Origin of the sequence: Halomonas sp. TP35, assembly GCF_052375975.1 — a bacterium.
Lineage (GTDB): Bacteria > Pseudomonadota > Gammaproteobacteria > Pseudomonadales > Halomonadaceae > Vreelandella > Vreelandella citrativorans.
On record NZ_JBQSUZ010000013.1, the window covers coordinates 1 to 93,541 of the forward strand.

At 54.9% G+C, this 93,541-nt stretch carries 98 protein-coding genes and 1 pseudogene; 50 read left to right on the top strand and 49 right to left on the bottom strand.

The window, feature by feature from the left end:
* Positions 1-2,317, top strand: a 2,317-nt coding sequence (locus tag ACT3RU_RS13805) for a TonB-dependent receptor plug domain-containing protein (RefSeq protein ID WP_483392757.1), incomplete at its 5' end; no start/stop codon positions are given.
* Positions 2,318-2,415: 98 nt separating this feature from the next.
* Here the strand turns inward: ACT3RU_RS13805 and ACT3RU_RS13810 are convergent.
* Positions 2,416-3,279, bottom strand: coding sequence for a DNA/RNA non-specific endonuclease (locus ACT3RU_RS13810; RefSeq protein ID WP_318779703.1), 864 nt, complete (start codon positions 3,277-3,279; stop codon positions 2,416-2,418).
* Between the two features lie 81 nt (positions 3,280-3,360).
* Positions 3,361-3,636 (bottom strand): Lrp/AsnC family transcriptional regulator, encoded by a 276-nt coding sequence (locus ACT3RU_RS13815; RefSeq protein WP_018918618.1) that lies wholly within the window; start codon positions 3,634-3,636, stop codon positions 3,361-3,363.
* Positions 3,637-4,025: 389 nt separating this feature from the next.
* Here ACT3RU_RS13815 and ACT3RU_RS13820 point away from each other — a divergent pair, with 389 nt between their 5' ends.
* On the top strand, positions 4,026-4,340 hold the full coding sequence (locus ACT3RU_RS13820; protein ID WP_192528217.1) for a high-potential iron-sulfur protein: 315 nt from the start codon (positions 4,026-4,028) through the stop codon (positions 4,338-4,340).
* 64 nt (positions 4,341-4,404) lie between these two features.
* Here ACT3RU_RS13820 and ACT3RU_RS13825 read toward each other — a convergent pair whose 3' ends face one another.
* The 5 genes from ACT3RU_RS13825 to ACT3RU_RS13845 form a co-directional block, all read right to left on the bottom strand.
* Positions 4,405-5,967 carry a SpoVR family protein gene (locus ACT3RU_RS13825; RefSeq protein ID WP_483392758.1) on the bottom strand — a complete coding sequence of 521 codons (1,563 nt, stop codon included), beginning with the start codon at positions 5,965-5,967 and terminating at the stop codon, positions 4,405-4,407.
* Positions 5,968-5,992: 25 nt separating this feature from the next.
* Positions 5,993-7,282 carry a YeaH/YhbH family protein gene (locus tag ACT3RU_RS13830; protein ID WP_192528215.1) on the bottom strand — a complete coding sequence of 430 codons (1,290 nt, stop codon included), beginning with the start codon at positions 7,280-7,282 and terminating at the stop codon, positions 5,993-5,995.
* Between the two features lie 40 nt (positions 7,283-7,322).
* Positions 7,323-9,245 (bottom strand): PrkA family serine protein kinase, encoded by a 1,923-nt coding sequence (locus ACT3RU_RS13835; RefSeq protein ID WP_192528214.1) that lies wholly within the window; start codon positions 9,243-9,245, stop codon positions 7,323-7,325.
* A 370-nt stretch (positions 9,246-9,615) separates the two neighbouring features.
* Positions 9,616-10,671 (bottom strand): threonine aldolase family protein, encoded by a 1,056-nt coding sequence (locus ACT3RU_RS13840; protein ID WP_192528213.1) that lies wholly within the window; start codon positions 10,669-10,671, stop codon positions 9,616-9,618.
* Between the two features lie 178 nt (positions 10,672-10,849).
* Positions 10,850-12,871: an NADPH-dependent 2,4-dienoyl-CoA reductase gene (locus ACT3RU_RS13845; protein ID WP_192528212.1), complete on the bottom strand. Its 2,022-nt coding sequence runs from the start codon at positions 12,869-12,871 to the stop codon at positions 10,850-10,852.
* 160 nt (positions 12,872-13,031) lie between these two features.
* Between ACT3RU_RS13845 and ACT3RU_RS13850 the strand changes: the two genes are divergently transcribed.
* Both ACT3RU_RS13850 and ACT3RU_RS13855 read left to right on the top strand, forming a co-directional pair.
* Positions 13,032-13,943 (top strand): DMT family transporter, encoded by a 912-nt coding sequence (locus tag ACT3RU_RS13850; RefSeq protein WP_192528211.1) that lies wholly within the window; start codon positions 13,032-13,034, stop codon positions 13,941-13,943.
* Positions 13,944-13,990: 47 nt separating this feature from the next.
* Positions 13,991-15,556, top strand: coding sequence for a bifunctional GNAT family N-acetyltransferase/carbon-nitrogen hydrolase family protein (locus ACT3RU_RS13855; RefSeq protein ID WP_192528210.1), 1,566 nt, complete (start codon positions 13,991-13,993; stop codon positions 15,554-15,556).
* A gap of 147 nt (positions 15,557-15,703) precedes the next feature.
* On the opposite strand, the gene ACT3RU_RS13860 is transcribed toward ACT3RU_RS13855, so the two are convergent.
* Positions 15,704-16,081 carry a winged helix-turn-helix transcriptional regulator gene (locus tag ACT3RU_RS13860; protein WP_087108499.1) on the bottom strand — a complete coding sequence of 126 codons (378 nt, stop codon included), beginning with the start codon at positions 16,079-16,081 and terminating at the stop codon, positions 15,704-15,706.
* Positions 16,082-16,284: 203 nt separating this feature from the next.
* On the opposite strand from ACT3RU_RS13860, the gene ACT3RU_RS13865 reads away from it, so the two are divergent.
* The 3 genes from ACT3RU_RS13865 (at position 16,285) to ACT3RU_RS13875 (ending at position 18,752) form a co-directional block, all read left to right on the top strand.
* Complete coding sequence (locus ACT3RU_RS13865; RefSeq protein ID WP_087108497.1) at positions 16,285-16,752, top strand: nuclear transport factor 2 family protein; 468 nt, start codon at positions 16,285-16,287, stop codon at positions 16,750-16,752.
* Between the two features lie 154 nt (positions 16,753-16,906).
* Positions 16,907-17,509 (top strand): TetR/AcrR family transcriptional regulator, encoded by a 603-nt coding sequence (locus ACT3RU_RS13870; protein ID WP_192528209.1) that lies wholly within the window; start codon positions 16,907-16,909, stop codon positions 17,507-17,509.
* The gene (locus ACT3RU_RS13875; protein WP_192528208.1) at positions 17,502-18,752 is read left to right on the top strand and encodes a multidrug effflux MFS transporter; all 1,251 of its coding nucleotides are present in this window, start codon (positions 17,502-17,504) and stop codon (positions 18,750-18,752) included. The genes ACT3RU_RS13870 and ACT3RU_RS13875 overlap by 8 nt, the downstream gene beginning before the upstream one ends.
* A gap of 79 nt (positions 18,753-18,831) precedes the next feature.
* Here the strand turns inward: ACT3RU_RS13875 and ACT3RU_RS13880 are convergent, their stop codons facing one another.
* The 4 genes from ACT3RU_RS13880 to ACT3RU_RS13895 form a co-directional block, all read right to left on the bottom strand.
* The gene (locus tag ACT3RU_RS13880; RefSeq protein WP_192528207.1) at positions 18,832-19,137 is read right to left on the bottom strand and encodes an MGMT family protein; all 306 of its coding nucleotides are present in this window, start codon (positions 19,135-19,137) and stop codon (positions 18,832-18,834) included.
* A 35-nt stretch (positions 19,138-19,172) separates the two neighbouring features.
* The gene (locus tag ACT3RU_RS13885) at positions 19,173-19,781 is read right to left on the bottom strand and encodes an FMN-dependent NADH-azoreductase (RefSeq protein WP_192528206.1); all 609 of its coding nucleotides are present in this window, start codon (positions 19,779-19,781) and stop codon (positions 19,173-19,175) included.
* Positions 19,782-19,947: 166 nt separating this feature from the next.
* Entirely contained in the window at positions 19,948-21,399 is a 1,452-nt protein-coding gene (locus ACT3RU_RS13890; RefSeq protein ID WP_192528205.1) for an alanine/glycine:cation symporter family protein, read from the bottom strand.
* 95 nt (positions 21,400-21,494) lie between these two features.
* Entirely contained in the window at positions 21,495-22,370 is an 876-nt protein-coding gene (locus ACT3RU_RS13895; protein ID WP_192528204.1) for a LysR substrate-binding domain-containing protein, read from the bottom strand.
* A gap of 124 nt (positions 22,371-22,494) precedes the next feature.
* On the opposite strand from ACT3RU_RS13895, the gene ACT3RU_RS13900 reads away from it, so the two are divergent.
* Together ACT3RU_RS13900 and ACT3RU_RS13905 are read left to right on the top strand one after the other, a co-directional pair.
* Positions 22,495-23,667: a TauD/TfdA family dioxygenase gene (locus ACT3RU_RS13900; RefSeq protein WP_225733890.1), complete on the top strand. Its 1,173-nt coding sequence runs from the start codon at positions 22,495-22,497 to the stop codon at positions 23,665-23,667.
* Positions 23,668-23,707: 40 nt separating this feature from the next.
* Positions 23,708-24,658, top strand: a complete 951-nt coding sequence (locus ACT3RU_RS13905) for an ABC transporter substrate-binding protein (RefSeq protein ID WP_412767843.1) — start codon at positions 23,708-23,710, stop codon at positions 24,656-24,658.
* Positions 24,659-24,721: 63 nt separating this feature from the next.
* Here the strand turns inward: ACT3RU_RS13905 and ACT3RU_RS13910 are convergent.
* A pseudogene (locus ACT3RU_RS13910) lies at positions 24,722-24,817 on the bottom strand (secondary thiamine-phosphate synthase enzyme YjbQ); the annotation flags it as partial.
* Between the two features lie 87 nt (positions 24,818-24,904).
* Entirely contained in the window at positions 24,905-25,840 is a 936-nt protein-coding gene (locus tag ACT3RU_RS13915) for a LysR family transcriptional regulator (RefSeq protein ID WP_192528203.1), read from the bottom strand.
* A 111-nt stretch (positions 25,841-25,951) separates the two neighbouring features.
* Here ACT3RU_RS13915 and ACT3RU_RS13920 point away from each other — a divergent pair, with 111 nt between their 5' ends.
* A complete protein-coding gene (locus tag ACT3RU_RS13920) occupies positions 25,952-27,025 on the top strand; it encodes a tartrate dehydrogenase (protein WP_192528202.1) in 1,074 nt (357 codons plus the stop codon).
* A 67-nt stretch (positions 27,026-27,092) separates the two neighbouring features.
* Here the strand turns inward: ACT3RU_RS13920 and wrbA are convergent, their stop codons facing one another.
* Positions 27,093-27,692, bottom strand: coding sequence for an NAD(P)H:quinone oxidoreductase (gene wrbA / locus ACT3RU_RS13925; protein ID WP_192528201.1), 600 nt, complete (start codon positions 27,690-27,692; stop codon positions 27,093-27,095).
* Positions 27,693-28,038: 346 nt separating this feature from the next.
* Here wrbA and ACT3RU_RS13930 point away from each other — a divergent pair, with 346 nt between their 5' ends.
* The 6 genes from ACT3RU_RS13930 to ACT3RU_RS13955 all read left to right on the top strand — a co-directional run bounded on the left by ACT3RU_RS13930 (position 28,039) and on the right by ACT3RU_RS13955 (position 33,479).
* Positions 28,039-29,037 (top strand): succinylglutamate desuccinylase, encoded by a 999-nt coding sequence (locus ACT3RU_RS13930; protein ID WP_192528200.1) that lies wholly within the window; start codon positions 28,039-28,041, stop codon positions 29,035-29,037.
* 205 nt (positions 29,038-29,242) lie between these two features.
* Complete coding sequence (locus ACT3RU_RS13935; protein ID WP_412767842.1) at positions 29,243-30,013, top strand: ABC transporter ATP-binding protein; 771 nt, start codon at positions 29,243-29,245, stop codon at positions 30,011-30,013.
* A gap of 14 nt (positions 30,014-30,027) precedes the next feature.
* A complete protein-coding gene (locus tag ACT3RU_RS13940; RefSeq protein WP_192528199.1) occupies positions 30,028-30,729 on the top strand; it encodes an ABC transporter permease in 702 nt (233 codons plus the stop codon).
* Position 30,730: 1 nt separating this feature from the next.
* Complete coding sequence (locus ACT3RU_RS13945; RefSeq protein ID WP_192528198.1) at positions 30,731-31,462, top strand: ABC transporter permease; 732 nt, start codon at positions 30,731-30,733, stop codon at positions 31,460-31,462.
* Positions 31,463-31,593: 131 nt separating this feature from the next.
* The gene (locus tag ACT3RU_RS13950; RefSeq protein ID WP_192528197.1) at positions 31,594-32,364 is read left to right on the top strand and encodes a transporter substrate-binding domain-containing protein; all 771 of its coding nucleotides are present in this window, start codon (positions 31,594-31,596) and stop codon (positions 32,362-32,364) included.
* A gap of 308 nt (positions 32,365-32,672) precedes the next feature.
* Positions 32,673-33,479, top strand: coding sequence for a TraX family protein (locus ACT3RU_RS13955; protein ID WP_192528196.1), 807 nt, complete (start codon positions 32,673-32,675; stop codon positions 33,477-33,479).
* Positions 33,480-33,605: 126 nt separating this feature from the next.
* Here ACT3RU_RS13955 and ACT3RU_RS13960 read toward each other — a convergent pair whose 3' ends face one another.
* Both ACT3RU_RS13960 and purE read right to left on the bottom strand, forming a co-directional pair.
* Complete coding sequence (locus tag ACT3RU_RS13960; protein WP_192528195.1) at positions 33,606-34,742, bottom strand: 5-(carboxyamino)imidazole ribonucleotide synthase; 1,137 nt, start codon at positions 34,740-34,742, stop codon at positions 33,606-33,608.
* Between the two features lie 11 nt (positions 34,743-34,753).
* A complete protein-coding gene (gene purE / locus ACT3RU_RS13965) occupies positions 34,754-35,269 on the bottom strand; it encodes a 5-(carboxyamino)imidazole ribonucleotide mutase (RefSeq protein ID WP_172116063.1) in 516 nt (171 codons plus the stop codon).
* Between the two features lie 212 nt (positions 35,270-35,481).
* On the opposite strand from purE, the gene ACT3RU_RS13970 reads away from it, so the two are divergent.
* Complete coding sequence (locus ACT3RU_RS13970; RefSeq protein ID WP_018918645.1) at positions 35,482-35,754, top strand: XRE family transcriptional regulator; 273 nt, start codon at positions 35,482-35,484, stop codon at positions 35,752-35,754.
* Between the two features lie 74 nt (positions 35,755-35,828).
* On the opposite strand, the gene chrA is transcribed toward ACT3RU_RS13970, so the two are convergent.
* From chrA to ACT3RU_RS13990, 4 genes are all read right to left on the bottom strand, one after another.
* Complete coding sequence (gene chrA, locus ACT3RU_RS13975) at positions 35,829-37,025, bottom strand: chromate efflux transporter (protein ID WP_192528194.1); 1,197 nt, start codon at positions 37,023-37,025, stop codon at positions 35,829-35,831.
* A gap of 1,014 nt (positions 37,026-38,039) precedes the next feature.
* Positions 38,040-39,725, bottom strand: a complete 1,686-nt coding sequence (gene ilvD / locus ACT3RU_RS13980; protein ID WP_192528193.1) for a dihydroxy-acid dehydratase — start codon at positions 39,723-39,725, stop codon at positions 38,040-38,042.
* Positions 39,726-39,825: 100 nt separating this feature from the next.
* Positions 39,826-40,113, bottom strand: coding sequence for a helix-turn-helix domain-containing protein (locus tag ACT3RU_RS13985; protein WP_172116060.1), 288 nt, complete (start codon positions 40,111-40,113; stop codon positions 39,826-39,828).
* Positions 40,113-40,433: a type II toxin-antitoxin system RelE/ParE family toxin gene (locus ACT3RU_RS13990; protein ID WP_192528192.1), complete on the bottom strand. Its 321-nt coding sequence runs from the start codon at positions 40,431-40,433 to the stop codon at positions 40,113-40,115. Before ACT3RU_RS13990 ends, ACT3RU_RS13985 begins: the two co-directional genes overlap by 1 nt.
* A gap of 166 nt (positions 40,434-40,599) precedes the next feature.
* On the opposite strand from ACT3RU_RS13990, the gene recC reads away from it, so the two are divergent.
* Complete coding sequence (gene recC / locus ACT3RU_RS13995) at positions 40,600-44,226, top strand: exodeoxyribonuclease V subunit gamma (RefSeq protein ID WP_483392759.1); 3,627 nt, start codon at positions 40,600-40,602, stop codon at positions 44,224-44,226.
* Positions 44,227-44,257: 31 nt separating this feature from the next.
* Here the strand turns inward: recC and pncB are convergent, their stop codons facing one another.
* A complete protein-coding gene (gene pncB / locus ACT3RU_RS14000; RefSeq protein WP_192528190.1) occupies positions 44,258-45,436 on the bottom strand; it encodes a nicotinate phosphoribosyltransferase in 1,179 nt (392 codons plus the stop codon).
* 244 nt (positions 45,437-45,680) lie between these two features.
* Here pncB and recB point away from each other — a divergent pair, with 244 nt between their 5' ends.
* Positions 45,681-49,442 (top strand): exodeoxyribonuclease V subunit beta, encoded by a 3,762-nt coding sequence (gene recB / locus ACT3RU_RS14005; protein ID WP_192528189.1) that lies wholly within the window; start codon positions 45,681-45,683, stop codon positions 49,440-49,442.
* Positions 49,439-51,754 (top strand): exodeoxyribonuclease V subunit alpha, encoded by a 2,316-nt coding sequence (gene recD / locus ACT3RU_RS14010; RefSeq protein ID WP_192528188.1) that lies wholly within the window; start codon positions 49,439-49,441, stop codon positions 51,752-51,754. Before recB ends, recD begins: the two co-directional genes overlap by 4 nt.
* A 194-nt stretch (positions 51,755-51,948) precedes the next feature.
* Here recD and ACT3RU_RS14015 read toward each other — a convergent pair whose 3' ends face one another.
* From ACT3RU_RS14015 to ACT3RU_RS14030, 4 genes are all read right to left on the bottom strand, one after another.
* Positions 51,949-54,408 carry a tetratricopeptide repeat protein gene (locus tag ACT3RU_RS14015; RefSeq protein ID WP_192528187.1) on the bottom strand — a complete coding sequence of 820 codons (2,460 nt, stop codon included), beginning with the start codon at positions 54,406-54,408 and terminating at the stop codon, positions 51,949-51,951.
* A 355-nt stretch (positions 54,409-54,763) separates the two neighbouring features.
* On the bottom strand, positions 54,764-55,075 hold the full coding sequence (locus ACT3RU_RS14020; RefSeq protein WP_192528186.1) for a DUF427 domain-containing protein: 312 nt from the start codon (positions 55,073-55,075) through the stop codon (positions 54,764-54,766).
* Between the two features lie 139 nt (positions 55,076-55,214).
* Entirely contained in the window at positions 55,215-55,823 is a 609-nt protein-coding gene (locus ACT3RU_RS14025) for a glutathione S-transferase family protein (protein WP_192528185.1), read from the bottom strand.
* A 2-nt stretch (positions 55,824-55,825) separates the two neighbouring features.
* Positions 55,826-57,034 carry a YbfB/YjiJ family MFS transporter gene (locus ACT3RU_RS14030; protein ID WP_192528183.1) on the bottom strand — a complete coding sequence of 403 codons (1,209 nt, stop codon included), beginning with the start codon at positions 57,032-57,034 and terminating at the stop codon, positions 55,826-55,828.
* A gap of 153 nt (positions 57,035-57,187) precedes the next feature.
* On the opposite strand from ACT3RU_RS14030, the gene ACT3RU_RS14035 reads away from it, so the two are divergent.
* Entirely contained in the window at positions 57,188-58,081 is an 894-nt protein-coding gene (locus tag ACT3RU_RS14035; RefSeq protein ID WP_192528182.1) for a LysR family transcriptional regulator, read from the top strand.
* 27 nt (positions 58,082-58,108) lie between these two features.
* Here the strand turns inward: ACT3RU_RS14035 and ACT3RU_RS14040 are convergent, their stop codons facing one another.
* Complete coding sequence (locus ACT3RU_RS14040; protein ID WP_192528180.1) at positions 58,109-58,444, bottom strand: zinc ribbon domain-containing protein YjdM; 336 nt, start codon at positions 58,442-58,444, stop codon at positions 58,109-58,111.
* Positions 58,445-58,543: 99 nt separating this feature from the next.
* Between ACT3RU_RS14040 and ACT3RU_RS14045 the strand changes: the two genes are divergently transcribed.
* The 3 genes from ACT3RU_RS14045 to ACT3RU_RS14055 all read left to right on the top strand — a co-directional run bounded on the left by ACT3RU_RS14045 (position 58,544) and on the right by ACT3RU_RS14055 (position 59,853).
* Positions 58,544-58,933 (top strand): ester cyclase, encoded by a 390-nt coding sequence (locus tag ACT3RU_RS14045; protein WP_192528178.1) that lies wholly within the window; start codon positions 58,544-58,546, stop codon positions 58,931-58,933.
* A 262-nt stretch (positions 58,934-59,195) separates the two neighbouring features.
* Complete coding sequence (locus ACT3RU_RS14050) at positions 59,196-59,540, top strand: type II toxin-antitoxin system RelE/ParE family toxin (RefSeq protein ID WP_192528176.1); 345 nt, start codon at positions 59,196-59,198, stop codon at positions 59,538-59,540.
* A gap of 10 nt (positions 59,541-59,550) precedes the next feature.
* A complete protein-coding gene (locus ACT3RU_RS14055) occupies positions 59,551-59,853 on the top strand; it encodes a helix-turn-helix domain-containing protein (RefSeq protein ID WP_087111826.1) in 303 nt (100 codons plus the stop codon).
* Here ACT3RU_RS14055 and ACT3RU_RS14060 read toward each other — a convergent pair.
* Both ACT3RU_RS14060 and ACT3RU_RS14065 read right to left on the bottom strand, forming a co-directional pair.
* On the bottom strand, positions 59,850-59,987 hold the full coding sequence (locus tag ACT3RU_RS14060; RefSeq protein WP_192528174.1) for a hypothetical protein: 138 nt from the start codon (positions 59,985-59,987) through the stop codon (positions 59,850-59,852). The two genes, ACT3RU_RS14055 and ACT3RU_RS14060, sit on opposite strands and share 4 nt — an antisense overlap.
* Complete coding sequence (locus ACT3RU_RS14065; protein WP_192528172.1) at positions 59,987-60,556, bottom strand: pyridoxamine 5'-phosphate oxidase family protein; 570 nt, start codon at positions 60,554-60,556, stop codon at positions 59,987-59,989. Before ACT3RU_RS14065 ends, ACT3RU_RS14060 begins: the two co-directional genes overlap by 1 nt.
* Before the next feature lie 223 nt (positions 60,557-60,779).
* Between ACT3RU_RS14065 and ACT3RU_RS14070 the strand changes: the two genes are divergently transcribed.
* Positions 60,780-61,262, top strand: coding sequence for a GlcG/HbpS family heme-binding protein (locus ACT3RU_RS14070; RefSeq protein WP_087111822.1), 483 nt, complete (start codon positions 60,780-60,782; stop codon positions 61,260-61,262).
* Positions 61,263-61,490: 228 nt separating this feature from the next.
* Here ACT3RU_RS14070 and ACT3RU_RS14075 read toward each other — a convergent pair whose 3' ends face one another.
* The 4 genes from ACT3RU_RS14075 to ACT3RU_RS14090 form a co-directional block, all read right to left on the bottom strand.
* Positions 61,491-61,892: a nuclear transport factor 2 family protein gene (locus tag ACT3RU_RS14075; protein ID WP_192528170.1), complete on the bottom strand. Its 402-nt coding sequence runs from the start codon at positions 61,890-61,892 to the stop codon at positions 61,491-61,493.
* Positions 61,893-62,019: 127 nt separating this feature from the next.
* Positions 62,020-62,715 carry a class I SAM-dependent methyltransferase gene (locus tag ACT3RU_RS14080; protein WP_192528168.1) on the bottom strand — a complete coding sequence of 232 codons (696 nt, stop codon included), beginning with the start codon at positions 62,713-62,715 and terminating at the stop codon, positions 62,020-62,022.
* Between the two features lie 161 nt (positions 62,716-62,876).
* A complete protein-coding gene (locus ACT3RU_RS14085; protein WP_192528166.1) occupies positions 62,877-63,308 on the bottom strand; it encodes a GNAT family N-acetyltransferase in 432 nt (143 codons plus the stop codon).
* Between the two features lie 29 nt (positions 63,309-63,337).
* Complete coding sequence (locus tag ACT3RU_RS14090) at positions 63,338-64,102, bottom strand: ArsR/SmtB family transcription factor (RefSeq protein WP_192528164.1); 765 nt, start codon at positions 64,100-64,102, stop codon at positions 63,338-63,340.
* A gap of 71 nt (positions 64,103-64,173) precedes the next feature.
* Between ACT3RU_RS14090 and ACT3RU_RS14095 the strand changes: the two genes are divergently transcribed.
* Together ACT3RU_RS14095 and ACT3RU_RS14100 are read left to right on the top strand one after the other, a co-directional pair.
* Positions 64,174-64,521 (top strand): NIPSNAP family protein, encoded by a 348-nt coding sequence (locus ACT3RU_RS14095; RefSeq protein ID WP_087111812.1) that lies wholly within the window; start codon positions 64,174-64,176, stop codon positions 64,519-64,521.
* Positions 64,518-64,865, top strand: a complete 348-nt coding sequence (locus tag ACT3RU_RS14100) for an antibiotic biosynthesis monooxygenase family protein (protein ID WP_087111810.1) — start codon at positions 64,518-64,520, stop codon at positions 64,863-64,865. The genes ACT3RU_RS14095 and ACT3RU_RS14100 overlap by 4 nt, the downstream gene beginning before the upstream one ends.
* Here ACT3RU_RS14100 and ACT3RU_RS14105 read toward each other — a convergent pair.
* From ACT3RU_RS14105 to ACT3RU_RS14115, 3 genes are all read right to left on the bottom strand, one after another.
* The gene (locus tag ACT3RU_RS14105) at positions 64,795-65,253 is read right to left on the bottom strand and encodes an NUDIX domain-containing protein (RefSeq protein WP_192528163.1); all 459 of its coding nucleotides are present in this window, start codon (positions 65,251-65,253) and stop codon (positions 64,795-64,797) included. The genes ACT3RU_RS14100 and ACT3RU_RS14105 overlap by 71 nt on opposite strands.
* A gap of 225 nt (positions 65,254-65,478) precedes the next feature.
* A complete protein-coding gene (locus ACT3RU_RS14110; RefSeq protein WP_087111859.1) occupies positions 65,479-65,799 on the bottom strand; it encodes a hypothetical protein in 321 nt (106 codons plus the stop codon).
* A gap of 185 nt (positions 65,800-65,984) precedes the next feature.
* Positions 65,985-66,947 carry a LysR family transcriptional regulator gene (locus ACT3RU_RS14115; protein WP_192528161.1) on the bottom strand — a complete coding sequence of 321 codons (963 nt, stop codon included), beginning with the start codon at positions 66,945-66,947 and terminating at the stop codon, positions 65,985-65,987.
* Between the two features lie 115 nt (positions 66,948-67,062).
* On the opposite strand from ACT3RU_RS14115, the gene ACT3RU_RS14120 reads away from it, so the two are divergent.
* A complete protein-coding gene (locus ACT3RU_RS14120) occupies positions 67,063-67,797 on the top strand; it encodes an SDR family oxidoreductase (RefSeq protein WP_192528159.1) in 735 nt (244 codons plus the stop codon).
* Between the two features lie 35 nt (positions 67,798-67,832).
* On the opposite strand, the gene trpA is transcribed toward ACT3RU_RS14120, so the two are convergent.
* Both trpA and trpB read right to left on the bottom strand, forming a co-directional pair.
* Complete coding sequence (trpA, locus tag ACT3RU_RS14125; RefSeq protein ID WP_192528157.1) at positions 67,833-68,672, bottom strand: tryptophan synthase subunit alpha; 840 nt, start codon at positions 68,670-68,672, stop codon at positions 67,833-67,835.
* Positions 68,673-68,728: 56 nt separating this feature from the next.
* A complete protein-coding gene (gene trpB / locus ACT3RU_RS14130) occupies positions 68,729-69,934 on the bottom strand; it encodes a tryptophan synthase subunit beta (RefSeq protein WP_192528155.1) in 1,206 nt (401 codons plus the stop codon).
* A gap of 105 nt (positions 69,935-70,039) precedes the next feature.
* Between trpB and ACT3RU_RS14135 the strand changes: the two genes are divergently transcribed.
* A complete protein-coding gene (locus ACT3RU_RS14135; protein WP_192528153.1) occupies positions 70,040-70,942 on the top strand; it encodes a LysR family transcriptional regulator in 903 nt (300 codons plus the stop codon).
* A 28-nt stretch (positions 70,943-70,970) separates the two neighbouring features.
* Here the strand turns inward: ACT3RU_RS14135 and mmuM are convergent, their stop codons facing one another.
* From mmuM to ACT3RU_RS14155, 4 genes are all read right to left on the bottom strand, one after another.
* Positions 70,971-71,930 (bottom strand): homocysteine S-methyltransferase, encoded by a 960-nt coding sequence (mmuM, locus tag ACT3RU_RS14140; RefSeq protein ID WP_192528151.1) that lies wholly within the window; start codon positions 71,928-71,930, stop codon positions 70,971-70,973.
* The gene (locus ACT3RU_RS14145; protein WP_192528150.1) at positions 71,927-73,357 is read right to left on the bottom strand and encodes an amino acid permease; all 1,431 of its coding nucleotides are present in this window, start codon (positions 73,355-73,357) and stop codon (positions 71,927-71,929) included. The genes mmuM and ACT3RU_RS14145 overlap by 4 nt, the downstream gene beginning before the upstream one ends.
* A 180-nt stretch (positions 73,358-73,537) precedes the next feature.
* The gene (locus ACT3RU_RS14150) at positions 73,538-74,143 is read right to left on the bottom strand and encodes a class I SAM-dependent methyltransferase (RefSeq protein WP_192528148.1); all 606 of its coding nucleotides are present in this window, start codon (positions 74,141-74,143) and stop codon (positions 73,538-73,540) included.
* An 11-nt stretch (positions 74,144-74,154) separates the two neighbouring features.
* Complete coding sequence (locus tag ACT3RU_RS14155) at positions 74,155-74,784, bottom strand: LysE family translocator (RefSeq protein WP_192528146.1); 630 nt, start codon at positions 74,782-74,784, stop codon at positions 74,155-74,157.
* 202 nt (positions 74,785-74,986) lie between these two features.
* Between ACT3RU_RS14155 and ACT3RU_RS14160 the strand changes: the two genes are divergently transcribed.
* Together ACT3RU_RS14160 and ACT3RU_RS14165 are read left to right on the top strand one after the other, a co-directional pair.
* Positions 74,987-75,559 carry a P-loop NTPase family protein gene (locus ACT3RU_RS14160; protein WP_192528145.1) on the top strand — a complete coding sequence of 191 codons (573 nt, stop codon included), beginning with the start codon at positions 74,987-74,989 and terminating at the stop codon, positions 75,557-75,559.
* 98 nt (positions 75,560-75,657) lie between these two features.
* Positions 75,658-76,593 (top strand): glycerophosphodiester phosphodiesterase, encoded by a 936-nt coding sequence (locus tag ACT3RU_RS14165; RefSeq protein WP_192528143.1) that lies wholly within the window; start codon positions 75,658-75,660, stop codon positions 76,591-76,593.
* A gap of 52 nt (positions 76,594-76,645) precedes the next feature.
* Here the strand turns inward: ACT3RU_RS14165 and ACT3RU_RS14170 are convergent, their stop codons facing one another.
* A complete protein-coding gene (locus ACT3RU_RS14170) occupies positions 76,646-77,539 on the bottom strand; it encodes a dihydrodipicolinate synthase family protein (protein WP_192528141.1) in 894 nt (297 codons plus the stop codon).
* 196 nt (positions 77,540-77,735) lie between these two features.
* Between ACT3RU_RS14170 and ACT3RU_RS14175 the strand changes: the two genes are divergently transcribed.
* From ACT3RU_RS14175 to ACT3RU_RS14185, 3 genes are all read left to right on the top strand, one after another.
* On the top strand, positions 77,736-78,569 hold the full coding sequence (locus tag ACT3RU_RS14175; RefSeq protein ID WP_192528140.1) for an AraC family transcriptional regulator: 834 nt from the start codon (positions 77,736-77,738) through the stop codon (positions 78,567-78,569).
* A gap of 13 nt (positions 78,570-78,582) precedes the next feature.
* Positions 78,583-79,191, top strand: a complete 609-nt coding sequence (locus tag ACT3RU_RS14180; protein ID WP_192528138.1) for a LysE family translocator — start codon at positions 78,583-78,585, stop codon at positions 79,189-79,191.
* Positions 79,192-80,348: 1,157 nt separating this feature from the next.
* Positions 80,349-80,573, top strand: coding sequence for a DUF2188 domain-containing protein (locus ACT3RU_RS14185; RefSeq protein WP_192528136.1), 225 nt, complete (start codon positions 80,349-80,351; stop codon positions 80,571-80,573).
* A gap of 50 nt (positions 80,574-80,623) precedes the next feature.
* Here the strand turns inward: ACT3RU_RS14185 and ACT3RU_RS14190 are convergent, their stop codons facing one another.
* The 3 genes from ACT3RU_RS14190 to ACT3RU_RS14200 all read right to left on the bottom strand — a co-directional run bounded on the left by ACT3RU_RS14190 (position 80,624) and on the right by ACT3RU_RS14200 (position 84,333).
* Positions 80,624-81,385 (bottom strand): DNA adenine methylase, encoded by a 762-nt coding sequence (locus ACT3RU_RS14190; RefSeq protein WP_192528135.1) that lies wholly within the window; start codon positions 81,383-81,385, stop codon positions 80,624-80,626.
* Between the two features lie 126 nt (positions 81,386-81,511).
* On the bottom strand, positions 81,512-82,558 hold the full coding sequence (locus tag ACT3RU_RS14195) for a phage portal protein (protein ID WP_192528133.1): 1,047 nt from the start codon (positions 82,556-82,558) through the stop codon (positions 81,512-81,514).
* Complete coding sequence (locus tag ACT3RU_RS14200; RefSeq protein ID WP_192528132.1) at positions 82,555-84,333, bottom strand: terminase large subunit domain-containing protein; 1,779 nt, start codon at positions 84,331-84,333, stop codon at positions 82,555-82,557. Before ACT3RU_RS14200 ends, ACT3RU_RS14195 begins: the two co-directional genes overlap by 4 nt.
* Positions 84,334-84,491: 158 nt before the next feature.
* Between ACT3RU_RS14200 and ACT3RU_RS14205 the strand changes: the two genes are divergently transcribed.
* From ACT3RU_RS14205 to ACT3RU_RS14255, 11 genes are all read left to right on the top strand, one after another.
* Positions 84,492-85,313 (top strand): GPO family capsid scaffolding protein, encoded by an 822-nt coding sequence (locus ACT3RU_RS14205; protein ID WP_192528130.1) that lies wholly within the window; start codon positions 84,492-84,494, stop codon positions 85,311-85,313.
* 14 nt (positions 85,314-85,327) lie between these two features.
* Positions 85,328-86,389 (top strand): phage major capsid protein, P2 family, encoded by a 1,062-nt coding sequence (locus ACT3RU_RS14210; RefSeq protein WP_192528129.1) that lies wholly within the window; start codon positions 85,328-85,330, stop codon positions 86,387-86,389.
* A complete protein-coding gene (gpM, locus tag ACT3RU_RS14215; RefSeq protein ID WP_192528128.1) occupies positions 86,386-87,063 on the top strand; it encodes a phage terminase small subunit in 678 nt (225 codons plus the stop codon). The genes ACT3RU_RS14210 and gpM overlap by 4 nt, the downstream gene beginning before the upstream one ends.
* 62 nt (positions 87,064-87,125) lie before the next feature.
* Positions 87,126-87,692: a head completion/stabilization protein gene (locus tag ACT3RU_RS14220; RefSeq protein WP_192528126.1), complete on the top strand. Its 567-nt coding sequence runs from the start codon at positions 87,126-87,128 to the stop codon at positions 87,690-87,692.
* A complete protein-coding gene (locus ACT3RU_RS14225; RefSeq protein ID WP_192528124.1) occupies positions 87,689-87,898 on the top strand; it encodes a tail protein X in 210 nt (69 codons plus the stop codon). Before ACT3RU_RS14220 ends, ACT3RU_RS14225 begins: the two co-directional genes overlap by 4 nt.
* Before the next feature lie 22 nt (positions 87,899-87,920).
* Positions 87,921-88,124: a hypothetical protein gene (locus tag ACT3RU_RS14230; protein ID WP_192528122.1), complete on the top strand. Its 204-nt coding sequence runs from the start codon at positions 87,921-87,923 to the stop codon at positions 88,122-88,124.
* The gene (locus tag ACT3RU_RS14235; RefSeq protein ID WP_192528121.1) at positions 88,114-88,614 is read left to right on the top strand and encodes a lysozyme; all 501 of its coding nucleotides are present in this window, start codon (positions 88,114-88,116) and stop codon (positions 88,612-88,614) included. Before ACT3RU_RS14230 ends, ACT3RU_RS14235 begins: the two co-directional genes overlap by 11 nt.
* Positions 88,611-89,033, top strand: coding sequence for an Rz-like lysis system protein LysB (gene lysB / locus ACT3RU_RS14240; RefSeq protein ID WP_192528119.1), 423 nt, complete (start codon positions 88,611-88,613; stop codon positions 89,031-89,033). The genes ACT3RU_RS14235 and lysB overlap by 4 nt, the downstream gene beginning before the upstream one ends.
* Positions 88,933-89,178 (top strand): Rz1-like lysis system protein LysC, encoded by a 246-nt coding sequence (lysC, locus tag ACT3RU_RS14245; RefSeq protein ID WP_412767841.1) that lies wholly within the window; start codon positions 88,933-88,935, stop codon positions 89,176-89,178. The genes lysB and lysC overlap by 101 nt, the downstream gene beginning before the upstream one ends.
* Entirely contained in the window at positions 89,141-89,635 is a 495-nt protein-coding gene (locus tag ACT3RU_RS14250; RefSeq protein ID WP_192528117.1) for a phage tail protein, read from the top strand. Before lysC ends, ACT3RU_RS14250 begins: the two co-directional genes overlap by 38 nt.
* Positions 89,625-90,083 (top strand): phage virion morphogenesis protein, encoded by a 459-nt coding sequence (locus ACT3RU_RS14255; RefSeq protein WP_192528116.1) that lies wholly within the window; start codon positions 89,625-89,627, stop codon positions 90,081-90,083. The genes ACT3RU_RS14250 and ACT3RU_RS14255 overlap by 11 nt, the downstream gene beginning before the upstream one ends.
* Positions 90,084-90,137: 54 nt before the next feature.
* Here the strand turns inward: ACT3RU_RS14255 and ACT3RU_RS14260 are convergent, their stop codons facing one another.
* Complete coding sequence (locus ACT3RU_RS14260) at positions 90,138-90,440, bottom strand: Arc family DNA-binding protein (RefSeq protein WP_192528114.1); 303 nt, start codon at positions 90,438-90,440, stop codon at positions 90,138-90,140.
* A gap of 97 nt (positions 90,441-90,537) precedes the next feature.
* Between ACT3RU_RS14260 and ACT3RU_RS14265 the strand changes: the two genes are divergently transcribed.
* On the top strand, positions 90,538-90,702 hold the full coding sequence (locus tag ACT3RU_RS14265; RefSeq protein ID WP_192528112.1) for a hypothetical protein: 165 nt from the start codon (positions 90,538-90,540) through the stop codon (positions 90,700-90,702).
* A gap of 71 nt (positions 90,703-90,773) precedes the next feature.
* Positions 90,774-91,577 carry a BRO-N domain-containing protein gene (locus ACT3RU_RS14270; protein ID WP_192528111.1) on the top strand — a complete coding sequence of 268 codons (804 nt, stop codon included), beginning with the start codon at positions 90,774-90,776 and terminating at the stop codon, positions 91,575-91,577.
* A 76-nt stretch (positions 91,578-91,653) separates the two neighbouring features.
* On the opposite strand, the gene ACT3RU_RS14275 is transcribed toward ACT3RU_RS14270, so the two are convergent.
* The gene (locus ACT3RU_RS14275; RefSeq protein WP_192528109.1) at positions 91,654-91,935 is read right to left on the bottom strand and encodes an addiction module antidote protein; all 282 of its coding nucleotides are present in this window, start codon (positions 91,933-91,935) and stop codon (positions 91,654-91,656) included.
* Positions 91,932-92,234, bottom strand: a complete 303-nt coding sequence (locus ACT3RU_RS14280) for a type II toxin-antitoxin system RelE/ParE family toxin (protein WP_192528108.1) — start codon at positions 92,232-92,234, stop codon at positions 91,932-91,934. Before ACT3RU_RS14280 ends, ACT3RU_RS14275 begins: the two co-directional genes overlap by 4 nt.
* Before the next feature lie 115 nt (positions 92,235-92,349).
* Here ACT3RU_RS14280 and ACT3RU_RS14285 point away from each other — a divergent pair, with 115 nt between their 5' ends.
* The 3 genes from ACT3RU_RS14285 to ACT3RU_RS14295 are packed head-to-tail and all read left to right on the top strand — an operon-like array spanning position 92,350 to position 93,414.
* Entirely contained in the window at positions 92,350-92,865 is a 516-nt protein-coding gene (locus ACT3RU_RS14285) for a phage baseplate assembly protein V (protein ID WP_225733889.1), read from the top strand.
* Positions 92,865-93,062 (top strand): hypothetical protein, encoded by a 198-nt coding sequence (locus ACT3RU_RS14290; RefSeq protein ID WP_192528106.1) that lies wholly within the window; start codon positions 92,865-92,867, stop codon positions 93,060-93,062. The genes ACT3RU_RS14285 and ACT3RU_RS14290 overlap by 1 nt, the downstream gene beginning before the upstream one ends.
* Before the next feature lies 1 nt (position 93,063).
* Positions 93,064-93,414 (top strand): GPW/gp25 family protein, encoded by a 351-nt coding sequence (locus tag ACT3RU_RS14295; RefSeq protein WP_192528104.1) that lies wholly within the window; start codon positions 93,064-93,066, stop codon positions 93,412-93,414.
* The last annotated feature ends 127 nt before the right edge of the window (positions 93,415-93,541 follow it).

A 93,541-nucleotide genomic window follows, 5' to 3' on the forward strand; every position in this document is an offset into this window, starting at 1 on the left:
TATGAACTACGACCCTATTAATTCAGGGTTGTCGGTCATTAGTGGTCAAGCGGTAGAAAACAGGCGTGGAGGTGGAATTGATACAACAGAACTGTTGCGCCCTCTTCCATTTGTCCAGATGGATGCACGTTCGGACGATGCCACAAAAGAAAACATACAGTCACTTAGGCCGCAGGATTTTTCGATTTCAGGTGGTAATTACTACGATAACAACATAAGTATTGATGGTGTCTCCGCAACGTCACTACATGATGTAACAGCGGCCTCGGGCGACAACGATTGGAACAACGTTTACACACAAACCTCTCAAACCTTTTACATTGATCCAACACTTATTGGTAACGTGGAAGTATTCGACTCCAACATTTCGGCCAAGTATGGCGATTTTATCGGGGGAGTCGTTAATTACGAAATTCGCCAACCCAAAGATGAATTTTCATTCAATATAACGACGGGCTTTCAAAGTGACAGCTTAGTCAAATATCATGCTCCTATCCCTGATGAAGATGATCCGCTTGACGCTCCTGCTGACTTCACAAAGTACCAAACATCAGTAACGGTTGATCTCCCCGTCACCGATAAGCTTTTCTTGTTAGCCGGCTATACCAGAGCAGAATCCAACGTTCAGTACAAGAAAGATCCTGAGCTTGGGTCCTTGACGCACTATAACGGCGATGTCTCGCAAAACTTTTTACTCAAAGGGCGCTACCTCTATAGCAATGATTTGACGTTCGAGGCGCAAATAGCTCACAGCCCTTATCGTAGCGAGCGCGATCTACCAAATACTTATAACGGTTTGACCACCAGCGATTCCAACGGAACTCAGGGATACTTTTCCGCATTAGGCTTCTTTGATACGACCCGTTGGGAAAGCAAACTCTCTCTGATGCACAACAATTCAAGCCGCTATGCCAGGAATCAACGCATTGCATGGCGAGGGGACTCAGTTGACTGGTGCTTTACAACACGCAACTGCTTTGAAGGCGGGGTGGGCAATCTTAATCAAACGCAAACGGACTATACGTGGAAAACAGATTTTTCTACCTACCTGCAAAGCGGTACACTTAATTATGGGAGCGAATTAAACTATTCCAACGCACAGAAGAGTCGTGATGAAGAAGCTCGCTACTATTATTTATCTCGCTCTGCCGGTAGTAAAGAGTTTAGCTGTGCACCCGGTGACCCTGCTTGTAATGGCCTAAATGCCGCCTCAAGAGATTTGGTCTATCAACCGTTTAATGCTGAGGTAAGTATTTATAATCATTCGCTTTGGGGCGAATATCTAAACACTTACGGAAATATAGATATTCGCGCAGGCGCGCGTTACTCCTATGACGACTTTCTGGGCAACCATAACGTGGCGCCCCGCCTGACGGGCACTTGGCAGTTTGTTCCTGATACATTTTTAACGCTAGGCGCTAACCGCTACTTTGGAAGAAACATGGTAGGGTATGCGATTAATGAGCAAGTTCCAGTCCACACCTGCTACGAGCGCCAGTTAAAAAACGCCCCCGATAACAGCTATGGCGGAGTACCAGGCAAGTGGGATGCCTGTAACTTTCAACCCTCGGTTACCAACTACTCTTCCTCTAACCTGCAGACCCCTTATAGTGACGAGTTGACGGCGTCACTGACGATTCCAACGCCACTGAATGGCCACTTGCGCCCTAAAGTCGTGTATCGTGAAAACCGCGACCAGTTCTCTCGCAGCGAAAAGCTTACGGATCGTGATGGCAATGATTACTATACGATGTCTAACGATGGAGAAACGGATTACCTTGGTTATGCGTTGGAGTGGTCTGGTAGCTATAAAAGCCATTTTTTCAATGCAAACGTGGTTTGGTCAGAAACTCGGACTAATGGAGCCGTTGATTATACGTATGAAGCCGACGATCAAAATGAGCTCGTCTATTACAGCAATGCAATCATGTCTATGGCCGACCTACGCGAACAAGATGCACGGCAAAACTTCGCAGCCCCCTTCAAAGCCTCTGTGAACTGGGCAACGGGCTGGCTTAACGGCAATTTAATTACTGATACCAGTTTAAATTATCGCGGTAAATACGAGTATTTAACCGATTCCAGAGAAAACTATACAGACAATGAGGGCAACACTTATGATATCTATGAGGATACTAACACGGGGTCTTTGACGACCGTTGATACGAATATTAAATATTATTTTTTAAACAAAAACATCCACAACGCCTCAGTTGATTTTAGAATTAAAAATATATTCGACAGGGTCACAGGTAATACCAGCAACTATCAGATTGGACGCTCTTTCTGGCTTGGCTTGAATTACGCATTTAACTGATAACCTGCATAATGCCCCTCAGCAAGGCGAGCATTTTATTGAACGAGAGCGCTACTCGCTAACATATAACGCTCGCCGCCAATCGCTACAATGATGATTTACTGAAAACGCCCTGGTCGCCGTGCCACCTCCTCCAGCGCCCACCCTTGCGTGCGCAACTCACCTTCCAGCACGGTTTCCATTTCGGGTGTCAGGTCCGGGAAAAAATTAAGCCCGGTACGCGCTTCTATTTCATTAATAGTGACCAGATAATCATCTAACGGCTCGTTGCCGCGAACGTCCTGGGGCATGATGAACGCCAGTGCGAGCGGCGCCTCATCATGTGGGGCAACAATAATCTTATAGAACGCCTCTGGCACTTCGACAAAGCCCACCCGATTAAACACATTATCCATAAAATGCTCCGGGAATATCGGCCCGGTAATCACCTGTACGCGATCAAAACGCGGCGCAAAGTGATTGATCACCGACTCTTCCAACCGCTGCCATAGCTGACGATTTAGATTAGGCCGCTGCGGCGTCATGTTACTCATCAAAAACGTATCAACCTGAGCATCACGCCCGTGCACCGCGGCAATGGCATAGTTAGGTGCCATATGCCCCCGGTCATAGCCACTACGGGCATAGCTGTCGGTTTTTACCGGCCAGAGGGTCCGCCAATCCGCTTGAAAATTGGGCCGTGAGCCAATCTGCGTCCCTTCCGGCACCGCCTCCAGCTGGTAACTCACCCACAGCGGGTTAACACGCACATCCGACCAGCCAACTAAATAGCCCTCATTGCGTAATACGCGGTGAAACGTTGTGGGATGAAAACTCTCCCACGTGGGAACGCCCATCCAAGTATACGCATCCTGATGCTGACGCTCCTGAAACTCCCATAACCCCGCTCCCGCGACCACAAACAGCAAAGCAACGCCCAGACGTCGCCCCTCTCGACGCCAGCGCCAAAACGATATCCTCACGTTCCCTTACTCCCCACACGCTAATTTTTATCGCCTGCTTATGACACGCGGCCATTGCTGTGGCCGGTGCCTATTTCAACATTACCAGCCTAGTGAAAACATGGTTTCAAGATCGTGGCGTGAATGTACCTGCATGGCGTTAAGCGTTTCCGTATCGCTGATACCTTCAACCTCGTTAAGGCGCTCGGTGACCAATTCAGCAAGGCTTTCAAAATCTCGCGTACGTGCAATGGCCACCAGGTCGTAACGCCCGCAGGTTGAGTACACTTCACTAATACCTTCTACGTCCGCTAAACGCTCCGCTACTGCTTTAACCTGGCCTTTTTCGGTATTAATTAAAATAACTGCGTTTTGCATAGCGTCCTCACTGAAAAATGTAAGTGATACCGGGGGCTATCGTCATTTTACTCACAACGCCTACACCTGTTTAATGGCGTAATACGCAAGTAAAACGTCAACAGCCGCCAAAGCGTGGAGTATAACAGGCCTGGTTAAATCCGCAGCCTGGCCACAAAATCTCTCTAAATCCTTGCCTTGCACGAAGAAGTCGCGCGCCACGCATCTATTCGTTAGCATGGGTGGATAACAACGCGATATTTAGGGTCAAACGGTTGGTGCTCAAAACAGCATGTAACAAAACGGTCAGTAATAAACCGTTAGTCATTGACCGCTAGTAATAAACAGAAGCGATGGCCCACCATCCGATCACCGTGACTTATCGATGAGAGTGACCTTAAGGAGAGATCATGGCTAATCAGAGCCGCCGTCATTTTATACGCACCAGTGTATGGGGGCTGGCAACCCTACCCTTGGGCATCGGTATTTTATCGAAAACGGCCTTTGCTCAATCGCTACCTCGCCTTGACCCTTCCGTACCGAGTGCCCAAGCGCTGAACTATGTTGAAAAAGCGAGCGATGCCAGCGACCACCCTGCTTATACATCAGGTGAACGGTGCGACAACTGCATGTTTTATACCTCTGGTAATCAAGGCTGCCAGCTGTTTCCTGAAAACAGCGTTGAACCTGGTGGCTGGTGCCAATCCTGGGTAGCTCAGGGGTAACGCGGCTAAAAAGCCCTGCCAAACGCAGGGCTTTATACGTTACTCGCCTGTACGTTGTAATCATTTACGGATTGTCTTTACTCTCCTCCTCTATGGGCCAACGGTAGCGATGCGTCACCCGCCCTTCATCCATAGAAACCAGACGTACAGGGAACCCCCAAAGCTCATGCAGGTGCCGAATAACCGGGTAGACACTACGTCCAAGGGGGCGGCGACAATCCTGGACATGGTGCAGTGTTAATGAGCGATCTCCCCGGATATCAGCCTCAACCACTTGAATATTTGGCTCTTTCACCGATAGCGCGTACTGAGTAGAAAGCGCATCGCGCACCCGGCGATAGCCCTGTTCATTATGAATAGCCGCCACTTCGAGTGTTTCCGACTGATCATCATCCACAATTAAAAACAGCTTAAGGTCGCGCATTACCTTGGGCGACAGAAACTGCTGAATAAACGACTCATCCTTAAAGTTGCGCATAGCAAATTCAAGCGTACTGCGCCAAGGCGTACCCGCAATATCAGCAAACCACTGATAATCCTCCTCGGTCGGTGCTTCGCATATCCGTTTGATGTCCATAAAGATGGCAAACCCCAACGCATACGGATTGATACCGTTGAAGTAAGGACTATCAAAGTCAGGTTGATTAATGACCGCGGCGTGAGACTGCAAGAACTCAAGCATCAGACCTTCATCAACATCGCCTTCGTCATACAAGCGATTCATCAACGTGTAATGCCAAAAGCATGCCCACCCCTCATTCATGACCTGAGTTTGGCGCTGGGGGTAAAAATACTGCGCCAGCTTGCGCACAATACGTACTATTTCACGCTGCCAAGGGGCCAATAACGGGGCATTTTTTTCAATAAAATAGAGCAGATTTTCCTGTGGCTCCGGCGGGTAAATTCCGCCGCTGTGCAGTCCTAGCGGATCGTTGTCGCTGTTAAGGCTACCAGGCAGCGGTGACGCATTGTCAGGCGGCTCAGGAATCGTACGCCACAACATATTCACCTGCGTTTGCAGGTAGGCTTCCCGTTCATCCTGGCGCCTGGCCTCCTCTTCAGCCGAGATCGGCGAAGGTCGCTTATAGCGGTCAACGCCATAATTTTGCAGCGCGTGACACGCATCCAACAGTTGCTCAACCGCATGAACGCCGTGGCGCTCTTCGCATTTAGCAATGTAGTGACGTGCAAACACCAGATAATCAACGATCGATTCGGCATCGGTCCAGGTACGAAACAGATAATTGCCCTTGAAGAAGGAATTATGCCCATAGCAGGCATGCGCCATGACCAGCACCTGCATCATCAGGGTGTTTTCTTCCATCAAATAGGCAATGCAAGGGTTGGAATTAATCACCAACTCGTATGCCAAGCCCATTTGGCCCCGCTTGTAAGCTTGCTCAACGGCCAGAAACTGCTTACCAAACGACCAGTGATAGTAGCCCACCGGCATGCCCACACTGGCGTAAGCATCCATCATCTGTTCGGTGGTGATGACTTCTATTTGGCTGGGATACGTATCCAGGCGGTACTCGTCGGCAAGCGCAGCCAGTTTGTCGTTAAAGTGCTCCAGAATACTAAAATTCCAGTCAGAACCAGTCGCAATGGGCTTTTGGGACGCATTCATAGCGTACTCCTCAACACGCACGCGTTTAGCGCGCTTGATTCAAGCGGCGTTTAAACAGCTCACGAAAAACAGGGTAAATATCACTGGCTTCGACAATTTGGCGCATCGTAAAGCGTTCAGGAAAGTGTTCAGCGACGTTCTGGTACTCATGCCAAAGCGACTGATGATCGTGAGGGGTAATTTCTACATACGCGTAGTACTGAAGTTGAGGCATCAGCTTTTTAATCAGTAAATTGCGGCAGGTATTGGAATCATCGTCCCAATTGTCGCCATCCGATGCCTGAGCCACGTATAGATTCCACTGCTCGGCGGGATAGCGCTTTTGAATAATGTTATCCACCAGCGTGAGTGCGCTTGAGACAATGGTGCCGCCCGTTTCGCGGGAGTAAAAGAACTCCTCCTCACTCACTTCTTTTGCGGCAGTATGGTGGCGGACAAACACCAGTTCGACCTTTTCGTAGTGTTTCTCTAAAAAAAGATAAAGCAGCAGAAAAAACCGCTTCGCAATGTCTTTATGGTTCTGTGTCATGGAGCCTGAAACATCCATGACACAGAACATTACCGCCTGGCTTGAGGGCTGAGGCTGCGCTGCCAACTGGTGATAGCGTAAATCGTAGGTATCAATAAACGGCACTGCCTCGATGCGTTTCTTTAAACGCTCGATGTCAGCTTTCAGTTCAGCCACCCGTGCCGGATTACGTAGCACGCTGTCCTTGCGCTCTTCTGCCTCCAGTGCTTGCTCAGCTTCTTTTAGCGCTCGCTTGATCGGTGCTCGCATGGCAATACGGCGGGCGTAGGCCTCCCGCATGGAACGCGTAATACTGATACGCGAGGGCACGCCATCCCGGGAAAGGCCCGCGCGCACCATTTTCACTTCTTCCAATGATTTAAGCGGCTTACGCTGCAGGTGCGGAAGCTCCAAGCCATCGAAAACAAACTCTAAAAACTCCTCCCGGCTAAGCGTAAACGCAAACTCGTCGTTACCTTCGCCTTGGTCAGAAGCATTCCCTTCACCCGCGCCGCCTCCGCCGACTTGGCCACTGGGGCGGCGAATCCTGTCGCCCTGTAGAAACTCTTTATTACCCGGCGAGACGATATTGCGCGCCCCACCAGGGCCATGCTGAAACACCGGCTCGGAAATGTCCTTGGTGGGGATAGAAATTTTTTCACCGCGCTCCATATCAGTAATGGAGCGGCGGTTAACCGCCTCTTCAACAGAGCGCTTGATATGCTGACGGTAGCGCTCCAAAAAGCGCTGACGGTTAACCGCGCTCTTATGTTTGGCATTAGGTCTTCGATCAATAAAGTAGGTCATACGACCTCCTTAACCCAAAGGGCCTTTTCAGTACCGGCGCTTACTGCGACTTGCGCACGCGCAGGTACCACTCGGAAAGCAGACGCACCTGCTTCTCGGTATAGCCGCGCTCCACCATCCGAGCGACGAAGTCCTCGTGCTTTTTCTGGTCCGACTTTGAGGCCTTGGCGTTAAACGAGATGACCGGCAAAAGCTCTTCGGTATTGGCAAACATCTTGTGCTCAATAACCCCTTTAAGCTTCTCATACGACTGCCAGCTGGGATTCATGCCATTGTTCTGGGCACGCGCTCGCAGCACAAAGTTAACCACTTCATGACGGAAGTCCTTGGGATTGGAGATGCCCGCTGGCTTCTCAATTTTTTCAAGTTCTTCATTAAGCGATTGGCGATTCAACTGCTCGCCGGTATCCGGGTCGCGGTACTCCTGGTCTTGAATCCAGAAATCGGCATAGGTCACATAGCGATCAAAAATATTCTGCCCATACTCGCTGTAGGATTCGAGATAAGCCGTCTGGATCTCTTTGCCAATAAACTCCACATAGCGCGGAGCCAAAAACTCTTTAATAAAGCCCAGATAACGCTCAAATACTTCAGAGGGCAGTTGCTCACGCTCAAGCGCTTGCTCCAGCACATACAGCAGATGCACCGGATTAGCGGCAACTTCGGTGCTGTCAAAGTTAAACACCTTGGAAAGAATCTTGAACGCAAAACGAGTGGAGAGTCCTTGCATGCCTTCGTCCACACCTGCCGCATCGCGGTACTCTTGTATCGACTTGGCACGCGGGTCGGTATCTTTTAGATTTTCGCCATCGTACACGCGCATTTTGGAGTAGATACTGGAGTTCTCGGGCACTTTTAACCGAGACAGCACCGAGAATTGTGCCAGCATGCGCAGCGTATCGGGCGCGCAGGGTGCGGCATTGAGGGAGGAGTCTTCCAGTAGCTTTTGATAGATTTTGATCTCTTCAGATACTCGCAAGCAGTAAGGCACTTTGACGATATATACGCGGTCAAGAAAGGCCTCGTTGTTGCGGTTATTGCGAAATGCCTGCCACTCGGATTCGTTGGAGTGCGCCAGGATAATGCCATCAAACGGAATGGCGCCCATCCCCTCCGTTGGGTTGTAATTCCCCTCTTGGGTGGCGGTTAACAGCGGATGTAGCACCTTGATCGGCGCCTTAAACATCTCAACGAATTCCATTAACCCTTGGTTAGCGCGGCAAAGCCCGCCCGAGAAGCTATAAGCATCCGGGTCATCCTGGGAGTAAAGCTCAAGCTGACGGATATCGACTTTACCCACTAACGAGGAGATATCCTGGTTATTCTCGTCACCTGGTTCCGTTTTAGAAATCGCTATCTGGTGCAGCCGCGAAGGATAAAGACGCACTACACGAAACTGGGAAATATCGCCGCCGTACTCTTTTAAACGCTTGGCGGCCCAAGGAGACATCACACTTTTCAGATAGCGCGGCGCAATCCCATACTCTTTTTCAAGCAGCTCACTATCCTCTTCAGGTGAGAACAACCCAAGTGGCGACTCATAAACGGGTGAGCCTTTAATGGCGTAAAAAGGGATGCGCTCCATTAGCAGTTTTAAACGCTCCGCAAGTGATGATTTACCGCCACCCACCGGCCCCAGCAGATAGAGAATCTGCTTGCGCTCCTCAAGCCCTTGGGCGGCATGACGGAAGTAAGCCACTATCTGCTCAATGGCCTCCTCCATACCATGAAACTCAGCAAAAACCGGGTAGCGGCGTATCACCTTATTGGAAAAAATACGCGATAAGCGCGGGTCCTTTGCCGTATCAATAACAGTAGGCTCGCCGATGGCGTCCAGCATACGCTCCGCGGCGCTGGCATAAACCGTTGGGTCACGACGACAAAGCGCCAGATACTCTTCCAAACTCATGTCTTCTTGCTGCACGCGGGCAAAACGGTCTTGAACGTGGTCAAAGATGCTCATGGAACCCTCCTATGGCCATCCCCAGGCAATCACCACCCGGATGAATATTTTATCGTGGTGAGCCGAACGAGGTGTCGCTCTATTAGCGTAGCCAGCATTAGCAAAATGTGATGACTAAAACTTCAACGCTAACATGTGATACGCATAGGCATACGCCAGAAAAGCCCCGCACTTCAAAGGCAGGATGTTGATACAACAGGGTTTTAACCAAAAAGCACTTCATCAGAAACGTTTAACGATTCTCTAATGATCAACATTGGCATGGCGGGCCAGGCGTCACGCCCTTTTATTGAACGTCTACAAAAAACCGCCGCTGCGTGTGCAGCGGCGGTAAAAAAAGCGATACGCCTGAAAACTCCAGAGTCTCTTACTATCCAGAATGCTGTTCAAGAGCAATTTTGACATCCGCGATAAGTAAATCCAGTAATTCAACGGTGGTATTCCAGGCACATACAAAGCGTGCCCCACCGGCGCCAATAAACGTATAGAAGGTCCACCCCTTGGCTTTTAGGGCGCTAATTGCATGGGCTGGCAACTCAACAAAGACGCTGTTTGCCTGGGCAGGAAACATCAACGACACGCCAGGCAGCGCTTGCAGCCCTTGCGTTAAATATTGTGCCATCGCGTTAGCATGCTGAGCATTGGTGAGCCACGCCCCGCTCTCCAAAAGGCCCAACCACGGCGCTGATATATAGCGCATTTTGGATGCCAACTGACCTGCCTGCTTGCAGCGATACGAAAAATCTTCTGCCAGCTCGCGATTAAAGAACAAAATCGCCTCACCCATCGCCAAGCCATTTTTAGTCCCAGAAAAACACAGTGCATCAACACCTACCTGCCAGGTCAGCTCGGCAGGCGTAGCATTCAGGCTGGCACAGGCATTGGCAAACCGAGCGCCATCCATGTGTAAACGCAAATCATGCTTATCGGCAATGGCACGAATGGCCAGTAGTTCTTCGCGGGTATATACCGTTCCTACTTCGGTTGCTTGGGTCAGCGAAACCACTTTAGGTTTTGGGTAGTGAATATCGCTCCGCCGCGTCACCAGCGCCTCAATCCCCTCAGGGGTAAGCTTGCCATTCGCTCCTGGCGAGGTCAGCAGTTTGGCGCCATTGGAGAAGAACTCCGGGCCGCCGCACTCGTCGGTTTCAATATGCGCCAGCTCATGACAAATCACGCTATGGTAACTGCGCCCCATCGCAGAAAGCGCCAGTGAGTTAGCCGCAGTACCGTTAAAAACAAAAAACACTTCGCAGTCGTAATCAAACATTTGACGAAAGCGGTTCGCAGCACGCTCGGTCCAATGGTCATTGCCATACGCCAAGTCATCAACCTGATTAGCTTCCAGCAGATACGCCATGGCTTCCGGACAAATACCAGAGGTGTTATCGCTGGCTAAAAAACGGGGGGTACACTCCGACGTCATGGCAATTATCCTTTTTCACTGACATTGTCTTTCACTGACATTGTCTTTTGCAGACACAGTTACAGCGCCAGCTGGGTGCCACTAGCGCCTTTAAACATCACGTTATGCTTAATAAGGTGATGGATCAGCCAGTCTATCGTCATTTATGGACGAGCGTCACCCGCCACTATCAACGCGTTTAAAGCTGGGCAGCCAAGCGCATTCCCTGATCAATAGCGCATTTGGCGTCAAGCTCTGCCGCCTCATCGGCACCGCCAATGATATGAATCTGTTTACCGAGCGCCTCAAGCGGCGCCACTAAATCACGCACCGATTCCTGCCCCGCGCATACCACCACCGTATCCACACCCAGCACGCTGTCCTCGCCATTGCGGCGAATATGCAGCCCATCATCATCAATTTTAAGGTACTCGCAGCCCGTTAAGGTCGAAACGCCGCGCGCCTTTAGCGAAGCCCGGTGTACCCAGCCAGTGGTTTTACCCAGGTACTTGCCAGGCTTTGAGGTTTTACGTTGTAGCATGACAATGTCACGTGCTACAGCGGGCGCCACAGGGGCTTTTAAACCGCCGCGTTCGCTAACGGCCAGGTCAACGCCCCACTCGTCGCACCAGGTATCGATATCAAGGGCCGGATGTTCTTCATGGGCCAAAAGCTCGGAAACGTCAAAACCAATACCGCCTGCCCCGATAACGGCAACCCGGCGGCCTACCCGTTCAGGGGATTCAATGGCATCGGCATAGCTCAGCACACTGGGGTGTTCAGCGCCGGGCAGCGACAGCGTGCGTGGGCGTACGCCGCTGGCAATAATAATATCGTCAAACTCAGCCAGTGCTTCTGGGGTGGCGCGGGTGTTCAAACGAATCTCTACCGCGTACTTTTCCAGCATTACGCGGTAGTAGCGTAGGGTTTCGTTAAACTCCTCTTTGCCTGGAATCCGGCGCGCGTAATTAAACTGCCCGCCCAGCGTGTCACGCTGCTCAAACAGCACTACGTGATGGCCACGGCTGGCGGCGGTAACGGCCGTGGCAAGCCCCGCTGGTCCACCGCCCACCACGGCCACGCGTTTAGGCGTGGTGGCGGGTTCAATCACAAGCTCGGTTTCATGGCAGGCGCGCGGATTAACCAAACAAGAGGTTAGCTTGCCTGCAAAGGTGTGATCCAGGCAGGCCTGGTTACAGGCAATACAGGTATTGATTTCATCGGCCTGCCCCGCTTCGGCCTTACGCACCCACTCAGGATCCGCCAAAAACGGCCGCGCCATGGACACCATATCGGCGTGGCCTTCGGCCAGCACCTGCTCGGCAATCTCTGGCATATTAATCCGATTAGTAGTGATCAGCGGCACCGAAAGCGCTGCTTTTACTCGCCGGGTCACCTCGGTAAAGGCGGCACGTGGCACGCTGGTGACAATCGTGGGCACCCGCGCTTCGTGCCAACCAATCCCGGTATTGATGATATCGGCACCCGCTGCTTCCACCGCCTGGCCAAGCGTAACGATCTCTTGCCACGTACTGCCGTCTCCCACCAGGTCAATCATCGACAGACGAAAAATCACCACAAAGCGCTCGCCCACTGCCGCTCGAATGCGTTTAACAATTTCCAACGGAAAGCGCATGCGATGCTCAAAACTACCGCCCCAGGCATCGCTGCGCTGATTGGTACGCTGGCAGATAAACTGATTAATCAGATAGCCTTCCGAGCCCATTATTTCGATGCCGTCATAGCCCGCCTGTTGCGCCAGGCATGCGCAGCGCACGTAGTCGGCAATTTGCTGCTCAACGTCTTCACTACTTAGTTCGCGGGGAGTAAATGGATTAATGGGTGCCTGAATTGCCGAGGGCGCCACCAATTCAGGCGAGTAGGCGTAGCGCCCCGCATGGAGAATCTGCATGCACAGATGCCCGCCTTCCGCGTGAACAGCCTCCACGACTTGACGATGCTCTGCCAGTTGGGTTTCATCGGTTAGCGCGTTGGCGCCCTGAAACACCGCGCCTTCCGGATTAGGGGCAATGCCCCCAGTGACGATTAAACTTACCCCGGCCCGCGCACGCTCAGCATAAAAAACCGCCAACCTTGCAAACCCATTGGGCGTCTCTTCCAGATTGGTATGCATGGAGCCCATTAAAATGCGATTGGGTAGCGTTAAATGGCCAATCGTAATTGGCTGAAAAAGATGCGGGTAAGCGGGCGCACGGGTCATTACGGTTCTCCTTGGCGTTATTCAAACAAGCGTATGACATCCAATCGCCGTCGTACAGCCCTTTACTACTTACCAGCGACGTTCAGAGCCATCGCTTCTCAGTCTTGCTCATTGCGTTAAAGCACGTAACATTATCCGGCTAACGATAAGGAAAACCGCTATGCCGTTGATTTACTTTTTGCCGCCACTTGCCACCGTGCTGATCTGGTCGGGCAACATGACCATCAATCAGTTGACCGTAGGCGCTATTGCGCCGAGCAGCATCGCTTTTTTACGCTGGCTGTTGGCGCTAGCGGTGATGACACCCTTCGTGCTTCCGGCCGTGCTTCGTCATCGTGCGGAAATACGTCGCAACTGGCCGAAACTCGCCTTACTGGGCCTTTTAGGTATGGGGTTATGGCAAGGGCTGGCCTATGTTGCAGCGGAAACCACAACGGCTACCAACATGGGCATTCTAGCTGCGATGGTGCCGCTTTTAACCGTGCTGCTGAGTGCGCTTATCCTGCGTGAACCGCCAACCCTGGGCGGCGTTACGGGGGGCGTGCTGGCCTTTATCGGCGTCACCGTGTTGCTGGGCCGCGGTAATCCCTTATCGCTTCTTCAGCTTGAAGTTGCCCATGGCGATGCGCTAATGGTGGTGGCAGCAAGCTGCTACGCGCTCTACGGCGTTATGCTAAAGCGTTGGAAAATGAACTTACCGCCTTGGGTAATGCTCTATGCTCAGGTATGTTTTGCGGTACTGTTTTTGCTGCCGCCCTATTTGATGGGGCCAATGACGCCTGTAGATAGCCAGAACATTGGGCTTATTCTCTATGCAGGCATTCCTGCCTCCGTCATTACCACATTTTTATGGATGCGCGCGGTCCGCCAAATTGGCGCTAACCAGGCGAGCATTTTTATCAACCTGATGCCTCTGTTCAGCGCACTGATTGCCATGGCGATGCTGGGCGAACAGGTGGCTGGCTTCCACTTTGCCGGTGGACTTCTGATTCTGGCGGGCGTCATCATGGCGCAAACCTTGACGCGCCCACTGGTGGGAAACGTGTCGGTGAATAAGCCGGGCAGCGCCTAGCCATCATGTACTAGGCTGTTTTCTTTTTTATTCTGGAATCCCCTGATATGTCCCTGGAAGACCTGCATCTAAATCTGCGCAACCTGACGAGCGATGATTACGATCAGCTCAAGACATTGATGGACGCTGTCTATCATAACATCGGCGGCGCTTGGCCCCGCCACACCATCAACAAGCTGATTCAGGAATTTCCCGACGGCCAGATCGCCATTGAAGATGACGGCAATCTGGTAGGCGTAGCGCTAACGGTTCAGGTGGATTACGACGAGTTTTCCAACCCGCATAAGTATGACGACCTGATTGGCCATCGTGAGATTATTCTCAACGATGAAAATGGCGATGCGATGTACGGGCTGGATGTGCTGATTCACCCGGACTACCGAGGTTACCGCCTAGGGCGGCGCCTTTACGAAGCACGCAAAGAGCTGTGTCGTTCGCACAACCTGCGCGCCATTTTGGCGGGTGGGCGCATTCCCGAATACTATCAGCATGCCGATGAGCTAACGCCGGCCCAGTACATCGAAAAAGTCTCTCGCAAGGAGATTTATGATCCCATTCTGTCGTTCCAGTTGGCTAACGACTTTCAAGTAAAACGCCTGCTGCGCAAATACCTGCCCGAAGATGAGCAGTCAAAGGGCTACGCGACCCTACTCGAGTGGAACAATATTCTCTTTGAGCCTGCCGACAACGTGCTGGATACGCGCCCGACCCAAGTGCGTGTTGGCGCCGTACAGTGGCAGATGCGTGAGTTTGCCTCGGTAGAAGCTGCCCTCCAGCAGATTGAGTATTTTGTCGACGCGCTTTCAGATTACCAAAGTGACTTTGCGGTTTTCCCGGAGCTATTCACCACCCCACTGATGGGCTTGCAAGACCGCGCCGCCCAGCAGGACCAAATGGCGGCGATACGCTTTCTGGCAGGCTTTACCGAGCGCTTTAAAGCCGAACTTTCACGCATGGCAGTCTCCTACAATATCAATATTGTCGGCGGTTCAATGATTGAAGTAGGCGAGGATGACCGGCTCTATAACGTTGCCTACCTCTTCCACCGTGACGGCGAAGTAGACAAGCAGGCCAAACTGCACATCACCCCTCAGGAGCGTCGCGACTGGGTAATCGAAGGCGGTGACAGCTTGCAGGTGTTTGATACCGATGCAGGCCGCGTGGGCATTTTGATCTGCTACGACGTGGAGTTCCCGGAACTCGGCCGTCTACTGGCCGACCAGGACATGGATATCCTGTTTGTACCGTTCTGGACCGACACCAAGAATGGCTATCTGCGGGTTCGCCACTGTGGTCAGGCGCGCGCCATCGAGAACGAGTGCTACGTAGTGCTCTGCGGTAGCGTCGGCAACCTGCCCTCAATTGAAAACCTGGATATCCAGTACGCGCAGTCTGCGGTCTTTACCCCTTCTGACTTCGCCTTCCCCCATGATGCAGTGCTGGCGGAAACCACACCCAATACCGAGATGATTTTCTTCTCGGACCTGGATTTGACTCGCCTAACCGTGGTGCGCGCAGAAGGCTCAGTGACGAACCTGAAGGATCGCCGCAAGGACCTGTTTGATCTGCGCTGGCGCGACTGGTCATTGAAATCAGGCTCCATTGAAGTATAAGCGCGAGTTGGAAGCCCTATGCCAATAACCAAGTACGGACGCAATTCGGGTACATTTTAATAAATGAGACAGCCAACAAGCCCACGATTTAGTCGTGGGCTTGTTAGTTATGGGATGTTTTTAATTCTCACATAGCCCGTTTCAGGTCTACGTCTGGCTAGCCTGATACTGCAAACGAGCGGCCACGATGGTGCGGTGATGGGCATCTGCCCACGCTACCAGCTGTTGCATCGGCTCAAGAAAAGAGCGCCCCAACGGGGTTAGAGTATATTCCACCCGTGGCGGGACTTCAGGATAGAGCGTACGCGTGACAAAGCCATCCTGCTCCAGCTGTTTGAGGGTACGGGAGAGCATCTGCTTTGAAATATCACCAATCTCACGCATCAAGGCATTAAAACGCAGCGTGCCGGGGGCCAGGGCTTCCAGAATCAGTAAGCTCCACTGGTCGCCAATGCGGTCAAGCACATCGCGAATCGGGCAAGGCTGTTCAAGAACGATCTCTTCGCTAGCGGTAATGGCAGTCATCACGGCTCCATGGATGGGTATGCAGTGGGCATATAGATGTGACCGGGTCAGGTAAATGTGACTTCTTGTGCGGTCATGGGAACTCCTTTAAGTTTACCCCAAGGTCTACATTTTAGACCGTTTATTAAAGTGAAGCTCAAGGGGCATGATGCGGTGATTAGTGCTGCGCCTTTGATCCATCTACCCGAAACAGGAGTGTTGACATGTCGTTACTGAAACCGTTGAGCGTTGCCACGTCGGTGCTGATGCTATCTTTACCCGCCGTATCGTTTGCGCAAGCCGAACGTGATCTTGAGGCCGAGGAAGCAAACCGGGCATTGGTCATCCAGTTCTATAACCAGTTCTTCAACGAGCATGAAACAGAGCAGAGCTCATTGGTGCTGGCGGAAGATTACATTCAGCACAATCCGGGCGTACCGGATGGCAAGGCGCCTTTCGTGGATTACTTTGCAGGCTACTTCCAGGAAAATCCGGACTACCAGAGCGAGATCGTGCGTAGTGCAACCGATGGCGACCTGGTCTGGCTGCATGTTCACTCTACCAATGGTGATGAGGATCGCGGTGAGGCCGTTGTGGATATCTTCCGCGTTGAAAATGAAATGATCGTCGAGCACTGGGATGTCATCCAGTCTGTGCCGGAAGAAGCGGCCAACGACAACAGCATGTTTTAAATCGGATAGTGTCAGATTATTGGCCCGAAAGGGCCTTTTCTACACCACTCAAACCTACCTACCGGTCGGTAGCTTTTATAGTATGATGCGTCGCTTGGTTTTTGACATGCTTTAAGCATGCATCATCAAGATGTTTCATGTTCGGAGACTCGAAATGTTATCCACGACAACACCCGCGCTACGCCGGGTGCTCAACGCGGCCGTTGCCCAGTTTGCCCGGCATGGTTATGAGGGCGCCTCACTGGCGGGGATTGCTGCCGACGCCGGTATTCGCAAAGCGTCGCTTTATTCGCATATCAAAAATAAGGACGCGCTGTTTTTGGCGGTGTTTGAAGATGCCTTGAAAATTGAATCGCAATTTGCTCATGAATGCTTTGAGCATTCCAATACTGGACTGCCAGGCCAGCACTATTGCGAATCGTTGTTGGCACGTTACGCCGACTCTGAGCACTTTCGGTTTCTGCTACGCACCTCGTATATTCCACCTGAGTCGCTTTTCCACGAGCTTCAGGAAGGCTACGAAACTTACATGCAACAGCTGTTAGCAGATTTTACGGCAGCGCTGCGTCGCCATGTGGGGGAGGCACTCTCCGATCAAGATGCCCTGATACTGGGCCACGCTTACATGGGCATGGTGGATAGCCTCCACGTGGCGCTTATTTATATTGGCACCGAGCGCTTTGAGGCACGTCTCAACGCGCTTGAGCGCCTTATGGGCGACAGCATCGCCAGGCTTGTAGGAGAGCATCATGACTGAACAGGCCATCCGTGAGAATACTCACCAAAGTACCGTGGGCATGGCGCTAGTCACTCTGCTGGCCCTTTTGACCGCACTCGATGCCATGGCGATTGATATGTATCTGCCCGGCATGCCGATGATTGCGCACACCTATGAGGTCTCGGCAGGCAGCGTGCAGCAAACGCTGTCGGTCTTTTTGGCAGGACTGGCGCTGGGGCAGTGCCTTTATGGCCCGCTACTGGAGCGTTTTGGCCGCCGAATGCCGCTCCTGGTGGGGCTTGTGATCTTTGTGGCGGGCTCGGTGGTTGCGGCCATGGCGCCCACGCTTGAGTGGTTACTTGCTGCCCGATTTTTACAGGCCATCGGCGCGGCCGCCGGATTGGTCGCGCCGCGTGCCATTGTGGCCGATCTTTGCGATGTAAAAAGCTCTGCCAAAATCTTTTCGCTATTGATGCAAGTCATGATGATTGCACCCGTCGTGGCGCCCATGATGGGAGGCTTTCTGCTTGAGCACGGTGGCTGGCGCGGTATTTTCTGGATGCTAGCAGCTCTCGGCGTTATTGGATTGGCATGGAGCCTGGCCGCCATTCCCGAGACGCTTGATGTTGGGCAGCGCACAACGCTTAGCGTAAGCAGTGTCGTGCGTGGGTATCTGGCTCAGTCTCGTCGTCGAGTCTTCATGGCTTATACGGCGGCCGGAGGCTTTGTTCTGGGGTCACTTTTCACCTATATCAGCGCCGCAGCGTTTGTGTTTACCGACCATTTTGGCATGACCCCGACCCATTTCAGCTATCTATTTGCCGCCAATTCTGTCGGGCTGATTATCGGTGGCATGCTGTCCAATGCGTTGTCTGCACGCGGTATGACGCCTGCCGGGGTGACTTATATCGGGCTTGGTATACATGCACTGGCGGGTGCGCTTTTATATCTGGTCGTCACGACGGGTATGGTCACGTTCGAAACGTACGTGGCGCTGCTGGGGGTGGCGATTGGGGCGCTCGGACTGGTATTTGGTAATTTGACCGCGCTAACCATGAACGCTGGCGGGGCGCAGGCCGGCGTGGCTTCGGCGCTGATGGGTACCCTGCACTATGTGGTCGCGGCGGCCGTTGGCTATGTTGCCAGCTTGGCGACCCAGGGGCCGCATCTGATGCCACTAACACTTACGCTGTGTGGCGTGGCCGCTTTATTGCTCTGCCGGCTTGCCGGTGCCATGACGAAAAAAGCACAGGACGTTCACCTCGATGGGGCACGTACTTAGCGCTTTTCAGAAAGGGATAAATGAACGAACAAACGAAAAAGCCGCGCAACCGCGCGGCTTTTTCGTTGAAAGACTTATTCTACGGCTCATCCGGCCACACCAGGTGACGCGGCACGCGCCCATTGGCATCAAACATCACGCCTTCATCACGCAATTTCTGGTGCTGACGGGTAGCACCGCCGTGGTCAGCAAGTTTAAGTGAGGCCGCAATCACCCGGTGCCAGGGAAGCTCATGGCCATCGGGCAAGTGGCGCATGGCAGACCCCACCATTCGTGGTGTGGCGCCTTCTGTCATAGCGGCAATGCGCCCGTACGTCGTGACTCGCCCCGCCGGAATCTGATCGACAATCGTATAGATCTGCTCCAATAGTTCGGGACGTGCCATAACGGATTCTCCGTAATTACCTCAGGCTAACGGGCTTATAGCGCTTCCACCAACTGATCAATTGCCTGAAACGCTTCTTTCTGCGCTGCAGCACGCTGCTCTTCGCCCATGTTCAGGCCTTCTGCGTACACAACATCAACATCGGTAATGCCCATCAAGCCTAGCATGCTTTTCAGGTGTGGCGTTTGGCTATCCATGTCCGACCCCGCATACATACCACCACGGGCCGCCAGAATAATCACCCGCTTACCTTCGACTAGACCTTGTGGGCCGTTTTCTGTGTAACGGAACGTTTCGCCAGCACGCAGTACGCGGTCAAACCAGGCTTTTAACTGCGAAGGGATGCCCAGGTTATACATCGGTACAGCCAAGACCAACACGTCATTAGCACGCAGTTCGGCCAACAGTTCATCAGAGCGAGCAGCCAGTGCTTTCTGCTCGTCGCTGCGCTCATCAGCCGGTGTCTGCCATGCGCCCAGTTCCGCAATATCCAGGTGAGGAAGCGCATCGGCAACCACGTCGCGTTTAGTGACATCGACGCCTTCGCGAGCAGCCGCACGGCTTTGGAAGTGGTTGGCCAAGGCGATAGATTGACCGTTTTCACCAAGTACAGAGGAGGTAACCAACAGGGCACGAGTTGTCATTTTAAAAAAGCTCCAACGCAGGATTAATAAGGAATTGGCGCTATTTTACGATGATTTTGATTAATCAAAAGCGCAATGATATGAGCGTTACGTTCGATAAAATCGAATTATGATATCTATAAAAAAACCCTGCTTTTGTATAAGCAGGGTTTTAGTTGGCTGGTGATTAGTGCTTTTTAGGCCACGCCTTGGGATCAACCTTATTGGCTAACTTGGGGAATTTGCTGGGATCAAAGGTAGGTTCTTTGCCTGCCTTCAGCTGCGCCTCGTAGTCACGGAACAACGCAAAAGCAACAGGTGAAAGCAGCAGGATAGCCACCAGGTTAATAATGGCCATCATACCCATGGAAAGATCCGCAAAGTTCCAGATCGCCCCCAGACTCGCCACCGATCCCACCATGATCATCGCCAGCACCGCCAAGCGGTAAAGGAGAATCGCCACCGGCGCTCGACGACCGGCTAAATACTCAATATTGGACTCGCCGTAAGAGTAATTGGCAATCACAGAAGTAAACGCGAACAGCAAGATTGCGACGGCTACAAACATGCCCCCCCAATCGCCTACGTGGCTTGAAAGCGCCATTTGGGTCAATTGGATACCATTCGTCTCTTCACCGGCTAAAAGCTCAGGCCCTGCCATAATAATAATGGCCGCCGTGGCCGTACAAATAACCAGCGTATCCAGAAACACACCCAGCATCTGAATAAAGCCTTGGGCAGCCGGATGGTTGGGGCGCGTGCTGGCGGTAGCTGCCGCATTCGGCGCCGAACCCATGCCCGCCTCGTTGGAGAACAGGCCGCGTTGAATGCCGTGCATAATCGCTTGTGACACGGCATAACCCACGGCCCCACCAGCCGCTTGTTCAAGGCCAAAGGCGCTCTTCACAATGGTCATGATGGCTGCTGGGAAGTCACCGATATTAAGCCCGACTACAACAAGCGCGAGTAACAGGTAAAGCAGTGCCATTAATGGCACCACCAGCTCCGCGACCTTGGCGATGGACTTTAAGCCACCAAAGATAATCGGCGCCACAACGACCACCAAGACTAACCCCATGGCCCAGGTGGGAACAGCAAATGCCTGCTCCATGGCCTGGGCGATGGAGTTGGCCTGTACGCTGTTAAACGCCAATCCAAACGCGATAATCAAACAGATGGAAAACAGCACGGCCAGCCAGCGCAGTCCAAGCCCACGTTCAATATAACGGGCTGGCCCACCGCGGAAGGTGCTATCCCCATGGTCTGTTTTGTAGGCCTGCGCCAAGGTAGATTCGACGAAGCTGGTCGCCATACCCACCATGGCGGTCATCCACATCCAGAAAATCGCGCCAGGGCCACCAAAATAGATCGCCACCGCCACACCCGCCAGGTTGCCGGTGCCTACGCGTGCCGCCAGGCTCGTCGAAAGCGCCTGAAACGAGGAGATACCGTCACCAGCATCCCGCGAGGTGCGCAGCAGTTTAAACATGTGACCGAAATAACGTACCTGAATCGCGCCGGTTCGTATCGTAAAGTAGAGGCCTGCGCCGATCAGTAAGTAGATCAGCACACTGCCCCATAACAGCCCGTTGCCGCGATCAACCAACGCGGTCAACAGTTGAGGTACCGAAAAATCCATACAACACGCCTTTTTTTAACTTATCGGAGGCGCTTCATTCTTCACGCCTGCACCAAAATGGCAAGAAAATTGGTGTATTTATTCTTAAAACACCCCTAAGTGGCGTCAGTATCCTTCGCTAACCACACCCAGACCAAGGCCGCTTCGTCATCTACCTGCCGGCGGCTGGGACGTACCAGCCAGAACTGCTCATCGCTTGGCACACTAATGGACGGAAACGGCGTCACCAGGTCATTGCGCTGCTCCAACAAACGGCGATGAATGAGCGCTACCCCTGCGCCTTGGCTAGCTAACGCTAACGTCATCACCTGGTTATCGCATGTTATAGAACGACACTGCGTTTCCAAGTGACCCACGCCCGCCGCCTGCAGCCAGCCTGACCAGCCGACACCAAACCCTACCGCGTGAAGCAACGTGTGCCCTCTTAAATCGGCAGGCGTTGTTAGCGTTGCAGCAAGCGTTGGAGAACACACTGGTAGCAGTTGTTCATCGCCTAACGAGTGCATTTCAACGCCACTCCATTCGCCTCGCCCATAACGGATTTCGATATCGGCGCCCTCTGCCCCATAGTCATCTGGCCAGATAGCGCTAACCAGGCGAATGGAGATGTGTGGACAGTGCTGGTAAAGAGCAGCCAAACGCGGCGCCAGCCAGGATTGCTGGAGAATCGGCGTGGCTCTTAATGTCACAGGCTGCCCACTGGTAGCGCCAAACACCTCAGTCGTTCCTTCGCTGATCCGCGAAAAAGCATCATTGATACTGGGCAGCCAGGCTTGCCCAACAGGCGTGAGGGTTAAGCTTCGCGCATGGCGCACAAAGAGCTTTTGCCCCAACCGCTCCTCCAACAACCGAACTCGCTGACTAATGGCCGCCTGGGTAACGGCCAACTCATTTCCAGCCGCGGTAAAGCTGAGCGTTCGCGCCGCCGACTCAAACGCCTGCAGCCATAATAGTGGCGGTAACTGACTCATGGGAAACCCACCTATAAGTAAAACGAGGCCTTAGGGGCCATATTAATCATTTGTTTGAGCCATGACGAATGCGCATCCTAAGTGGCCGAATTTAAGCGTTTTTCATCACCATAAAGAGGCAAAAATGACGAGTACAGTGTTTGCCGCCGAAGCGCATCAGGCGCCCCAAATGGGCGAATTTACCCCTTACGACTCAGGCCCATCACTAAGCGACGCGATGCTCACCGAGGAAGGCGTGACGCTGACATGGCAAACCAGCGACGTTACTACGCTACCACTGCTTTGGCTGCGCGATCACTGCGCCTGCCCTGAGTGCCGCCACCCGCAAACACGCGAGCGGCTCTATGTTCCTCTGGCTGACATTAACGAAGCACCCGATATTAGCCTGCAAAATGGGCACATCTATTTACACTGGAAGGACGGACATACCAGTGCCTTCCACAGCGGCTGGCTCTATCAGCGCCGCCCGGAAACGCGCCTGACATCACCTGTTCCGAAGTCGGCTCCTTGGGTTGATAATTTTTTCCCTGAACGCATTTTACATGCTGACCTCCTCACCCCAGCGGGTGAGAAAGCCTGGATTACTGCCCTGCTACGCGATGGTTTAGCGCTGGTTACAGAAGCCCCATTGATGGAAGAAGAAGTCAGCCGTTTAGCGGAACGCATTGGCCCACTGCGCACGACTAATTTCGGCGCTCGTTTTAATGTACGCTCAAAGCCTAACCCTAATAATGCGGCGTATACGGCGGCAGGTTTACCCCTACATATAGATTTGCCCAACTGGCAGCAACCACCGGATATCCAGCTACTTTACTGCCTAAAAAATGAGGCCAGCGGTGGCGAATCACTGTTTGCCGACGGTGTCCGAGTCGTTAACGCATTGCGTCACCAGGACTCCAACGCGCTGACTATTCTGAGTGAGACCCCGATCGATTTTCGTTTTCAGGACGAGGCAACCGATATTACCGTTCGTGCCCCAGTCATTACCCTTGATAGCAGCGGCAACCTGGTAGAAATACGCTTGAATAACTGGATTCGGGATACCCTTCATCTTCCCGCCTCACAAATGAACGCATGGTACCGTGCCTATCGGACGCTGTGGCAGCTCTTCCACAGTGAAGCGCATCAGTTGGAATTTACGCTGCGCCCCGGTCAAATGGTGGCCTTTGATAATCGGCGTGTACTCCATGGACGACGAGAATTCGACCCCAATAGCGGCGCTCGTCACCTCCAGGGCACGTATTTAGACCGCGACATGCTCGCCTCTCGCCTGCGTGTGTTGGCACGCCACTCATAAACCGCCCCGCGCGATATAAAAACTCAGCAAGGAGATCTAAATGAAAACCTGCCTACGCCTCTCACCCAGCATGCCGTTGGTAGCAACAGCACTCTTATCCGCTGCATTTGCATCCACCACGCACGGCGATGATCAAACACTTGATTTTGGTGTTCCCGCTTGGCCTGGCATTACCGTAAAGACGGAAATAGCCGAACAGCTATTAAACCCGCTGGGTTATGAAACCCGCGCGCAAGAGATTGGCCTGCAGGTGATCTATCAGGGTATGGAGAGCGGTGATATCGATGTATTTCTGGGCGCCTGGCTGCCTGCTCAGCGTGACATGTTCACCCCACGCAAAGAGTCAGGCTTACTGATTGATGTGGCGAACAACGTTGATGGCGCGCAAATGACGCTGGCCGTGCCTACCTATATTTACGAGAGCGGCATTCAAAGTTTTGCTGACCTTGCCGAAAACCGCGACCTGTTTAACGGTCAGATTCTCAGCTTTGGCGCTGGCTCGGCCGCCAGCGAAATTCTCCATGACGCCATTGATAATGACGCTTGGGAGCTGGGTGACTGGCGCCTGGTTGATACCAGCGAAATCGCCATGCTGTCCGCCGCTCGCGATGCTATCGACCGCGAACAAGCGGTGGTCTGGGTCGGCTGGACACCTCACTGGATGAACCTTGAGCTACCCATGCGTTACCTGGAGGATCCAGAAAATCTGTTCGGTAAAAACAACGGTGAAAGTGATGTGCTTACCCTGCTGCGCGCCGACTATGCTGAAGCCAATCCCAATATCACTACGTTTTTTGAGCAGTTCAGCTTCACCGCTGACGAACAAAGCTGGATGATCCAGGCGTTTGGCCAGGACGAGCGTGCGCTTTCAGAGGTAGCCCAGGAGTGGATCAGCAATCACCCCGAGCGGGTAGAAGCCATGCTTGCCGATGTAACGAACACCGACGGCGAACCGGCATGGCCAATTATTAAAGCGCAGCTTACGTTATAAGTGCGCGTCTTATGCCAACGCATCGCAACCATTTAACGTAGCAAGGATGCGCCGCGGCTCTCCCTAGTCGCGGTGCTCGCCTAACCAAAGACCTTGCCACGTACCCAGCGCCAAGCGCCCATAACGCACACCCAGGGTTAACTGAGCCCCTAACAAGATACTTATTTTATCCAATGGTTTCTGACCGAACGTGTCAGTGCTCGATGAGTTGATCACCGTCGTTTATGGTGATGAGTGCCTTCGCCATCAATCGAGGCAAGTAATGTCTGGCAACGGCGGTACTCGCCCGGTTATGTCACGCTGCACATGGTCAATAAACGCGCGTAACCGCGTGGGCACATGGCGGCGCTGCTCAAACACCGCATAAAAGTCGGCTCGCACGCCCTGCCATTCAGGCAGCAACGGCACCAGCGCCCCACTGGCCAAGTGCTCGTTTACATCCCACCATGAACGCATCATTATCCCGTGTCCGTCCAGGGCCAGCCGAGTTATGACTTCTCCATCGTTACTGGCCAGCCGCCCGCTCACCTTCACTGACTGAACGCAGCCCGGGTCATTACAACGCTCAAAACGCCAAAGGGGAAAGTCCGTATCGTTTTCACGAATCACCAGGCATGCCTGGCGCACAAGGTCGCCAGGCGCGTTCAACGGTGCCATTCGGGCGATATAACGGGGCGCTGCACACAGCACACGGCGATTGGGCAAAATGGGCCGAGCAATCAAACGTGAATCCGGCGGTTCGCCAATCCGTATACCGACATCAAAGCCGTGATCGCTCAGGTTAAGCGGAAAATTGGTGAGTTCCAGCCATCCCTCAACCGCTGGGTGCATTGCACAAAAGGTGGAGAGCAGCGGCGCAATGTGCTGCCGACCAAAACCAAAGGTGGCATTAACCCGCAGCCGTCCGCTAAGCCCATGCTTATGTGTATCGTTGAGAGAGTTCTCAAGCTCCCCCAACTCATCCAGAATCAGCGCCCCGCGGGAAAGATAACGCTCGCCTTCTGCCGTTAGCGTCAACCGCCGGGTGGTGCGTGCGGCAAGCTCCACGCCCAAACGCGCCTCTAGCTGCTTTAAGCGCTTGCTCACCGCCGACAGCGAAATCCCCAGCTCACGCGCCGTTCCTGTCAAACTTCCTGCACGGGCTAACTGCTGAAAAAATGCAAGATCGTCTAGCGCCGACATGGATTCTCCACTTTCAGGCAACAATAGCTTGAATAATAGCCTGATTATTATCACTCAGATAGCGGCTACACTGCGTTCATCGCTCATCTTTTTTAATAACAAGGAATCCAAATGGCCCACCGTATTGCAGTGATCGCTGGCGACGGCATTGGTACCGAAGTCATGCCCGAAGGTATTCGCGCCCTTGAAGCCGCAGCCAAGCGCTTTAATATCGACCTTGAATTCACGACCTTTGAATTTGGCAGCTGCGACTACTACCTGGAGCACGGCCAAATGATGCCGGACGACTGGTTTGAACAGCTCAAGGGTTTCGATGCGCTGTTTTACGGCGCGGTCGGCTGGCCCGACAAAGTGCCCGACCATATTTCTCTTTGGGGCTCGCTACTGCAGTTTCGCCGCCAGTTCGACCAGTACATCAACCTACGCCCTTGCAAGTTAATGCCCGGTATTAAAAGCCCGCTTGCCGGGCGTGAACCGGGCGATATCGACTTTTACGTGGTGCGCGAAAACACCGAGGGCGAATACTCAAGCATCGGCGGCAAGATGTTTGAAGGCACCGAGCGCGAAATTGTCATTCAGGAAACCGTGATGTCGCGCACAGGCGTTGACCGCGTGCTTAAATATGCGTTTGATCTGGCGCAAACTCGCCCGCGCAAAAAGCTCACCTCGGCCACAAAATCCAACGGTATCTCTATCACCATGCCCTACTGGGACGAGCGCGTGCTGGAAATGGCCAAGCAGTATCCGGAGATTGATGTCGATAAATTCCATATTGATATTCTGACCGCCAACTTTGTACTGCATCCGGACTGGTTTGACGTGGTCGTCGGTAGCAACCTATTTGGCGATATTCTTTCCGACCTGGGGCCGGCGTGTACCGGCACTATCGGCATTGCCCCTTCGGCCAACATTAACCCCGAAGGCAAATTCCCTAGCCTGTTTGAGCCGGTACACGGCAGCGCACCGGATATTGCAGGCAAAGGTATCGCCAACCCAATTGGGCAGATTTGGTCTGGCGCCATGATGCTTGAACATCTGGGCTATAAAGAAGCCGCTGATGCGATGGTGACGGCCATTGAAGACGTGCTTAGCGAAGGCGACAGCCAAGTGGTCACCCGTGATGTAGGCGGCCAAGGCACCACTGAATCGCTGGGCCGCGCGATTGCCAAACGTTTAAGCCAGTAATCCCTTCGCCATAGGAAAGCCGCCCCGCAGATAATTATCGACGGGGTGGCTTTTTATTAGCGGTTGGTTACTCCGCCAGCTTCGCAGCGATTTTTGCAACGTGCTCGCCCTGAAAGCGCGCAAGCTTCAGTTCACGCTCGCTGGGCTGGCGGGAACCGTCGCCGCCAGCCAAAGTCGCCGCTCCGTAAGGGTTACCGCCGCTGACCTCGGAAATATCAAACTGCTCTTCAATGCCATAGCCGACGGGTACAATCACCATGCCGTGGTGGGCAAGCGTCGTCCAGGTGGAGGTAATCGTCATCTCATCGCCACCGCCGGTACCTGTTGAGGTAAACACACTCGCCACTTTGCCACGCAAGGTGCCGTTAGCCCATAAGCCGCCGGTTTGGTCAAAAAAGGTGCGCATTTGGCCGGTCATATTGCCAAAGCGGGTTGGGGTACCAACAATAATCGCATCGTAATCGGCCAGTTCCTGGGGAGTCGCTTCGGGCGTATCGTAATCCTGCTTACCGCCGGCATTTTTGAAAGCATCTGCGGGCATGGTTTCAGGTACTCGCTTAACGGTTACCTCTACGCCTTCAACTTTCCTTGCCCCTTCTGCAACGGCCTTGGCCAAGGTATCAACATGCCCATACATGGAATAGTAAAGTACCAATACCTTTGTCATTGCTTACTCCTTTGGACTGCGTTTTAGCTACGTTAATGGCATTCCGATTAGGGAATGACTACAACATAGCCTAGCCTGCAGCAGCGAAAAGCGAATGTTTTCCCCTGCTCTCTTCGATTTTCACCTTACGCAGATACAAAGCAGCGGCTGGTTTCTCGCATTGAATTCCAAAAGTGCGCGGCAAAGCGCCCTTCCTATTAAAACGCCCACTCACCGTGAGCATTTTAGGTACCGTCTTACACTCGAGCGCCCGCCACTTTCATAACCACGACGCTAGTGCTTGCTCCCGTTTTTGAGCATGTTAAAGATAGCGTGTGAATTTCCAACCAATAACAAGAGGCCGATAATGCTGAATCACTGGCTTGACTGGACCCTTGATGGGCACCCTCCCGTACAGCGTAGCGGCCAATTCCCAAGCGGTACTTATCGGTTTCATGCCCCCGGCATTATGGAACTTATCCCTCATACGCCACAGCCAGATGCCTATGCCTGCGTTTTTTCAGCGGCGATTCATGGCAACGAAACAGCTCCGGTTGAATTGCTCGGTGAATGGCTAAGCGCCCTGGAAGCAGGCACTACCCCGCTGGGTGCTCCCGTATTGGTCATTCTTGGCAATATTCCCGCGCTACGCGCTCAGCAACGGTTTATAGCAACGAACCTTAACCGTCTCTTCACGCGTGATTTACCGGGCAGCGGTGAGGAGCCAGAACGCGCACGTGAATTAATGGCTGCGGTAGATAGATTTTATGACACTCATGCCGCGCGGCCCAGGTTGCACTACGACTTGCACACCGCCATTCGTGAAAGCCTCTACCCGATTTTTGTTGTCGAGCCGTTTGCTAACACTGCGACCCTGCCGGAGCAGTGGCAGTGGCTTGCTGCTGCGGGCATGCGGGCCGTGCTTCATCAACACCAGACGAGCTGGACCTTCTCGCACTACAGCAAGCATTACCATGGCGCTCAAGCGTTTACTTTTGAGCTAGGCCGCGTCGCCCCTTTCGGGCAAAATGATAGGGCATCGCTGATCCCAATGGGCGCGCTGCTTACGTCGCTCAGCAAAGGCGAAACGCCTGCTCAGCAAGACCCGGCTGCCATGGTATTCTTTCAGGTAGAGCATGAGCTTAAGCGCCAAGCGGAGGACTTTACGCTCTACGTTGATGCTGACATGCCCAACTTCAGCCGTTTTGAGCCCGGCACGCGTTTGGCCTGGGATAGCGTGGCAGGCGATTTCGTGGTTGGCGAGACGCCGCTACACGTCGTATTTCCTAATGCCAACGTGGCGTTGGGTGCGCGGGCGGCGCTTTTGGTGGCCCCGGTTCACCCCTCAAGTCAAACCGAAAAATAAGCTTAATAGTTATTTAATAACAACAACATGGAGATAATATCGAGGCATATGTGTTTCACTTACGGTAGCCTTCCTACATTTATCGTATAAGGAAAGCACGCATTTTTCGCTGAGCCTGATAGAATCGCCACTTTTTTCGCGCCAGCCGCACTTAGCCTGCGTTAACTCAACACGTTGCTACCGCGGCAACTTTGTACTGGAGCCTATGTTTATGGCCGCTACTCCCCTGGAAGTGCGTAATATTAAAAAGCGCTTCGGCGATACGGAAGTTCTGAAAGGCCTTTCACTGGAAGCCCAAAAAGGTGATGTGATCACGCTGATTGGCGCTTCAGGGTCGGGTAAAAGTACCTTTTTGCGTTGTATGAACCTGTTAGAGCAGCCGGATGAGGGCGAGATCATCCTTCACGGCGACCCGATACGCTTTAAGGCGACCCGACACGGACGCGAGCCTGCCGACTGGAAACAGGTTGTCCAAATGCGTGCCAAGCTTTCCATGGTGTTTCAGAATTTCAATCTCTGGGCACACATGACGCTGCTTGAAAATATAATTGAAGCGCCTATCCATGTGCTCGGCATTCCTAAAAAAGAGGCGATCGAACAAGCCCATGCGCTACTTGAGCGTGTGGGGCTAACCGCCCGCGCCAACGCCTACCCGGCGCAAATGTCAGGAGGCCAGCAGCAGCGCGGCGCGATTGCTCGGGCACTGGCCATGAATCCAGAGGTTATGCTGTTTGACGAGCCGACCTCGGCGCTGGACCCAGAGCTTGTCGGCGACGTGCTGAAAGTCATGCGCGATTTAGCCAATGAAGGGCGTACCATGGTGGTGGTTACCCATGAGATGAGCTTTGCTCGCGATGTCTCAAGCAAGGTGATCTATCTTCACCAGGGCTTGGTGGAAGAAGCCGGGACGCCAGATGACGTATTAGGCAACCCGCAATCGTCTCGTCTGAAACAGTTTCTTACTCCTAACTACTGATCTGCGAGGCGACCATGCTGGATTTGCAAGGGTACGGCCCCCGTTTAATCGAAGGTGCCGGGGTCACCGTTCAACTAGCGGTTTTATCGCTACTGTTAGCCATCGCGCTAGGCCTGCTAACTGCCACAGCCAAGATGTCGCGTCACTGGCTATTGCACGGCACGGCAACTGTCTACACGACGCTGATTCGCGGCGTGCCTGACCTTGTCTTGATGATGCTGCTGTTTTACGGCGGTCAAATCGGTGTCAACGCGATTAGTGATATTCTTTACTACAGCTACGACATTGATATTTATATTAATTTCAACGCCTTTGCCGCTGGCGTATTGACCATTGGCTTTATTTTTGGTGCTTATATGGGCGAGACCTTCCGAGGTGCCTTTATGGCAGTCGATAACGGTCAAATTGAGGCAGGCAAAGCCTACGGGATGAGCAGCGCACTGGTATTTCGCCGCATTCGTTTTCCGCAAATGATGCGCCATGCGCTGCCCGGGCTCTCCAATAACTGGATGGTGCTGCTGAAAACCACCGCGCTCGTCTCGGTGATCGGCCTGACCGATATGGTCCGCGTGGCCGCTGAAGCCTCCCGGGCGACTCACGAGCCGTTTGTGTTTTTAATCCCCGTCGCCGTTGCCTACCTGTTGATTGCCAGCGTCTCCGAGTGGGTTTTTGCCCGGTTACAAAAGCGCTACGACATCGGCTTTGGAGAGCAGTGACATGCTAGATATTTCCGCATGGTTTAATGACCTTTTGTCCGGCAACCTGATCTTCACCCCCACCACAATGGGCTACTACTGGACAGGGCTTGTCACCACCACACAGCTGGTGTTTTTGTCGCTGGTGATCGGGCTGGTGCTAGCAGTGCCGCTTGCCATTATGCGCAGCTCACGACGTAAATGGATCAGCCTGCCCGTGTATGCCTATACCTACGTGTTTCGTGGCACGCCGCTGCTGATTCAGCTGTACATTATTTACTATGGCGTGGTGTTTTTTGACGGCATTCAGGAAAGCTTTTTGTGGCCAATCTTTCGTGAGGCCTTCTATCCTGCACTGATCGCTTTCACTCTTAACACAGCTGCTTACACAACAGAGATTTTCCGAGGGGCTATCAAAGCAACCTCTAAAGGCGAAATTGAAGCGGCCCGCGCTTACGGCATGTCACAAAGCCTGATGATGCGACGGATCATTATTCCCAGCGCATTTCGCCGTGCCCTGCCCGCTTACGGCAATGAAGTGATTTTCATGCTGCATGCCAGCGCGATAGCCAGCGTGGTCACCTTAATGGATCTGACCGGGGCAGCTCGCTATGTCTATTCACGGTTCTATACGCCGTTTGAGCCCTTCCTGTTTGTCGCGGCTATCTATCTGTGCTTAACCTTTGCCATTCTGTTTTTCTTCCGCTTTTTAGAGAAGAAATTACTTGCGCACTTAAAGCCACAAACCCCGTAAACGGCTCGATTACTAGCGAACGTCAAACAAACGTTGGTTCACAGGGTGTTTTCCTCTTTCCGCCGACCCCAACCTGGGTTACGTTAAAGAGGATCACCTCGGGTGGACCTCTTTAACAACGGAGTTAAATAATGAAAAAGTTGCTATCAGTTTCTTTAATTGGTTTGGCTGTTGCTGCGGCCTCTTCCGCCCAGGCACGTGATTATGATCAGGTGCGTATTGGCGTTGATGTACCTTATGTCCCGATGGAATTCCGCACCCCTGAAGGCGACCTGACCGGTTTTGATATCGAGCTGGGCAACGCCATGTGTGAAGAAATCGGCGTGACCTGCGAGTGGATCGAGCAGGAGTGGGACGGCATTATTCCGGGCCTTCTGTCACGCAACTACGACGCCGTCATGTCCTCCATGACCATCAACGATGAGCGTCGCCAGCAGGTGCTGTTCTCTGACCCCTACATCACCATGCCGTCTGCCTGGTTTGCCGCAAGCGACCTGGATATCGACGAAGCCAATGAAGAAACCCTTGAAGGCCTGACCATCGGCGTTCAACGCGGTACGCTCCAGGACAACTACGTCACTGACAACTACAGCAGCGTAGCCGATATCAGCCGCTACTCCACCGCCGATGATATGGTGCTGGATATGGACGCACAGCGTCTGGATATCGTCTTCCTCGATTTCCCGATCGGCCAGTCAACGCTGGTTGAAAACGAAGACGCTGACTACACCATTGTGGGCGAAAAAATCACTGAGCCTAAAGAGTACTTTGGTGACGGCTTTGGTATCGCGTTCCGCCAGCGTGATGAAGCGCTTGCTGAAAAATTCAACGAAGCACTCGCAACGCTTCAAGAAAACGGCACCTACGATGAGATTCACGCTCGCTACTTTGGCGAAGAGTAATCACATAGCGTAGTGACCTCCCCATCACCCCGGCCTTTGCCGGGGTGATTTATTTACGCCCTTGCCTTTTTTCTCCTTTCATCAGCGCCTTAAAAACCAGGTACGCAGGCCATTAACAAGCACGCTGCCCCTTGGAATGAACCAGGTCAGCATGTGAGAGTCTCTGTATTATTCACTACGTTTATATAGCCGATATAGCTCATACAGCCGATATAGCCGATATAGCCGATATAGCCGATATAACCCATATAGCGATGAAACGTCATTTCGCTATCACCGTAATTTAGTCATAAAAACAGGGAGGTTTTATGGCAGCAACTCTCAGCGCCACACCAGACATCAACCGACGCCCGTCTTCCTACTGGACAGGCTGGGGCCAGTGGCTCGCGCTCATTACCATGACGGTAGACCACCTTACCCGCTATGTATTGCCTGGGGATTTTAGCTGGGCAGGCTCCTCTATTGGCCGGATTGCCTTTCCGCTGTTTGCCGCCATGGTCGCTTGGCACGGGCTATTTAATACCCGTAACCCACTGCGCTATTCACGGCGTATTCTGGTTATCGGGCTGGTAGCTCAACTCCCTTACATGATGATGCCACGCGCATCGGATGCGTTGATTTTTAACGTCTGCTTTACGCTGGCCAGTGGCCTGGCCTTGGGCACACTGGCGCGCCAAGGCTGGCAGCACTACCAACAGCAAACACTGGGGTTTGGTTGGCTGCTGTTGGGCACAGCGGTGGGCGTCACGGTGTGGTACCTGCTCGGTTTCTGGGTGGAGTACGGCCACAACGGTCTGCTGTTGATTCCACTATTCATGTTTGCCATGCATTCACTTAGCCAAGCGGGCACCCATTTTCAGGCGCGACTTTGGGCAGGCTTGGCCGCCTTTCCCGTACTCTGGGTTGCCGGACAAATGAACGCCTCGGATATGGCAAAATCGTTTACCGTGGGAACCTGTGTCGTGGTGCTGATACTGGCTGCTGGCCTGGCTCAGCGCGTTCCTGCGGTAACGTTTGCCATGCCACGCAGGCTGTGGCTGGCCTGGTACCCTGGGCACTTTGCGTTAATCGCGCTGTGGCTACTGCTGAGCGGGCGTATTGTGCTGGGTTGGTAAGCGTCCAAGCTGGTTCGCGGGACTTTAAACAGAGCTTAAAACGGTCTTAAAAAAGAGCTTAAAACCGGAATTAAAAAAGGCGCCTCACATCGTGGGGCGCCTTTTCAGTAACTTATTAACGCTTATCTATAATGAGCGCTCAAAACTCCACTCAACCGCCGGGGCATCGGGTATCAGTGCTTGGCAGGCGCGCACCTTTTCCAGCAGTTCAGCGTGGGTAGCGGCCACCACGTTAACGTGGGCCAGCTTGCGCCCTGCCCGCTCGGCCTTGTCGTAGCGGTGCAGGTGGGTATTGGCAAGCTTGAGCATGGCCACGTTGTCACCTTCCTGGCCAATCACATTAACCATACAGGTGGGCGCAATGGCCGCTGTGCTGCCAAGCGGTAATCCTTGAACCGCCCGTAGATGGTTCTCGAACTGGCTGGTAACCGCACCATCCATCGTCCAATGACCGGAGTTATGCACGCGTGGCGCCATCTCGTTAGCCAGCAGGCTGCCATCGCGGGTTTGGAAGAGTTCAAGCGCCAGCACGCCCACGTAATCCAGCTCATCCAGCAGCGCACGAATATACGTATCAGCCGTTTGCTGCACCTGGGCGTCCAGGTCCGGCAGCGGCGCCACCGAGTAACGCAGAATGCCGCCTACATGCTGGTTCTCTGCCATGGGGTAGAAAACCACCTCGCCATCGCGACCGCGCACAGCAATCATCGACACTTCGCGCACAAAATCCACAAACGCTTCAACGATCAACTGCGTATGGCCAATGCTTTTCCAAGCGTCAGCCGCCTCTTCTGGGGCTTTTAGGACCGCCTGACCTTTACCGTCGTAACCTTCCGTGACGGACTTTGCCACGACCGGGCAGCCAAGTTCACGGGCGGCGGTTTCAAGCTGCTCTGCGCTCTCGACCACACGGTAAGCAGGCGTCGGGATGTTCAAGCGATCAAACAGCGCTTTCTCTTCAACCCGGTTTTGGCAGACCTCGATCGCTCGGCTACTTGGATACACCGGCTTGTGCTTCTCGATCTCCTGCACAAGCGTCACCGGCAAATGCTCGAACTCGTAAGTCACGACATCCACCTTGGCGAGAAACTCCGCCAAGTGCTGATTATCCGGGTCGACAATGACCTCGCCGATACCCGCGCTTGGGTTACCCGTAGTATCCAGGAACGTAAACCGATTGCCTAGCGGGTAGCCCGCCAGCGCCAGCATACGTCCCAGTTGGCCTGCGCCTAAAACGCCGATGTTTGTCGTACCAGAGTTCATGGGGGCTCCTTTTACTCAGCATCCGGCGCGGGGCGCGGGTCCGGGTTATCCAGTACCAGTTGAGTCTGCTCTGCACGGAAGGCCTCAACCGCGTTACGCACGGCGTTGTCCTGAAGGCCAACAATCTGCGCGGCCAACAGGCCCGCATTGGTCGCACCGGCCTTACCAATCGCCAGCGTACCAACGGCGATACCACCGGGCATCTGCGCAATCGAGAGCAGTGAATCAAGGCCTTTAAGCGCTTTGGATTCAACCGGCACACCCAGCACCGGCAGCGGCGTTTGTGAGGCCACCATACCGGGCAGGTGGGCGGCACCGCCTGCACCGGCCACAATTACCTGTAAACCGCGCTCAGCAGCACTTTTCGCATAGTCGAACAACAGGTCAGGCGTTCGGTGGGCAGATACCACACGCGTTTCATAGGCAACGCCTAAGCGCTCCAGCATCGTCACCGCATGCTCCATCACCGGCCAATCCGATTTGGACCCCATAATGACGCCCACTTTGGGTGCGCTATTCGACGACATGCCATTTCTCCCCGGCCAGTGGCCATATAAAAAAACGATAAAGTACCGCACGCCAGAAGCAGCCGTGCACGCTAAAATAAGGCACATAGTTTACCAGAGCCAAGCCGCAAGCGGGTGTTCACAAGTGTCGCGAAATTTTCATCAAATTAAATATTGAAATGCACCTGCGTTGGCGGCATTGTGTCCTTGTCATTTCAGACTGATGGAGTCTCATGAGTACGGCATACTCAACTGCTCACGCAGAAACGCTGGATCCTCCGCGAAGCAGCCCTGACCTCGATGTCAGGGAATTAGAAAAACGCACGCGCCTAATGCGCATTATCACGCGTTTAATTGCAGTATCAGATCTAGGAAGCCGGGAAATTGCCCGCCAGGCAGGGCTTCCAGTACAGAAGATTAGCGACTTGCTCGCCGGCAGGCTGGAGCACCTGAATATTGACGAGCTCAATGTTCTGCGCCGCACGTTAGAGCTGGAGGCGCCATAGGAGCAGCCATTAGCCCTTTAAATCACGAACGCCTCGCTTAAGCGAGGCGTTTTTGTAAGGTCTTGGCTCATTATCTACTGAACCGGTATCAAAAGACCGCCCAGTGCAATCACAACCACCACCGCCCAGGCAGGCAGCTTCCACACGGAAAGCAGTAAAAAGCCGCTAAGCGCCAAGGCAAATTCATACGGTCCGATAATCGCGCTGGCCCACACCGGCTGGTAAAGCGCAGCGCCCAGAATCCCCACCACTGCGGCATTGGCACCACGCATCAACGCCTGAGCACTTCCCCATTGGCGAAAGCGATTCCAGAATGGCAGCACGCCCACCAGCAGTAAAAATCCCGGCATGAAGATGGCCAGCAAGGCCACTATCGCCCCAACAAGGCCATTAACGCCGGGCAGTAATGCCCCAAGATAGGCGGCAAAGGTAAACAGCGGCCCCGGCACGGCCTGTGCCGCTCCGTAACCGGTTAAAAACGCATCAGGCGTTATCCAGCCTGACTGCACCACTTCCGCTTGTAATAGCGGCAGCACCACATGCCCACCGCCAAATACCAGCGCGCCTGAACGATAAAAGGCATCCGCGATATCAAGCCAAACGGCGCTCCCCGCAAGCAACGGCAACCCAATCAGTAGCCCAGCGAACAGCCCCAGTGCGATAACGCCAACTGAGCGCGACACCGCAAAGTGGAGTGTTTCGCTTTGCGTGGCGGTCACGGCTTCACGGCATAGCAGGAACCCCGCCAAGCCACCGAACACAATGGCGCCCACCTGCCCTAGCGGCCCGCTGACCAACAACACCGTAAACACGGCCAGTAGCGCAATGCCCGTGCGGGTTTTATCCGGGCACAGATTACGCGCCATGCCCCACACTGCATGGGCCACAATCGCTACCGCGACTATCTTCAAGCCATGAACAATACGGCTGACAATCGGGCCATCCAGTACCGCTGCGCCAAACGCAAATAGTACCAGCACAATGGCCGAAGGCAGCGTAAAGGCCAGCCACGCCATCGCGGCTCCCCAAGGGCCCGCGCGCATTAGCCCAAGCGCAAAACCCACCTGGCTGCTGGCGGGTCCTGGCAAAAACTGGCAAAGCGCGACCAGGTCCGCATAGGCAGCCTCCGAAAGCCAACGGCGGCGCTCCACAAACTCGGCCCGAAAATAGCCCAGATGCGCCACCGGCCCACCAAAGGAGGTCAGGCCAAGCCATAGAAAAACCCTAAAGACTTCGCTGACGCGCGTGCGTAAATTGTTCTCTTCAGCCATAGCGGAAGGCTCTTTTGCGTAATAGAAAGTGCCTAGGCTACCCGCTGCATTTTACGCAGTGATGACAAGTCGCCCGGGGCGTGCCACCTAACTACGGCACCGCTCCGCGCTGCATCCGCGGGTGCGATGGCGCTTACCACGCGCTACTTAATTCGGTAAACGTATAATCACACGCCCACAAATTGAATACCGGCATACCCAGTAGCGCGGCGTAACGTTTTGCGAGGAACGAGCAAATAAGGCACCCGCGAATGGCGGCGCCAGCCGCCCGGACTGCGTCACCTAACGCCGGCACCGCTTCGCGCTGCATCCGCGGGTGCGCTGGCGCTTACCACGCGCTACTTAATTCGGTAAACGTACAATCACACGCCCGCAAATTGAATACCGGCATATCTCGTAGCGCGGGTAACATTTTGCGAGGAACGAGCAAATAAGGCACCCGCGAAGGCGGCGCCAGCCGCCCGGGCCGCGTCACCTAACCCCGGCACCGCTTCGCGCTGCGTCCGCGGGTGCGCTGGCGCTTACCACGCGCTACGAAACCCGGTAAACGTATAGTCACACGCCCACAAATTGAATACCGGCATATCTCGTAGCGCGGGTAACATTTTGCGAGGAACGAGCAAATAAGGCACCCGCGAAGGCGGCGCCAGCCGCCCGGGCCGGGCCACCTAACTTCGGCACCGCTTCGCTCTGCATCCGCGGGTGCGCTGGCGCTTACCACGCGCTACAAAATTCGGTAAACGTATCGTCGCACGCCACCAAACCGCATATAGGCATATCTCGTAGCGCGGCGTAACGTTTTGCGAGGAACGAGCAAATAAGGCACCCGCGGAAGGCGACGCCAGCCGCCCGTGTCACCTAACGCCGGCACCGCTTCGCGCTGCATCCGCGGGTGCGCTGGCGCTTACCACGCGCTACTTAATCCGGCAAACGTACAATCACACGCCCACAAATTGGATACCGGCATATTCCGTAACGGCGGCCCGGCGCGAATGGCCAGGCCGCCAGCGTCACTTACTCGCTTTGGTCGGTGACGGCACCGGTGCTTGCTGAGCTTACCAGCCGCGCATATTTGGCCAACACGCCGCGGGTATAGCGCGGTGCGGGCTGTTGCCACGCGGCACGGCGGGTTGCCAATTCTTCATCGCTTAGCTGCACTTCAATAGTATCCGCTTCGGCATCGATGGTGATGAGATCACCATTTTCCACCAGCGCCAGCGGGCCACCATCAAAGGCTTCCGGTGATACGTGGCCGACCACAAAGCCGTGGCTACCGCCTGAAAAGCGGCCATCGGTAATCAACGCGACGTCGTTGCCCAAGCCGCGACCCATAATGGCCGACGTCGGCGTGAGCATTTCGCGCATACCGGGGCCGCCTTTGGGGCCTTCGTAGCGAATAACCACGACATCGCCTGCCACCACGGTGCCATCATTGATGCGCGCCTGGGCTTCTTCTTCAGAACCAAACACCCGTGCCGTGCCGGAGAATCGCGTGCCTTCTTTGCCAGAAATTTTAGCGACCGCACCTTCCGGCGCCAAGTTGCCGTAAAGAATCCGCAGATGACTTTCGGTTTTAATCGGTTTATCCAGCGGCGCGATGATTTTCTGGTCATCCGGATAGGCCTCAACGTTTGCGAGGTTTTCCGCCAGTGTTTGCCCGGTTACCGTCAGGCAGTCGCCGTGTAGAAGGCCAGCTTCCAGCAGGTTTTTCATCAACGGCTGAATACCGCCAAGCGCCACAAGCTCGCTCATCATGTAGTGGCCGCTGGGGCGGAGATCCGCCACTACCGGCACGCGTTTACCAATCTCGGTAAAGTCGGAAAGCGTCAGTTCAACACCGATAGTGCGCGCCATGCCGATAAGATGCAGTACCGCGTTGGTAGAGCCGCCTAACGCGATCACCACGGTAATCGCGTTCTCAAATGCCTTACGGGTCATGATATCGGAAGGTTTGATATCCCGCGCCAACAGCTCAAGCACCGCCTCGCCCGCCGCTTTACAGTCGTCGCGTTTTTCCTGGGAAATGGCGTTTTGTGCCGAGCTGCCCGGCAGGCTCATGCCCAGCGCTTCAATGGCCGATGCCATGGTGTTGGCAGTGTACATACCGCCACACGAACCAGGACCAGGAATCGCGGTTTCCTCGATCTGCTTGAGCTCAATCAAATCCATATCGCCCCGCGAGTGAGCGCCCATGGCCTCGAACACCGAGACGATATCGGTGTGCCCTTTGCCCGGCATGATGGTGCCGCCGTATACAAACACGCTGGGACGATTCAAGCGCGCCAGCCCCATTACGCAGCCCGGCATGTTTTTGTCGCAGCCGCCAATTGCCACCAGGCCATCAAAACCTTCGCAGCCCGCGACGGTCTCAATGGAATCCGCGATTACCTCCCGCGAGACCATCGAGTACTTCATGCCCTCGGTGCCGTTGGCAATACCGTCGGAAATGGTGATGGTGTTGAAGACCACACCTTTACCGCCTGCGGCATCAGCACCCTCGCGGGCCTGCTCGGCAAGCTCACCAATGTGGCTGTTGCACGGCGTCACCATGCTCCAGGTAGAGGCCACGCCCACTTGGGGCTTTTTGAAATCAGCGTCGTTAAATCCTACTGCGCGCAGCATGGCACGGCTGGCGGCTTTACCCACGCCATCAACCACCGGGGCGGAATGGCGGCGAGTATGGTTTGGTGTATCGGTCATTGGTAAGTCCTCTTGGCTTTGCTCAAAGTATCTGCATAGCTTGGGGATACCCTGGCTTGCGCGCAAGAGAAGATGAAAAACACATGGTTATCTATTTAAGCTAAACAGCTGCTTTATGGGGTCGAGGCAGGACAGACAGATCAAACCCACACGCTTGAGCATAACGCTGCAGTGTTTTCCAGCCAGGATTACTGTCACCACGTTCTAACCGGCTGATATTGCTTTTCTGAGTATGTAAACGCTGAGCCAGCTCTTCCTGAGTAAGGCCTGCACGCTGGCGCATGGAAATAAGCGTGTTGGCTAATTCAAACTCAGGCGCCAATCGCTCGTACTCAGCGTTAACCTCAGAATTCTGGAGCGCCTGTTCTTTCAATGCTTTTAAATTCATCACGGCTGTACCTCACGCTGTCTGGACCGGGCTAGTGCTAACGCTTGGCGAGGCGTTTTTTGGCTCTTTTTAACAAAGGCATGGAGAACAACTATCCGCTGGCCCTGTACGTAACAAAATAAGGAGCGCCCTATACCCTCTTTGGCTTTTGCCCTTATCTCAAAGAGACCGTCTCCCATCGCTTCCGTATGCGGCGGACCCAAGTTCGCCCCATGCTGCTCAACCATTTCTAACAACCGAAGCATCCTGGCCTGAATTTTTGGCGGCATACCAAGGATGTCGCTTTCAACACCAGGATAGAAATCAATCTGCCATTGCATTAAACAGCCCCTAAAGTTATCACTTATGATAACCCATAAGCTGCAAAAGTTCCTATCGATAGCACCCACTAAAGACGTTTAACTTATGGCACCATAGTACTTGTCTTAAGTACTGTGTCTTAAGCACTGTGCCTTATCGCTACTGCCTTGAAGGAAATACCGTCGCATGTCGTCACCCTCATTGCTTGCCAATACATCGTCTCTTACGCCGGGTTTTATGGTGGTGCATGCCAACCGCCTGGAAGACCTGCGCGGGCTAGCGGTTGAGTGGATGCGCCTTCATCCGTTAGGGCCGCTTGAGAACGAGACGATTCTGGTGCAGAGCAATGGCATCGGGCAGTGGCTGAAGCTGGCACTGGCGGAAGATCCGGCACAGGGCGGCGCGGGTATTGCGGCGGCGCTGAACGTTACCCTGCCTGCGCGCTTTTTATGGCAAGCCTACCGCACGGTGTTAACGCATATTACCGGTGACGCCCAGGCGGTGCCTGAAACTTCGCCGTTTGATAAATCGCGCCTGGTATGGCGCTTGCTGCGTTTACTGCCCAGCCTGGCTGAGCAGCCTGCGTTTGCGCCATTGGCGCGCTTTTTGGAAACTGACCGCGACCAGCGCAAGCACTATCAGTTGGCCGAGCGTCTGGCGGACTTATTCGACCAATACCAGGTGTACCGCGCCGACTGGCTTGATGCCTGGGCACGGGGCGAGGACGTACTCATTACCGCACGCGGCGAAGCGCGCCCGCTGGATGAGCACCAGCGCTGGCAGCCAGAGCTATGGCGCGCCCTGCGCGATGATGTTGCCGCCTCCCAGGGCGAGGCCGGGCTTAACAGCAGCCGCGCCCAAGTGCATAGCCGCTTTTTAGAGGTTGCCGAACAGCTGGAAGGCCAGGCTTGCCCGCCGGGGTTGCCGCGTCGGCTGATTATTTTTGGGATTTCATCGCTGCCCCAGCAAACGCTGGAAGCCCTGGCCGCACTTTCGCGCTGCTGCCAAATTGTGCTGTGCGTGCATAACCCCTGCCAGTTTTACTGGGCAGATATCATCGAACACAAGGATTTATTGCGCGCTAACCGCTACCGCCAACAGCGTAAAACGGGTATGCCTGAAGCGCTGGATGTATTAGGCGACGGCGATGTAGAGAGCGCGCTGCATCTGCATGCCCAACCGCTGTTGGCAGCCTGGGGCAAGCAGGGGCGCGACTATCTGCGCCTGCTGGATGAGCATGACGATGCAGGCAACTACCAAACCCTGTTTGAGCAACAAGCGCTGCGTATTGATATGTTCGAGCCGTTCAGCACGCCCGAGCACTCCTGCCTGCTCAGCCAGCTACAGGATGATATCCGCGAGCTGCGCCCGGTGGCCGAAACCCAAACGACCTGGCCTGCGGTTGATGCAACCCACGACGACTCGATTGTGTTTCATATCGCTCACGGCCCCCAGCGTGAAGTAGAGATCCTTCACGACCAGCTGTTGGCCGCGTTCAGTGCCGACCCTGAACTGCGCCCGCGAGATATCATCGTTATGGTGCCGGACATTGACCGCTACGCGCCGCATATCGAAGCGGTGTTTGGTCAGTACCGCTCAAGCTACCGCACGCTTGGCCGCGACGACCCGCGCTATATTCCCTACACCCTTTCAGACCAGGCCAGCCGCCACCGCCTGCCGCTGATGATTGCGCTGGAAAAGCTCTTGCGCCTGCCGGAGCTGCGCCTCTCGGTGAGCGACCTGCTCGACCTGTTAGACGTGCCCGCCCTGCGCGCCCGCTTTGGCATTGAAGAGCGCGATTTGCCCACACTAAACCGCTGGATTGAGGGTGCGGGCATCCGCTGGGGCTTAAACGCCCAGCAGCGCACCCGGCTTGATTTGCCCCAGGGCTTAAGCCAGAACACCTGGGCGTTTGGCCTGCGCCGTTTGCTGTTGGGCTACACCGTGGGCGTGGCGGATGCGTGGCAGGGTATCGAGCCGTTTGATGACATTGGCGGGCTTGAAGCCTCGCTTGCCGGGCCGCTGGCAACACTGCTTGAGAAGCTGGAAAGCACGTGGGAGGTTTTTTGCCAGCCGACCACCGCCGCCAACTGGGTGATCCGACTGCGCGAGCTGCTGGAAACCTACTTTCTTACCGATGACGCTGCAGAGAGCGTGATGCTGACCAAGCTGGAAGGCGCGCTTCAGCAGTTGTTCGACAGCACCGAAGAGGCCAAATTGAATGACGATTTGCCGCTTTCCATGGTGCGTGAACACTGGCTCTCGCAAATTGATGAGCACAGCCTTTCTCAGCGCTTTTTAGCCGGAGCGGTCAACTTCGCCACGTTAATGCCGATGCGCGCCATTCCCTTCAAGCGAGTGTGTTTGCTGGGCATGAACGACGGCGAATACCCACGCTCCCAGCCGCCGCTGGATTTCGACCTGATGGGCAGCGACTACCGCCCCGGCGACCGCTCGCGCCGGGAGGATGACCGCTATCTGTTTCTGGAGGCGCTGCTGTCGGCGCGCCAGCAGCTCTATATCAGTTGGGTGGGCCGCAGCCAGATCGACAACAACCCCATGCCGCCTTCCGTGCTGGTCGGCCAACTGCGCGACCACTTGGCCGCAGGCTGGGTAAGCCAACGCCAGGACGACGAGCCACTGATTGAAGCGCTGACCACTGAGCACCCGCTGCAACCGTTTAGCCATCGCTACTTTGCCCAGCCCGGCAGTTCAGCCTCCCAGGCCCGGCTCTTTACCTATGTACACGAATGGCGCGATGCCCACGAACAGCACGCGCTGCTCGCCTCGCAAGAGAGTAACAATCAGCAACAAAGCATCCTGGCCGAATTTAACCAGGACGTTCCACTGACGCTTGCCCAGCTAGGCAGCTTCCTACGTGAACCGGCCAAGGCATTCTTCAACACTCGCCTAGGCGTGTATTTTGAGCAGGAGGTGCTGACCCAGCTGGACGTGGAACCGTTTGTGCTTAACGGCCTGCAGCACTGGCAGTTGCAGGACCAACTGATTGCCGCTCAACGCCACGCGGTAGACAACGGCGAGCCGCGTGAAGCAGCCATGTTTGCCGCGCTTGAGCGCATCAAGGGCCAGGGCGTGCTAGCGGTAGGCGCTTTTGGCGAGCGCATGAGCGAATCGCTAGCCGAGCCTATGCAAGCGCTGTTTGATGCCTACCGGGATGTGCTCGAAGAGTGGCCCATTGCAGTGGAAGCCCCTCAAGCGGTCGCATTTAACGCGCACGAACTTTCGGTCAACGACTGGATTAACGAACTGCGCACGGATGAGAGCGGCAAGCGTTGCCGCCTGCTGCTGGTGAGCAACAGCTTGATTAGTAATGCGTGTGGCCGTGGGCAGTACCGTTGGCAGCATCTACTGCGCCCTTGGGTGGCCCACCTGGCTGCCAATGCGGTTTCACCGATGACCACCCAGCTGCTCTCCAAGGCGGGCCATGCACGCTTTGAGCCGCTAGCAGCGGATACCGCCCAGGGCCATCTAGCAACTATTGTGCAGTGTTGGAAAGCGGGAATGACCCTGCCGCTGCCACTTGCCCCCCAGGCAGCGTTTGCCTGGCTGAGTAAAGAGGGAACGGTGGACAGCACCGCCGATAGCGACGCCTTTAGCGCAGCGGCAAGCACCTATGAAGGTGGGCGCTTTCAAACCGGCGAAGTCGCGCAAAGCGTCTACCTCGCCCGCCAATGGCCCAACCTTGAAGCGCTGTTTAACGAGGGTCACCAGGAAGCGGCTACCCCCGCCCTTCGCTTCGCCGCCCTGGCAGACGCCCTTTATCTACCGCTCTACCGTGCGGTGAAAGAGTAGCACTGCCTCGGTAAAAGGAGGTGCGCTTCGCTTAATGCGGGTGGTTAACCAGGAGTATTCGATTGGCCAGCGAGATCATTTCGGGGTCGCCGGTGTTCTTTTCGGCCACATCGGAAAGCTTGATGACCGGTAGCCAGCCTTGGCCTTCAGGGCGCGCCTCGACCATCTTGATCACCATGTTCATGGGCTCTTCGCCCACATCGTTGGTGAAGTTGGTGCCAATACCAAACGCCATGCCGATACGGTCTTTGCAGAACGCATGAATGCGCTCGATTTTTTCCGGCGTGAGCGCATCGGAAAAGATAATCGTCTTGCTCAGCGGGTCAATGCCCAAGCGCTCATAGTGCGCGATGGTTTGTGAGGCAAAGTCGATCGGGTCGCCGCTATCGTGGCGCACGCCATCAAACAGCTTGGCAAACTTCTTATCGAAGCTGTCGAAAAAGGCTTGCGAGGTAAACGTATCGGTTAACGCAATGCCCAGGTCGCCCCGGTACACATCCACCCAATGCTCAAGAGCCAGGCTGTTGGCCATTTTGAAACCAAACCGGGCACCGTGGAACATGAACCACTCGTGGGCGTGCGTACCAATCGGCTTCACATCATGGCGCATCGCCAGTAGCACATTACTGGTACCGGTAAACGACTCGCCGCCGTGATGGCGAAGCGCGCCCACCACACGGTCGTGAACATTAAATGAGAAACGCCGACGCGTACCAAACTCAGCGATTTTGAGCCCCATGCGGTGGTAAAGCTCGATTTTTTCCTGGGCGTTCTGCTCGATCATCGCATCCGCTTCAGGGGTAATCGTAATACCACGCAACCGATACCAAAGCTCACTGATCAGCGCCATCAACGGCACTTCCCAAAGGATAGTGCGATACCACGGGCCTTCAATCACCACCGAAAGGTCCGCCCCCTGCTGCTCGATAATGACCTCGCTGGGGTCATAACGAAACCCGGCCAGAAAATCGAGATACGTGGGGTCCAAATAAGGGCAGGTTGTTTCGAGATAGCGCTTCTCTTCGTCGTTTAAGCGAAGCGCCGCCATATTATCGACTTCATGGCGTAATGCAGCGCCGAACCCTTCTGGAAAGGCATGCGCGCCACGGTTAATAAAAGCGTAGCGCGCATGGGCATACGGGAAGCGTTTAATCACGGCATTCTGCATCGTGATTTTGTAAAAGTCGTTATCCAGAAGCGAGGTCAGCATGAAGTCTCATCATCAACGTGAACAGAAGCCGCGGTAGCGTAAACCGGTCGCCCGCAAAGTGGCTAGCCGACAAGATTATCAGGTGATGGCGCTGGCTCCCAGCCCAACCCGCTCGCTTGTGCCTTTTGCTCGCTGCTTTTTGCTCCCTAAGGGTCATCGCGATATAGTTCTCCAGCCGCCTCTATTTGCCCCATCCGGGGCGTGTTGTTTTGTGCCTGCTAGCGCCTGCTCCTGGAGACCAGTGATGAGCCATCCCGCCCCACTCACCCCCTTGAGCTTGCCCTTGCACGGCAGCCGCTTGATTGAAGCCAGCGCAGGTACCGGCAAAACCTTCACCATCGCACTTTTATACGTGCGTCTGGTATTGGGTGGGCGCAGCAAAGAGGACGACGACGCCTTTATCCGCCCGCTCACGCCGCCCGAAATCCTGGTGGTCACGTTTACCAACGCCGCGACCCAGGAACTACGCGAGCGGATTCGTAACCGGCTGGTGGAAGCCGCCGAGATTTTTCGCAGTGATGAAAACGCAGGCGACAAACTGCTGCTTGAGCTGCGCAGTGAGTACCCACCCTCAGCCTGGCCCGCCTGCGCACGGCGCTTGGCACTGGCCGCCGAGTGGATGGACGAAGCCGCCGTTTCCACTATTCACAGCTGGTGCTACCGCATGCTGCGCGAACACGCTTTCGATAGCGGCAGCCTGTTCTCGCTGAACCTGGAGAACGACCAGCGCGAGCTGGAGCAGGACGTCGTGCGCGACTACTGGCGCAGCTTTTACTACGCCCTTGAGAGCGACGCGCTGGAAAGCATTGTTAGCTACTGGCAATCCCCCGACGACCTGCACGCCAGCTTGCAACGCCTACTGCCCGAGTGCGACGCGCTGGGCGAACAACGCCCCGAACCTCTGCAAACGCTAACGAACTGCCAGGCCGCCCGAGCCGCCAAACTCAGCGCGTTAAAAGCCCCCTGGGCTGCATGGCTGAACGGTGTGGTGCCCGCGCTGGAAGAAGCCGCCCAGCAAAAAGCCTTTAAGGGCCAAAGTTTCAACGCCAAAAGCCGCGCCAACTGGCTGGGCGCGCTGCGCGATTGGTGCACCAGCGATGCCGACCGCCCCCAGCTTACCGATGCCGCCTGGCGGCGCATGACGCCTGAGGGCATGGCCGATATCTGGAAAGTGGGCACGCCGCCCTGCCCAGCGGTGTGGGAAGCGCTCGCCCAACTGCCCGGCGAGCTTAATGCCCTGCCCGAGCCGCGCAACGACCTGTTAATTCACGCTGTGCAGTGGTGCCGCAAGCGCCTGGAACGCGAGCAGGAGCGCCGCGCTGAAATGGGCCCCAACGACCTGCTCACACACCTCGACCGCGCCCTGCAAGGCCCCAATAAAGAAGCGCTGGCCGCCCAAATCCAGCGCCAGTTCCCGGTCGCACTGATTGACGAATTTCAGGACACCGACCCAATTCAGTACCGCATTTTTAACGCGGTGTATAACGTTGCCACACCGCGCCGCGACACCGCCGTGATGCTGATTGGCGACCCCAAGCAGGCCATTTACGCCTTCCGTGGCGCAGATATTTTCACCTACCTGAAAGCCCGCCACGACACCGATGGCCGCCACGTTACGCTGGGCACTAACTTTCGCTCAAGTGCTGCGATGGTCAACGCGGTTAACCACTGCTTTAACTACGCCGACAAGCACGAAGCGGGCGCGTTTTTATTTCGTGAACAAGGCGGCGATAACCCCCTGCCGTTTTTACCGGTCGACGCCAAAGGCCGCGCCGACCAATTGGTGTTGAACGGCGCGCCGCTGCCCGCCATGACGCTGTGGCAAATGGCGGCTGACGAGCCGCTTTCCAAAACCGCCTACCAGCTTGAAATGGCCGAAGGCTGCGCTTCCCACATGACCGCCCTGCTGGAAGCGGGCCGCAAGCGGCAAGCGGGTTTTAAAACCGAGGGCGAACTCACCCCACTAAAACCCTCTGATATGGCGGTGCTGGTAAACGGCCTGCAGGAAGCCCGCGCCATTCGCCTGGCATTGGCAAGCCGTGGGGTTAAAAGCGTTTATCTTTCGGATCACGACAAGGTATTTAGCTCATCTATCGCCCAGCAGATGGAAACCTGCCTGCGCGCCTGTGCGGAATCCCAGGCCAATTCACGCCAGGCGGAAGCCAAGCTGCGCGCAGCGCTGGCCACGCCGCTGCTTGGGGTGAGCCTTAGCGAGCTTGATCACCTTAACGAGAGCGAGCTTGCCTGGGAGGCCCGGGTAGAGCAGTTCAGCCGTTACCACCGCCTGTGGCAGCGCCAGGGCGTGCTGCCGCTGGTGCGCAAGCTGATGGTGGACTTCAACATTCCTGCCCGGCTGCTTGCGTTAACCGACGGTGAGCGCTTGCTAACCGACTTGCTTCACCTGGGCGAACTGCTTCAGCAGGCAAGCCAGGAACTGGATGGCGAGCACGCGCTGATACGCTTTCTGGCGGAAGCGATTGCCGACCCGGAAAGCCACGGCGACAGCCACAAGCTGCGCCTGGAAAGCGATGCAGACCTGGTCAAGGTCGTGACCATCCATAAATCCAAGGGGCTTGAGTACCCGCTGGTCTTTCTGCCGTTTATTGCCAACCATCGCCCCACTAAAAAAGGCGATGTACCGCTGCGCTGGCACGATGGTGAAGGCAATTTACAGCTAAGCCTAAGCGCCGATGCAGAAACACTCGCCACCGCCGACCGCGAACGTTTAGGCGAAGACTTACGCAAGCTTTACGTGGCGCTTACCCGCGCCCGCCACGCCACCTGGCTGGGGCTTGCGCCGTTAAAGGATGGCGAAGGCAGCGCTCTGGGTTACCTGCTTAATGGCGGTGACTACATTGCGCCCAATGAGTTCGGCGAAGCGCTCGCCGCGCTGGTCCATAAAAGCGACATAGCCCTGGAGCCTGCGCCAGCACCTACCGCGCTGTGCTTTACGCCCGCCCAGCAGCAAGAAGCCTTGGGGCAAGCCCGCACGCCCACACGCCCCGCCCGCGAGCAGTGGTGGATCGCCAGCTACTCGGCGCTGCGCACCACGGGCGGCATTTCAGGGCTGCTATCAACCACTGCCCCCACGCCGGAACCCACCACGCCCCAGGAAGCCACCACGTTTGAAGTGCTGGATGAACCGCAAGACCTGCTGCAAGGCTCTCCATTAACCGGGCAGCCCATGGCGAGTGTAACCACTCACTCCCCATTGCCCGCTGACAGCGACCAGCCAAGTGCAAACACAAGCCACTTGCACCGTTTCCCTCGCGGCCCCGGCCCTGGCACCTTTCTACACGGCTTGTTGGAGTGGGCAGGCCAGCTGGGCTTTGCCAAGGCGCTTGAAGACACCGCCGCCCGTGAAGACACCCTGCGCCGCCGCCTGCAACTGCGCGGTTGGCAAGCGTGGTATGAACCGCTGGCAGGCTGGTTTGAGGATTTGCTCGGCACTCAGTTGCCGCTTCCCGGCCAGCAAAGTACCGTAGCGCTTCAACAGCTAAGCGGTTATCAGGTAGAGCTGGAGTTCTGGTTTGCCGCCCACCAGGTGGATACGCAGGCGCTGGATGAACTGGTTAGCCAGCACTTACTTCCCGGCCTTGCCCGGCCCGCACTGGATGCCGACACACTCAACGGTATGCTCAAAGGCTTTATCGACTTGGCGTTTGAATTTGATGGGCGCTTTTACGTGCTGGACTGGAAATCCAACTACCTGGGCGCAGACGACAGCGCCTACACCGTTGACGCCTTGAGCGCCGCGCTACTTGAAAAACGCTACGACCTACAGGCCGCGCTGTACCTGCTGGCACTGCACCGGCTGTTAAAAGCCCGCCTACCCAACTATGACCCGCACGTCCATTTGGGTGGGTCATTGACCGTATTTTTGCGTGGCAGCCGTACGCCTGCACGCGGCGTACACCCCGAACCCGCCCCGGTGGCGCTGATTGAAGCGTTGGATGCGTTATTTGCAGGCACGGCCAGCGGCGCTGGCCTTAAGGAAACGGCATGAAAGACTCACAAACCCTGGACCTGTTCGGCGAAAACGAGCCTGCGCCTGCCACACCGCGTAACAGCACAGTAACACCTGGCCACCAACGGCACCCTGCGCTGAACGATACGGGCACTTTAATGGCGCTTTGCGAGCGCTGGGTCGCCAGAGGTTGGCTGCGCGACCTGGACCGCGCACTGGTCAGCTTCTTCGCCCGCGAGGGAGGCCAGGTGCCGCCGCTGCTTCTGCTAGCCACTGCGCTTGCCAGCCATCAGTTGGGCCGAGGCCATGTGTGCCTGGACTTAAACGCCACGCTGAACGCACCGGACTTCGCCCTTTCGCTACCGCCAGAAGGCGATGACCTAAGCGACCCGCCGCCGCTACCCAGCGAGGTATTAGCCACGCTAACGCTTGCTGAGTGGCAGGCCGCACTTGAGCACCCCACGCTGATCAGCAACGGCCACAGCAACACGCCGCTGGTGCGCTCCGAGACCCCGCACACCACCCGGCTTTACCTGCGCCGCTACTGGCAGTACGAACAAACCCTGCACCAGGAAATCGCCGCTCGCTTGGCGCTTGAAGAAGGCGCTAACACGGCAATTGGGCATGAGCCGCTTTCGGTGATTGGCAGTGATGTGCTTGATTCAGGCCTGCTCCAACAAGCCCTGAACACCCTGTTCCCCGACAACGGCACCCTGGATTGGCAAAAGGTCGCCTGCGCGCTGGCGGCCCGCAGCCACTTTGCGATTATTACCGGCGGCCCCGGCACCGGCAAAACCACCACCGTCGTGCGCCTGCTCGCCCTGCTGCAAACCCTGCAACTGGCCCACTCGCCCACGCAGGCGCTGCGCATCCGCCTGGCCGCCCCCACCGGCAAAGCCGCCGCCCGCCTCAATGAATCCATCGCCGGGCAGGTAAGCCAGTTGCCTATCGAAGACCTTGCGGCGCTATGGGCGCAGAGTGAATTGTGGGAGCCGAATTCATTCGGCGATGATTCATGCACTGAACAACTAAGTGCCTCCATCCCCACCGAAGTCACCACCCTACACCGCCTGCTAGGCGCCAGGCCCGATACCCGCCACTTCCGCCATAACCCCAACAACCCGTTGGCGTTGGACGTACTGGTGATCGATGAAGCTTCCATGGTCGATATCGAAATGATGACCGCCGTGTTAAGCGCCCTGCCCGCCCACGCCAAGCTGGTGCTGCTGGGCGATAAAGACCAGTTGGCTTCTGTGGAAGCCGGTGCCGTACTGGGGGATTTATGCCGCCGCGCCGAGGCCGCCCACTACACGCCGGAAACCGCCCAGTGGCTTGCCAAACTCACCGGCCACCCGCTACCCGAAGCGCTAACCTGCCCTAACGGCCAGCCCCTCGACCAGGCGATTACCATGCTGCGGGTAAGCCACCGCTTTGACGCTGCCAGCGGCATTGGCCAGTTGGCCGAGGCGATTAACCAGCCGTTAAGCGCCACGCTTAGCGAGCGCGATAAACAGAACGCCGTACACAGCGCCCTGCGCCACGGCTACGCCGACCTGCATCATTTGGTGCTGGGCGGGGAAAATGACAGCGCCCTGGAGCGCTTGGTGGTGACCGGCTCCCCGGAGCGCTTCCCACATGCCGGTAAAGGCCTCCTTGATAAGAAAACCAATGAGGAGATAGCGCCACCCACGGGCTATCGGCACTACCTTACGGTTTTGGATCAACAGCGCCCCGAGGTAACGCTAGCCTTTGAGGAAAACAAAGGCGCCTACGACACGTGGGCCAGCGACGTACTAAACGCCTACGGCCACTTCCAACTGCTCTGCGCGCTACGCAAAGGGCCGTGGGGCGTGGAAGGCTTGAATTTACGCATCGCAAAAGTACTGCGCAGCCACACGCTATTAAGCGCAAGTGATATCGAACTAGAGAAAGGCTGGTATGAAGGCCGCCCGGTGCTGGTCACGCAAAACGACTACAGCCTGGGGCTAATGAACGGCGATATTGGCATTACCCTAGCAGTACCCGACCCTCGCGGCGTAGGAAGAACCTTATATAGAGTCGCCTTTCCGACCAGCGATACGAAAAATCCCATCCGCTGGGTACTGCCCTCCCGCCTGCACGCGGTAGAAACCGTATTCGCGATGACGGTACACAAATCCCAAGGCTCGGAATTTTTGCACACCGCACTACTACTACCGCAAACGCCCAACCCGATTCTGACGCGGGAGCTGGTCTACACCGGCATCACCCGCGCCCGCGAATGGCTTACGTTGGTGGAAGCCAAACGGGGGATTTTGAATGATGCGGTGGTTAGGGAGGTTATGCGGGTTAGTGGGATCATAGTTAATTAAAATTATCATCACCGATTCTAGCATTGCCAGTTATCGGCCAGGAGCGGTCTTTGAGGTAGTGCTGATATAATGCCCCAATCACCGGGCTAGCGGAGTTGCGCAATTATTTGTGGTACAATGCAGCGTAGCGACACCACAAATAATTGCGCAACTTAGCTGGCTCCGCGTGCATTGGATTGTTATGCCTTTCTCATTCAATTAAAACTATTATTTCTTGTTCTTTTAGCGCGAGATATTGCTAATTTTTGCCTTGTTAGGTCTTGGTATCTTTGAATGTCTTTATTGTTTTTTGCGTCATATCCGCCATTTACAAGATTTCTTTTTGCCGCATTCTCTAAAAAGCGATATGCTTCTTCAAAGCAGACAATCTGACTATCAATATCGTTAATATCTCTTGCCTTGTGGTACCTGGAAATAGCTTTTCGTAGTAAGCAAAACGACTCAGATCTCCCAATTTTTCCAGCTTCATCAATATACCTATCACCTTCTTCTATATCTTGAAGCCGATAGCATGCTAACGCCAATCCAACGATAGCATCACAGTTAGCAGGGTCTAGTTCGACAGCTTTTTCCGACATTTTTTTTGCGTATTCAAAGTCATTGGCTTTATTCAATAGCAACCATGAAAATCTGTCATGAAGTGACGAATTAACTGGGTCATCTTCGATTGCCAATTCATACATTTCGATAGCATTTTCAACATCTCCTTTATCAGCGTAAACCTTGGCCGATCTCGCATACTCGCTTCGGAATGCCTCTGCAATTCTATCCGTTTGGTATTCACTTTCTACTTTTTTTCGTTCCGCTGCATATGTATCAATTTTCTCTGCTATCGATTTGATTCTTTGCTTCTCACTTAAATCTAATTTACCAGACTGCTGAAGAAAAAAGCGTCTCGCCAAATCCGCAAGCTCAATAGAATAGGTTCGTCCGTAATCTGTTAAAACAGCAAAGTGTGTTTCCTCTAATCCTGATTGAAACTCAGTATTTTGTATCCCGACTTCCAAACACGTCCTTCCTACACTATTTTGATCTATAGGGCTCGATATATTTACCAGCACAAGGAAAACTTCTTTTTGTAACTGACTCATTCTGGCCCAAGCATCCTCATAGAGAAATTCTAAAAGATCTTCACTGGTCTTTTTAAAGAGATTATCAATTGCCGCATCTATTCCTAAATCGGAACGAGCTATATATTTTACTAAGGCTTCTAAAAGAATTGGCTTATGCATCAGCTGCGTAGACACTCTCCTTAACTTGGGCTCGCCAGCCTGTAATAGTGGTTTGGCCTTGAAATCTTTAGCCAGCCTCTTCATGAGGTTCATTCCCTCAAACTCAGAAAGGCCTTCTATAACGATTGGCGTTGCTTCTATAAACTCTCTTCTTCGAGATGTAACAATCACTCTACCTATAAGTTTTCCAAGGATTTTTAAAAATGCTCCAAGATCTCTTACTTCGTCTGTGCTCGTTGCTAACGTCTCGGTATTATCAATGATTAGTAAAACATCATCTCTCGATAGTTTATTTTCTTTTAAAACGCCTACTGCCTTATCAATAAGTTGTCGACCAGAGATTGTATACCAATCTTTATTTAGAATTGGCTCAAAAAACCTCATGAGGTCTCGTACACACTCATCCATGATTGGAGAAATTCCAGTTAAATGAACTAGCCCTTCCTCCGTCCATCGAGTCGATTTTGCAGTGTGGTAACTTATGATTGTAGGCAGTGGTTCATTAAAGTCTATCTGGCTCTCTAAAAACTGATTCAACATCTCCAAAACTAGAGTTGTTTTTCCATAACCTCCATCACCAAAAACAAGGCAATATCTTGAATCCTCATCATCAACCCATTCTTTTAGAAGCGTCAACTCTTCTTTTCTTCCTTCAAATGTATCCGTCTGGCGAACAGGTATATTATGAAAAAATGAATGATTTTTGTTTTTTGATATTATTTCTGTCAGCTTGTACGGCCCAATTGGCTTTAGACTCGTTAAATTAAAGATATTCCTTTCAGGAAGTTCAACAGTGAATTCTTCTGCATCCTCGTTGGACAGCAGCTGTCCTTTTAGCTTCCAAATGCCTTTTTTTACTTGCACACTGATAATTACTATTGGGCTACCATTTATCACAAGCGGAGTTTCAACTAAAAGCCTCCCAAACTTATCCAGAGGATTTAATGTATTCTCATTGTTAGTTGTAGGTAATATTTTTGAAAAAACGCTTAAGCAATCATTCAAAATATCCTCTGTTTTTACTACCCACTCATCCGTAACTTTTTGATCTAGCACACCATGAGCAGGTCTTTTGTTTCTAAACTCAACCCATTGAACAAGTTGTTTTGACAGAGGCTTTGAGACTTGACTCGTGGCTTCAAACCATCCAATTAAAAACCATTTAGAAAAATACCCCCTAACTTTAGGTATCAATATGTCAAGAATCTGTAGCGGAATGCCATCTGTAGGCTTGCAAAACCTCGCAGTATTTTCAGAGAGCCCGAGTTCATCACTTGGTGTTAATTCCTTCGTTATTTCAAACGTTACAACGACCGATGACTGAAGAAGAGATCGCAATATCGATGTTAAAAACGTCAATTTCTCGCTGTTGTTTTCTATATCTCTAGCTATTTCAAGCTGTTCTTCAAATAGTCTTTTCATTTAATACTCCGAACAAAATTATATTAGTTCTACCACGTTAATTCTGCGTGTTATATCGAGGCTATAGAAAACCATCGACTAACTTTTCGATGATGCTTATACATAAAATCCAGAAGGTTTTTCGGTAAAAAAGCGCTTCATATTTTAAGATTAGAGCCTATTTTTAGTTCAATTATTGAACAATTTCTAGTCGACAAATACTTGCTATTTTTTTCTACAGCCTCGTTGTATCCCACTGAAATTCAAATAAACTAAGTATAAATAGTCAGCATGGCATAGATTATCGTGCTGGCTGCTTAACACTTCAGAACCAACATGACGCTTCTGCCGGGATGTCCGCTCAGGGCCGAAGATGTCATTTATCAATTGACTCATAAGCCCCTATCCCGTCCACCATAGACTCAGCCGACTGCTCATAACTCCAAGCAACACCTTTACTCTTACCCAGCGAAAAGTATGCTGCATGCCCTTTAAAAGGGCGACAAGTCGTGGTTTCTGAAACGTTGAATAAGTCGTCTACCGGTACGTTCTTACATGAAAAGTAGTGGCGTGGCAGATAGCCGCGTGCGCGGGGGGCAACCGTACGTAGAGCCGGCCAGCAGAATGCTGTTGGCCTGCCCTTGTATGAGCTGCTTGGTAGGGTGAACCGTTGGCAAGCATTCTGCATCGTGTGTTCCCTGCGGCGTTTTTCGCTCTAATATTCCGAGACTAGCAGTTAACTTAGATTAATCCCACCACGGCGGATTAGTTTTTAGTCGGTAGCGTTGGCGTTGCAGTGGCCTTTTCCCTTCGTCGTTGGATCATCTTTAAGATGTGGTAAACGCAGTCGCCTGAAAGCTCGAACGGGTAATCACACCTTGGTGCCACGAAGCAAGCGGTCGATAGGTCTCCTGCCACGCTACCTCCGGCAATCTGAAAGCGAGGTAATCCAACGCGACAGCGGCGGCGATCTCACCGAGGCAAAGGGTCGAGGCCGTTGGCGCTTCACCAAGCTCACTATTTAACTGGTTCAGCAGCCGCTGAATCGCCCGCAAGCGCCGCGCTCCCAACACGCTGTTGTCGACCTCATTGCCGTTGTGCTTTCTGGCAATCACCGTCGTAAACGCCGCTTCCATGAGGTTTTGACCCAACCCCGCAACGTGCAGCACCTCAGCTAAATGAGATAGTGGCAGCATGGGCTTCTCCGGATAAGCGCTATCCAGATAAACAGCAATCAGCATCGATTCGCTGAGCGTGGTGCCTTCCTCGGTGATTAGCACCGGAATACGCCCGGCGGGGTTGGCCTTGAGCAGTGCGGGGTCGTCTGCCCAGGGGTCACACCATTTCAACGTAACGGCTTCGCTCAGGCCTTGTTCCAGTAGCACGATGCGCACTAGCCGCGCGTAGGGCGATGTAGCGTTTAGGTAGAGTTCCATTATTACCTCCTGTTTTGAGCAGTAAGTGCCGCGTTGCGCTGCTGCAAACCACGGCTAAGCAGTACCAGCAAAAAGCCAACGACGAGCATAAGGCCGCTGATGGAGAACAGCGGCGAGTAAGTGCCCCAAACGCCATAGAGTGCCGACATGGCATAGCCAGCCACTGCCTGGGCAGCAGCAAAAGCGGCGGTGGCCTGCCCCCAGATTTTCTTGTGCTCGGTTGGCCCTACCAGCTCAGCAAGGCGGCCCGAGGTGAGTGCGACAATGCCGGGGATCATCGCCCCTACCATAAAAGAGGAAACCGATTGGCTGATCAGCGCTAGCGAGAACACAGGCAGCAGGACAGCGGCAGCCTTCGCTAAAAAAGCAATCGCCAAACCATAATGCCAACCTGCTCGCTGCGCCAGGGCGCCGACCATTAGCGGCCCGCACACGGCACCTAAGCCGAAGATCCCCCACTGAAATGAAGCGGCCTGATTACCTAGTGCGTTTTCCCTGGCGAGATAATCCACCCAGAACACGGTATGGGGCACAAACCCAACCGCATCCAGGGCATACGCACTAATGACCAGCCACACGACGACCTTTACCCCCGAATACTCCCTGGATTTATTGGCCGTTGGGCTGGCCGTGGCAGGTAACGCCAGCCGAGTGATGCCGTGATCGCATAAAAGCCCCGCCATAATGCAGAGCAGCCCCAACGCGCCCCACGTCAACGCGAGACTTAATTCAAGCAGCAACGGCACGATGAAGGCTGAAAGCAGAGCGCCCAGGCCAATCCCCGTAAACACCATGGCACCGACACGGGTTCGCCTTTCTGTGGGCGTGGCCGCCAACGCCAGCGAAGGGCCAATCACCATTAAGATGGCGCCCGCAATGCCCGACACCAGGCGCCAGAAGAAGAACCAGGTGAAACCGCCCTCCCCAGCGCAAAGCACAAAGCTTAAAGCGATACCGGCGAAGCTTGCCGCCATTACGTGGCGCGTAGAAAAGCGCTCACTCAGGGAGTGGGCGACAAGCGCGCCGATAAAGTAGCCCAGCAGGTTGGCTGCCCCCAGGTAGGCGCCCTGGCTTGCGGTAAACCAACCCTCCTGAATAATCGCCGGTAATAGCGGCGTGTAGGCAAAGCGAGCAATGCCAATCCCCGCGAGGGTCGCCATTATGCCGGTCATCAGGGCGGGTAAATCGTGGGAAGTAAATGTCCGATTCATCAGATTGTGTCCTTTTTGTGCCGCCTTTCGGGCAAGGTGGGCAGCGCGGTACTGCACAGCCAGACTACGTGCGAGAAATTATTTCTAGAAACGATTTGTTATGATAGCTACCATCTTGTTTTGAGATAGCGCTGGCTTGGCAGAAAAGTGAGCATGCAGCTTAAATCATTGCGACTATTTATGGCGGTGGCCGAGACAGGCAGCTTCGTGGCAGCGGCAAAACGCTTGCACACGGTGCAATCCAACGTGACGACTCACATCAAGAAACTTGAGGAGGAGTTAGGCGTACAGCTATTTCATCGCGCGGGGCGTGTTCGCCCCACAAGCGCTGGGTTGGCGCTGGCGGAGTACGCTGAGCGCATGTTGACGGCCCATGATGAAGCGGTATCGCTGTTCAAGGGCCAAGAGAAGGCGTGTGGGCGGCTACGGATAGGCGCCATGGAAACCACGACGGCATTGCGCCTTCCCCCAATACTAGCGGCGTATCACGCAGCGCAGCCTGATGTTGATATCCAGCTCAAGACCGGGCCAACGGCTGAACTGGTCGAGTTGCTGCTCAATGGCCAGGTGGACTGTGTCTTTGTGGCTGGGCGGCTTGAGCATAGCCGCTACCACGTGCTTAAAGCGTTCAGCGAGGAGCTTGTCTTAGTGGGCTCAATGCCCATGGCAACGATGCCTTCTTCACAAGCGCTGCTGGCGTCTGCCTTCATGGCGTTTCGCCAAGGGTGCAGCTACCGCCAGCGTATCGAGCTATTGCTGGCTTCCTATGGCGTCAATGCGGGTCGGATATTCGAGTTCGGCTCGCTGGATGCGATGCTGGGCTGCGTCGCTGCCGGGATGGGTTATACGGTATTACCGCGTGGAACGGTTGACGCTCACCAGCACCGGTTCGGGGTTCACACACTGGCGCTGCCCGCTTCTATTGCCCACATCGATACCTATTTTGTCGCCCCAGAACCGGAAACATGGACACCTGCCCTGGCAAGCTTTGCTGATATGTTGTGTGACGCGGTGGAAGTGGATGAACCTCAGCTCACTGCGTCGTGATGAGGATAGTGGAATTCCGGCTCTTATTCAGGCCTTTTTCACAAAATGAGCGGTTACCATCATGTCGCCTGCGCCATCGACCTTGCAGTCCAGTTGGTGATCCTTGCTATCCACGAGCCGCTTGATAACGGCTTTGGTGCCTACCTTGAGTACCAGTGAGCTGCCTTTGACCTTGAGGTCTTTGATCATTGTTACCTTGTCGCCTTCCGCTAACAGCGTGCCGTGGGCATCTTTTACTGTCACGGTGTCTTCCGCCTCAGTCTCAGAAGGGTTCCATTCGTGGGCGCACTCGGGGCAGATGAACAGGCTTTGATCCTGATAGACGAATTCAGATTGGCAATGGGGGCAAGGTGGGCACGACATGAACGATGACTTCTGTGGCTTGGTTTAGGCTGCTTATGATACTGAGCCTATGTACCCTTGGCGAATACCTTCACGCCAGCCCAGGAAAGGAGAACCAGGATGAACAAACGTGACTTGGAAGCGGCGTACCGTGATTACATCACCTGCCTCAATCATCAGGACTGGGCGAGCCTTGGCCAGTTCGTGCATGACAATGTCCACCACAACGGCAGGCGCCTAGGGCTTGATGGTTATCGTGCCATGCTGGAAGCCGATTATGAGCAGATACCCGATCTTCACTTCAATATTGAGCTTTTGGCCGCTGATTCACCCCATGTTGCGTGCAGGCTGCGATTCGATGTAACACCCAAAGGTAGCTTCCTCGGCCTTGCGGTGGACGGCCAAAAAGTGACGTTTTGCGAGAACGCGTTCTACCTCTTCCGTGATAATAAGATTCAGGAAGTCTGGTCGGTGATCGACAAGACCGCGATAGAAGCTCAGCTGGGTTGAGGCTCCAAATGCCATCCTTGTTCGGTTGCCTGCAGGCGGTCTGTCAGGGCGAGGGTTTCCAGAAACGCATCATCATGGGATACCCGTTGCGCGAATCACAGTTCGATCCGACCAGCCGATAACCTCGCCTGCTGGGATAGTGAAGCGCGTTTCTGCTTATCGTTTATTTTGCCAAGCGATACAACATAAACCCAGCCTTTTGAGCGCTTGATTATAGGCCAAAAGCTATATAGCATAAAACCTATAAAATAAAGAGGCACGCATGTGGTCGATAGAACAGACAGATACCTTTGAAACGTGGTTTTTCTCGCTTGAGGAAGCTGACCGGGAGAATGTCCTGGCTTCTCTTCTTCTTTTACGAGAACGGGGGCCAATGCTCTCGCGCCCGCATGCTGATACGGTAAACGGCTCTCAGTTTCCTAATATGAAAGAGCTGCGCGTACAGAGCTTTGGCCGCCCTATCAGAGCTTTCTTTGCGTTTGATCCAACGCGTACCGGTATCGTTTTATGCGCTGGTGATAAAGGCGGGAACGACAAACGCTTTTACGATGAAATGATTCCAGTTGCCGACAGAGAGTATGCGGCTCATCTGGAAACCTTAAAGTGAGGTAGTCACAATGGCACGCAAGCTTGAAGACTTACTGGCAAAAGAAAAGCCAGAGATCGTTGCGGCGGCAGAAGCGAAGGCAAGCGATATGCTGTTTGAGATCAGGCTAGCCGAAATTCGTCTGCTGGCAGAGAAAACGCAAACTGAAATTGCAGATGCAATGGGTGTTAGGCAGCCGACCGTAGCGGGACTGGAGAAGGTGGGCCAGGATATGCGCCTTAGCTCACTTAAACGCTACGTTGAAGCGATGGGTGGTCGTGTCCGTGTAGATATTGAGCTGCCGGACGGTAGCCATCATGGCTTCCCTGTTTAATGAATCTCTTTGCCTTCCGTGCCTACAATATGAACGGCGATTAGCATTGGCTTGAATAAGTAGTCTACGCCATCGCGGGCTGAAGCCCGCTCCTGCAAAATGTGCCAGCCATTGGCGTTGGCCTGCGCGGCCATCACGGCACCAGCCACTGCCCCGCCCAACCATCACCTCGCGAGAATACGGCGCGGCGGTGATGCTGCCCCAAGTGCAGCGCTTCTATCGCTTGAACATCCATCCACAACACTGCGAAAGCGCTTTCATCCGGCGTTTTGGTGTAATCCAGTGAAGCAACAATCGGTTCCCCCGGCGCGGGACCGCTGCTATAGGCGCTGCGGGCGTGTTCCGGCAGGCTTTGCCACTGCTCGCTTACGGCTTCGCCAGTCAAAATACTGACGCTGGCTTCTATGCGTATTTGCAGCTGCTCAGCAGCATCCCATACGTGCAGCGCGGCCATAGGGTTAGCGCGAAGAGCGCTTATCTTTTCTGAGTGAATATCGGTGTAGATGGCAAGCGTTGCCGCCTGCTTGTCGGCGCTGCGGAGCACTACCGTGCGGGCTTGCGGCATGCCGCTTTCGCTAACGGTGGCCAGGGTGAGGTAACGCGCCGGTGCGTGGCGGTCGCTGACACCTTGGGTCAGGCGCGCCCAAAGGTGGTCATGCAGTAGCGATAGTTCTTCTGCCCAGAAGTGGGGGTTCAACGCCATGGGGCACCTTTAAAAGTAATGGCTGAAAAGGCATTTTCACTGAATAGCTGCCGGGCTTATAGCATGCGACGAAAATCCTCAGCGTCAGCACGCCCGCTGACGCGTTCGGCCTGTATAGGTACTCTTGAGAGCACTACAAAGTAATTTAAACTTTGAATATTTATTAAACATTGCTATAGGTTAAGAGCATCAATATGAATATTAATTTTACCGAGGACGTAAAATGATTCGTAATCTTACTTTAGCTGCCGTGTTGATGGCTCCTGTTTCCGTTATGGCGCAGGATCTTCCAACGGCGCCTTATTTGCCGCTCGACATGAGCCTAGCTGCTGCGCAGACTGCGTTGGATGCCTGCTCTGCCGAAGGCCACAATGTCAGCGTTGCTATCGCTGCTCGTAGCGGTGAAACGAAAGTGCTGTTACGCGCCGACAATGCTGGGCCGCATACCATCAACAGTAGCATAGGCAAGGCCTTCACTTCGGCCAGCATGGGGCGTGACACGGCTGGCCTGGCCGGGTTTATCGGTGGCAATCCGGGGAATGATGGGATGCACAACATGGATGCCAGGATGGTGGTTCAGGCGGGGGGGCTGCCGATACGCATCAATGGTGAGCTGGTGGGCGGTATTGGTGTTGGCGGTGCTCCATCAGGTGATATCGACGCGTCCTGCGCCCGTGCCGGGCTCGATGAAATCGGTGCCGAGTAATTTGTTTGTGTAATTCGGTGGGGGCAACCCCACTTTCAGCGTCTCGCTTTCACGCATAATCCCCGCCAAGGCGGTAATGCCAGTCTGGTAAGCCTGACTGGCATTTTTCTATTCGCATATTTTTGTAGTCATGCACTAACACCCCGTAGGCATGACCTTATTTGTCTATCTGATAATTAAATGAGCAGTTGCTTCAAAAACCATGCCCAGCTCCGCACACGCTGCTGATTAAGACTGTCGGTTAAGCTCAGGCGTTAATATCCACTCTGCACTGTCGTTCCATACATCCATGCGTGTAATTTTACCCTCACGCACTTCATACCGGTCCAAATAGCGGTTGCCTGCAAAAGGACGTCCATCTGGCCATTCTCCGTATAACGTACCGTTGGAGTAGACAACGATGTGATCCTCGTGAACCGTCCAATCAAACTGCCCTAGCGCTTTTTTAACCCATGCATAACGTCCAGCATTAAAGTGGGTAATGGCGTGCGGGGTTTCCATGTCGCGGCCGCCGGTGAAGATGATAACGACATCGGGGGCCATATAGGTGGCCGCAAGCTCTGGGTCAGGTGCCATAGAGGCTTCCAGGAAGTTGCTGACAATGTTCACGGCGTTCTGTGCATCAGACATAAATGTGTTCCTGTAGACGTTGAAGTTCATTGTAAAAAGCTGCGTCTATATAGTGCGACGCCTTCTATAAAAAGCATAGTTCAGTGCAATACTGAAAATATTTTTGTTATTAGCGGGCTGAACGCGCCTATTCCCGCTTCGTAAACCAGGCGTGAATTAACCCAGCCTGAAAAAATGGCACTGGGCGTGTAAAACCGCCTGACTGAATAATCGAGGCAACGGTGTCAGGTGGGAGAATCGCCACGTCTTTTTCATAGGCAGTTTTGACTTTGCTGATGGCTTCCGCTGGAACGCCGCTTCCTGACATAACCGTCATCCACACTTTCAGAATGGCGTCAAAGCCCCCTACCTCTTTATCAAACGCCAGGTCAGCATTTGCCAAAACGCCGCCAGGCTTGAGCCTGTTAGCAATCTGCTGAAAGAATGCTGCACGGGCGGCTTTATCCACCATAAACTGGGAGACTAAAAAGCAGGTAGCGCCATCATGGGTAGTGTCATCGGGAAGTGACTCTACGTACCCTTCATGGAAGGTGCAGCGCAATGCGATATCCTCTTTATTGGCAGCTTCGCGGCACGCATCTAACATAGCGCCCGAGGGGTCTACAGCGGTGAAGCGCCAGCCGTGAAACTTCTTGGCTAGATAGATCAGCTCTCTGCCTGTTCCCACGCCTACGCAAAGGATGCTGGCATTCTCAGGCAAGTCCGCAAAAACGGACTCCAGCAGGAAATAGAGCCCGTTGGTAATGGGTGATAGTTTTGCCCACTGCTGATCATAGTTTGATGCTTGTTGATCAAATAAAGCTTTTAATTCGTCATTGTTCACGGTGCATCCTTTATCGTGATGACTTGGAACATCAAGCTTATGCCATCCGTATGATGTTTGCGCTCATTGTTCTTGTGGCTTAGCGGCGATAGCGCGCCATCTCTGAATGGTTGCAGCAAACTTGGCTCCACATACTCGGCCAAGCCAAGGCATTCAGAGTTCTAGGCGTTCGGCCCGCCGCCGTTAATAAACGAGTAGAGCGCGATATCAGTACGAAACTCCCAGCCCAGGTTGCTCCAGAAGCGTTTACCGGCTTCGTTTTCTACCAGAATCATCAAGTGGGATTTTTGGATGCCTTCGTTTTTAAGCGCTTCCAGGCAGAGCGCCACCAGCTGTGAGCCGACGCCCATGTTGCGGTGTGAAGCCGCGACCGCCAGGTGTTGAATAAAGCCCCGGTGGCTATCATGGCCGCTCATAATCGTACCCACTACGCTTCCCTCTACTTCTGCCACAAAGCTTAAACCGGGGTTACGCTGCAAATAGCGGGCAACGCCTTCGCGGGAATCCGCATCGCGTAACCGCACGCCTTCCGTACTCAGCCACAGCGCTACGGCGGCGTCGTAATCTTCAATCGTCATGGGGCGGTAGTGCATTAGGCGAGGCCTCAAAAAGTACAGATGGACTATGGATGTTGTATAGCTTGAATGTTTTCGATGTCCACAGGCCGCTGAGAGGTAAATGTCTGGCCGGAAACCGATAGCGTACTTTGAGGTGGGAGCATTGCCCACAGCGCTTTCTCGCCTGAAGCGCTGAACGCAATCACGCGGGAATCCTTCTCTTGCTTCGCCCACCCCAGTTCCTGAATACGGTTAAGCAGCGCACTGCCAAGCGCGCCTGCCAGGTGATGCCTGCGCTCGCTCCAGTCGAGGCATGTTCTACACAATGGGCGTTTTGAAGACGCCAGTGCATCGGTATCAATACCCAATCGAAGAAACCATGCTCGACCATGCTGAGTGAGTTCTAGCCCTCCTGAGTACTGCTGAAAGATGCCGTTTTGAAGCATCTGTTCATATACACATACGCCTAATTCCCCGGCCAAGTGGTCGTAACAGATACGCGCCTTACGAAGTGCAGGATCGCGGGGGCCGGTAAAGCGGGAACCGTCTTCGTTTTTAAATGCGAGACCCATCAGCGATTCAAGCAGGCTAGCCACTTCTGGCCCGGCCAGCATGAAATAGCGATGGCGGCCCTGCTTTTCGACCGTAATCAACGCAGCCTCTAGCAGCTTGCCAAGATGAAAACTGATGGTCTGCTTGGTTACCCCAGCCGTATCTGCCAGTTCAGTGGCAGTGTACGCACGGCCTGACATCAGGGCAGAGAGAACCTCTGCCCTGGCGTTATCTCCGATAAGCGCTGCGACGCGCACGATGTTGGGGCCTTCACTCATGATTCGATTCTAGTCGAACCATTAGAGGCCGACAACGCGGTATTGTCCTTTCAAACCAGAGGAGATCCCCCATGACGATTACCTGTGTGATTCGCTACGAGATTGATCCCTTCCAACGTAGCGCCTTCAAGGAGTACGCCGAAAACTGGGGCCAGATTATTCCCCGCTGCGGCGGCCACCTCATCGGCTATTTTCTTCCCCATGAAGGATCAAACAACGTGGCCTGGGGCCTTGTGGCTTTCGATAGCCTGGCCGCCTATGAAGCCTACCGTTTACGGCTAAATTCTGACGAAGGCGGGCAAGCGAACTTTGTCATGGCGCAGGCGCAACGCTTTATCCTCAAGGAGGAACGCAGCTTCGTTGAAGCAGTAGATGGCACGCTGGGTATTGCACCGACAGATGCATGGAGTGCTTTATGATTGCCGTGATATTCGAAGTGCTACCCCATAAGGACCGCAAAGATGACTACCTGGACGCCGCCAGCACGCTGGCCCCGCATTTAAAAGATATCGACGGTTTTATTTCGATTGAGCGCTTTGAGAGCCTTACCCACCCAGGCAAAATCCTGTCGCTCTCCTTCTGGCGGGACGAAGAAGCCGTCAAGCAGTGGCGGACGTTCGAACCTCACCGTTCCATTCAGAAAGCAGGCCGACAGGAAATCTTTGCCGACTACCGGCTTCGCGTTGCGGCCATCATCCGGGATTACGGTTTGAATGACCGGCATGAAGCACCGGAGGACTCGCTTGCGGTGCACCATCGCTAATTAGGCTGCCCTGCATGGCGCACCATGCATTAATCGACTGGGCATACCCTGCGGGTAAGTTATGGGGTAAGTCATCAATAGGAAACGTATCAATTCGGGAATGTTCGTGACTCACCGTCGGGTTGAACTCGCCCACAAGACAGCAGCCGTAGGTGACGATGAATACATGCTTTTGGGGAATGACTTCAAACAGGTAACTATCGATAATTTCCTGACCAACGACTTTCACAGCGAGCTCTTCCTCGAACTCCCGCTCCAAGCACTCTGACGATACTTCGCCTATCTCGATACGCCCGCCAGGCAGCTCCCACTCATCGCGGTCATTAAGCGCCAGTACGACCTTGTTGGCGGGCAGGAGCAATACTCCTTTTATAGATACCGGATACATGGTTTCCCTTATCTTTCACAAGTGAGTAGCCAAGAACATACGTCGCTACGCGTCTCAATGCGTTTACAAGGTGCTATTCAAATAGGATATGCCAATCCGCCTACATACGGTGTGCCAGAATTGAAGCCGGACCGTTACACCGCCTGTACCGGTCCGCTTTGAAAGGCTGGATCGTAAGAAAGTGCTTAGACGGGAGCCCTCTCGCCTTGTCACATTGAAGCGTTACTACATCCCCAAACCAATGCCCAACCGCAGCGCTTGCAGGCCATCAAACTGAACGCTTACCTCATCAGAAAACACGGGGTGGCCTTCCACGGTTAGATCCAGCTCCGCTTGGGCGCCGCGGTAAGTAACGCTGACCGTAAGGTTCGCAGAGTTGCTAATGGGCGCCAGCACGCCGTACTCAACGTTATCGACGCTGACCGCAGAAAGGCCACGGTTATCCAGCTGTTGCTGAATCGCCTGCTCAACCGCATGGCCGTAGTAGAAATACACGCCGGTATAGCCCAGCGCGACCAGCACAATCAGTGAAATAAGCTTTCCCATTACATCCTCCTGATTAAAAAATTGGGTAGTTGCCACCATGGCAATGCCATCATCTTCCATCAGCATGGTGTGATAGCTCGTGTAATAGCTCGGGGATTATCAAACGACCTGATATAAGAAGCAGAAACAATTAGGCAAACGCTTATCCCAACAGGTACAACCATAGATTCAGGCAGCCCCATAGTTTATAGATTATCCAGCGACACCGTCACCGCTTTATCTTTTTCACCTCGGTGCTCTTCCACAAGCTTGGCAAGCTCATCACCTTCATCAAACACACTAACCACCCAGTCGATAAATACCCGCACGCGGGGGGATAACTGGCGGTTGCTTGGGTACAGAATGGAAACGGGTGATCTTGTGGGCGGATTGGAGGGCAGGACTTCGACCAACTGGCCGGTTCGTAGATCATCCTCTGCATGGTAACGGGGCACCTGAATGATGCCGAGCCCTAATCGTGCGGCCGCGTAATAGCTTTCTGCCGCACTCGTGGTCACGTTGGCGGGCAACGTTACATATTCAACTTTCCCGCCATTAGTGAACTCAAGAGACAACACCTGACCTGCACGGCTGGAGTGAAAGCCCACCATCGTGTGCCCGCCAAGTTCAGCGACTGAATGCGGCGTTCCGTACTTTGCCAGGTATCCGGGCGAGGCGGCCGTGACTTCATCAAGTGTGGTGATTCGCCGGGAGTGCATATCGCTGTTCTGGGGCATACCGACGCGCAATGCGCAGTCGATGCCCTCGCCTACCAGATCCACCAGGCGATCACCCTCGCTCATGTGAAGCTCCAAACCTGGGTAGGTGTTAAGAAACTCGGGGAGCTTCGGCAATATAAAATGGCGGGCTAGCGTGCCGTGAACGTCTACCCGCAGCACGCCTTTGGGCTTGGCATTCATTAGCGCGCCTTCCGCGTCCTCAACCTGAGCCAAAATACTCAAACAGCGGTGATAGTAGGCGTCGCCATCCCGCGTTGGGTGCACCGAGCGCGTGGTACGTTGCAACAGCCTTACGCCAAGGCGTGCCTCCAATGTTTTGATGGCTTCAGTTAGCGTTGAGCGGGAAGCGCCCAGGTCTTGCGCGGCGTGAGTAAAGCTTCGCCTTTCGACGATGCGCGTAAACGCGTGCATCGTATCAAGTCGGTCCATTGTTCACGGTTTCCGAATAGTGATGACAGGTTAAGCCTGATTATAGAGCACGCTTTGTCTTTTATGCTGCATACGTCAGGTATTCACCAATTCCCTACGCAGAAGGAGAAAAACGATGGCAGAACAGAAAATTGCGCTTGTAACGGGTGGTTCCCGGGGGATTGGGGCGGCTATTTCCAAACAGCTGGCGCGCGATGGCTTTACGGTGATCGTCAATTACGCAGGCAATGCAGAAACCGCTGACAACGTGGTTCAAGAGATTGAGTCGGGGGGTGGTAAAGCGCAGGCTATTCAAGCTGATATCGCCGATGCCCAGGCGGTGCGTCAGCTTTTTGACACCCTTGAAACGCAGTGGGGGCGCATTGATGTGCTGGTCAATAACGCGGGCATCATGAAACTTGCCCCGCTTGCGCAGATGGAGGCGCATGCGGTGGATGCTCAGATTGATATCAATCTAAAAGGCTCGATCAATACCATGCGCGAAGCGGCCAACCGCCTGAGCGACGGTGGCCGGATCATCAACCTATCGACTAGCGTTGTCGGGTTGAAACTTGAAACCTACGGGGTCTACGCCGCCACCAAAGCCGCCATTGAGACCTTAACCGCGATTCTTGCCAAAGAGTTACGTGGCCGCTCGATCACCGTCAATGCCGTGGCGCCCGGCCCTACCGCGACAGATCTGTTTCTTGAGGGTAAATCTGACGAACTGGTCGAGCGGATGGCCAAGATGCCGCCACTGGAGCGGCTCGGCCAACCGGACGACATCGCAAGCGTCGTGGCTTTTCTCGCCTCGCCTGAAGGCGGCTGGGTTAACGGCCAAACCCTGCGCGCAAATGGCGGCATCGTTTAACCGTTTCGTAATAACCTGGTTTTAATTAGCTTGTTTTAACTGACTTGCGGCTCGCCCAGCTCGCGGCACCTCCTAACGCTTCCAGCCAGTCCGCGGGCAAGATCATGCACTGCTTTAACGGCTTCATCAGGCGTTGCGGCGTGCTCGATGCAATCTACCAACGCGGAGCCAACCACTACCGCATCGCTGAACTGGCCAATAATCGCGGCCTGTTCCGGGGTGCGAATACCAAAGCCAACAGCGATGGGAAGCTGGGTGTGTTCGCGTAGCTGGCTCACCGAGCGCTCAAGTTTTTCGGGCGTGGGTGCGCTGCCGCCGGTAACGCCTGCCACCGAAACGTAGTAGATAAACCCGGACGCGTTACCCAGCACTTTGGGTAGGCGCTTGGTGTCCGTGGTGGGCGTGGCCAGGCGGATAAAATCGATACCGTGCTGGGCGGCTGGCTGGCAAAGCTCGTCGTCGTGCTCTGGGGGCAGGTCGACCACAATCAGGCCGTCTACGCCGGCGCTAGCGGCATCGGTTAAGAAGCGCTCTACGCCATAGCGGTAAATGGGGTTGTAGTAGCCCATTAGCACGATGGGCGTGGTGGCGTCTTTTTCGCGAAAGGTACGCACCATCTCCAGTGTTTTAGCTTGGGTCTGGCCTGCTTTTAGGGCGCGCAGCGCGGCTTTTTGGATCGCGGGGCCATCGGCCATGGGGTCGCTAAATGGCATGCCCAGCTCAATCACGTCCACACCGGCAGCGGGTAGGCCCTCAAGAATGCGTTGCGATGTCGCCATATCTGGATCGCCCGCGGTGACATAGCTCACCAGCGCCGGGCGGTTTTCGGTTTTGAGCGCGGCAAAGCGTGCTGCAAGACGCGAGTTGGGATTCATAACAGTCTCCTTATGTGCGCTCTGGTGAATAGATTCGCTCTTTTGAACAGATGCGCTCATTTGAATTTTTCTCCCAGGTAGTGGGCCACGCTCATCATGTCTTTATCGCCACGCCCGCTCAGGTTAACCACCATCAAGTGGTCGCTGGGTAGATTCGGCGCCCGCTTGGCGACTTCGGCCAATGCGTGGGCGGTTTCAAGGGCGGGGATAATCCCTTCCAGACGACAGCAGGTTTGGAAGGCTTCCAGCGCTTCATCGTCGGTGGCCGACACGTACTCAACGCGCCCCTGCTCGTGCAACCAGGCGTGTTCCGGGCCGATACCGGGGTAATCCAGGCCAGCCGAAATCGAATGGGCATCAATAATCTGGCCGTCCTCATCCTGCAGCAGGTAAGTGCGGTTGCCGTGAAGTACGCCCGGCGCGCCGCCGTTTAGACTGGCCGCATGCTGGCCGCTCTCAACGCCCTTGCCGCCCGCTTCAACGCCAATCATCTCGACCGAGGCATCGTTCAAAAACGGGTGGAACAGCCCCATAGCGTTGGAGCCGCCGCCAATACAGGCCACCAGAGAATCCGGCAGGCGGCCCTCTTTCTCCTGCATTTGCGTGCGAGTTTCGTTGCCAATCACCGCTTGGAAGTCGCGCACCATGGCGGGATACGGGTGCGGCCCGGCCACAGTGCCGATGATGTAGAAAGTATCATCCACGTTGGTGACCCAGTCGCGCAGCGCTTCGTTCATAGCATCTTTCAACGTACCGGTGCCGGAAGTGACCGGGATGACTTCAGCGCCCAGCAGCTTCATGCGAAATACGTTGGGCTGCTGGCGTTCGATATCCGTAGAGCCCATGTAGATCACACAGGGCAAACCAAACCGCGCCGCTACCGTAGCGGTGGCCACGCCGTGCATACCGGCGCCGGTTTCAGCGATGATGCGCTTTTTGCCCATGCGCTTGGCCAGCAGCACCTGGCCGATGCAGTTATTAATCTTGTGCGCGCCGGTATGGTTTAGCTCTTCACGCTTGAGATAAATCTTTGCGCCGCCAAAGTGCTCGGTCAGTCGCTCGGCAAAATAGAGCGGGTTGGGGCGCCCTACGTAGTCGCTTTGAAAGTAGGCGAGCTGGCGCTGGAATTCGGGGTCGTCTTTGGCAACGTCGTATTCGGCTTGCAGCTCAAGAATCAGCGGCATTAGCGTTTCGGCAACAAAGCGGCCGCCGAATTGGCCAAACAGGCCGTTAATATCAGGCTGGATCGCAGGTTGGTTCATGATGACCTCTCAAAGCGGAGTAACAGTTGCATTGAAAGTAGCGCAAGCAGGCGGGGATAAAAATCGATAAGATGTCATCAATATGTGAGCTGGAGTCAACACTCAATGCAACAGAGCATGCCCCCCTTAAGCGCCCTGCGCGCCTTTGAGGCCACCGCCCGGCTGGGCAGCGTGACGGCCGCAGCCGATGAGCTAAGCGTGACCCACGGCGCCGTTAGCCGCCAGCTGCGTAGCCTGGATGAGCATTTCGGCGTGGCGCTGTTTGCCAAAGCGGGCCGTGGCATTGAGCTAACTCACCACGGTGAACGGCTTTATCATGGCATTGGCGAGGCGTTTACCCGCTTGCGCGATAGTTGCGCGGATCTCAAGCGTGATGTAGAAGAAGCGCCCTTTACCCTGGCCTGCCCCGGCAGCCTGCTGGCGCGCTGGTTGATTCCCAGGCTGGATCGCCTTCAACGCGACCTGCCCCAGCTCAAATTGCAGGTCGTAGTGAGCGAAAGTGAACTGCCCGCCAAGCAGGAAAATATCAGTGCTACCCTGGCCTTTTCCGAGCCGCCCTGGCCTGCGGAGGTAGACGTCGTCGAGCTAATGGCCGAGCAGATTTGCGCGGTGGCAAGCCCTCACCTGGAAGCAAAGCTCGATCCAGCACAGCCGGATACGCTCTTTTCCAGCAAGCTTTTACACACCGCCTCACGCCCCCAAGCCTGGCCGCAGTGGGGCAGCGCCCAGGGGCTTGAGCTTGCGCACCTTGAAAAGGCCTTACGCCAAGGCCAGGGGTTTGATCATCTCTACTATTTAATCGAAGCCGCCGTGGCGGGCTTAGGCGTGGCCATTGCGCCAAAACTGCTGGTCGAAGATGACCTGAAAAGCGGACGACTCACCGCTCCCTGGGGATTTATCAAAACCCCCGCCAAGCTCTGCCTCTGGCTACCCCGCCACCACAACCGCCAGCGTAGTGAGCAGTTGGCCGAGTGGCTTAAGCGGGAGTTGGGCGCTTCAAGCTCTTAACGCGGGAAAAGCCCAGCCCCCTGGCCAACTAAAGCGACTGCCGCCACTGGGCCAGTGCCCGAATATCATCAGGTGTTGTACGGCAGCAGCCACCGATACCCGCAGCCCCTGCTGCCAACCACTGCTCCACCCCTTGAACCAAGCCAGAAGGACCTGTGGCGGTATGATCACAAGGTGCCGGGTGCCAGGTTTTGGTCACCGCGTTATACAGCTCGCCCGAGTTGGGGTACACCAACACAGGCAGGTCGCACTGGCGCTTGATCGCCGCGACCAATGACTCGATATGCGCAAGCGCGGTGCAGTTTACACCGATAGCTGCCACGCCAGGGCAGTTGGCCAGCGCTGCGGCACACGCCTCAATGGGTGTTCCATCGCTGATATGTTCACCATCCTTGGCCGAGAAGGTAATCCAGGCTTGGGCGCCGGGGTGTTCAGCCAACAGATCAGTGATTGCCAGCGCCTCCTCTAATGAGGGCAAGGTTTCTGCTGCCAGCAGATCAGCGCCCGAGGCCAGCAGTAGCTCGAAACGCTCGCGATGAAACTCAACCAGCCCGGCACGATCCAGGTCATAGCCGCCGCGGTACTCGCTGCCATCTGCTAGATAAGCGCCATAGGGGCCAACGGATGCGGCCACTAGCGGTTTGGGGCGGTCGGTTTGCCCCGTCTGCCACACCGCATCGCGAGCCTGCTGCGCCAACGTGACCGACCGCTGAATCAGCTCCCGCGCCTGCTGGGCGGTCATTCCCGCCTGCATAAAACCAGGCACCGTGGCCTGGTAGCTGGCGGTAATGGCGCAGTCGGCACCGGCTTCGAAATACGCCTGATGCACCTGGCGAATCTTCTCCGGCGCTTGGGCCAGCAGGCGCGCCGACCACAGGCTATCGTTGAGATCACAGCCCAGCGCTTCCAGCTCAGTGGCAAGCGCCCCGTCGATGACCATAAAGGGTGCGTCCGCCAGCAGGGCCTTGATCGGATTTGATTCACTCATACTCTTTTCTCCTCAGCGGCGGTATTCAGGTGGGCAGGGGATTGAACGGCCTTACGATGGTGCAGAAAATGCACCAGGTAACACAGGCCAATGAACGGCACCCCGAAGTAGAGCGCCACGCGCTGCTGCGGATCAAACGCAATGCCGATGCACGCCGCCAAACAGGCCGCAAATGCGACCAGCGGCACCCAAGGGTAGAACGGCGTGCGGTAGACCAGGTCTTCAAGCCGCCCGCCTTCGCGCAGATACTGGCGGCGGAAGTTGAGCTGACTGAGCGCAATCGCCATCCACACTACTACCACGGCCAAGCCAGAAATCGAGACCAGTACCAGGTAGACCGTTTCCGGTGCGTAGACGCTTGAAAACAGCGCGCCGAAGCCACCGATCATGCTGAGCAGCAGTGCATTCATCGGGATGCCGCGCTTGTTAAGCCGACCCAGCGACTTGGGCAAAGTGCCTTGATCTGAAAGCGTCCAAAGCATGCGTGATGAGGCATAAAGCCCGGAGTTGGCCGCCGACAGCAGCGCGGTGATAATCACAAAGTTCATGATGTCCGCCGCCCCGGGCACGCCCAAGCGCTGGAATACCGCGACGAAGGGGCTTTGGCTAAGCCCAGCCTGGCTTTGGGGCAGCAATGCCGCAATCACGATGATGGTACCCACAAAAAAGAGAATCAGCCGCCACAGCGTGGCGCGGATCGCTTTGGGCACATTGCGCGCCGGGTCCACGGTTTCCCCGGCGGCAATGCCAATAAGCTCCGTGCCGGAAAACGCAAACATCACCGCCAGTAACGTAGTACCGATGGCCAACAGGCTCGGCGACATGGCGCCCTCGCCCCAAAAGGCCGAAAGTCCGGGCGATGCCACCGCAGCGCCGCTTGAATCCTGCAGCGGCACCCAGCCAATAATCGCGCCTGCCCCGACGATCACAAACACCACCACCGCGATTACCTTGATCAACGACAGCCAGAACTCGGACTCGGCAAAGAAGCGTGAGGTAAACGCATTCACGCCAAACACAATAGCTGCGAACAGCCCGCTCCAGTACCAGCCTGGGATATCGGGAAACCAGCGTCCCATAAACACCGCCGCCGCGGTAAACTCCGACCCCAGCGCCACCGTCCAGGTGAGCCAATACATCCAAGCCACCATATAGCCGGTACCAGGGCCGATATAGCGGCTGGCGTGGGCGCTGAAGGCACCGGAATCCGGCATATGTACCGCCAGCTCTCCCAGACACATCATCACCAACCAGGCAACGATGCCACCCACCAGATAGGCCAGCACGGCCCCAATCGGCCCTGCCTGCTGCACGGTATAGCCGGAACTTAAAAACAGCCCGGTGCCAATCACGCCCCCTAACGAGAGCATCACTAAGTGGCGCGTCTGCATGCTGCGCTTGAAGTGCGCGCTATCTTGCTCACTCATGGTGACCTTCTTCCTGTCTTTAACCTAACGGGCCAACCAAGGTCCCAAGAGCGCGCTATTTTAGTGCAACAAGATTTTCAGAAAAAGCATAAAAAAACGTTTTGATATCCTAATTTCAAATAACCGAATTTTGAGTACGTGTTAGCCCCCTTCGCAGGCAGTCAAAGTCAGCGCCTTAGCTTATGGCAGTGTTTTCTGTGCAATCAAATAGGCGTGCAATTCCGGATGCTGGTCATATTCCATATGTCGGCACACCGTGCCTAATTCAATCAATAGCGACAAGAAACCGTTAGTGCCAAGCGATGAGTAGTAGACCTTTGGCCCCATAAAGCTGTCGGTATGCTCGCCAGGTTTGTCCGTTCCGCCAAAGGAGAAAATCAACACGCCATTAGCGCTTAAGCTGTCGATAAGCTTGGTAATCACACTTTTCTGCTGTGCCAAAGGAATATGCCAGATACTGTCCCAAGCGGTAATGAAGTCGTATTTGCTAGGCGGTTTCCATTGGCAAATATCTTGGTGGTGAAAGGTCACATCAGGATGCTTCTGCCTGGCCAACTGGATCATTTCATCAGAAATATCCACGCCTTCCGGCGTAAAGCCTTCCTGTTGGAATAAACTGATAAAGCGGCCTGTGCACCCACAACCAATATCCAGCGCCCTTCCTCGGCTCTTCACGAACGTTAGCGCTCTTTTGTGCGCCGCCATACCGTTTTCGAGATTGAATTTCTCGCTTTGCCAGAGATGAGTGATGTGGTTGTAGGCATTGCCGATGTCAGCTGGATTCATGAATATCCTACCTAATGATTAGACGCCATTAACGTGCCGCCCGCGGCAATAAACAGGCCGCCGGTGGCACGATTGAAGCGCTTATAGCGGCGTGGGCTTTGAAACCAGCGGCTGATGCTGGAGCCCAGCCCTGCATAGGTCGACATCAGGGTAAAATCGATCACCAGCCAGGTCACGGCCAGAATCACGAACTGAACCAACTGCGGCTGGCTCACATCGATAAAGTTGGGAAAGAGCGCGGCGAAGAACAGCAAATCCTTGGGATTGCTGATGCCTACCATAAAGCCACGCCGAAAGAGGGTTTTCATCGGTATGCGCTGATTGCCAGCGGCTGAAGGGCTCTGAATATCGATCCCCGAGGAATCCCGCCAGGCCGCGATACCCAAGTAGATCAGATAAGCCCCACCGACCAGTTTCAGGATATAAAAGGCATTTTCCGAAGCGGCCAGAATGGCGCCCAACCCCAGCGAGGAAACCATCATCAGGACCAATGAAGACAAGGCGCCGCCCAGCACGGTCGCGGTCGTGTGCTTTCGGCCAAACTTGAGCCCGTGGCTTGTACAAAGCAGCGCCACCGGCCCTGGAAAAATAATCAAGGCAAAGATGACGCCCACATAGGTCAGCCAAGTCAACGTATCCACGCTGCGCTCCTTGTTAATTGAAATGTAAGGTAATAGCGTATTGCCTTACATTTTCGCTCTTATTTACCTCATTCGCGTCGCCATATTCATCAAACGACCGACAACGTATACCTTACAATGAGCGGAATACCAAAAGCGATGCAGGCTTGTCCAACGCTCTCTACCTACGTAAACTGGCGCGCCGCTTGAACAGGGCTTCATCATGAAAATCAACGTTGTGGGCAGCAGCGGCAGCGGCAGCGGCAAAAGCACGCTCTCCCATCAATTATCCCATGTTCTGGGCATTCCCCATATTCAGCTTGACCCGCTTTTCTGGCGCGCTGACTGGCAAGGCACGCCGGATGATGAATTTTTCGCCAAGCTGGAGGCCGCTTTAAGCGCAGCCCCAGATGGCTGGGTGCTGGATGGCAACTTTAATCGCACCCGTGATATCAAGTGGCGTGATGTCGATATGATCATCTGGTTGGATTACGGTTTTTGGCGCGTTTTCCGCCAATCCCTCTGCCGCGCGATTAGCCGTATCGCTAGCCGCAAAGAACTCTGGCCGGGAACCGGTAACCATGAATCGTTTCGCAAGACCTTTATGAGCCGCGACTCGATTCTCTGGTGGATGCTGACCAATTGGCGCTCGAACCAGCGGCGTTACTTTGCCGATTTGATTGACGCTCGTTATCGCCATATTCGTATCGTGCGCCTTACCCACCCTCGCGAGGCGGATGTGCTGGTTAAGCACTTGGCACAAAACGGCACTGACGTTGGCACGCCAGCTACCTAACGCTTGATGTAGACCACGATGTTTAATGCAGCATCATTTGGAGTGGAGTAGTAAACGACGTAGGGTAATGAGCAGAACATTCACTAACAGGAACGTTTATGCGTCATGCTTCGTTATTTACTGCCGTGTCATTAGGTCTTTTCGCTGGTGTTACCACCTCGGCTGCATTAGCAGAAACGTCTCCACTGGAGCAACAGCTAAAAGATCTAGCGTCGTTTCAGGTGATTGCGCATCGCGGCGCAAGCGGCCATGTCCCGGAAAGCAGCATGGCGGCACTGGAGTTGGCCCATGAATGGGGAGCGGACTATCTGGAACTGGATATTCAGATGACCGCCGATGGCGAATTAGTAGCCTTTCACGACGATACCCTTGAGCGCACCAGCAACGGCGAAGGCCACATCAACGATCATACGCTTGCCGAACTCAAGGACCTGGATGCGGAAGCCTGGTTTAACGACACTTACCCTGACCAAGCGGATGAGGCGTTTATGGGTACCGAGATATTAACGCTTGAAGAGGTCTTCAGCCGTTTTGGTCAGAACGCCCGCTACTACCTGGAAACCAAGTCGCCCCAGTTGAACCCAGGCGTTGAAGCGGCGCTTGTTAAGCGCCTGGAAGCGTTTGATATGATCGACACCGGGCGCGTGCTAGTTCAGTCGTTTGAGCAGGAGAGCCTGCTCAAGATTCACGAACTGAACGACGATATCCCACTGATTCAGCTGGTGTGGTACTCCCCCAGCCAAGAGGACAGTGAACGTCTGGTGGAGTGGAGAGGCACTACGCCGGGAGCACCGGACATCACCGACGAGCACTTGCAAGCCGTGGCCGATTACGCAGTAGGCTTAGGGTCGAACTACCGTTATGAAGGCGAGCAGGTGATCGACGAAACGTTCATTCGCCAGGCTCAGGATAACGGCTTGGCAGTACACATCTACACGGTGAACGATACCGATCATATGCAGCAGCTCATCGACTGGGGCGTGAACGGCTTGTTTACCGACTACCCGGATCGGCTGATTGAGCTTATCGAGTAACACGTTAAATACGCATTTTCCCAGCGTTTACTGGGCGTTTTGATGCTTTCGCCTAACGTAGTTCGAGCTCTTCAATCACCTGCTCGACCCTTGCGCGCCGACTGCCTTGGAACGTGTTTAGCGGCAGCGGCAAGCAAGGCATGCTGACCTTGCCAAGGATCTCGGCGGCGGTGGCGATAACCCGTAAGCTTCCTCCGTATTCACGGTACAGCGCCCAGAAAGGTTCTAGCTGATCAGAAAGGCGCTGCGCTGTTTTAAAGTCACCCGCCTGAGCTGATCGCGTTATCGCCAGCGCCGTTTCAGGAAATAACCCGCCCAGCACGGAATACCAACTATCGCACCCCGCCGTTAGGCCGGTGGCCGCGACAACGTCACCGCTTATCCCCAAGGTGACATCCTCTGGAATCAAAGCACGCAACCGATCAACCCGCTCGCGAGCAGCGTTGAGATTCATGCTGACCGGTGGAATCTTGATCGAGCGGACCTGAGGCAGCTGGGCAATACGCCCATGCAGCTCATCGCTGAATTCAAAGTGAGTCGTACCCGGATTATCGTACACACACAGCGGCACGCTTAACGAACGACAGACCGTTTCATAGTGACTGAACACTTCGTCATCGGTCAGCGTTTGATAGGAAACGGGCGCCAGCAATACGCCGCTGGCGCCCGCTTTCTGAGCGTCTTCGGCAAGCGCCAACACGTCCCGTGTGCGCATTGCACCAATACCGATAATCACGGGTACATCGCCCGCGCTTTCTATCGCCAGTTGAGTAACACGCGCCCGCTCCTCTCGGTTGAGATACGCATAGCTACCGGTTGAGCCCAGCACGCCGATAGAGTTCACCTGCGCCTTGGCCAAGCGTTCCACTAAACGGGAAAACTCGTTTTCACGTACCCCCTGCTCGTGCATGGGCGTTAATGGAAATGCACTCAGGCCGGTAAACATGGGGAGCGATCCTTTTAACGAAGGCTTAGTAGATACGTCTGAAATTACCAGACAACACGGCATGAGGGTAGCGGGAGGAGAATAAGCAGGCACGAAAGGAGTAACCGACACTTATAAAGCGCAATTTTGTACAAGCTGCGCTAACACGTGAGCGTTAAACTAGCGCAATGACATTTGGATAGACGGAGGCTTAGCAATGGGAAAATCGGCAAGCCGCTTTCAGTTCACTAAAAGCCAGCACATCCCCACGCTGAAAACGCTACAGGCAGCGATGTCCGATTTTCGCTATGACCCTCATGCGCATGAGGAGTACGCCTTTGGGGTGACGCTGTCAGGTCGTCAGGACTTTTTCAGCGGTGGGCAATATCACCGTAGCCCACCAGGTAATGTAATTATCTTTAACCCGGATGATGTTCACGACGGCCAACCAGGCGGCGACCGCACGCTCGACTACGTCATGCTGTACGTTCACCCCGCTCAAGTTAAGGCCCTATTTGACGACGCCCTGGGGCAGGAAACAGCATCCCACTTTCGATTCGACAGTACGCTGGTGCAAGACATGGCACTACGCGAGCGGATAACCAACGTTGCCCGATTGATTACCACATCAACCGGCAGCCAGATCGACCAGGAAAACGCGCTCTATCAAGTTGTTGAACGAATCACCCAGCTAGGCGGTGCTTACCAGCCTGGGCATACCTCTAGCAGGCCCGATGCACTTCTCGGCTTGGCCAAAGAGTATATCCACGCGCACCTGGACACCGATCTCTCGCTTGAAGCGATTAGCCAAGCGGCGCACCTTTCCAAGTTTCATTTCTTGCGGCTGTTTCGTCAGCAGTTGGGTATCACGCCCTATCAGTACGTCATCAACTGCCGGGTTAATGCGGCGTGCAGCGCACTTGAAAAAGGCGCACCGCTTAGCGAGGTGACGTTTCGCTACGGCTTTACCGACCTTAGCCATTTTAACCGTCGCTTTAAGCGTATTTATGGCCTTACTCCCCACCAATACCAGCACCACCTTAACGACTAACCAGAGAGCTTTTATGTTAGCTATTATCGCTTATGCCGTGGGCATCATGTATTCGCCTGGGCCTGTGAACCTGATGGGGTTAAATACAGGCGTTAATGGGCAGGCAAAAACGTCGCTGGGTTTCTGCCTGGGCGTGGGCACGGCGATGCTATTACTGTTTTTACTCTTCGGCTGGGCAGGTGCTGCGTGGATTGATGGACGCCTACTCATCGCAGTAAGCATTATCGGCTGTGGTTATATTATTTATCTGGCCATACACATTGCGAGAGCGCGCGTTGACGTTAATGCCGTATCCAGCTCGCCACTCACCCTTCGCTATCGTGACGGCCTCATTCTGCAATTGCTGAACCCCAAAGGAATTATGGCGACACTCCCCATCGCCACACTGCAGTTTCCCGCTGCGGGCATTCAAGGGCCTGGCTTGGTGGTTTGGTCGATGGGATTAGCGCTACTGGCCGCAGGTGCCCCCGGAAGCTACATGTGGATAGGTAGCCTGGTCGGTAACCGAATTGACAACCCCGCCTTCTTTAAACGCTTTAATCAGATAATGGCGGTGCTGTTGATGGGCGTCGCGCTATCTATCGCTTATGAGCATGTTTGGGTGACTTTAGTATCGGCGTAGTAGGGTGGCAAAGCAGCGCCCATTCCAGGCGCTCAGGTAGTTAACGAAAAGCGCGCTCATAAAGACAATATTGACCAGCAATCTAACGAAGCCGACCCGAAAGGGAGCGAGTAGTTTAGGCCTGCAACCTTAACGGCTCCAACATCGTGCAGCTTGGTAAAAACGTCTTGCTTTGTACTGGCTACCCTTTCTTGCGTACAATTGCCCGCCAACGAATCCTCCGCTTTTGATACGTCGCTTTGGTGTACCCCCTTTTTAGATAATTATCTGATTACGTAACCAAGGTACGAATCAGGTACGCCTATGTACCGTATCAAAGGGTATTGAATATGTGTATTTATACGGCATCAAAAAGATGCAAATGGTTGATATGAATAAGTTAAGCCCAGCAGATGCGGCCCGCCGCTTTTCCGTCGCGCCCATGATGGATTAGACCGAAATCCCGCTGTTAAGCCTCTCGTTTAGAACAAGTACCAAATTTGTGCCAACTAAATAGCGCTTTTGTTCTGTTTCCCTTTTGCTTACAGATACGCGAGTGACGCGTGTGCGTGCGCATCATGCGTAGGGGTGCGTCAGAATGTTTGGGGGTCTCGGAAAAAGGTAATAAAGGTAACCAAGCTCGAAAATACAACATAACTTATTGATATACATATAATTAAAACAGACGTTCAAAAGGTAATAAAAAGGTGATCAATAGGTAACCACATTACCTTTTAAATAGGTAAATTCTTGTTTTTATAAATTCTAATATTTTCATATACTTACTTTAAGATTACCTTTTGGATCACCTTTTATTACCTTTTAGAGGTAATCTTAAAAAGAATAAAAAAACAGAAACTTACAGATGAAAAGCAGCCAAATTACCTAGATTACCTTTTTCCGAGCCCCCCATGCTTTCTGGGAGATTTCCCCGTGGCCTCCTTGTCCGGGATTACTCCATTAAGTTCGCAAGATTCCGCATGAGAAAACACGTCTGTAACAGGGCCGTAAAGCCCAGTGCCGACGCGGCTTGGTAGCTAGTGCATGGGTGCATATAAACACACAGGTTTAGCGCGCAGGCGGGGCGGGGAGTCGACGGCGCGCCATGGGTGGGCAAGGCAGGCTTTTATGGTCTAGGGTGACTAAGAGTAAGACTTAACAAAAATGAAGGAGGAGCCGTGGATAACTATCACCTCACAAAAGATGGCGACGACTGGAAGTTACAGAAGGAAGGTAGCGACCGTGCCATCAAAAGGTCTGAGACGAAAGCTGCTGCTATGGAGCACATGAAAGGCTATATGGATGGCAAAGAAGGTTCAGTAAAAATCCATAAAGAGGACGGAGAATTTCAGGAGGAGCGCACATACCCACGCAGCGCTGATCCTCGCAGTTCCAAAGGTTAATGCAAAGGCCGCCCTCGTTTGGGCGGCCTTTGCTTTGGAGCCATGCTGGCTTAACGGTTGGTAATGATGAGCTCTCCCCGTGGCTCTGTGGCCTGCTGCCCAACAGTGTATCGAATTTCTGTTGTCTGTATGGTTAACCCCTTGAATGCCTCGCGCATCTCTGGTGTGTCGTTGACGCTGACCACAAACTGCCCCTGCCCTGTTCTAGCTAGTTCACCCATGCGGTAATACTCCTCAAGCGGAAAGTCGCAGCCGTATCCGGCTGTTCCCCAATATGGAGGGTCGAGGTAGAACAGCGTGCCTTCACGATCGTAGCGTTTGATGCACTCTGCCCAGTCGAGGTGTTCAACCACGGTACGAGCCAGGCGCAGGTGCGCGGCGCTGAGATCCTCCTCAATGCGCAGCAGATTCATTCGTGGCGGTGATACCGCAGAGGTGCCAAACGTCTGGCCACTGACCTTGCCGCCGAAGGCTAGCTTTTGCAGGTAAAAGAACCGTGCCGCCCGCTGGATATCGGTGAGGTGGCCCGGGTCGATTTCCCGTTGTGTGAGGTACTCTTCCCGGCTGATCAGCCCCCAGCGGAATTGCTTCACCAGCTCGTCAGGGTGGTGCTTCACGACTCGGTAGAGGTTCACCAACTCCCCGTGTGCATCGTTGATCACTTCCACCTTGCTGGGCGCTTTCATAAAGAAGAGCGCAGCACCGCCGCAGAAAGGCTCCACGTAGGCAGTGTGTGGCTTGAAGAGCGGTAAAATCTGTTTAGCCAAGCGGCGCTTGCCGCCCATCCAAGGCAATATCGGTCGATTAGTCATCCATGACACCTGTTCAAATATACAGTATTAATATACAGTAGTTGGTGTCGCTTGCGGGGCCGGGACGCTCCCACTGTTTTCAGGGATGAAACGAGCGATGTGCGCCTGGTTACGCCAGGCGCTTTTTTATTCGCCTAACGAATACTCTTTAAACCGAATCACCTCCTCCCCCAGCAGATCGTTGATCTCACTGAACACGGCCTGCACCGGTTCCAACTCATTGGTGACGAACACCTTGGCGGCTTTCTCCACGTCGCCGAAGCCGCCGGTGTTGTTGGGGATGATGCCCATCAGCTGCGGGGGGATGCGGTGGCCTGCCAGTTGGTCGTCGCGGGTGATGTTCTTGATCGCGGCGAAGTCATCCTTGGCGGCGACCTCGCTGATCGGGATGATCTGGATGCCGTCTTTCTTTCCGTTGGGGCTGTAGAGGAACAGGTTGCGGAAGTTGCCTACACCTTTCGATTCTTTTAACGCCGTGCGCATGGCGTCGATGTCTTCCTGATTGTGGGCCGCATCGGAGACGTACATCACAAACCCGGCATGAGAGCCGTTCAGGTAATACTTGCGCCGGAACAACGTGGCGTTTTCGTTGAGATAGATCGACTGCAGCGCGCCCAGGTAATCCGGCACGCCATACACCTCCTGATTAATATCTGGTTCCAACAGGTGAATAATGCTGCCCTCTTCAAACTCGCTGCGTTCCGACCAGTTGGGCACCCAGAAGTAGCGGCTCAGATCCGCGCCGCGACGTACGTACTTCGCCCGGGCAGGCTTCAGTGCCAGCAGTCTGCCCAAGCGACCGAAGACCCTCTCCAGGTAGCAGTTACCAAACACAAAGTAATCGGTGGCCAGTGCGCTGAACGCCTGGCGGCTTAACAGCGGGTGAGGAATAAACGAACGCACCAGAATATTGCGCTTCACCTGAATGGCTGAGCCATGGTGCGCCGTGGCGCGATAGGTTTGGGCCAGTGCGGGAAAGTCCACCGGCGGTTCGTACCACTCATTACCCAGCATCCAGCAGCCGGTATAGAAGAAGTCATAACCATCAATCACTGGCGTCGGCTCACCAAAGCTGAACGCCTCTGCCTTGGCAGGCGCGGCCGTGGTCTCGGTGTCTTTCACGTAAGCGGGCACGCGTACCCGGGGCTTTGGCGCTACTGCCGCTTCGCTCATCCATATATCTCCATTAGAGAACGCCCCGTACCATAATCGGCCGGGCCATCAAGAGGTTCATTGTGTAAGGCATGCATGGTGGCCCACGCCAGGTCGGCATGGCCGGTTTGATTATTGCGTCCGGCGGTATAGGTCATCTGGCGGCCAGAAGCCGTTAACTCGCGGCGGATCGCCATAAATGACTGGGCGATATCGACCCAGCCAGCATCAAATTCAAGACGGCCCTTGTTGATGATCTGCTGCGCCTGCATCACCAGCCGCGACTTCATTTCCGGGGTATAGCGGTACCGGGTTACGGTGGGGAAAAACTTGGCGACCAGTTGGGCCACGGCTTCCCCCAGGCCCGACGTATCGATACCAATAAAGGTCACGTTATAGCGGCGGGTCACGCTGCGAATGAATTCCGCCTGGGCTTCATAATCGCGGCCTTTAATGCGGTGGCGTTCAAGAATGCGGTGTTTGCTCTCCAGCGTTTTGGGCGGCGCGATCACAACAAGGCCCGCGCCGTCGCCTTCCTCTCCATCCCCCGCCGGGTCGTAACCTACCCACACCGGGTGCTCGCCATAAGGCCGTGGGGCGAAGGGTTTTAGATCCCGCCAGGCATCCCAGCTGTCCACCATGCAGCGCTGCATCATCGCCAGCGGGAAAGCGCTTTGCGTATCGTCCACGAACTCGCACATCAGCAGGTTCGCAAACTCATCATCGCTGTACTCAAGGCGCAGCTGGTCGATGTCGAACAGATCACAGCCACCGGCGATAGCATCTTCAATGGTCACGATCTGCCGCCACTGGCCATCCGGCCCCCGCGCTCCATTCTTCAGCGCCGCGTGGCTGATATCGATCTTCACCCGGTCGGCTTTCTTCTGGCGTTTATTGAACCGGTCACCGGTCCAGAACGGATACGCCTCGTGGGCAACCGACGATGGCGTGCTGAAATAAGTCTGCTTCCACTTCTTATGCATCGCCATGCCCGACGTCACCTTGCGGAACGTCTCGAAGCCATGAATCCAGAAGTATTCGTCTAAATAGGTATCGCCATGGTATCCCTGCGCCGTCTTGGCGTTTGTGCCTAGAAAATGCAGCTCTGCGCCGTTGGCGAGAATGATGGGGTCGCCCTTCAGCTCAACGCCGGTCACTTCCTTAACGAACTGCACAATGTAGTGGCGGAAGATGTGCGCCTGGGCCTTCGAGGCGGACATGAATATCTTGTTTTTGCCGGTCTCCATGGCATCGGCAATGGCTTCACGGGCAAAATACCAGGTCGCACCAATCTGCCTTGACTTCAGCAGGTTGCGAATGCGTTCATGCTGCCCGGCCCGGTACCAGCCCCGCTGGTAATCGAATAGCGAGGCCTCGAACGCCTCGACGATCTGAATAACGCCTTCATCACCCACATCATTGCGCGCAGGCTTACGCTTCTCGCCGGAGTTGCGCTTCTCAATGTTCGGATTGAGGTCAGTCTCCCTCCCACTGCCCTGATACTTGTGTACCCGGGCCAGCCGCTCGATCTGGCGGCCGAGCAGGTCAATCTCCTTGAAGTCTTTCCCCTCTTTCTGATCCTTCCAGATCAGCTGTACCAGGCGCGCCTCCAGCGCCCCTTCTACCCGCTGGGTCGGCGTGGCGTCGTCCCACGCATCGCGCTTTTTCCAGCTATCGATGGTCGCCCGGGGCAACTCCAGAAATTCAGCAATGCGCGCAATACGCCACCCCATCCAATAGAGATGGCGGGCAGAGAGGCGGTGGTGATCGTCGTCGATGTTGGCTTGTGGAGTCATGCCGCCAGCGTACCCGCGCAGACGAGGCCACGATTGCCCCGCTCGGTGTGAGTAAGGCTACTTACACCCAGCGCGCATTGAGCCAGGGCGCGTGTGCGCGGAACCTGACGACAATCAAACACCCCTGCTTATTTTCTGTCAGCTACCGAGGCCCACCCATGTCCTGGCACCGTATCGCAAAAGAAGGCGCAACCACTGATGGCCGCACCATCAGCGCCGAATGGCTCACTCAAATGGCCGCCAATTTCGACCCGGACAACTACGGCTGCCGGGTCAATATGGAACACATTAAAGGCATGCTGCCGGATGGCCCCTTCAAAGCCTACGGCGATGTAACCGCGCTCAAAACTGAAAAGGACGACGATGGAAAGCTTGGCCTCTACGCCGAGATCGACCCGACCGACGAGCTAAAAGCCATGGTCGAGAAACGCCAGAAAATCTACACCTCAATGGAAGTAGATCTCGACTTCGCCGACACCGGCGAGGCTTACCTAGTCGGGCTAGCCGTTACGGACACACCCGCTTCACTCGGCACCTCAATGCTCCAATTCAGCGCTCAGCAGGTGAAAAACGGCGACGAATCACCGCTGGCCAGCCGCAAGCAGCGCCTAGAAAACCTCTTCTCCGCTGCGGTGGAAACCGACCTTTCCTTCAGCGAGGAGCCGGAAGACAAAGGCCCAACACTGGCCGAGCGTGTGAAGGCGCTGTTCAAGAAGCAGGACGCAAAAACCGAAGCCGGTTTTGCCGCGTTCCGCGCCGATCTGGAAGAGACCCTTGGGCTGTTCGTTGAAAAGCATCAGGCACTCAGCGAAGCGCTGAAAAAGCGCCCCACTCAAGCCGCTTTCAATGAACTCAAAAGCGCCCACGACACGCTGAAGAAAGAGTTCGACGCGCTTTACAGCAAGCTCGACAACACTCCCAACCGCCAGCCGCGCACGCCTGCCACCGGCAACGACGGCACCATCGAAACCGACTGCTAAGAGACGCCACCAATATGCGCAATGATACCCGTACGCTTTTTAACAGCTTCGCCACTCAGGTGGCCAAGCTTAACGGCGTCCCGGACGCTACCCAGAAATTTGCCGTCGATCCCACTATCCAGCAACGGCTGGAAAAGCGCATTCAGGAGTCCAGTGACTTCCTTTCGCGTATCAATATGGTCGGCGTCGATGAGCTGAAAGGCGAAAAGCTCGCCCTTGGTGTCACCGGCCCCATCGCGGCCCGCACCAACGTCAACAACCAGGATCGCAAAACCCGTGACCTCACCACCCTGGATGCCCAGGGCTACGAGTGCCGAATGACCGAATTCGACACCCACTTGGGTTACGCCAAACTGGATGCCTGGGCCAAGTTCCCCAACTTCCAAGCCATGGTGCGCGATGTGATCGTTCGCCAGCAGGCGCTGGATCGCATGATGATCGGCTTCAACGGCACCTCCGCCGCTTCCCAAACCGACCCAGTGGCCAACCCCTACCTGGAAGACGTCAACATCGGCTGGCTGCAGCATTACCGCACCCAGTCTCCTCAGCGAGTGATGAAAGACGGCAAAACCAACGGCAAAATTTTGATTGACCCAACGCCCCTCGAAACCGGCCCCGGCATCGTCGGTGACTTCGCCTCACTGGATGCCGTGGTTTACGACGTGATTAATAACTTAATCGCCCCCTGGTTCCGTCGCTTGCCAGGGCTAGTTGTAATCCTTGGCCGCAACCTCATGGCCGACAAGTATTTCCCGCTGCTCAACCAGCTGCCGCCTAGCGAGCAGTTGGCCGCCGACCTGGTTATTAGCCAGAAGCGCATCGGTGGACTGCAAGGCATGGATGTGCCCTTCTTCCCCGATAACGCGCTGATGGTCACCACCCTGGATAACCTATCGGTCTACTGGCAGAACGGCGCCCGCCGCCGCTACGTCACCGAGAACCCACGGCGCAACCGCGTGGAGAACTTCGAATCTTCCAACGACGCCTACGTGGTGGAAGACTTCGGCGCGGGCTGCCTGGTGGAAAACATCGAACTCTCTGAAGCAGCCATTAACGGTATCAAGGAGAAGCGATGACCAGCCCAGCCCGCCGTCACTTCGAACGCGTTAGCGCCGCCCAAGCGGCCGCTGATGCGGGGGACGCCCCCATGCAGGGCGAAGCCTACGAGCTTATGCAGGCCGCCCTGTTTGAAGACTACCGCCGCCTTAAATCCACTCAATCAATGGAGAAAAAGGCCGAGATCAAGCGCGAGATCCTGCCCAACTACGCCGAGTACGTGGCCGGCGTGCTGGAAGCCGGTCAAGGCGCACAAGATGACGTGCTCCTGCGCATCATGCTCTGGCGTATTGATGCGGGAGACCTGGGCGGTGCTATTGCCATTGCCCGCTATGCCCTCAAGCACAGCCTAACCCCGCCGGACCAGTTCGAGCGCGGCACCGCCGCCATCATCGCGGAAGAAGTGGCCGACCAGGCACTTAAGCAAATGGACGATGAAGGCACCGATTCTCTCGCCCTGCTCGCCCACTTGGTGGAAGTTGAACACCTCACCGCAAGCGCTGATATGCACGATCAGATCCGCGCCAAGCTTCATAAGGCGTTGGGGTATGCGCTGCGTGTGGCCAACCAACTGGATGAAGCCCACGCAAGCCTTACCCGTGCGCTGGAGCTCAACGACCGCATCGGCGTGAAGAAAGACCTTGAACGCCTGGAACGTGAACTGAAACAGAACGCCGCCAAGCCCACCGGCTAGGCCAACCGAGTCGACCGCCGACGTCAGGGGGCGCGACGTAAGAGCCAAGCACTCAGGCACCTATGCCTAGGCTCACGCTCGAACGCCGCCCACCCCCTTCTTATTCATCGCGCCCGACCCCGCGCAAAAACGGTTACCCGCTACCTGGAGCCATGATGAGCAGCTTTATCTCGGCAGGCACGCCCCCCAGCGACACCGCTGAACAGGCCATCGAAAACAACGGCTTCTGGCCGGATATTCAGCCCAGCGCGTTCCGTGAACGCCACCGGCTGGACAGCACCATTACCAGCGCCCGTATCGAAAGCGCCCTGCAAGCCGGCATGGCCACGGTGAACCGCGTGCTACGCCACTGGCAACAAGCCAAGGTCGATGCCGGCTACGCCACGATGGACTCGCTGCCCATTCCCGTATGGCAAGCGCCGGAGGTTTTTCGCGGGCTATACCTACGCGCCGTGTTCTCCACCGCGCATGCCAGCCTGGTCGAACACTACGCCGACTTCGACGCTACCAACAGCGGCCGCGAGCGTGGCGAGCAGCTGGCCAACCCCGCCGACAGCTACCGCCGCGATGCCGCCTGGGCGATCAGCGAGATCGAAGGGCGCCCGCACAGTACGGTCGAGCTGATATGACCCTCGTACACGCCGAACAGCACGACACATTGGATGCCATTTGCTACCGCTTCTACGGCACCACCCGTGGCGTCACCGAACAGGTGCTGGCTGCCAACCCGTGGCTGGCGGAGCTAGGGCCGGTGCTGCCCCACGGCACGCCCGTCACGATGCCCCTCATATCCCAGACCACACAACGCGCCCCCACGGTGCAGCTATGGGATTAACACCCACGACACTGAGGCCCGCATGAGCCATCACTTTGAAATTTCCACCGAGACCGCCAAGGCCGCACCACCGGCGGTCGTCTCGCTGCTGCACGTAGGCGGCATGACGCCTGCCGACTGGGTCACGGTGTTAACGCTTTTATATCTCGCGCTGCAGATCGGGTTGTTGGTACCCCGCTACCTCACCCGCCTGCGCCACTACTGGGAGAACCGTCGTGGGTCTTAAAACACGTATTGGCGTTAGCCTCGCTGCCGGCGCCATTAGTATCGCCACCGCCGTGGTGACTTACTACGAAGGTTACCACCCCACGGCTTACCACGACCCCGTGGGTATTCCGACCATCTGCTATGGCCACACGGCCACCGTGCGCATGGGGCAAACGCTCAGCCAGGCAGAGTGTACCGCCTTGCTTGAAGAAGACTTGGGCGACGCCTTCGCCACGGTCGACAGGCGCGCCCGGGTAAATCTGCCCGCCCCCACCCGCGCCGCGCTGGCATCTTTCGTTTACAACGTTGGGGAAGGCAACTTTGCCCGCTCCACCCTGCTACGCAAGCTCAACCAGGGCGACCTGCGCGGCGCCTGCCATGAGCTAAGCCGCTGGGTGTATGCCGATGGGCAAAAACTCAACGGCCTGGTGACACGCCGCGCTACCGAACGGGAGCTTTGTCTTTCAGGATTGAGTCTGGCCGGGCTGGAACAGGCGCCCACCCCATGAGCCGACTACTTGCCGCCCTTACCATTCTGGCACTTGTGCTGCTGGTGACCTGGGCACTGTGGCAACGCACCCACGCCGCTGAGGCCCGCGCCGAGCTTGCCGAACAGCAACTGGCGGAATCCCGCCAGCGCGAAGCCCAGCATCAGGTCGTGATCAATGCGCTCTGGGATAACGCCTTACGCCAGGCCAACCAGCGCCGCGCTTTAGCCCAGCAACAGGCGGCGCTTGCGCGAACGGCCTCCGACCGCTTGGCCATCATTGAGGATCTTCACCGTGAAAACGAGACGCTACGCGCCTGGGCTGCTGCTCGCCTGCCTGATGCTGTTAACCGGCTGCGCCACCGCCCCGCCATCACCGGCGCCGCTGCTTATTACGAATCAGTGCGCGACGCCAAGCCCCTGCACGCTCCCAGCCAGTAACCCGTTCACCAACGGCGAACTGCACCTGCAGCTTGAACGCACCGAAGCGGCATGGGCGCAGTGCGCCGCCGAGGTAGACGCCATTATTGCCTGCCACGAGAACGCCGATGAAAAAGCTTCACCTGCTACGCACACACCTGATTAACGCCGTACCGGCGCTTGCCCGCGACCCTGAACGGCTGCTCACCTTTGTGGAAGAAGGCAGTATCGAGTTTCGCCGGGGCCCCAACCTGACCCACGAATACCAGTTCACCGCCCAGTTGGTTCTCACCGACTTTAGCGCGGACCTCGATACCCTCATCGTGCCACTGCTGCAGTGGCTGGCCGAGTACCAGCCGGATGCCGACCCTGCTCAGGCCATCAGCTTTGAAGCCGAGATCCTCAGCCATAAATCCGTCGACGTAGCCCTGCGCGTAAAACTCACCGAGCGCGTACTCGCCAAGGTGGATTGCGATGCTGGCCGCATCAAGGTGGATCACGTACTGGCCCGCTTCGAGGCTACCGGCTGCCCCGCCCCCCGCTGGCAGCTACTGATTCGTGATAGCGCAGCCGATGCCGACTACACCCTGGCTGCCGAATGGGACAATGCGCATGGCGGATAACATGGAAGCGCTGGAAGATTGGGTAAGCCCCCTACTTGCCAAGCTGGATATAAAACAGCGGCGCGCCCTGGCCCGTAATGTGGCGCGAGACTTGCGCCGCCGACAGCGGGAACGCATTCGCGCCCAAACCAACCCGGACGGCACGCCCTTTACCCCGCGCAAGGCCCAATCGTTTCGTGCTCAGCAAGGCAGCATTCGCCGCCGCGCCATGTTCAGCAAGCTCTCCACTGCCAAGTGGCTCAAGGCCACCACTCAAGGCGACACCGCCGTAGTGGGTTTCTTTGGCAGCGTCGCCCGTATCGCCGCTACCCACCAACGCGGCCTCAAAGATCGCGTCAGCCGAGATGGCCCCCGAGTGGAGTACGCCCAGCGGGAACTGCTCGGTTTTACCGCGCTGGATCGCGAGATGGTTATGGACTCAGTGCTGAGGCATTTGGGAGGGGGATAGGAGGCTGATGTAACGACTAGTTACACCAGCCCCATGGTATGGGAGTGTCAGGTTTCACTCTTCATCTTTATTACTACTGGATAGCTTGCGTGACAATTTTGGAATCCCCTTCCCTGCCTCCCCACGTTTGATCTTCTCTTCTAGCTCTTGCCTGAAAATATCAAAGATTTTCAGCATCTGCTCGGGCGGAACGTCGTCGACCAGAGCATCAGATTGTTCGTCTTTAAAGCTCTTTTCCAGGCGCGCTACTACCTCCGCTGTCATTGAGCGGTGATTTTCTTTCGCTGCCGCTTTGAGCTTCTCTTTCAGCGACTTAGGGATTTTTAGATTGCTTTGAACTTCGATGTCTTTTTCCATGTAGCAAAAATATAGCTTTTAGGGATTGACCGCAACGTAGCTAATAGCTATGTTTTATACGTAGCTATTAGCTACATATTGGATAAGGAAATTACTCATGGGTAAAAACATGATGCAAAACAAACCACAGTGCAATCTACGCCTTGAGCCAGAACTAAAAGCTTGGTTAGACACTAAGGCAAAAACGACCCGGCTAAGCCGCACATGGTTAGTCAATGATCTGATTAGAAAGGAAATGCAGCGTGAAACCATCCAGAAATGAAGAAGCCCTCGGCGCTGCCACGCCAAGGGCTTCAGGAAGCACAGCCCCAACCTCTATGAAAGGAACTGCACATGAATGATAGCACTGCAACCGCCGAAATTCTGCCCTTTCGGTTTGATACCCGCGAAGTCCGTACCCTGCTAATTGATGACCAGCCGTGGTTCTTCGCAATAGATGTATGCGGAGCTCTCCATCTCAGCCATACCCATAAGGCACTTCTCGGTCTTGATGACGACGAAAAACGCGAACAGGAACAGTATTCCGGTTCGGGCCGTAAGCCTTTGTTGATCAATGAGTCGGGACTTTATTCACTGATTCTCCGTAGCCGAAAGAAAGAAGCCAAACGTTTCAAAAAGTGGGTCACCGCCGAAGTACTACCCGCCATCCGCAAGCACGGCCACTACCAAGATGTCGAAGGCAAGATGGGCACCTTGATCGGCCAAACAATTGGTACCGATGGGTTCCACTGTTTGGCGGCCGTGGTAGAAGGTCGGTTACGCCGCTACCCAAAAGCCACCCAACAGCGTGCTCGCTCACACCTATGGTCACAGGTACGCAAAGCCTTCGGTGTTAGCCGCGGCGAAGACATCCCCGCCAGCCAACTGGATGCCGCTCGCCAATTTATTGCCGCTTATGCCCTGGAAGGCGAATGGCTACCGGCCTCACCAGATACACTGGATAAAGCCGACCAACTCAACCTGCAATCGCTATGCAGTCATATGCTTCAGATTCGAGACCTATACCGTCACTATCATTTATACGACGCCCTGACCCAACTTGGCTCTCCAGCTGGCAAGCGGCTCTATGGTCATGTGATAGATGGCGCAGCGATTGCCCAACGCTACCAATCAAGGTTTCCGTCTCTTCTACACTGAAACACCTTCAACCCAAACAAAATGCCCCACCGAAAACGGTGGGGCATTCGTACTTGGTGTTATTAAACCTAAAGCCTTACGACGCTTCAGCATGCAACGAAATACCGAGGGCTTTCGTCACCGTCATGATCGTTGCAAAGCTCGGGTTTCCATCAGCGGAAAGCGCCTTGTATAACCCCTCACGGGTCAACCCAGTATCACGTGCTAGTTGTGACATACCCCGGGCGCGGGCGATATCACCAAGCGCGGCAGCTACCAGCGCGGGGTCGCCTTCCTCAAAGCAAGCTTCAAGGTATAGCGCCATATCCTCTTCAGTTTTTAGATGGTCAACGACATCCCATTTACGCAGTGTGCTCATGGTGCCTCCTTCAAATCGCGTGCCAATTGCTTCGCGATATCAATATCTTTTGCTTGGGTGGATTTATCACCACCTGCCAGCAAGATCACCAGTTCATACCCCCGCTGGACAAAATACACTCGGTAGCCAGGCCCGTAGTGAATCCTCAGTTCCGATACCCCTTCACCAACAGGTTCACAGTCCCCGAAATTCCCCAACTCAACGCGGCGCACCCTGGCCAAAATCTTTGCCTTGGCCCTGCTATCTCGCAACTTCTCGAACCAGGTCGAGTAGGTCTCGGTGACGGTAATCATTTTCATGATTAAAATGTAAACCACAGTTCACACAAAAGCAAGTAGTGTCTTCGGTGTAAATAGCCCCACTCACACCCGCCGCCGCTTCGCCTGCGCCTAATGCCGCCGCAGGATAGCGGCTATGAATATTCCCGAACTCCTCCGCCTGCTGCATAACCTGATCCGCCTTGGCACCATCGCCCAGGTGGATCACGCCGCGGCCCGCGTGCGCGTCAAAACCGGCGAGCTGTTAACCGACTGGCTGCCGTGGATTGAAGGCCGCGCCGGATCTACCCGGGATTGGGACCCACCCACCCAGGGCGAGCAGGTCATCATCTTTTCACCCGGCGGCGACCCCGCTGCTGGCGTGGTGTTAACGGGCATTTATAGCGATGCCCACCCAGCGCCCTCAAATGCCCCTAGTGTCATCGGCCGCTGGCTGCCAGATGGTACCCGGATCGAGTACGACCATATCAAGAACCGGCTTTTCATCGACTGTGCAGGGCCAATCGAAATAAAAGCCGCAGGCACCGTGACCGTTGATGCGCCCCTTATCAAACATAACCAAGGCACAGGGGTGGTGACTCAACAGCACATCTGTCACTTCACCGGAAACCCCCACGGCGACGGTAGCAGCACCGTTAAGGCAGGCAAGTAGTGGCCCTTAGCAAAACCCAGCTTAAAAACCGAATCATCAGCGAGATGCAATCCCAGGGGGCCACGGCTACAGGGGAACACAGCTGGGTAAACCGTATGGCCGAAGCCATTGCCAACGCGGTGGTGGATGAGGTGCAAGCCAATGCAGAAGTGCCCGTTACCGGTGGTTCCAGCGCTGGCCAGTACAAGGTGCAATGACATGTCTGGCATGAGCTCACACACCGGTAAAGCCATGGATTCGCTGGCTCATATCCAGCAATCGGTGAACGACATCCTCACTACCCCGATCGGCTCACGCGTGATGCGGCGGGAGTACGGTTCACTGCTACCTGAACTCATTGACCAGCCCTTGAACGGCCCCACGGCCCTGCGCGCCTATTCCGCCACCGTGGTCGCGCTGATGAAGTGGGAACCGCGTATTCGCGTACAGCAAATCGCCCGCCGGGTATCCACAAACCGGCCCGGCCGCTTTGATCTCATCATCACCGCCCGGCGGGTGGATAGTGGCGAAAGCGTTAGCCTGGCCGTACCGTTCAAGGGAAACGTATGAACAACGCGATTGATCTCTCCCAACTACCCGCACCCAACATCATTGAGCCGCTGGACTATGAAACTCTGCTGCCCGAGCGCAAAGCACGGCTGGTCGCCCTCTACCCTGAAGAGGAGCGGGAAGCCAT

Coding starts and splice junctions, on each gene's coding strand:
- ACT3RU_RS13815 (WP_018918618.1), bottom strand. CDS start 3,636: ATGCAAAACGCAGTTATTTTAATTAATACCGAAAAAGGCCAGGTTAAA.
- ACT3RU_RS13820 (WP_192528217.1), top strand. CDS start 4,026: ATGGCTAATCAGAGCCGCCGTCATTTTATACGCACCAGTGTATGGGGG.
- ACT3RU_RS13825 (WP_483392758.1), bottom strand. CDS start 5,967: ATGAATGCGTCCCAAAAGCCCATTGCGACTGGTTCTGACTGGAATTTT.
- ACT3RU_RS13830 (WP_192528215.1), bottom strand. CDS start 7,282: ATGACCTACTTTATTGATCGAAGACCTAATGCCAAACATAAGAGCGCG.
- ACT3RU_RS13835 (WP_192528214.1), bottom strand. CDS start 9,245: ATGAGCATCTTTGACCACGTTCAAGACCGTTTTGCCCGCGTGCAGCAA.
- ACT3RU_RS13840 (WP_192528213.1), bottom strand. CDS start 10,671: ATGACGTCGGAGTGTACCCCCCGTTTTTTAGCCAGCGATAACACCTCT.
- ACT3RU_RS13845 (WP_192528212.1), bottom strand. CDS start 12,871: ATGACCCGTGCGCCCGCTTACCCGCATCTTTTTCAGCCAATTACGATT.
- ACT3RU_RS13850 (WP_192528211.1), top strand. CDS start 13,032: ATGCCGTTGATTTACTTTTTGCCGCCACTTGCCACCGTGCTGATCTGG.
- ACT3RU_RS13855 (WP_192528210.1), top strand. CDS start 13,991: ATGTCCCTGGAAGACCTGCATCTAAATCTGCGCAACCTGACGAGCGAT.
- ACT3RU_RS13860 (WP_087108499.1), bottom strand. CDS start 16,081: ATGACTGCCATTACCGCTAGCGAAGAGATCGTTCTTGAACAGCCTTGC.
- ACT3RU_RS13865 (WP_087108497.1), top strand. CDS start 16,285: ATGTCGTTACTGAAACCGTTGAGCGTTGCCACGTCGGTGCTGATGCTA.
- ACT3RU_RS13870 (WP_192528209.1), top strand. CDS start 16,907: ATGTTATCCACGACAACACCCGCGCTACGCCGGGTGCTCAACGCGGCC.
- ACT3RU_RS13875 (WP_192528208.1), top strand. CDS start 17,502: ATGACTGAACAGGCCATCCGTGAGAATACTCACCAAAGTACCGTGGGC.
- ACT3RU_RS13880 (WP_192528207.1), bottom strand. CDS start 19,137: ATGGCACGTCCCGAACTATTGGAGCAGATCTATACGATTGTCGATCAG.
- ACT3RU_RS13885 (WP_192528206.1), bottom strand. CDS start 19,781: ATGACAACTCGTGCCCTGTTGGTTACCTCCTCTGTACTTGGTGAAAAC.
- ACT3RU_RS13890 (WP_192528205.1), bottom strand. CDS start 21,399: ATGGATTTTTCGGTACCTCAACTGTTGACCGCGTTGGTTGATCGCGGC.
- ACT3RU_RS13895 (WP_192528204.1), bottom strand. CDS start 22,370: ATGAGTCAGTTACCGCCACTATTATGGCTGCAGGCGTTTGAGTCGGCG.
- ACT3RU_RS13900 (WP_225733890.1), top strand. CDS start 22,495: ATGACGAGTACAGTGTTTGCCGCCGAAGCGCATCAGGCGCCCCAAATG.
- ACT3RU_RS13905 (WP_412767843.1), top strand. CDS start 23,708: ATGAAAACCTGCCTACGCCTCTCACCCAGCATGCCGTTGGTAGCAACA.
- ACT3RU_RS13915 (WP_192528203.1), bottom strand. CDS start 25,840: ATGTCGGCGCTAGACGATCTTGCATTTTTTCAGCAGTTAGCCCGTGCA.
- ACT3RU_RS13920 (WP_192528202.1), top strand. CDS start 25,952: ATGGCCCACCGTATTGCAGTGATCGCTGGCGACGGCATTGGTACCGAA.
- wrbA (WP_192528201.1), bottom strand. CDS start 27,692: ATGACAAAGGTATTGGTACTTTACTATTCCATGTATGGGCATGTTGAT.
- ACT3RU_RS13930 (WP_192528200.1), top strand. CDS start 28,039: ATGCTGAATCACTGGCTTGACTGGACCCTTGATGGGCACCCTCCCGTA.
- ACT3RU_RS13935 (WP_412767842.1), top strand. CDS start 29,243: ATGTTTATGGCCGCTACTCCCCTGGAAGTGCGTAATATTAAAAAGCGC.
- ACT3RU_RS13940 (WP_192528199.1), top strand. CDS start 30,028: ATGCTGGATTTGCAAGGGTACGGCCCCCGTTTAATCGAAGGTGCCGGG.
- ACT3RU_RS13945 (WP_192528198.1), top strand. CDS start 30,731: ATGCTAGATATTTCCGCATGGTTTAATGACCTTTTGTCCGGCAACCTG.
- ACT3RU_RS13950 (WP_192528197.1), top strand. CDS start 31,594: ATGAAAAAGTTGCTATCAGTTTCTTTAATTGGTTTGGCTGTTGCTGCG.
- ACT3RU_RS13955 (WP_192528196.1), top strand. CDS start 32,673: ATGGCAGCAACTCTCAGCGCCACACCAGACATCAACCGACGCCCGTCT.
- ACT3RU_RS13960 (WP_192528195.1), bottom strand. CDS start 34,742: ATGAACTCTGGTACGACAAACATCGGCGTTTTAGGCGCAGGCCAACTG.
- purE (WP_172116063.1), bottom strand. CDS start 35,269: ATGTCGTCGAATAGCGCACCCAAAGTGGGCGTCATTATGGGGTCCAAA.
- ACT3RU_RS13970 (WP_018918645.1), top strand. CDS start 35,482: ATGAGTACGGCATACTCAACTGCTCACGCAGAAACGCTGGATCCTCCG.
- chrA (WP_192528194.1), bottom strand. CDS start 37,025: ATGGCTGAAGAGAACAATTTACGCACGCGCGTCAGCGAAGTCTTTAGG.
- ilvD (WP_192528193.1), bottom strand. CDS start 39,725: ATGACCGATACACCAAACCATACTCGCCGCCATTCCGCCCCGGTGGTT.
- ACT3RU_RS13985 (WP_172116060.1), bottom strand. CDS start 40,113: ATGAATTTAAAAGCATTGAAAGAACAGGCGCTCCAGAATTCTGAGGTT.
- ACT3RU_RS13990 (WP_192528192.1), bottom strand. CDS start 40,433: ATGCAATGGCAGATTGATTTCTATCCTGGTGTTGAAAGCGACATCCTT.
- recC (WP_483392759.1), top strand. CDS start 40,600: ATGTCGTCACCCTCATTGCTTGCCAATACATCGTCTCTTACGCCGGGT.
- pncB (WP_192528190.1), bottom strand. CDS start 45,436: ATGCTGACCTCGCTTCTGGATAACGACTTTTACAAAATCACGATGCAG.
- recB (WP_192528189.1), top strand. CDS start 45,681: ATGAGCCATCCCGCCCCACTCACCCCCTTGAGCTTGCCCTTGCACGGC.
- recD (WP_192528188.1), top strand. CDS start 49,439: ATGAAAGACTCACAAACCCTGGACCTGTTCGGCGAAAACGAGCCTGCG.
- ACT3RU_RS14015 (WP_192528187.1), bottom strand. CDS start 54,408: ATGAAAAGACTATTTGAAGAACAGCTTGAAATAGCTAGAGATATAGAA.
- ACT3RU_RS14020 (WP_192528186.1), bottom strand. CDS start 55,075: ATGCAGAATGCTTGCCAACGGTTCACCCTACCAAGCAGCTCATACAAG.
- ACT3RU_RS14025 (WP_192528185.1), bottom strand. CDS start 55,823: ATGGAACTCTACCTAAACGCTACATCGCCCTACGCGCGGCTAGTGCGC.
- ACT3RU_RS14030 (WP_192528183.1), bottom strand. CDS start 57,034: ATGAATCGGACATTTACTTCCCACGATTTACCCGCCCTGATGACCGGC.
- ACT3RU_RS14035 (WP_192528182.1), top strand. CDS start 57,188: ATGCAGCTTAAATCATTGCGACTATTTATGGCGGTGGCCGAGACAGGC.
- ACT3RU_RS14040 (WP_192528180.1), bottom strand. CDS start 58,444: ATGTCGTGCCCACCTTGCCCCCATTGCCAATCTGAATTCGTCTATCAG.
- ACT3RU_RS14045 (WP_192528178.1), top strand. CDS start 58,544: ATGAACAAACGTGACTTGGAAGCGGCGTACCGTGATTACATCACCTGC.
- ACT3RU_RS14050 (WP_192528176.1), top strand. CDS start 59,196: ATGTGGTCGATAGAACAGACAGATACCTTTGAAACGTGGTTTTTCTCG.
- ACT3RU_RS14055 (WP_087111826.1), top strand. CDS start 59,551: ATGGCACGCAAGCTTGAAGACTTACTGGCAAAAGAAAAGCCAGAGATC.
- ACT3RU_RS14060 (WP_192528174.1), bottom strand. CDS start 59,987: ATGGCCGCGCAGGCCAACGCCAATGGCTGGCACATTTTGCAGGAGCGG.
- ACT3RU_RS14065 (WP_192528172.1), bottom strand. CDS start 60,556: ATGGCGTTGAACCCCCACTTCTGGGCAGAAGAACTATCGCTACTGCAT.
- ACT3RU_RS14070 (WP_087111822.1), top strand. CDS start 60,780: ATGATTCGTAATCTTACTTTAGCTGCCGTGTTGATGGCTCCTGTTTCC.
- ACT3RU_RS14075 (WP_192528170.1), bottom strand. CDS start 61,892: ATGTCTGATGCACAGAACGCCGTGAACATTGTCAGCAACTTCCTGGAA.
- ACT3RU_RS14085 (WP_192528166.1), bottom strand. CDS start 63,308: ATGCACTACCGCCCCATGACGATTGAAGATTACGACGCCGCCGTAGCG.
- ACT3RU_RS14090 (WP_192528164.1), bottom strand. CDS start 64,102: ATGAGTGAAGGCCCCAACATCGTGCGCGTCGCAGCGCTTATCGGAGAT.
- ACT3RU_RS14095 (WP_087111812.1), top strand. CDS start 64,174: ATGACGATTACCTGTGTGATTCGCTACGAGATTGATCCCTTCCAACGT.
- ACT3RU_RS14100 (WP_087111810.1), top strand. CDS start 64,518: ATGATTGCCGTGATATTCGAAGTGCTACCCCATAAGGACCGCAAAGAT.
- ACT3RU_RS14105 (WP_192528163.1), bottom strand. CDS start 65,253: ATGTATCCGGTATCTATAAAAGGAGTATTGCTCCTGCCCGCCAACAAG.
- ACT3RU_RS14110 (WP_087111859.1), bottom strand. CDS start 65,799: ATGGGAAAGCTTATTTCACTGATTGTGCTGGTCGCGCTGGGCTATACC.
- ACT3RU_RS14115 (WP_192528161.1), bottom strand. CDS start 66,947: ATGGACCGACTTGATACGATGCACGCGTTTACGCGCATCGTCGAAAGG.
- ACT3RU_RS14120 (WP_192528159.1), top strand. CDS start 67,063: ATGGCAGAACAGAAAATTGCGCTTGTAACGGGTGGTTCCCGGGGGATT.
- trpA (WP_192528157.1), bottom strand. CDS start 68,672: ATGAATCCCAACTCGCGTCTTGCAGCACGCTTTGCCGCGCTCAAAACC.
- trpB (WP_192528155.1), bottom strand. CDS start 69,934: ATGAACCAACCTGCGATCCAGCCTGATATTAACGGCCTGTTTGGCCAA.
- ACT3RU_RS14135 (WP_192528153.1), top strand. CDS start 70,040: ATGCAACAGAGCATGCCCCCCTTAAGCGCCCTGCGCGCCTTTGAGGCC.
- mmuM (WP_192528151.1), bottom strand. CDS start 71,930: ATGAGTGAATCAAATCCGATCAAGGCCCTGCTGGCGGACGCACCCTTT.
- ACT3RU_RS14145 (WP_192528150.1), bottom strand. CDS start 73,357: ATGAGTGAGCAAGATAGCGCGCACTTCAAGCGCAGCATGCAGACGCGC.
- ACT3RU_RS14150 (WP_192528148.1), bottom strand. CDS start 74,143: ATGAATCCAGCTGACATCGGCAATGCCTACAACCACATCACTCATCTC.
- ACT3RU_RS14160 (WP_192528145.1), top strand. CDS start 74,987: ATGAAAATCAACGTTGTGGGCAGCAGCGGCAGCGGCAGCGGCAAAAGC.
- ACT3RU_RS14165 (WP_192528143.1), top strand. CDS start 75,658: ATGCGTCATGCTTCGTTATTTACTGCCGTGTCATTAGGTCTTTTCGCT.
- ACT3RU_RS14170 (WP_192528141.1), bottom strand. CDS start 77,539: ATGTTTACCGGCCTGAGTGCATTTCCATTAACGCCCATGCACGAGCAG.
- ACT3RU_RS14175 (WP_192528140.1), top strand. CDS start 77,736: ATGGGAAAATCGGCAAGCCGCTTTCAGTTCACTAAAAGCCAGCACATC.
- ACT3RU_RS14180 (WP_192528138.1), top strand. CDS start 78,583: ATGTTAGCTATTATCGCTTATGCCGTGGGCATCATGTATTCGCCTGGG.
- ACT3RU_RS14190 (WP_192528135.1), bottom strand. CDS start 81,385: ATGACTAATCGACCGATATTGCCTTGGATGGGCGGCAAGCGCCGCTTG.
- ACT3RU_RS14195 (WP_192528133.1), bottom strand. CDS start 82,558: ATGAGCGAAGCGGCAGTAGCGCCAAAGCCCCGGGTACGCGTGCCCGCT.
- ACT3RU_RS14200 (WP_192528132.1), bottom strand. CDS start 84,333: ATGACTCCACAAGCCAACATCGACGACGATCACCACCGCCTCTCTGCC.
- ACT3RU_RS14205 (WP_192528130.1), top strand. CDS start 84,492: ATGTCCTGGCACCGTATCGCAAAAGAAGGCGCAACCACTGATGGCCGC.
- ACT3RU_RS14210 (WP_192528129.1), top strand. CDS start 85,328: ATGCGCAATGATACCCGTACGCTTTTTAACAGCTTCGCCACTCAGGTG.
- gpM (WP_192528128.1), top strand. CDS start 86,386: ATGACCAGCCCAGCCCGCCGTCACTTCGAACGCGTTAGCGCCGCCCAA.
- ACT3RU_RS14220 (WP_192528126.1), top strand. CDS start 87,126: ATGCCTAGGCTCACGCTCGAACGCCGCCCACCCCCTTCTTATTCATCG.
- ACT3RU_RS14225 (WP_192528124.1), top strand. CDS start 87,689: ATGACCCTCGTACACGCCGAACAGCACGACACATTGGATGCCATTTGC.
- ACT3RU_RS14230 (WP_192528122.1), top strand. CDS start 87,921: ATGAGCCATCACTTTGAAATTTCCACCGAGACCGCCAAGGCCGCACCA.
- lysB (WP_192528119.1), top strand. CDS start 88,611: ATGAGCCGACTACTTGCCGCCCTTACCATTCTGGCACTTGTGCTGCTG.
- lysC (WP_412767841.1), top strand. CDS start 88,933: ATGCTGTTAACCGGCTGCGCCACCGCCCCGCCATCACCGGCGCCGCTG.
- ACT3RU_RS14250 (WP_192528117.1), top strand. CDS start 89,141: ATGAAAAAGCTTCACCTGCTACGCACACACCTGATTAACGCCGTACCG.
- ACT3RU_RS14255 (WP_192528116.1), top strand. CDS start 89,625: ATGGCGGATAACATGGAAGCGCTGGAAGATTGGGTAAGCCCCCTACTT.
- ACT3RU_RS14260 (WP_192528114.1), bottom strand. CDS start 90,440: ATGGAAAAAGACATCGAAGTTCAAAGCAATCTAAAAATCCCTAAGTCG.
- ACT3RU_RS14265 (WP_192528112.1), top strand. CDS start 90,538: ATGGGTAAAAACATGATGCAAAACAAACCACAGTGCAATCTACGCCTT.
- ACT3RU_RS14270 (WP_192528111.1), top strand. CDS start 90,774: ATGAATGATAGCACTGCAACCGCCGAAATTCTGCCCTTTCGGTTTGAT.
- ACT3RU_RS14275 (WP_192528109.1), bottom strand. CDS start 91,935: ATGAGCACACTGCGTAAATGGGATGTCGTTGACCATCTAAAAACTGAA.
- ACT3RU_RS14280 (WP_192528108.1), bottom strand. CDS start 92,234: ATGAAAATGATTACCGTCACCGAGACCTACTCGACCTGGTTCGAGAAG.
- ACT3RU_RS14285 (WP_225733889.1), top strand. CDS start 92,350: ATGAATATTCCCGAACTCCTCCGCCTGCTGCATAACCTGATCCGCCTT.
- ACT3RU_RS14295 (WP_192528104.1), top strand. CDS start 93,064: ATGTCTGGCATGAGCTCACACACCGGTAAAGCCATGGATTCGCTGGCT.